Origin of the sequence: Micromonospora sp. NPDC051006, assembly GCF_044456245.1 — a bacterium.
Classification (GTDB): domain Bacteria; phylum Actinomycetota; class Actinomycetes; order Mycobacteriales; family Micromonosporaceae; genus Micromonospora.
Genome location: NZ_JBITFP010000003.1, coordinates 101,325 through 216,063, shown reverse-complemented (window position 1 = coordinate 216,063; position 114,739 = coordinate 101,325). Strand labels below are relative to the sequence as shown.

General features: G+C 72.9%; 104 protein-coding genes, 1 tRNA gene and 1 other RNA gene (2 of these 106 only partly in view). 33 read left to right on the top strand and 73 right to left on the bottom strand.

Features of this window, described 5'->3' with window-relative positions; translation table 11 throughout:
* A protein-coding gene (locus ACIBBA_RS07320) for a VOC family protein (protein ID WP_396694672.1) crosses the window boundary here: on the top strand, positions 1–195 show its 3' end. Its footprint begins 243 nt before the window's first position; 195 of the gene's 438 nt are visible here — the last part of the coding sequence; its start codon lies beyond the left edge, outside the window; it ends in the stop codon at positions 193–195.
* 46 nt (positions 196–241) lie between these two features.
* On the opposite strand, the gene ACIBBA_RS07315 is transcribed toward ACIBBA_RS07320, so the two are convergent.
* Both ACIBBA_RS07315 and ACIBBA_RS07310 read right to left on the bottom strand, forming a co-directional pair.
* Positions 242–1,522, bottom strand: a complete 1,281-nt coding sequence (locus tag ACIBBA_RS07315; RefSeq protein WP_396694670.1) for a hypothetical protein — start codon at positions 1,520–1,522, stop codon at positions 242–244.
* A gap of 118 nt (positions 1,523–1,640) precedes the next feature.
* A complete protein-coding gene (locus ACIBBA_RS07310) occupies positions 1,641–2,126 on the bottom strand; it encodes a hypothetical protein (RefSeq protein ID WP_396694668.1) in 486 nt (161 codons plus the stop codon).
* Positions 2,127–2,326: 200 nt separating this feature from the next.
* Here ACIBBA_RS07310 and ACIBBA_RS07305 point away from each other — a divergent pair, with 200 nt between their 5' ends.
* Positions 2,327–2,899 (top strand): hypothetical protein, encoded by a 573-nt coding sequence (locus ACIBBA_RS07305; RefSeq protein ID WP_396694666.1) that lies wholly within the window; start codon positions 2,327–2,329, stop codon positions 2,897–2,899.
* A gap of 113 nt (positions 2,900–3,012) precedes the next feature.
* Here the strand turns inward: ACIBBA_RS07305 and ACIBBA_RS07300 are convergent, their stop codons facing one another.
* The gene (locus tag ACIBBA_RS07300) at positions 3,013–4,152 is read right to left on the bottom strand and encodes a hypothetical protein (protein WP_396694664.1); all 1,140 of its coding nucleotides are present in this window, start codon (positions 4,150–4,152) and stop codon (positions 3,013–3,015) included.
* A 457-nt stretch (positions 4,153–4,609) separates the two neighbouring features.
* Between ACIBBA_RS07300 and ACIBBA_RS07295 the strand changes: the two genes are divergently transcribed.
* A complete protein-coding gene (locus tag ACIBBA_RS07295; RefSeq protein WP_396694662.1) occupies positions 4,610–6,886 on the top strand; it encodes a helix-turn-helix domain-containing protein in 2,277 nt (758 codons plus the stop codon).
* Between the two features lie 60 nt (positions 6,887–6,946).
* Here ACIBBA_RS07295 and ACIBBA_RS07290 read toward each other — a convergent pair whose 3' ends face one another.
* The 3 genes from ACIBBA_RS07290 to ACIBBA_RS07280 form a co-directional block, all read right to left on the bottom strand.
* Positions 6,947–10,189 (bottom strand): S8 family serine peptidase, encoded by a 3,243-nt coding sequence (locus ACIBBA_RS07290; RefSeq protein WP_396694660.1) that lies wholly within the window; start codon positions 10,187–10,189, stop codon positions 6,947–6,949.
* 541 nt (positions 10,190–10,730) lie between these two features.
* Positions 10,731–13,103 carry an acylase gene (locus tag ACIBBA_RS07285; protein WP_396694658.1) on the bottom strand — a complete coding sequence of 791 codons (2,373 nt, stop codon included), beginning with the start codon at positions 13,101–13,103 and terminating at the stop codon, positions 10,731–10,733.
* A gap of 126 nt (positions 13,104–13,229) precedes the next feature.
* Entirely contained in the window at positions 13,230–14,396 is a 1,167-nt protein-coding gene (locus ACIBBA_RS07280; RefSeq protein ID WP_396694656.1) for a hypothetical protein, read from the bottom strand.
* A 419-nt stretch (positions 14,397–14,815) separates the two neighbouring features.
* On the opposite strand from ACIBBA_RS07280, the gene ACIBBA_RS07275 reads away from it, so the two are divergent.
* Entirely contained in the window at positions 14,816–16,378 is a 1,563-nt protein-coding gene (locus ACIBBA_RS07275) for a gluconokinase (protein WP_396694654.1), read from the top strand.
* Between the two features lie 132 nt (positions 16,379–16,510).
* Here the strand turns inward: ACIBBA_RS07275 and ACIBBA_RS07270 are convergent, their stop codons facing one another.
* Entirely contained in the window at positions 16,511–16,795 is a 285-nt protein-coding gene (locus ACIBBA_RS07270) for a putative quinol monooxygenase (RefSeq protein WP_396694652.1), read from the bottom strand.
* Positions 16,796–16,929: 134 nt separating this feature from the next.
* Between ACIBBA_RS07270 and ACIBBA_RS07265 the strand changes: the two genes are divergently transcribed.
* Positions 16,930–18,198, top strand: a complete 1,269-nt coding sequence (locus ACIBBA_RS07265) for a serine hydrolase (RefSeq protein ID WP_396694650.1) — start codon at positions 16,930–16,932, stop codon at positions 18,196–18,198.
* Positions 18,199–18,252: 54 nt separating this feature from the next.
* Here the strand turns inward: ACIBBA_RS07265 and ACIBBA_RS07260 are convergent, their stop codons facing one another.
* The 12 genes from ACIBBA_RS07260 to ACIBBA_RS07205 form a co-directional block, all read right to left on the bottom strand.
* Entirely contained in the window at positions 18,253–19,011 is a 759-nt protein-coding gene (locus ACIBBA_RS07260; protein WP_396694648.1) for a MerR family transcriptional regulator, read from the bottom strand.
* Between the two features lie 50 nt (positions 19,012–19,061).
* Complete coding sequence (locus tag ACIBBA_RS07255; RefSeq protein ID WP_396694646.1) at positions 19,062–21,419, bottom strand: putative bifunctional diguanylate cyclase/phosphodiesterase; 2,358 nt, start codon at positions 21,417–21,419, stop codon at positions 19,062–19,064.
* Positions 21,420–21,921: 502 nt separating this feature from the next.
* Positions 21,922–23,448 carry a hypothetical protein gene (locus ACIBBA_RS07250; RefSeq protein ID WP_396694644.1) on the bottom strand — a complete coding sequence of 509 codons (1,527 nt, stop codon included), beginning with the start codon at positions 23,446–23,448 and terminating at the stop codon, positions 21,922–21,924.
* Complete coding sequence (locus ACIBBA_RS07245; protein WP_396694642.1) at positions 23,445–24,578, bottom strand: hypothetical protein; 1,134 nt, start codon at positions 24,576–24,578, stop codon at positions 23,445–23,447. The genes ACIBBA_RS07250 and ACIBBA_RS07245 overlap by 4 nt, the downstream gene beginning before the upstream one ends.
* Positions 24,579–24,636: 58 nt before the next feature.
* Complete coding sequence (locus ACIBBA_RS07240; protein WP_396694640.1) at positions 24,637–24,885, bottom strand: hypothetical protein; 249 nt, start codon at positions 24,883–24,885, stop codon at positions 24,637–24,639.
* Positions 24,886–25,142: 257 nt separating this feature from the next.
* Entirely contained in the window at positions 25,143–26,537 is a 1,395-nt protein-coding gene (locus tag ACIBBA_RS07235) for an MFS transporter (protein ID WP_396694638.1), read from the bottom strand.
* Between the two features lie 277 nt (positions 26,538–26,814).
* Positions 26,815–27,048 (bottom strand): zinc-ribbon domain-containing protein, encoded by a 234-nt coding sequence (locus tag ACIBBA_RS07230; protein ID WP_396694636.1) that lies wholly within the window; start codon positions 27,046–27,048, stop codon positions 26,815–26,817.
* Between the two features lie 131 nt (positions 27,049–27,179).
* On the bottom strand, positions 27,180–28,214 hold the full coding sequence (locus ACIBBA_RS07225; protein ID WP_396694634.1) for a CHRD domain-containing protein: 1,035 nt from the start codon (positions 28,212–28,214) through the stop codon (positions 27,180–27,182).
* A gap of 385 nt (positions 28,215–28,599) precedes the next feature.
* Positions 28,600–29,475 carry an SRPBCC domain-containing protein gene (locus ACIBBA_RS07220; protein WP_396694632.1) on the bottom strand — a complete coding sequence of 292 codons (876 nt, stop codon included), beginning with the start codon at positions 29,473–29,475 and terminating at the stop codon, positions 28,600–28,602.
* Entirely contained in the window at positions 29,468–30,025 is a 558-nt protein-coding gene (locus ACIBBA_RS07215) for a helix-turn-helix domain-containing protein (RefSeq protein WP_350868998.1), read from the bottom strand. Before ACIBBA_RS07215 ends, ACIBBA_RS07220 begins: the two co-directional genes overlap by 8 nt.
* A gap of 93 nt (positions 30,026–30,118) precedes the next feature.
* Complete coding sequence (locus tag ACIBBA_RS07210) at positions 30,119–31,462, bottom strand: class I SAM-dependent methyltransferase (RefSeq protein ID WP_357059403.1); 1,344 nt, start codon at positions 31,460–31,462, stop codon at positions 30,119–30,121.
* Positions 31,459–32,862: an FAD-binding oxidoreductase gene (locus ACIBBA_RS07205; protein WP_396694630.1), complete on the bottom strand. Its 1,404-nt coding sequence runs from the start codon at positions 32,860–32,862 to the stop codon at positions 31,459–31,461. Before ACIBBA_RS07205 ends, ACIBBA_RS07210 begins: the two co-directional genes overlap by 4 nt.
* Positions 32,863–32,958: 96 nt before the next feature.
* Between ACIBBA_RS07205 and ACIBBA_RS07200 the strand changes: the two genes are divergently transcribed.
* Together ACIBBA_RS07200 and ACIBBA_RS07195 are read left to right on the top strand one after the other, a co-directional pair.
* Positions 32,959–33,429, top strand: coding sequence for an aminoacyl-tRNA deacylase (locus tag ACIBBA_RS07200; protein ID WP_396694628.1), 471 nt, complete (start codon positions 32,959–32,961; stop codon positions 33,427–33,429).
* A gap of 100 nt (positions 33,430–33,529) precedes the next feature.
* Positions 33,530–34,246 (top strand): RICIN domain-containing protein, encoded by a 717-nt coding sequence (locus tag ACIBBA_RS07195; protein WP_396694626.1) that lies wholly within the window; start codon positions 33,530–33,532, stop codon positions 34,244–34,246.
* Positions 34,247–34,249: 3 nt separating this feature from the next.
* On the opposite strand, the gene ACIBBA_RS07190 is transcribed toward ACIBBA_RS07195, so the two are convergent.
* Positions 34,250–35,560, bottom strand: coding sequence for an MFS transporter (locus ACIBBA_RS07190; protein ID WP_396694624.1), 1,311 nt, complete (start codon positions 35,558–35,560; stop codon positions 34,250–34,252).
* A gap of 52 nt (positions 35,561–35,612) precedes the next feature.
* Here ACIBBA_RS07190 and ACIBBA_RS07185 point away from each other — a divergent pair, with 52 nt between their 5' ends.
* Positions 35,613–36,632, top strand: a complete 1,020-nt coding sequence (locus ACIBBA_RS07185) for a GlxA family transcriptional regulator (RefSeq protein ID WP_396694622.1) — start codon at positions 35,613–35,615, stop codon at positions 36,630–36,632.
* A gap of 45 nt (positions 36,633–36,677) precedes the next feature.
* Here the strand turns inward: ACIBBA_RS07185 and ACIBBA_RS07180 are convergent, their stop codons facing one another.
* The 8 genes from ACIBBA_RS07180 to ACIBBA_RS07145 form a co-directional block, all read right to left on the bottom strand.
* Positions 36,678–37,238, bottom strand: coding sequence for a hypothetical protein (locus ACIBBA_RS07180; protein WP_396694620.1), 561 nt, complete (start codon positions 37,236–37,238; stop codon positions 36,678–36,680).
* Positions 37,239–37,297: 59 nt separating this feature from the next.
* Positions 37,298–37,762: a hypothetical protein gene (locus tag ACIBBA_RS07175; protein ID WP_396694618.1), complete on the bottom strand. Its 465-nt coding sequence runs from the start codon at positions 37,760–37,762 to the stop codon at positions 37,298–37,300.
* A 106-nt stretch (positions 37,763–37,868) separates the two neighbouring features.
* On the bottom strand, positions 37,869–39,821 hold the full coding sequence (locus ACIBBA_RS07170) for a VWA domain-containing protein (RefSeq protein ID WP_396694616.1): 1,953 nt from the start codon (positions 39,819–39,821) through the stop codon (positions 37,869–37,871).
* 2 nt (positions 39,822–39,823) lie between these two features.
* The gene (locus tag ACIBBA_RS07165) at positions 39,824–41,290 is read right to left on the bottom strand and encodes a sigma 54-interacting transcriptional regulator (protein WP_396694614.1); all 1,467 of its coding nucleotides are present in this window, start codon (positions 41,288–41,290) and stop codon (positions 39,824–39,826) included.
* 65 nt (positions 41,291–41,355) lie between these two features.
* Positions 41,356–42,429 (bottom strand): hypothetical protein, encoded by a 1,074-nt coding sequence (locus ACIBBA_RS07160; RefSeq protein WP_396694612.1) that lies wholly within the window; start codon positions 42,427–42,429, stop codon positions 41,356–41,358.
* A gap of 99 nt (positions 42,430–42,528) precedes the next feature.
* Positions 42,529–43,179: a response regulator gene (locus ACIBBA_RS07155; RefSeq protein WP_396694610.1), complete on the bottom strand. Its 651-nt coding sequence runs from the start codon at positions 43,177–43,179 to the stop codon at positions 42,529–42,531.
* Positions 43,176–44,423: a sensor histidine kinase gene (locus tag ACIBBA_RS07150; RefSeq protein ID WP_396694608.1), complete on the bottom strand. Its 1,248-nt coding sequence runs from the start codon at positions 44,421–44,423 to the stop codon at positions 43,176–43,178. Before ACIBBA_RS07150 ends, ACIBBA_RS07155 begins: the two co-directional genes overlap by 4 nt.
* 55 nt (positions 44,424–44,478) lie before the next feature.
* Positions 44,479–45,081, bottom strand: a complete 603-nt coding sequence (locus ACIBBA_RS07145) for a hemerythrin domain-containing protein (protein ID WP_396694606.1) — start codon at positions 45,079–45,081, stop codon at positions 44,479–44,481.
* Between ACIBBA_RS07145 and mgrA the strand changes: the two genes are divergently transcribed.
* Entirely contained in the window at positions 45,080–46,075 is a 996-nt protein-coding gene (mgrA, locus tag ACIBBA_RS07140) for an L-glyceraldehyde 3-phosphate reductase (RefSeq protein WP_396694604.1), read from the top strand. The genes ACIBBA_RS07145 and mgrA overlap by 2 nt on opposite strands.
* Before the next feature lie 3 nt (positions 46,076–46,078).
* Here the strand turns inward: mgrA and ACIBBA_RS07135 are convergent, their stop codons facing one another.
* Positions 46,079–46,999 carry a lytic polysaccharide monooxygenase gene (locus ACIBBA_RS07135; RefSeq protein WP_396694602.1) on the bottom strand — a complete coding sequence of 307 codons (921 nt, stop codon included), beginning with the start codon at positions 46,997–46,999 and terminating at the stop codon, positions 46,079–46,081.
* 193 nt (positions 47,000–47,192) lie between these two features.
* On the opposite strand from ACIBBA_RS07135, the gene ACIBBA_RS07130 reads away from it, so the two are divergent.
* Entirely contained in the window at positions 47,193–47,315 is a 123-nt protein-coding gene (locus ACIBBA_RS07130) for a 50S ribosomal protein L36 (RefSeq protein WP_091591861.1), read from the top strand.
* Between the two features lie 156 nt (positions 47,316–47,471).
* Here ACIBBA_RS07130 and ACIBBA_RS07125 read toward each other — a convergent pair whose 3' ends face one another.
* Positions 47,472–48,062: a hypothetical protein gene (locus ACIBBA_RS07125; protein WP_396694600.1), complete on the bottom strand. Its 591-nt coding sequence runs from the start codon at positions 48,060–48,062 to the stop codon at positions 47,472–47,474.
* A 676-nt stretch (positions 48,063–48,738) separates the two neighbouring features.
* Here ACIBBA_RS07125 and ACIBBA_RS07120 point away from each other — a divergent pair.
* The 4 genes from ACIBBA_RS07120 to ACIBBA_RS07105 all read left to right on the top strand — a co-directional run bounded on the left by ACIBBA_RS07120 (position 48,739) and on the right by ACIBBA_RS07105 (position 52,037).
* A complete protein-coding gene (locus ACIBBA_RS07120) occupies positions 48,739–49,533 on the top strand; it encodes an alpha/beta hydrolase (RefSeq protein ID WP_396694598.1) in 795 nt (264 codons plus the stop codon).
* 4 nt (positions 49,534–49,537) lie between these two features.
* A complete protein-coding gene (locus tag ACIBBA_RS07115) occupies positions 49,538–50,332 on the top strand; it encodes an MBL fold metallo-hydrolase (RefSeq protein WP_396694596.1) in 795 nt (264 codons plus the stop codon).
* Positions 50,333–50,458: 126 nt separating this feature from the next.
* On the top strand, positions 50,459–51,334 hold the full coding sequence (locus ACIBBA_RS07110) for an alpha/beta fold hydrolase (RefSeq protein WP_396694594.1): 876 nt from the start codon (positions 50,459–50,461) through the stop codon (positions 51,332–51,334).
* A 37-nt stretch (positions 51,335–51,371) separates the two neighbouring features.
* A complete protein-coding gene (locus ACIBBA_RS07105) occupies positions 51,372–52,037 on the top strand; it encodes a TMEM175 family protein (RefSeq protein WP_396694592.1) in 666 nt (221 codons plus the stop codon).
* A 29-nt stretch (positions 52,038–52,066) separates the two neighbouring features.
* Here ACIBBA_RS07105 and ACIBBA_RS07100 read toward each other — a convergent pair whose 3' ends face one another.
* The 3 genes from ACIBBA_RS07100 to ACIBBA_RS07090 form a co-directional block, all read right to left on the bottom strand.
* Positions 52,067–52,684: a TMEM175 family protein gene (locus tag ACIBBA_RS07100; RefSeq protein WP_396694590.1), complete on the bottom strand. Its 618-nt coding sequence runs from the start codon at positions 52,682–52,684 to the stop codon at positions 52,067–52,069.
* Positions 52,685–52,863: 179 nt separating this feature from the next.
* Positions 52,864–52,936: transfer RNA gene (locus tag ACIBBA_RS07095), tRNA-Ala, on the bottom strand.
* A 113-nt stretch (positions 52,937–53,049) separates the two neighbouring features.
* The gene (locus ACIBBA_RS07090) at positions 53,050–53,640 is read right to left on the bottom strand and encodes a YqgE/AlgH family protein (protein ID WP_396694588.1); all 591 of its coding nucleotides are present in this window, start codon (positions 53,638–53,640) and stop codon (positions 53,050–53,052) included.
* 160 nt (positions 53,641–53,800) lie between these two features.
* Between ACIBBA_RS07090 and ACIBBA_RS07085 the strand changes: the two genes are divergently transcribed.
* Both ACIBBA_RS07085 and mdlC read left to right on the top strand, forming a co-directional pair.
* On the top strand, positions 53,801–54,604 hold the full coding sequence (locus ACIBBA_RS07085) for an S-methyl-5'-thioadenosine phosphorylase (RefSeq protein ID WP_396694586.1): 804 nt from the start codon (positions 53,801–53,803) through the stop codon (positions 54,602–54,604).
* Between the two features lie 238 nt (positions 54,605–54,842).
* Positions 54,843–56,438 carry a benzoylformate decarboxylase gene (mdlC, locus tag ACIBBA_RS07080; protein ID WP_396695178.1) on the top strand — a complete coding sequence of 532 codons (1,596 nt, stop codon included), beginning with the start codon at positions 54,843–54,845 and terminating at the stop codon, positions 56,436–56,438.
* 67 nt (positions 56,439–56,505) lie between these two features.
* On the opposite strand, the gene ACIBBA_RS07075 is transcribed toward mdlC, so the two are convergent.
* The 9 genes from ACIBBA_RS07075 to pruA form a co-directional block, all read right to left on the bottom strand.
* On the bottom strand, positions 56,506–57,474 hold the full coding sequence (locus ACIBBA_RS07075) for a hypothetical protein (RefSeq protein WP_396694584.1): 969 nt from the start codon (positions 57,472–57,474) through the stop codon (positions 56,506–56,508).
* A gap of 45 nt (positions 57,475–57,519) precedes the next feature.
* The gene (locus ACIBBA_RS07070) at positions 57,520–57,987 is read right to left on the bottom strand and encodes a hypothetical protein (protein ID WP_396694582.1); all 468 of its coding nucleotides are present in this window, start codon (positions 57,985–57,987) and stop codon (positions 57,520–57,522) included.
* Between the two features lie 192 nt (positions 57,988–58,179).
* Positions 58,180–58,555, bottom strand: a transfer-messenger RNA (tmRNA) gene (ssrA, locus tag ACIBBA_RS07065).
* A 105-nt stretch (positions 58,556–58,660) separates the two neighbouring features.
* Positions 58,661–59,140: an SsrA-binding protein SmpB gene (smpB, locus tag ACIBBA_RS07060; protein WP_350868949.1), complete on the bottom strand. Its 480-nt coding sequence runs from the start codon at positions 59,138–59,140 to the stop codon at positions 58,661–58,663.
* Positions 59,141–59,291: 151 nt separating this feature from the next.
* On the bottom strand, positions 59,292–60,167 hold the full coding sequence (gene ftsX / locus ACIBBA_RS07055) for a permease-like cell division protein FtsX (RefSeq protein WP_350868947.1): 876 nt from the start codon (positions 60,165–60,167) through the stop codon (positions 59,292–59,294).
* 68 nt (positions 60,168–60,235) lie between these two features.
* Positions 60,236–60,916: a cell division ATP-binding protein FtsE gene (ftsE, locus tag ACIBBA_RS07050; protein ID WP_109802316.1), complete on the bottom strand. Its 681-nt coding sequence runs from the start codon at positions 60,914–60,916 to the stop codon at positions 60,236–60,238.
* Between the two features lie 118 nt (positions 60,917–61,034).
* On the bottom strand, positions 61,035–62,156 hold the full coding sequence (gene prfB / locus ACIBBA_RS07045; RefSeq protein ID WP_396694579.1) for a peptide chain release factor 2: 1,122 nt from the start codon (positions 62,154–62,156) through the stop codon (positions 61,035–61,037).
* Positions 62,157–62,220: 64 nt separating this feature from the next.
* Positions 62,221–62,736, bottom strand: a complete 516-nt coding sequence (locus tag ACIBBA_RS07040) for a PadR family transcriptional regulator (protein ID WP_357048958.1) — start codon at positions 62,734–62,736, stop codon at positions 62,221–62,223.
* Between the two features lie 177 nt (positions 62,737–62,913).
* The gene (pruA, locus tag ACIBBA_RS07035; RefSeq protein WP_396694577.1) at positions 62,914–64,542 is read right to left on the bottom strand and encodes an L-glutamate gamma-semialdehyde dehydrogenase; all 1,629 of its coding nucleotides are present in this window, start codon (positions 64,540–64,542) and stop codon (positions 62,914–62,916) included.
* A 270-nt stretch (positions 64,543–64,812) separates the two neighbouring features.
* Between pruA and ACIBBA_RS07030 the strand changes: the two genes are divergently transcribed.
* The gene (locus ACIBBA_RS07030; RefSeq protein WP_396694575.1) at positions 64,813–66,078 is read left to right on the top strand and encodes a hypothetical protein; all 1,266 of its coding nucleotides are present in this window, start codon (positions 64,813–64,815) and stop codon (positions 66,076–66,078) included.
* A 10-nt stretch (positions 66,079–66,088) separates the two neighbouring features.
* Here the strand turns inward: ACIBBA_RS07030 and ACIBBA_RS07025 are convergent, their stop codons facing one another.
* On the bottom strand, positions 66,089–66,598 hold the full coding sequence (locus tag ACIBBA_RS07025) for a DUF6912 family protein (protein WP_396694573.1): 510 nt from the start codon (positions 66,596–66,598) through the stop codon (positions 66,089–66,091).
* A gap of 215 nt (positions 66,599–66,813) precedes the next feature.
* Here ACIBBA_RS07025 and ACIBBA_RS07020 point away from each other — a divergent pair, with 215 nt between their 5' ends.
* Both ACIBBA_RS07020 and ACIBBA_RS07015 read left to right on the top strand, forming a co-directional pair.
* On the top strand, positions 66,814–67,041 hold the full coding sequence (locus tag ACIBBA_RS07020) for a helix-turn-helix domain-containing protein (RefSeq protein WP_396694571.1): 228 nt from the start codon (positions 66,814–66,816) through the stop codon (positions 67,039–67,041).
* Positions 67,042–67,142: 101 nt separating this feature from the next.
* A complete protein-coding gene (locus tag ACIBBA_RS07015; RefSeq protein ID WP_396694569.1) occupies positions 67,143–67,742 on the top strand; it encodes an Rv3235 family protein in 600 nt (199 codons plus the stop codon).
* 253 nt (positions 67,743–67,995) lie between these two features.
* Here the strand turns inward: ACIBBA_RS07015 and secA are convergent, their stop codons facing one another.
* Positions 67,996–70,917 (bottom strand): preprotein translocase subunit SecA, encoded by a 2,922-nt coding sequence (gene secA, locus ACIBBA_RS07010; protein ID WP_396694567.1) that lies wholly within the window; start codon positions 70,915–70,917, stop codon positions 67,996–67,998.
* A gap of 168 nt (positions 70,918–71,085) precedes the next feature.
* Here secA and ACIBBA_RS07005 point away from each other — a divergent pair, with 168 nt between their 5' ends.
* Positions 71,086–72,240: a GNAT family N-acetyltransferase gene (locus ACIBBA_RS07005; RefSeq protein ID WP_396694565.1), complete on the top strand. Its 1,155-nt coding sequence runs from the start codon at positions 71,086–71,088 to the stop codon at positions 72,238–72,240.
* Positions 72,237–73,346: a GNAT family N-acetyltransferase gene (locus tag ACIBBA_RS07000; RefSeq protein ID WP_396694563.1), complete on the top strand. Its 1,110-nt coding sequence runs from the start codon at positions 72,237–72,239 to the stop codon at positions 73,344–73,346. Before ACIBBA_RS07005 ends, ACIBBA_RS07000 begins: the two co-directional genes overlap by 4 nt.
* A 58-nt stretch (positions 73,347–73,404) precedes the next feature.
* Here the strand turns inward: ACIBBA_RS07000 and hpf are convergent, their stop codons facing one another.
* From hpf to mtrA, 5 genes are all read right to left on the bottom strand, one after another.
* Positions 73,405–74,046, bottom strand: coding sequence for a ribosome hibernation-promoting factor, HPF/YfiA family (gene hpf / locus ACIBBA_RS06995; protein ID WP_396694561.1), 642 nt, complete (start codon positions 74,044–74,046; stop codon positions 73,405–73,407).
* A 248-nt stretch (positions 74,047–74,294) separates the two neighbouring features.
* On the bottom strand, positions 74,295–74,963 hold the full coding sequence (locus ACIBBA_RS06990; protein ID WP_396695176.1) for a ComF family protein: 669 nt from the start codon (positions 74,961–74,963) through the stop codon (positions 74,295–74,297).
* Positions 74,964–75,009: 46 nt separating this feature from the next.
* Positions 75,010–76,821 carry an LpqB family beta-propeller domain-containing protein gene (locus ACIBBA_RS06985; protein WP_396694559.1) on the bottom strand — a complete coding sequence of 604 codons (1,812 nt, stop codon included), beginning with the start codon at positions 76,819–76,821 and terminating at the stop codon, positions 75,010–75,012.
* Positions 76,818–78,503 carry an MtrAB system histidine kinase MtrB gene (gene mtrB, locus ACIBBA_RS06980; protein ID WP_357049154.1) on the bottom strand — a complete coding sequence of 562 codons (1,686 nt, stop codon included), beginning with the start codon at positions 78,501–78,503 and terminating at the stop codon, positions 76,818–76,820. The genes ACIBBA_RS06985 and mtrB overlap by 4 nt, the downstream gene beginning before the upstream one ends.
* Before the next feature lie 90 nt (positions 78,504–78,593).
* Positions 78,594–79,283: an MtrAB system response regulator MtrA gene (gene mtrA / locus ACIBBA_RS06975; protein WP_350868921.1), complete on the bottom strand. Its 690-nt coding sequence runs from the start codon at positions 79,281–79,283 to the stop codon at positions 78,594–78,596.
* 206 nt (positions 79,284–79,489) lie between these two features.
* Between mtrA and ACIBBA_RS06970 the strand changes: the two genes are divergently transcribed.
* Genes ACIBBA_RS06970 through ACIBBA_RS06950 form a run of 5 tightly spaced genes read left to right on the top strand, consistent with a single transcriptional unit; the run spans position 79,490 to position 84,825 of the window.
* A complete protein-coding gene (locus ACIBBA_RS06970) occupies positions 79,490–80,332 on the top strand; it encodes a hypothetical protein (RefSeq protein WP_396694556.1) in 843 nt (280 codons plus the stop codon).
* On the top strand, positions 80,329–81,084 hold the full coding sequence (locus tag ACIBBA_RS06965; RefSeq protein ID WP_396694554.1) for a DUF4129 domain-containing protein: 756 nt from the start codon (positions 80,329–80,331) through the stop codon (positions 81,082–81,084). Before ACIBBA_RS06970 ends, ACIBBA_RS06965 begins: the two co-directional genes overlap by 4 nt.
* Entirely contained in the window at positions 81,081–82,529 is a 1,449-nt protein-coding gene (locus ACIBBA_RS06960; RefSeq protein WP_396694552.1) for a DUF4350 domain-containing protein, read from the top strand. The genes ACIBBA_RS06965 and ACIBBA_RS06960 overlap by 4 nt, the downstream gene beginning before the upstream one ends.
* Positions 82,526–83,518, top strand: a complete 993-nt coding sequence (locus ACIBBA_RS06955; protein ID WP_357048916.1) for a MoxR family ATPase — start codon at positions 82,526–82,528, stop codon at positions 83,516–83,518. Before ACIBBA_RS06960 ends, ACIBBA_RS06955 begins: the two co-directional genes overlap by 4 nt.
* Positions 83,515–84,825 (top strand): DUF58 domain-containing protein, encoded by a 1,311-nt coding sequence (locus ACIBBA_RS06950; RefSeq protein ID WP_396694550.1) that lies wholly within the window; start codon positions 83,515–83,517, stop codon positions 84,823–84,825. Before ACIBBA_RS06955 ends, ACIBBA_RS06950 begins: the two co-directional genes overlap by 4 nt.
* A gap of 31 nt (positions 84,826–84,856) precedes the next feature.
* Here the strand turns inward: ACIBBA_RS06950 and ACIBBA_RS06945 are convergent, their stop codons facing one another.
* Positions 84,857–85,876, bottom strand: a complete 1,020-nt coding sequence (locus tag ACIBBA_RS06945) for a stage II sporulation protein M (protein WP_396694548.1) — start codon at positions 85,874–85,876, stop codon at positions 84,857–84,859.
* 41 nt (positions 85,877–85,917) lie between these two features.
* Here ACIBBA_RS06945 and ACIBBA_RS06940 point away from each other — a divergent pair, with 41 nt between their 5' ends.
* A complete protein-coding gene (locus tag ACIBBA_RS06940) occupies positions 85,918–87,036 on the top strand; it encodes an RDD family protein (protein WP_396694546.1) in 1,119 nt (372 codons plus the stop codon).
* A 78-nt stretch (positions 87,037–87,114) separates the two neighbouring features.
* Here ACIBBA_RS06940 and efeB read toward each other — a convergent pair whose 3' ends face one another.
* Genes efeB through efeU form a run of 3 tightly spaced genes read right to left on the bottom strand, consistent with a single transcriptional unit; the run spans position 87,115 to position 90,584 of the window.
* Complete coding sequence (efeB, locus tag ACIBBA_RS06935) at positions 87,115–88,392, bottom strand: iron uptake transporter deferrochelatase/peroxidase subunit (protein WP_396694544.1); 1,278 nt, start codon at positions 88,390–88,392, stop codon at positions 87,115–87,117.
* A gap of 19 nt (positions 88,393–88,411) precedes the next feature.
* Positions 88,412–89,545 carry an iron uptake system protein EfeO gene (gene efeO / locus ACIBBA_RS06930; protein WP_396694542.1) on the bottom strand — a complete coding sequence of 378 codons (1,134 nt, stop codon included), beginning with the start codon at positions 89,543–89,545 and terminating at the stop codon, positions 88,412–88,414.
* A 22-nt stretch (positions 89,546–89,567) separates the two neighbouring features.
* Positions 89,568–90,584 carry an iron uptake transporter permease EfeU gene (gene efeU / locus ACIBBA_RS06925; RefSeq protein WP_396694540.1) on the bottom strand — a complete coding sequence of 339 codons (1,017 nt, stop codon included), beginning with the start codon at positions 90,582–90,584 and terminating at the stop codon, positions 89,568–89,570.
* Positions 90,585–90,807: 223 nt separating this feature from the next.
* Between efeU and ACIBBA_RS06920 the strand changes: the two genes are divergently transcribed.
* Genes ACIBBA_RS06920 through ACIBBA_RS06910 form a run of 3 tightly spaced genes read left to right on the top strand, consistent with a single transcriptional unit; the run spans position 90,808 to position 92,275 of the window.
* Positions 90,808–91,254, top strand: coding sequence for a hypothetical protein (locus ACIBBA_RS06920; protein ID WP_396694538.1), 447 nt, complete (start codon positions 90,808–90,810; stop codon positions 91,252–91,254).
* Positions 91,251–92,123, top strand: a complete 873-nt coding sequence (locus tag ACIBBA_RS06915; protein ID WP_396694535.1) for a tetratricopeptide repeat protein — start codon at positions 91,251–91,253, stop codon at positions 92,121–92,123. Before ACIBBA_RS06920 ends, ACIBBA_RS06915 begins: the two co-directional genes overlap by 4 nt.
* A complete protein-coding gene (locus ACIBBA_RS06910) occupies positions 92,120–92,275 on the top strand; it encodes a hypothetical protein (protein ID WP_396694533.1) in 156 nt (51 codons plus the stop codon). The genes ACIBBA_RS06915 and ACIBBA_RS06910 overlap by 4 nt, the downstream gene beginning before the upstream one ends.
* Positions 92,276–92,333: 58 nt before the next feature.
* Here the strand turns inward: ACIBBA_RS06910 and ahcY are convergent, their stop codons facing one another.
* The 14 genes from ahcY to ACIBBA_RS06840 form a co-directional block, all read right to left on the bottom strand.
* Positions 92,334–93,830: an adenosylhomocysteinase gene (gene ahcY / locus ACIBBA_RS06905; protein WP_396694531.1), complete on the bottom strand. Its 1,497-nt coding sequence runs from the start codon at positions 93,828–93,830 to the stop codon at positions 92,334–92,336.
* A 309-nt stretch (positions 93,831–94,139) separates the two neighbouring features.
* Positions 94,140–95,303, bottom strand: coding sequence for a mannose-6-phosphate isomerase, class I (gene manA / locus ACIBBA_RS06900; protein ID WP_396694529.1), 1,164 nt, complete (start codon positions 95,301–95,303; stop codon positions 94,140–94,142).
* 3 nt (positions 95,304–95,306) lie between these two features.
* Positions 95,307–96,296, bottom strand: coding sequence for a cation diffusion facilitator family transporter (locus tag ACIBBA_RS06895; protein WP_396694526.1), 990 nt, complete (start codon positions 96,294–96,296; stop codon positions 95,307–95,309).
* A gap of 76 nt (positions 96,297–96,372) precedes the next feature.
* Positions 96,373–97,569, bottom strand: coding sequence for an SIS domain-containing protein (locus ACIBBA_RS06890; RefSeq protein ID WP_396694524.1), 1,197 nt, complete (start codon positions 97,567–97,569; stop codon positions 96,373–96,375).
* Positions 97,566–97,751: a Trm112 family protein gene (locus ACIBBA_RS06885; RefSeq protein WP_350868887.1), complete on the bottom strand. Its 186-nt coding sequence runs from the start codon at positions 97,749–97,751 to the stop codon at positions 97,566–97,568. Before ACIBBA_RS06885 ends, ACIBBA_RS06890 begins: the two co-directional genes overlap by 4 nt.
* Before the next feature lie 61 nt (positions 97,752–97,812).
* Positions 97,813–99,198 (bottom strand): phosphomannomutase/phosphoglucomutase, encoded by a 1,386-nt coding sequence (locus tag ACIBBA_RS06880; protein WP_396694522.1) that lies wholly within the window; start codon positions 99,196–99,198, stop codon positions 97,813–97,815.
* A 69-nt stretch (positions 99,199–99,267) separates the two neighbouring features.
* Positions 99,268–100,425 carry a hypothetical protein gene (locus tag ACIBBA_RS06875; RefSeq protein ID WP_396694520.1) on the bottom strand — a complete coding sequence of 386 codons (1,158 nt, stop codon included), beginning with the start codon at positions 100,423–100,425 and terminating at the stop codon, positions 99,268–99,270.
* Between the two features lie 114 nt (positions 100,426–100,539).
* Positions 100,540–100,977, bottom strand: a complete 438-nt coding sequence (locus tag ACIBBA_RS06870; RefSeq protein WP_396694518.1) for a zinc ribbon domain-containing protein — start codon at positions 100,975–100,977, stop codon at positions 100,540–100,542.
* Positions 100,974–101,957, bottom strand: a complete 984-nt coding sequence (locus tag ACIBBA_RS06865) for a hypothetical protein (RefSeq protein ID WP_396694515.1) — start codon at positions 101,955–101,957, stop codon at positions 100,974–100,976. The genes ACIBBA_RS06870 and ACIBBA_RS06865 overlap by 4 nt, the downstream gene beginning before the upstream one ends.
* Complete coding sequence (locus tag ACIBBA_RS06860) at positions 101,954–102,565, bottom strand: IS607 family transposase (RefSeq protein WP_396694513.1); 612 nt, start codon at positions 102,563–102,565, stop codon at positions 101,954–101,956. Before ACIBBA_RS06860 ends, ACIBBA_RS06865 begins: the two co-directional genes overlap by 4 nt.
* Positions 102,566–102,605: 40 nt before the next feature.
* A complete protein-coding gene (gene nfi / locus ACIBBA_RS06855) occupies positions 102,606–103,370 on the bottom strand; it encodes a deoxyribonuclease V (protein WP_396695174.1) in 765 nt (254 codons plus the stop codon).
* 119 nt (positions 103,371–103,489) lie between these two features.
* A complete protein-coding gene (locus ACIBBA_RS06850; protein WP_396694511.1) occupies positions 103,490–104,092 on the bottom strand; it encodes a DinB family protein in 603 nt (200 codons plus the stop codon).
* Positions 104,093–104,501: 409 nt separating this feature from the next.
* Entirely contained in the window at positions 104,502–104,732 is a 231-nt protein-coding gene (locus ACIBBA_RS06845; RefSeq protein ID WP_396694509.1) for a hypothetical protein, read from the bottom strand.
* A 4-nt stretch (positions 104,733–104,736) separates the two neighbouring features.
* Complete coding sequence (locus ACIBBA_RS06840) at positions 104,737–105,186, bottom strand: YbaB/EbfC family nucleoid-associated protein (protein WP_396695172.1); 450 nt, start codon at positions 105,184–105,186, stop codon at positions 104,737–104,739.
* A gap of 42 nt (positions 105,187–105,228) precedes the next feature.
* Between ACIBBA_RS06840 and ACIBBA_RS06835 the strand changes: the two genes are divergently transcribed.
* Positions 105,229–106,461, top strand: a complete 1,233-nt coding sequence (locus ACIBBA_RS06835; protein WP_396694507.1) for an SUKH-3 domain-containing protein — start codon at positions 105,229–105,231, stop codon at positions 106,459–106,461.
* Between the two features lie 28 nt (positions 106,462–106,489).
* On the opposite strand, the gene ACIBBA_RS06830 is transcribed toward ACIBBA_RS06835, so the two are convergent.
* Positions 106,490–107,929, bottom strand: a complete 1,440-nt coding sequence (locus ACIBBA_RS06830; RefSeq protein ID WP_396694505.1) for an aldehyde dehydrogenase family protein — start codon at positions 107,927–107,929, stop codon at positions 106,490–106,492.
* Positions 107,930–108,070: 141 nt separating this feature from the next.
* Between ACIBBA_RS06830 and ACIBBA_RS06825 the strand changes: the two genes are divergently transcribed.
* Together ACIBBA_RS06825 and gabT are read left to right on the top strand one after the other, a co-directional pair.
* On the top strand, positions 108,071–109,507 hold the full coding sequence (locus ACIBBA_RS06825) for a gamma-aminobutyraldehyde dehydrogenase (RefSeq protein ID WP_396694503.1): 1,437 nt from the start codon (positions 108,071–108,073) through the stop codon (positions 109,505–109,507).
* 5 nt (positions 109,508–109,512) lie between these two features.
* A complete protein-coding gene (gene gabT / locus ACIBBA_RS06820; protein ID WP_396694501.1) occupies positions 109,513–110,784 on the top strand; it encodes a 4-aminobutyrate--2-oxoglutarate transaminase in 1,272 nt (423 codons plus the stop codon).
* 45 nt (positions 110,785–110,829) lie between these two features.
* On the opposite strand, the gene ACIBBA_RS06815 is transcribed toward gabT, so the two are convergent.
* The 5 genes from ACIBBA_RS06815 to ACIBBA_RS06795 all read right to left on the bottom strand — a co-directional run.
* Positions 110,830–111,510 carry a hypothetical protein gene (locus ACIBBA_RS06815; protein WP_396694499.1) on the bottom strand — a complete coding sequence of 227 codons (681 nt, stop codon included), beginning with the start codon at positions 111,508–111,510 and terminating at the stop codon, positions 110,830–110,832.
* Between the two features lie 99 nt (positions 111,511–111,609).
* Positions 111,610–112,245, bottom strand: coding sequence for a M15 family metallopeptidase (locus ACIBBA_RS06810; protein ID WP_396694497.1), 636 nt, complete (start codon positions 112,243–112,245; stop codon positions 111,610–111,612).
* Positions 112,242–113,375, bottom strand: coding sequence for a D-alanine--D-alanine ligase family protein (locus ACIBBA_RS06805; protein WP_396694495.1), 1,134 nt, complete (start codon positions 113,373–113,375; stop codon positions 112,242–112,244). The genes ACIBBA_RS06810 and ACIBBA_RS06805 overlap by 4 nt, the downstream gene beginning before the upstream one ends.
* A 76-nt stretch (positions 113,376–113,451) precedes the next feature.
* Positions 113,452–114,480, bottom strand: a complete 1,029-nt coding sequence (locus tag ACIBBA_RS06800; RefSeq protein ID WP_396694493.1) for a threonine/serine dehydratase — start codon at positions 114,478–114,480, stop codon at positions 113,452–113,454.
* Between the two features lie 172 nt (positions 114,481–114,652).
* A protein-coding gene (locus ACIBBA_RS06795) for a sensor histidine kinase (protein WP_396694491.1) crosses the window boundary here: on the bottom strand, positions 114,653–114,739 show its final stretch. The gene runs 972 nt beyond the window's last position; 87 of the gene's 1,059 nt are visible here — the last part of the coding sequence; its start codon lies beyond the right edge, outside the window; the stop codon is at positions 114,653–114,655.

Genomic DNA, 114,739 nt, shown 5'->3' with positions numbered 1-114,739 from the left:
GTCGACGAACTGATGGCGGCGGCGAACGCGGCGGGGGCCGAGGTGACCCGGCCGGCCACCGAGACGTTCTACGGCGGCTACGCGGGCTGCTTCGCCGACCCGGACGGCCATGTCTGGGAGATCGCCTGGAACCCCAGCATCCCGCTCGGCGCGGACGGCAGCCTCACCCTCCCCGACTTCGGAACCACCGACTGACCGGCGCGGCAACGGGCCGGCACGGCACCAGCGCGGCCGGGAATCCTCAGCCGTCGGTGGGTGGGCAGAGGAGCCGGTCCAGCAGCGGGAGCTTGAGCGGGTCCAGGCAGAGGGTGAGCAGCTGGGCGTCCGGCGACGGCGGCGGTGTCGTCGGCGCGGGCGCCGTGGTCAGTGGCGGGCTGCTCGGGGCGGGGGCCGTGGTCGTCGGCGCCCCGGTGGGGGCCGGCGGAGCCACCACGGTGGGCGGTGCCGGTGCGGTGGGCGGTGCCGGTGCGGCGCTCGGCCCGGCGACCGCGCCGGGGCGGGACGCCGCGCCGGGCGGCGGGGCCACCGGCGGGACGGTCGGCTCCGACCCGGCCGGCTCGGCCGGCGCGTCGACGGCGATCGACGGCCCGACCGGGGCGGTTCCAGGCGGGGGTGTGGCCGGGACGGGCCAGACCGGCTGGGGCACCAGGTCCGGGATGAGGGCGCCGATCCCGCCCGGTTCGTCGGTGTTCACGGCGACGTCGCCCGCCCCGATCCGGTACGTCGGGCCGTCCTGCTCCGAGCCGTACGCGCCGGCGCTCAGCGTGGCGAAGGCCAGCGCGGCGACGGCGGCGGCGGTCGCCCGTCGCTCGGGTCGTAGGGCGCTCAGCGGCGCCTGGTGCGGTTGAGCCGGTGGTGGCGGCGCGGGCTGGTCGAGCTGGTGGGCCGCGGTGAGCGTGTCGAGTTCCGCGGTGACGTCGGCGCGTCTGCCGTCGGCGGCGGCGACCGCGAGGGTGAGGTAGAAGCGGGTGTTCGCCGCGGTGTTCGCCGGCACCAGCAGCCCGGCGAGCCGGCCCGGGTCGGCGGTGTGCAGCAGGGTCAGTGGCACGTCGGGGTGGTGGGCGGGGCCGGTCAGGTCCGCGTACCGCCATTCGCGCCGGCGCTCGCGGCCGGCGAAGGCGACGCGGTGGTTGGTGACCACGGCGATGCCGGCGTCGACGACCCGCAGGCCCCGGGGTAGCGCCCGGCCGGTCGTGCCGGGGGGTCCGACGGTCAGCGCCGGCGCGGGCAGTCCGGGTACGTGCCGGGCGACGGCCTCGACCAGCTCGGCGGTGGGCAGGACCCGATAGATGAGTTCGTCATCGTCGAGCGTCACCGGCAGCCCGGTGCGGGGCTGGGTGCAGCCGAGGAAACTCTCGGCCTCGATCCGCTGCCGGGTCAGCTCGTCGGCGCGGCGACGCCACTGGTCGACGTCGGCGAGGTGGCCGCGCCGGCGTCGCTCGTTCTCGCGGTCCGCCCACGCGGTCCGCCAGCCGGGGCCGGCCGTGGCCAGGGCAACTGTGCCGGGTGATGTGGTGGTCACACGCGGTACAACAGCTCGCGTTCGTGACAGGACACGCGCGAGGGATCGATGCTTCCCTTTGTTCCCGATAAGAGAGAATTGGCCTGCGCCGATCTGTCCCGATCCGCCCGGACCGCGACTAGGAGATCACCCGCTGGGGGTACGCCTCGACCTCCCGGGACCACTGCTCCGCGGCCATGGCCAGGGCGTCGGTCGAGAGGGTCAGCGGCAGTCGGTACACCGCGCTCAGCGGCCGGCGCATCCACGGCGGCAGCGACTCGTAGGAGAACTCGACCGTCAGCTCCACCCGCCGTCGCCGGATGACCCGGGTGCGGAACGCCAGGTTCGGCTCGATGAAGCGCAGCACCGCCGGCAACATGGACGGGTCTGCCGCCAGATCGGCCTGCAACCGCAGCCAGTCGGCCAGCATCCCGGCCTCGGCGGTGGTCAGGCAGGGATCGCAGCGGGACCAGGCCTGTCCGTCGGCGGTACGTGCATCCGCCTCGATCAGCAGCCAGTCGTCCCAATCCGCCGCCTCGTCGGGATCGACCGGCGGCTCGACGCCCGGCTGGTAGCCGACCGGCCGGATCCGCAGCCGTGCGCCATCGTCGGAGCGTATCTCCATCTTCCCATCATCTCGGACAAAAAGGATTAACCGGGCGGGAATCGGGCGCACAGTGAGCTGATCGTGGCCCACGGCCCGAGGCGACGTCACCCGGTAAATCCGACGTCCGGTCGGCCCCGAGTCGCTCGGGGGTGGCGGATCCGGGTGGGCTGCGGGGAGACCCCGATGGCAGGCCGCCGGCCGACTGCCAGGCTGGAGAAATGATCGCCACCGATGCCCGGGCCGCCGGGCCGAGCCTTCCCGCGGTACGGATGGTCGCCGTCGCCGCCCCGGCGCTGCTCCTGCTCTACGGCATCTGCCGGCTCGTCGACGGCCTCGACGGCGACCACGGGCCGGGCTGGGCCTGGAACATCGGCCACAGCCTCTTCTTCGTCTCGATCGCCCTCTTCGCGGTCCTCGCGGTGCAGCTGCGGCGGATGCTGCTGGCCATCACGCCCCGCCGGCGAGCGCTCACCGACGCGGCAACGGCGGCGACGCTGCTCGGCGCGGCGGCCTTCCTCTGGGTGATCCTCGGTGACCTCTTCGCCGGGTTCGCCGACGCGGCGCCGCTGCCGGATCCGCTCTTCCTGATCGGGCCGCTGCTGTTCCAACTCGGCCTGCTGACGCTGCTCGTCCGGGCCGCCACCGTCCGGCCGCGCCGGCTGCCGCGCTGGTCTCCGCCTCTGGTCCTGCTCGGCTTCGTCGCGCTCGCCGTCAACCTCGACCTGCTGCCGGTCGGCGGCGCGCTCATCCTCGCCGGCCTGCTCCCGCTACGACCCGACACCCTGCGGTGAGGGCCGGCAACGACGGCCGGCACCGACATCCGGCGGTGAGGGCCGGCAAGGACAGCCTTCACCGCCACCGCGCGGTGTGGGCCGACGACGACGGCCGGTGGCGGTGGCGAAGGTCAGGTCCAGACGGTGCGGCGTACGCCCCGGTGCTCGGCGCAGGCGTCCCGGCGGCCACCGGTCAGGCTGAGCGCGCCGTCGCGGCACTGCACCAGGTAGCCCCGGCCGGCCCAGAACTCCTGGGCGCAGTCGAAGTGGTCGCAGGTCTCGGCGGCCGGCTTACGGATCCGGTTGCCGCCGCAGTAGTCGTACCCCATCGGGTTGGCCGGGGCCCCGCAGCGCTGCTCGGCGCTCGGCGTCGGCGACGGCGTGGTGGTGCGCTTCGGCTTCGGCTTGGCCGGCGCGGGCGTCGGGGCCGCCGGATGGATCAGCGCCGGGACGCCGCTGGGGCTGGACGCGGGGGTGGCCGCGGCGGCCCGCTCGCCGGCCGGATCGGACGGGCCGGATTCGATCAGCGCGGCGGGCACCAGCAGCGCGACGGCCGCGGCGACCGCGACGGTACGTCGGCCGCCGGGCACCAGCGCGGAGATCCGAGCCTGCCCCGGGGTGGCGACCGCCGGCCGGAACGGCTTCAGCTGGGCGTGTTCGGCGATCAGTTCGTCGAGTTGGGCGAGCACCGCGCCGCGCTGCTCGATCGCGTCGGCGAACGCCAGGGTCAGCATGAACCGGAAGTCGGCCGCCGCGTCGGCGGGCAGCAGCAGCCCGGAGGTGCGACGCCGGTCCAGCACCTGGATCAGGGTGACCGGCGCGGCCGGGTCGTGGGCCAGCCCGGTCATCTTCCCGTACGCCCAGTCGCGCCGGCCGCGTCCGCCGAGCAGGACCAGTCGGCGGCTGGTGATCACGGCCATTCCGGCGTCGGTGACCCGGACCCCGTCCGGGCGGCGCGGGCGCAACGGCGTGGCCTCCGGATGGACGGTCAGGTCCGGCGCGGGAAGCACCGCGGTGTGCCGCACCTCGACCAGTTGCGCGGCGGGCAGCACCCAGAGCACCGCCTCGTCCGGGGCGAGCTCCAGCGGGAGGCCGGAGCCGGCTGCCGGGGAGCCCTGGAAGTCGGCGGCGCGGGCGCGTAGCCGACGCAGGTCGTCGTCGCGCCGCCGCCAGGCGCTGTCGGCGCTGCGGAACGTCCGGTGTCGGCGCTCGTTCTGCCGGTGCGCCCACCGGTACCGCCATGTGGAACCCGTCGAATCAGTCCTTGCCACGCCGACTCCTTCGCCGCGCAGGCCACCAACCGGGGTATCACTCGGGTTAACTCCGGCGGCGTGCGGCGCGGACACGCCGCACTGGACGAATCATCCGATCAGCTGACCAATTCGGACCGTAAGATGGTTATATTGCCGAAGCTCGCGTTTCAACGCTGGCTGCTCGACCCCCTACCGCCCGGCTGCCGCCCTCCGCTGGCTGCCAACGACACCGGTCGGCGAGTCTGAACGCGCCGGGTCCACCCCTCGGGCGCCTGCTCGTCGGGGGTGCCGCCCGACTCGCGAGACATGGCATGATCGTCGACATGCTGCAGGTGATGGGCTCGCCTGCCACGGTGCAGGTGACCCGTGGCCGCAAGGCGCTCCCCTTGCTGACCTGATGGTCCCCCTCGGTGGCCGCTCGCCGCGTCAGGCCGGCACGCAGGCCGATGTCCCACCGGTTCAGCCCGGCGGCCCGATGACCGCACAAAACCAGTTCGGCCTGCTGCTGCGACGGCATCGCAGCGACGCCGGCTTGACGATCGAGGAACTGTCCGCGGCGTCGGGGGTCAGTGTCCGGGCAATCAGTGACATGGAACGCGGGCGGAGCCACGTGCCGCAGCGTCGTACCGTCGAGGCCCTGGTACGAGGGTTGGGACTGCCGGAGAGCGCCGCCACCGCGCTGCGGGAGGCCGCCCGCGCCGGCCGTCGCGCCGCACGGCCCGCACCGGCGTTGGCGCCGCCGCGCACCGTCGCCGATTTCACCGGCCGGGACAGCGAGTTGCGCTGGTTGGGCGGCCTCGTCGCCCGCAGCGCCGAACCCTCCGACCGGCCGGCAGCACCGGTCGTCGCGGTCGTGTCCGGGCAGCCCGGCCTGGGCAAGACCGCGCTCATGCTGCAGGCCGCGACCCGGTACGCCGAATCCTTCCCCGACGGTGTGCTCTTCCTCGACCTGCGCGGCCTGGACGCCGACCCGCCACGCCCGGCCGACCTGCTGCTGCGCCTGCTGATCGCGCTCGGTGTGGAAGAGAACCGGGTGCCCGACGACGAGCACGATCGCAGTGCCCAGTACCGGGCTCTGCTGCGCGAACGGCGCAGCCTGCTGTTGCTCGACAACGCCGCCGACGAGACGCAGGTACGGCCGCTGCTGCCCGGCGCCGGGACCACGACGACGATCATCACCAGCCGTCGGGCCCTGGCCGGCCTGGAGGCGGTCGACCGGCTCGTGTTGCCGGCCCTGCCTAGGGGTGAGGCCCTCGCGCTGTTGCAGCGGATCATCGGGCCGGACCGGGCCGCCACCGAGCCGGACACGACGCTGCTCGGCCTCGCCAGCGCCTGCGGCAACCTGCCGCTGGCACTGCGCATCGCCGGTAACCGTCTGCTGAGCCGCCCGGACTGGAGCGTCGACTACCTGGTACGCCGGCTGGCCGGCCAGGACGACCGGCTCGACCTCCTGGTCGCCGGCGACCTGCAGATCGCGGCGCCGTTCATGCTCTCCTACCGGCAGCTGTCCGCCGCTGCCGCCCGTACGTTCCGGCGGCTGTCTCTGCTGCCAGGCCCCGACGGTGGGCTGGACCTGGCCGCCCAGGTAGCCGGCTTGACCACCCGCGAGACGGAGGTGGCCCTGGAGGAGCTGGTCGAACTCGGGCTGCTGCAGCCGGCCACCGACGGTCGCTACCGGTTCCACGATCTCATCAGGTTGTTCGCCCGGACACGCCTGGCGGTGGAGGAGACGGCGGAGGAGCGACGGCACGCCGAGGACCGGATGGTCACCTGGTTGCTCGGCGCCGCGGTCGCCGCGGGGCGCTGGTTCGAGCCGGAGTACGCGGGTGAGACCGGTGGCGGCGCCCCGGCCTCGGCCGAGGAGGCCAGCCGCTGGATCGAGCAGGAGAGTCTGAACTGGCTCGGCGCGCTGCGGGTGGCCTTCGCCGCGGGTCGGCACGCCGAGGTGATGGCGGTCGCGGACGCCATGCACTGGTTCTCCGACCGGCGGACGCACTGGGAGCACTGGCTGGAGGTGTTCCAGCTGTCGGCGGCCTCGGCCGAGGCGCTCGGCGACGCCCGCGGCCAAGCCGTCCATCTGAACTACGTTTCGTGGGCTTACACCGCCTGCTCCAGGCGGCCGGACCTGGCTGAGGCAGCGGCGCGGGAGGCGCTGCGGCTGGCCGGCATTGTGGGGGACCTCAGTCAGCAGGGGTGGTCTTGGAACTACCTCGGAGCGGCGGCCAGGCGCCGCGGCGACGCCACCCAGGCGCAGGCGGCGGCCCGGCAGGCGCTGCCGATGTTCGACGGCGCCGCGGACTGGGACGGCTACTCGCAGGCGCTGTCGCTGCTGGCCGGCAGCCTTGCCCAGGCCGGCAGGCACCGGGACGCCATCGAGCAGTACCGGCGGCTGGAGGAGCTCCTGGCCGACCCGCGCCGGGCACCCTCCCCACTGGTCAGCGGCGTGACCGCCGGACACCTTCACTTGAACGTCGGCCTGAGCCTGCTGGCGATGCGACGGTGGGCCCCGGCCGCGGCCACGTTCCGAGTGGCGCTGCCCATAGTGCAACGCTCAGGGGTGCCGCAGAGCGAGGCGCGGTGCCGGCTCGGGCTGGGTACCGCCCTCATCCGGTTGGGTCGGGTGGAGGAGGCCCGGGTGCAGTTGCGGCGCGTCGTACGCCTCGCCCGCCAGGTCGGGCCGGTGGATCTGGTGGATCAGGCCCTTGGCCGGCTCGCCGAACTCGACTCGCCAGCCGGCCGCCGAGTCTCCTGAGCGTGGGGGGGGGGGGGGGGGCCCCCCCGCCCCCCCCCCCCCCCCCCACGCCCGCACCGTCTACCTGAGCTGGTACGCCCGGTAAACGGTGGTGGTTGCCGTGTTCCCCTTGCTGTCGACGGCGGTGGCGCGCAGCGACACGAAGCCCGACGTGTTCCTCGGGTGGGACACCGTTGCGCTGTACTGCCCGCGCTTCTCAGCCGTCGGCACCGCCTTCCAGGTGCGGCCGTCGTCGAACGACACGGACATCGTCGCCGAGGTCACCCGACCCGCGGTCGCCTGTTGGGCGAACGTCAGGGGGATGGTCAGCGTACTGCCCGCCCGGGCACTGTTGTCCAGTGCCAGCGCCGGCCGGAACCCGATCGAGGTGAGTGGCAGCGCGCCCTCCTGGTCGGCGGAGGTGGTGAACGTCCACTCCGTCTCCATCCGGCGGGACAGCCGGTACGGGTCAGGCAGGTCGAACGCGTACCGCATCTGGTAGGTGGTCGGCTCGGCGGCCACGTCCCAGTTGCCGTACAGGTAGTCGAACGTGCCCAGCACCGTGTCGCCCGTCTGCAGGGTGAGCTGGTGGTTGGTCATCTGGTACGGCAGACCCACATGCCCGTCCCCGTCGGCGTAACCGTTGAAGGCCGCCCGCACGGTGTTGCCCTGGCGCACGACGACCGGCGAGCCGGGATATACCGGAGACAGGGTCGTGTTGAGCGCCGCGCCGTTCCAGCGCTCGGTGTAGTCGCGGCGCGGCCGGTAGTCGGAGTTCTGCGTCTGCGCCAGGTCGAGAATCCACAGGTCGCCCGCCACAGTCTTCTCGATGACGTCGGATCGCCACTGCACCTCGCCGCTGTAGTACTCCGTCCGCCGTCCTGGCGTCGCTACCGGCGGCAGTTCGCTGGTCAACATGTACCCGCCGGCGAGATCCGGGTCGGGGGTGCTGTTGCTGCGCCGGGCCGACACGCCGGTCGCATTCTGCGCATACTCGGCGTGAACGGTGGCCAGTTCGCGCCGCGAGACGTGCTCGACCAGGCCGGTGATGAAGGAGCCCCTGACCCGCCAGCCCAGCTGGTAGACGTCCGGTGCACTGCCCTTCTTGACGGGGCCCTGGAAGACCGCGTGCACCTCCGTGGTCACGCCCGGCAGACCGGTCGGACCGACATCCGCGGTGAGGATCGTGTCCAGCTCACCGGAGACGCCGGCGTACGTCAGGATCGGATCGGCCGTGCGCTGCACCAGCACCGAGGCGTCGTACGACCGCGCCTTGGCGTCCGGGACGGTGATGTCGAGCGGCCGCGCCCTGCGCGCGTCGAGCACCACCTCCTGGTCCCCGTCGGCGACGACCTTGTTGTTGGTGAGCAGTGCGACGGTGCCGTCGGAGTTCTCGATGTACGCCGAGACGTTCCACGAGCTGTTCAGCGGCACCCGCACCGACTGGCTGGGCGCGTAGAACGTGTAACTGACGTAGTTCTCAGGGTCGGGGTTGACCATCTCGATCATCACTGTGCCGGGTGCGGCACCGTCCTTGCCGATGGCGGAGATCTTCACACCCGCCGCCGGCTCCTCGTGGTAGACGCTAAACGGCGTCTGCACCTTGACGTCGCCGCCGGTGGCCACCAACCGACCGCTGTAGAGGCCGTACGAGGTGCTGGCCCGCTCGTCCACGGTGACCTGGACGGTCGCGTCACCGCCGGCCGGAACGGTCAGCGTCGTCGCGCTCAGCGTCAGCAGTCCCTCCGGCGCGTTACCGTCCAGCGCCAGGTCCAGCGTCACCGGCTGGTCGCCGCGGTTGTGGTAGGTCATGCTCCGCGCGGTGGGTTCCTCGGTGTGCGGCCACTCGAGCACCCCGATGCTCAGTGACGCCGGGGTGGCGGTGACCGGCTGGCTCAACGCCTTGGCCACGTTCACGAAGCCGGCGCCCTGCGCGAAGACGTCGTACGCCGAATTCGGCGACGCCGTCGACATCAGCGCCTCCTTGACCTGCGTGGCCTTCCAGTCCGGGTGGGCCTGGGCCAGCAAGGCGGCGGCGCCGGCCACGTGCGGTGACGCCATGGAGGTGCCGGTGGCGGCGAAGTAGTTCCCCGCCGGCAGGTGGCTGAGGGCGCTCGGCGACCGCGCGGCGGTGATCTCGGTGCCCGGTGCCCCGATGTCCGGCTTGACGCCGAAGTCACCGATCCGAGGGCCGCGCAGCGACGACCAGTTCACCTCGCCGGCCTTGTCGAAGTTCGCCACCGACAGCGCCGCGTCCGCGGTCGACGGCGACCCGACCTGGAACTGCCAGCCGTTGTAGTTGCCCGCGGCGATGACGAACAGGGTGCCGTACTCGGCGGTCAGGTCGTTGACCGCCTGCTCCAGCGGGTCGACGCCGATCGCGTCGACCGTGCCGAGGCTCATGTTGACGATGTCGGCGCCGGACTCGGCCGCCCACTGCATACCGGCCAGGATGGCCGAGTCGGAGCAACTGCCGTTGCCTTGCACGTTCCAACAGACCTTGCCGTCCAGCAGCGACGCGCCCGGTGCCACGCCCTTGTACTTGCCGTCCGAAGCGGCGCCGCTGCCCGCGATCGTCGACGACACGTGCGTGCCGTGCCCGTTGAGGTCCACGCCGGTCTCGTTCTCGGGGACGAAGTTGTGCCGCGCCACCACCTTTCCGGCGAGGTCGGGGTGGCTGTCGTCGATGCCGCTGTCGAGGACGGCGACCTTCACCCCGGTGCCGTCGTACCCGGCCTCCCAGGCGGTCGGCGCGCCGATCATCGGCACACTGACATCCAAGGTGGATTTCCGGATGCCGTCGAGCCAGATCTTCCCGCGGGTCAGCGAGGTCCGGGTGGTCTGCCAGGTCTTCGCCAAATCGGTGAGCGGCACCTTGGTGCCGAAGCCGTCGATCGCGTCCAGCTCGGGCCCGGTGGACAGGCCCCGCACGGCGGTCGCGTCGGAGACCACCAGCGGCAGGAACGCGAGCTCGTCGAAGCGGTACTCGAGCAGGGCGCTGACGTTGAACAGCCGCTCGTCGAGCCGGTCCGCCTTCAGCAGCGGGATGGCGTCGGACGGGATGACGTAGTCGGCCTTGTCCCGCTGGAGGCGTACGAAGTGGACGCCGTCACGCGGAGTGACGCTCACCTCCTTGCCACGGACGGTGACCTGGTCGCCGGTGAACAGGGTCAGCTTCCGCGCGGGCTCCGACTTGGCGGCCACCGAAGCCGCCGGAGCCGGCGCCGCCCCGGTGGGGTCGGCGGTGGCGGGCGTGACTCCGACGAGTAGCGTCGCCAGCGTGGCACCCAGGGTGCCGTACGCCAGAAGACGGCGTTGTCGCATGGGGGTTTTCTCCACTTCGGTCCGTTGATCGGCGTGATTGCGCGATCCGTCTACGCGGGTGTTCGGAATGAATTCATCCGCACGTTTCGTAGCTGCGGCACTGGGGTGCCGCAATGGTTTCGCCGGAGGTGGCAGCGGCCGGCATCGACGGCGTTAGCGCAGCTAGAGGCCATGATCTGCGAAGAGGCTTGTGACATTCGTCGCGCCGCCAGGCGCATTTTCCGCAGGAACTTCTGCCTGTCGTTCTGCCGGAGGCCAAGGCCCCACCCAGGCGCAGTCCCACCAGGGCGCCGCACCATCGTGATCCCGCCGCGCGGGTAGCCAGCTGACATGACCAGAGCCATGAGGTTGCGGCTTATTGGGCCGCCGCGGGACTGGAACGTGTTCGCTGCTCTGCTCGCCGACGACGTGGACGGCGAGAGCAGTCGGGGCAACAGGTCTGCGGCCGGGACGCGTACGTCCAGTTCGACCTGGAGGAGCCTTCCTACGACTGGCACATCCGTCCCGCCGGGGCTTGACCGCCCCGGCGGGACGGACGCGGTCAGCGGCGACCCTCGCCCACCCGGTAGGTGCGCAGGTTCGGGTCGGCCTTGATCTGCGCCTCGGTGTACTTGACGGTGTCCCAGCCCTTGCCGGAGTAGAGCGCGGTCTGGTCGGCGTACCAGGGGGAGTTCGGGTTGGTGGACTGGGAGTAGGTCAGGATCTGCCGCCCGGACGGCCCGTGCGGGCCCAACTCGACGGCCATCACGAAGGACGAGCCGTGCACCACCTTCGGGTAGCCGACGCCGGGCACCAGGTTGTTGACGATCATGTTGAAGATGCCGGCTTCGGCGCGTCCGCCGTGGATCGGGATGCGCCGGTCGCCGCGCGGTTCGGTCTGCACGTCGCCGAGCCGGGCGTCGAGCGGGACGCCGGCGAGGCGCTGCACGGCGTCGGCGAGCGCGGTGCGGACCCTCGGGTCGGCGCTGGCGAGCCGGCGCGGGGTGCGCACCGGGTCGGTCACCGCGAAGGTGTCGGCGAAGCGCAGCCCGCCGGCCAGGACGAACTCGGTGAACAGGTGCGCGCCGCGGCTGTCCAGATCGACGTGCAGGTCCCAGCGGGCCAGCGCGGCGCAGGCGGCGCGCAGGTCGACGGTCGCGCCGTTGGTGGCGGTGCCGGTGGGCTGCGCGGTGCAGAGCGCGACCAGGTCGTCGCGGACCAGTTCGCCGCCGTACGCCCGGTTGCCGAACACGGTCTGCCACAGCCGGTCGGCGGTGAACCCGCGACCGGGAAGCCCGTCGGTGCCGGCCAGGCGCTGCTGCACCTGGTCGAGGCCGAGCCGGGTCCGCAGGCTGCGCGGGGTCCGTTCGTCGCCGATGATCCGCGAGTAGCCCTCCAGCGGGGCCTGCGGGTTGGCCAGCCAGTAGCTGTCGTTGGAGTTGGTGACGTAGTCGGCGCGGATGCGCACCGGCAGGTTCGCCGGGCCGAGGATGCCCGGCACCGCGGCGTCCGGGTCGGCGCCGAGCGCGCACGCCGACCGAGAGCCGTCCAGGACGGCCTGACCGCTGCTGGCGTAGAGCGGCTGGAACGCGGCGGGGATGCAGGCGGCGGCGAGGGCGTCGGTCACCCGGGGCACCACCGAGTGGTCGGCGTAGAGCGCCTCGCCGCGGGCGTCGGCGGCGATCACGTTGACCCAGGGCAGGAACTGGTAGCGGTCGAGCACCCGCTTCAACTCGCGCACCGTCCCGGCGCGGCCCATCTGCAGCCAGCCGTCGAAGGCCCGGTTGTTGGTGGCGTTGACGTCGGTGATGGCGTACGCGCTGCCGGTGGTCCAGTCGAAGGTGCCGGGCACCACCACGACCGGCCCGAAGTGGGTGTCGTGGAAGGTCCGGCTGACCGGCACCGTGCCGCCGTTCGGGCCGGGCACCTGGACGGTGACCGTGCGGGTGGTCATCTTCCGTGCCCTGCCGTCGACGTAATAGGAGGTGGGGTCGCCGGGCACCAGCGCGAGGCGGTGCCAGACGAACCGGCGGGCGGTGGAGACGGTGTGGCTCCAGGCGAGAGTGCGGTTGTGCCCGATCTCGACGATCGGGTCGCCGATCAGCGCGGCGCCCTCCACGTCGTAGCGGCCGGGCACCTTGAGGTGCATCCGGTAGAAGCGCTCCGCACCGTCCCAGGGGAAGTGCGGGTTGGCCAGCACCATCCCGCCCCGGTCGGCGGTCGCCGCCTCGCCCAGCCCGTACGCGTTGCTGCCCACCCCGGCGGGGGCGCCGTCGGAGGCGGCGAGCACCGCGGCCGCGCCGGGGGCGTCCTGCGCGGCGGCCGGGCCGGTGGCAGTGGGCGGGGCGGCGGCGACGATCCCGTCGAGCACCGCCCGCGAGCCGGCCCGGACCATGCTGGCCCAGGTGGTACGCCAGATGTCCAGTTCGGTCAGCGGGCGTACCCACGGCTTGGCCCGGCACGCCGGGTCGGTGAGCTTCGCCGCCCCGGTGCGGCGCAGGAAGGAGTTGTAGCCGGCGACGAAGCCGCGGATCTGGTCACGGACGTCGTCGGACGGGGAGTGCACGCCGTCACGGCGGCCGTCGAGCAGCCGCTGCACCGTCCGGTCGTCGATGGCCTTGCGGAAAAACAGGTCGCTGCGCACGTTCGCGTCGGTCGGGCCGGTGGCCCCGAAGTAGCGGGACCGCTCGGCGTTGACCGTCACCACCTTCTCGGCGATGACGCAGAGGTTGTCCTCGGCCTGCACGTATCCGACGCCGAAGCCGAGGCTGGCGAAGTTCGTGGCGGTGATGTGCGGAACACCGTAGGACGCTCGGCGGATCTCGGCCGAGTAGCCGCGGTCGCGCTGGTGCGCGCCGGCCGGGGCCGCACCGAGCCCGGCCACGACCAGCCCCAGGGCGGTCACCGCCGCGCCGAGGCGTGCTGATGCTTTCACCGCGTCCTCCCCCCGTCGCGTCCCCCGGACGCCGTCGACCGAGGGACATTCACGTTGATCGGCATTCTCGTCGCCGTCACGGCGCCCCGTACACCCCTGGTGCGCCGACCGTCCTGCCCGGTGCGGTCAACGGCCGGCGGGCGGCGTGGCGCGGCGGATGCGGGCGGCCGCCATCGCCCACGCCTGCGCCTCGTCGACCAGGCAGCCGGCGAGCAGCTCGCGGCCCCGGGCGCGGACGGCGAGGGCGTCGGGGTGGCCCGGCAGCCACTGCTCGGCGTCCCCGATGGTCAACTCGGCCCGCCGGCCGGGCAGCGGCGTCGCCCCGGGTGGCAGGCCGCCGAGCCGGTCGAGGTGCCCGGCGGAGAGGACCTGGTACCACATGGCGTCGGGGATGAGCCTGTCCGCGAGCATCTCCACCCCGGGCCGCCGGGTCACCGGCTTCCCGTCGCTCGCAAGCCGCTGCGACCACTGTGGCGTGGCCACCCGACGGCTGTCCGGCTCGGCGTCAACTCCGGCCCAGACCAGCAATCCGCTGCACGTGTGGAGCTTGTCGCGCAGCCGGTGCATCGGCCCGGCCAGATCGCCGGCGTCGGCAGGGCCGGCGCGGTCCGGCGCGACGGTGAACGCCGCCGCCGGTAGCACGTCGTGGTAACCGCCGACGGTCGCGGCCACCAGCCGGTCGGTGAGGTCGCCGGCGAGCAGAGTCATCGTGATCGCCGTGGGCAGGGTGCCCAGTACGGCGGCGGTGGCCGAGCCGGCCCCCTCGGCGGTGAGCGGAACCCGCACGCCGAGCACGACGGCGCTCAGCTCGTCCGCGGGCCCGCGCTCGGCGTGCAACCAGTCGAGCGCCACGCCCAGCAGGGGCGGGGGCAGCTGGCACGGGGCGTCGCCGAACGGCGCGCCGAGCGGCCCGCGCAGGTAGGCCCGGGCGGACAGGCCGAACTCCTCGATGTCGTGGCTCGGGCCGCGCCGGGCCACCGAGATCAGCGCGTCCCGTACACCGGCATCACGCAGTTGCCGGGCCAGCAGCTCCGGTATGGCGAGGACATGCTCAGCGGGGAGTGGGCCGAGGTCGACCACGAGAAGCTGCCCGCCGGGCAGGGCGATCGGTGACGAGACGAAAGCCGGGCCCACCGGCTCCCCGCCGGCTCCCGTCGCTTCGAGCCGGAGCAGGGCCTGCCGGAGCGCGGCCATCGCGACGGGGACACCGGCGTCGTCCGAACGGACCTCGATCGTCAGGCTGTGCTGCTCGCGCAGAGTTTCATCGATATCCAGCACTACGACGACCGCCATGTGTCCCCCAATAGTGGCGCAGCCGCGGCTCTGCGGCAGTCCCATTCCTGAACTGCGCTTCGCACGTCGACCGGGAATGGGGAAAGTTCGATTTATGTATGTCTATTGACAACGGAAGGGATCCGTCGGGGATCATATTGACGTCGCAGTTTTCCGGGGGGCCCTGCCAGGCGCGCTGCGCTCCAAACTGGCCCATCTGTCTCAATGGCGCGAATACGCGCAGCATGAGATAGCACGGTCCACATTCCGCGATGTAACAATCTCGGGGAGATCGGCGCTAATTGCGAATCCGGCGACCGTCGCCGCATTTCTCTCAACCCTTCGGCGACCGCCGAGGCCCGTGATCGCCGTACGGGGTGCCGGCTGTCTCGGTAACGTCACCCGCAGCCGGGTGGTGGCCCGCCGTCCGGCGCAAGGGGGTGAGCGTCGTGGCCGGCTCGGGCGGATCCCGCGACGTGGTGGTCGGCGTCGACATCGGCACCACCAGCACCAAGGCGGTCGCCTACGACACACGGGGCCGCCAGCTCGCCACCCACTCCGTCGGCTATCCCCTCGACGAGCCGCAACCCGGGTACGCCGAGCAGGACCCGCAGCGGATCCTCGACGCGGTGCTGGAGTCGATCCGGGTGACCGTCGCCGAGCTGGACCGCCCGGTCGCCGGGCTCTCGTTCGGCAGCGCGATGCACAGCCTGATCGGCCTCGACGCCGACGGCAACCCCATCACCCCGTCGGTCACCTGGGCCGACTCCCGTTCCAGCCGGCAGGCCGAGCGGCTGCGCGCCGTACCGTCCGGTCTGGCCCTGCACCGCCGCACGGGCACGCCGGTGCACCCGATGGCCCCGCTGCCGAAGCTGCTCTGGTTCGCCGAGCAGGAACCGAAGCTCTTCGAACGGGTCTCGCACTGGGTGGGCATCAAGGACTGGGTGCTCCTGCGGCTCTGCGAGGTGCTGGTCACCGACCACTCGCTCGCCTCGGCCACCGGCCTGATGGACATCCAGCGGCTGGAGTGGGACACCGAGGCGCTGGCCGTCGCCGGCATCACCGAGGAGCAGTTGCCGCAGCTCGTGGCCACCACCACCGTGCTGTCCGGCCTCACCACCGAGGCCGCCACGGCCACCGGCCTGCCCGAGCGCATCCCGGTGGTGGTCGGCGCCGGCGACGGCCCGCTGGCCAACCTCGGGCTCGGCGCGGTGCATCCCGGCATGGTGGCCTGCTCGATCGGCACCAGCGGCGCGATGCGGGTGATGGTCGAGCGCCCCAACGTGGACCCGCTCGGCGGGGTGTTCTGCTACGCGCTGACCGAGGACCGTTGGGTGGTCGGTGGCGCGATCAACAACGGCGGCATCGTGCTGCACTGGGCCGGCAACGCGCTCGCACCGGAGCTCGGTGAGCACGCCGAGCCGGAGCTGCTGGCGCTGGCCGCCCGCGCTCCGGTCGGCTCGGGCGGGCTGATCATGCTGCCGTACCTGCTGAGCGAGCGCGCGCCGCACTGGAGCGCGCTGCCCCGCGGCGCGTACGTGGGGTTGACCCACGGGCACCGCCGCGAGCACCTGATCCGGGCCGCGCTGGAGGGGGTCTGCCAGCAGCTGGCGGTGGTGCTCGCCTCGGTCCGCTCCGCCGGTAACGAGGTCCGGGAGATCCGGGCCAGCGGCGGGTTCGCCCGCAGCGGACTGTGGCGGCAGATGCTCGCCGACGTGCTCGGCGTTCCGGTGAGCTTCCCGGGCGGCCACGAGGGCTCCAGCTTCGGCGCCGCGGTGCTCGGCATGCAGGCCCTCGGCCTGATCACCTCCATCGACGTGGCCTACGACCTGGTCCACATCGAGGAGACCATCCGACCCGACCCGGCGGCCGCCGCCACCTACGCCACGCTCCTGCCGCTCTTCGCCGAGCTGTACGACGCGCTGGTGCCCACCTTCACCTCACTGCGCCGCCTGGCCCCGAACCTCCCCCCGGAACCGACACCGACCCCACCCCCCATGTAACGGCCGGGGGCCCAGAGGCCCTCGACCGCCCCAGGCTCGCGTCGATCATGGAGTTGTGGTGCCTCACCAAAGGCGCGAACACCCACACAACGCCCACCACAAGTGCATGATCGACGGGCGCGGCACCGGGGGCTACGGGGCCTCGACGGCGGAGATGAGGTAACGGTGGACCTCGGCACCGAGGATCGCCACGGTCTGCTCCTCGGCCGGGCCGGCGCCACGGAAGGCCAGCAGCTGCTCCTCGGATTCCCACCGCTCGTAGACGTTGATCCGCCCCGGCTCGACCGGGTCGGGGCTGATCGCGAAGTCGATGCAGCCGGGCGCGGATCGGGCCTGGCGCACGGTGTCCAGGCAGCTGGCCAGGTAGGCGTCCCGCCCGGCGGAGTCGACGTAGAGACTGCCGGCGACGATGAGCACTGTGGACCTCCGGTGGTGTCGATGACTCCGGGAATGATCCCGCGTGCCGGCGGTCCCGCGCCGCCGCCGCACCCGGACGGGTGACGCCCTCGTCGGATGCACCACCCGCCCCGCCCGCTTCTTATCGTACAAACGTGAAGAAAACCGACAAGAAGCGCTCATCTTCCCGGCGGTCGGCGCGCCGCGCACCCCCATTCCAGCTGGCCGCCGCGGGCGTCGCGCTCGCGCTGCTGGCCGCCGGGCCGGCCGCGGCCGACGGCGGCGGACCCGAGCCCACCGCGCCGCGACCGCCGGCCAGCACCCTCGCCTGGCTGGCCTTCCCCGGCGGGGTCTTCTCCGTCGACAGCGAGACGCGCACCGTGCGCTACCGGGCCTGCGACGGCGACACCGGCCGGGTCGCCGACCCGGAGATGCGCGTCGACGGCCGGCTGGCCAGCGGCGAGGTCACCGTCGACGGTACGACCTACGCCTACGACGTCCCGCTGGTCGGCCGCACCCGCGGCATCGTCGAGGTGACCCGGCCCGACGCCGAGCCGCAGGGGCTGGTCGGCGACGTGGTCACCGAGCCGCAACCGCCCACCGACCCGATCGCCGGCCGCCGGCTGCTCCCGCTCGCCGGGCAGCTCCAGCAGGTCGTGGATGCTTCCACCGCCAACCCGGCCGGGGCGACCGTCCGCGACCTCTCCGGTCGCTACGGCGACCAGCAGATCGCGGTGAACGGCACGCTCCGCCCGAAGGCGGCCAGCGTGATCAAGCTGTGGATCCTGGTCGAACTGCTGCGCCGGGTGGACTGCGGCCAGGTGTCGCTGGACGACGGGGTGCTGGTCACCCCGGCTCAGGTGGTCGACGGCACCGGCGAGCTGCAGTACGAGGACTTCCCGCAGGTGGTCACCCTGTACCGGCTCGCCCAATACATGATCAAGTTCAGCGACAACACGGCGGCGAACGTGCTGATCGACTACCTGGGCGGCTTCGCTCCGGTCAACGCGCTGATCGACTCGATGAACCAGCGGGAGACCGTGCTGGCCCGCAAGATGCTCGACACCGAGGCCGCGATGCGTGGCGAGGAGAACTACACCAGCCCGGACGACGTGGTGGCGCTGCTCGGCGCGGTCTGGGACGCGCAGATCCTCAGCCCGGACACCCGCGACCTGATGATCGGCTTCATGGCCGAGCAGACCCTCAACACCAAGATCCCGGCGGCGTTGCCGCCCGGCGTGCCGGTGGCGCACAAGACCGGCGACCTACCGGACGCCTCGCACGACGTCGGCTACTACCTGATCCCCGGCTCGCAGGTCGCGGTCGCCTTCCTCACCTCCGGCCCGATGGCTAGCGGCGACGAGACCGTCCGCCGGCTGGCCCGCACCGTCTACGACTACCTGGTCGAGCCGGTCGAGGAGTGAGGCCGAACGGGCCGCGCCCCGCGCCGGGGCGCGGCCCGTTCCGCCTGGAACCCGTCAGGCGCGGGTGATCGCGTTGGCGTGGATCGCCTCGTGCAGGTACGCCGCCAGCCCGGGCGCCAGGTTCTCGTAGTGCGCGGTGAACCGCTCGTCGGCCAGGTACATGTCGGCCAGACCGGTGTGGATCTCGTACGAGCACTCGTAGAACCAGCGGCCGATGATCTGCCGGTGCTCCTCGGCCAGCTCCATCGCCGCCGGTCCGTCCGCCGGCGCGCCGGTGGACATCAGCGCGACGATGCGCCGTCCCCAGTCCTCGTTCTCCTCCTTGATCCGCAGCCAGTCCTCCTTGCCGTAGCGCGACGCCCGCCGGTTCGACTCCCGGTACGCGTCGCTGCCGCCCCACCGCTGCTCCGCCTCCTCGGCGTGCGCGTCCGGGTCGAAGTCCCCGAAGACCTCGAACCGCTCCTCCGGGGTAAGCCGGATGTTCATCTTGCTCGCCTCCATCGCGAATTCGATCGCCGTGACCATCTCCTGCAACCGCTTGATCCGGACCGTCAGCAGCTCGTGCTGGCGGCGCAGGTGCGCCGCCGGGTCGGCCGCCGGCTCGTCGAGGATCGCGGCGATCTCTTCCAACGGGAACCCCAGCTCCCGGTAGTAGCGGATGAGCTGCAACCGCTCCAGGTCCGCGTCGTCGTAGCGGCGGTAGCCGGCCGCCGTACGCCCGCTCGGCGAGAGCAACCCGATCTCGTCGTAGTGGTGCAGCGCCCGTACCGTCACGCCGGCGACCTTCGCCACCTGGCCCACCGTGTACGCCATGGCTTCCCTCCCTTCCGGAAACCAGGCTCGCGCCTGCCGTTACGTGAGGGTCAAGCCCGATTCTGGCCCACCGCGGCGGCCCGATCCGGCCGTCCGTACAGGTAGCCCTGCCCGCGCGGGCAGCCGATCGCGGCGACCGCCGCGTGCTGCCGCTCGGTCTCCACCCCCTCGGCCACCACCGACAGGTCGAACGCGCCGGCGAGCCGTGTCACCATTTCGACCGTGGCGTACGCCCGGTCGTCGTCCGAGTCGAGCCGGGCCACGAACGAGCGGTCGATCTTCAGCTCGGTGGCCGGGATGCGGTGCAGGTAGCTCAGCGACGAGTAGCCGGTGCCGAAGTCGTCGATGGCGATCCGGATGCCCAGCTCACGCAGCTGGCGCAGCCGGTCCAGCACCGCCTCGCTCCCCTCGATCAACGCCGACTCGGTCAGCTCCAGGGTGAGCGCCCGAGGGGCCAGCCCGGCGGCGGCGGTGGCCGCGGTGACCGTGGCGATCAGATCCGGCCGGCGCAGGTGCGCGGCCGCGATGTTCACCGCCACGGTGGCCTGCGGCGCCCGGTCCCGCCAGGTCGCCGCGGCCCGGCACGCCTCGTGGATGACCCAGCGGTCGATCGGCAGGATCAGCCCGGTCTCCTCGGCCAGCGGCAGGAACCGGGCCGGGGGCAACACCCCGAGTCGCGGGTGCCGCCAGCGCACCAGCGCCTCCGCGCTGCGCACCGCACCACCGGCCAGGTCGACGATCGGCTGGTACTCCAGGTGCAGTTGCTCCTCGTCCACCGCCCGGCGCAGGTCGGCGATCAGCTCCGCCCGGGACACCGCCGACTCCCGCAGCGCCGGCGTGCAGGTCCGGTACGCGGACTTCCCGGCCGCCTTGGCCGCGTACATGGCGATGTCGGCGTCGCGCAGCAGGTCGGTGTGCGACGCGTGCTGCGGCCCGTACTCGGCGATGCCGATGCTCGCCGACGGGTGCACCCCGACGTCCTCCTCCCCGTCGGAGGGTTGCAGCGCGTCCAGCAGCCGCTCGGCCAACCGCTCCGGCGGCACCGGCCGCCCGCGCTCCACCAGCACCGCGAACTCGTCGCCGCCGAGCCGGGCGATGGTGCCGTCGCCGTCGACCGCGGCCTGCATCCGGGCCGCCAGCCCGGTCAGCAGGGTGTCACCGGTGGCGTGCCCGAACCGGTCGTTGACCTGTTTGAACCCGTCCAGGTCGAGCAGCAGCACGGCCACCGGCCCGTCGTCGCGCAGCGCCCGGCGCAGCCGCCGGTTGAACATCAGCCGGTTCGGCAGCCCGGTGAGCTGGTCGGTGTACGCGAGCCGGCGCAGCCGGGCCGCCAGCCACAGGTTCTCGTTCGCGGCCAGCCCCTGCCGTAGCGCGAGCGCGGCGAGCAGCGTCATCATAACCACGAAGATCAGCTTCGGGGTCTGCCCGGACGGCTGGCGGGCCAGCATCACGGCCACGATCGCCCCGCCGACCGGCAGGTACGGCAGCGCCACCCGCCACCACGGCTGCAACGGCGGCTCGGCCGTCTCCTCGGCGTCCGGGCACTCCTGTGGCGGCGGATACCGGGTGGCGGCGGCGATCAGCAGGTAGCTGATCGGCCAGCAGACGTCGATCGGGTGACCGGAGAAGTAGTCGCCGCGCGCGGCGAGCGACACGTAGGCGGCGTCGGCGAGCGCCCGGGTGGCGAGGCTGGCCGCGATGATGGTCATCGGCCGCCACAGCGGCCGGGCCGGGCCGGCCACCGCCACCAGGATGGTCAGCTGCATCAGGTCGAGCATCGGGTAGAGCAGCCCGAGGGTGCGGACCGGATCGGCCAGGTCGGCCGCGGCGACGTTGCGGAACACCAGCACCCACCCGATCGGGACCAGCGCCAACCCGACGATCACCCCGTCCAGCAGGGTGCGGGCCCGGCCAACCGCGGTACGCGGGGCGGAGAGCGAGCAGAGCAGCGCGGCGGTGCCGGTGAGGATGCCGGCGGTGAAGACCGCGCCGATCAGCGGGGTGTGCGGCAGCTCGTCACCGACGAGCCGCTGCACCGTCCAGAGTGCTCGGCCGAGCGCGGCCAGCGCCATGGTGGCGGCCAGCAGGACCCAGAACCGGCGCAGCGCGGCCGGGTGCCGGTGGGCGACGCCCAGGCAGACGACCGCCGCCCAGCCGGCCACCAGCAGCGCACCGAGGTCGCTGACCAGGGCGGCGCCGGGCAGCGCCGCCACCAGCCAGACCGCCTCGAGCAGCACGACACCGCAGGCGGCGAGCAGGCCGAGGCGACCGGCCCGGGTCGCTACGACGGTCGTCGCCTCCGATTCAGCCGATGCCGGACGCTGCGGTGGCGCTCCGATCGGCGACTGGCCGGTGGGGGGCGGGGCGGCGCGCGTCGAGGCGGCCTGCTTCACGTCCTGCGGCGGCACGGTCGCTCCGGCTCCCTCTCGTGCGGGCACCTCGACGGACGGACCGGTCCCCGGCAAACCTGGAGAGCGTAGCCAGCGCCCGGGTGCCCTCGCCAGGGCCGACCGGCGCGTTACGGGCGCTCCGGGCGGTCGCGTCCCCGACACTGCGGCGCGAGCACACGGCCCTACCGGTCCCGGGCGCGGCACTCCCCTGCGGACGGTCCCGGCTGGCGCCTGATCCGACGCTGCCGCCGGGACAGCCGCCGCTGCGGCCGCCGTGCGCTGACCGCGTGCCGGCGCGGAGCCCGGCCGCCCCCGGCGGGTCCAGCTGGGGCCCAGTCGAACTGCCCCATATTTGGGACAGCCGATTTCATGCTGCCCCCGACCCGCCACTGCCACCGCGATCCCACCGCCGGGGTCTCCCATATCTGGGGCAGCTCGACACTGCAGGAGCACCCGACCCACCACCGGCGCCACACCTCGGCGCAGCGCGAAGCCGAGGGCGGGCCGGTGGCGACGCCGGTCAGGCCCACTCCTCCCCGGGGTCACCCTCAGCCGCAGCGGGAGCGGAGGCCGAGCCGGGAGCGGCGGGGGCCGGCGGATCGCGGTGGGTCCAGGGGGTCTCCTCCGGGGCCGGGAAGGCGCCGGCGGGCATGAAGGCGTCGGAGAGGGTGGTGTAGCAGAGCCGTTCACCCACCTCGGGCACGCTGCCCGGGGGCGCGGTCAGCCCACGCCCCATCCCGCCGGAGAGCTCCAGCACCACCTCGGTCTTGCCGTCCGCGGCCGGGGTCAGGAAGACCACCCGGGCCTTCTGACCGGGCCGGGCCGGCGAGTACAGCGTCGCGCCGACCGGCACCAGCACCGGTTCGGTGGTGACCAGCTGGATCCGGGGACGCAGCACCGGCCGTTTGCCGCTGTCGTCGACCCGCTTCGGGTCGGCCAGCGTCACCTCGCCGACGAACGCCTCACCGGTCAGCTGGTGCTCGGCCATCACCAGCGGGTCGTCGTAGGCGCGCTGCACGGTGTAGGCGGTCAGTGCCCGCTCCAGCCGGTGCAGCCGCACCGCCGCGGCCACCGCCCCGTCCCGGCGGGGTTGCGGGGCACCACCGGCATCGACGTGCTCCGCGTGCGCGGTGAACGCGTCCCGGTCGGCGGCCCACCGGCCCGGCACCCGGGCGCCGGGTGGCAGGCCGCGCAGCAGTCCGATGCCGCGCCACATCAGCTCCCAGGTGGGCGCGAGCTGCTCGCGCAGCAGCCCCTCCAGCGTCGCGTACGCCTCGGCGCGGGAAGCCGGGTCGTCGTCGGCGTCGGCGTACGCGGCGATGGCCGGGGCGAGCCGCTGGTTGTCGAAGTCGGGGTCGGTGACCGGCCCGGCCGGTGGGCAGAGCGACGGGTCCTCGGCGCGGGCCGCCGCCTCGGCGCCGGTGAGCCCGGGCGGCGGGTCGACCCAGCCGAGCAGCGCCGGCAGGTGCAGGTCCTCCACCGCGCTCTGCCCGGTCGCCCAGTGCAGGGTCAGCGCGTCGGTCATCGCCAGCAGCGCGGACGAGCCGGGATGCTCGGCCCGCTCGGCGAGGAAGGTCAGCCAGCGCCCGAGCAGCGGCACCGACGGGTGCACCGGGTACTCCCCGTCCGCCCGACGGAACCGGGTGGAGCGGCCGAGCAGCCGCAGGAAGTTGATCCCGGCCGGGTTCGGCACCAGCAGCTGCGGCGCATCGACGTAGCGGTACCGGACGTCCCGTCCCCGGTCGACCGGCACGGCCTCGCTGACCGCGCGATGCCCGTCCAGGTACGGCAGCACGGTCGCGGCCAACTCGGCGGCGAACCGGTAGCGCTGGTCCCGGTTACGGGGCTGCGGCACGATCAGCAGTCGGGCCTCGTCGGGCGCCGCTCCGACCAGCGCGGCGAGCGGGGCGTTCGCCTCGCCGGCCATGGCCAGCGGCACCAGCACCAGCGGCCGCTCGTGCAGGTGCAGATGCCGCACGGTGGCCACCGGCTGGGCCGCCCCGGCGGCGAGCGCCTGCGCCTTCGCCAGCGCGCGCAGCGTACTCATGACGCGACGCCGAGGGCGTCGGCGCGCAACCAGGCGGCGGCCCGCAGCAGCGCGGCGGCCTCGGCCTGCTCCGGCTCGGGGGCGCGCTCGCCGGCAGCCAGCGCCAGCACCTCCGCCACGGTCGCGAGCCCGCCGAGCGACTCGCGGACCGGCCGGCCCAGCGCGCCGGTGTGGCCGCGCGCCTCGTGCCGACAGAAGTACGCCAGCTCGCAGGTGGCCAGGCACTCCGGCGCGTAGCGGGCCGGCACCGTCGACAGCGCGGCGGTCAGCGTCGCCGGGTCAGCGGTCGGGTCGGCGCTGAAACCCTCGGGCACCGCGTCCAGCAGGTCGTCGATCCGGGCCATCCGGTCCAGCTGCCGCCGGAGCACCAGCAGCTGCTTGCGCACGTCGAGCAGGCTGGCCACCGGCCGGAAGGTGAAGTCCTGCGGGCAGATGAGCACCACGTCGTGCGACACCAGCTCCGGGTCGTGCCCGGCGGCGGCGAGCAGCTCGCGCAGCGCCAGCACGTAGACGGCGGACTGGATCGCGGCGGCGGCGACCTTCGCCGGGTCGGCCTGCCCGTCGACTACCGGGAACGACTTGATCTCCACGATGTGGAACCGGCCGGCGAGCCGGGCGGCGACCAGGTCCGGTTCGAGGTTCACCCGTCGACCCGCGACGTCCAGGCCGAGCAGCGGATGGTCGAAGAGCGCGGCGGCGTCCTCACCGTCCGGGGCGACGGAGTCGTCGCCGCTCACGGTCGACGCGGCGGCGGCCAGCAGCGCGGCGGAGCGCTGTTGACGGGCAGCGACGCCGTCGTCGGCGTCGACGCCGAGGTCCGTCCAGCTCGACGTCGCCGGCACCGCCACCGACAGCCGCTCGGCGACCAGCCGCAGCAGCTCGACGCCGCCGTCGGCCTTGACCTGCGCCTCGAAGGCGTTGCCCCGGGTGATGGCGAACCGGGACTGCCCGAACCGCGCGGGAAAGCCGATCCGCTCGGCCAGCTTCGGCTTGTCCACCCCCGCGCCGTCGAGCACGGCCCGGCGGGTGCAGCCCGGGTTGCCGGTCAACGCGGCGATCGTCCGGGCGTTGTGCCGCCGGGGTGGCACGCCGCCCCGGATCGCGGCCAGCCGCTGTTCGCTGCTCGTCATGATCCGCCAGAATATGCCGGCCCCGCACCCGTCCGGCGCGGCCCACGCGGGATGGCCCTCACAACTCCCGCATCCTGCGCCACCACCAGCCCCGGCCGCGTTCCCACTCCGTCGGCGGCCAGGCGGCGGGCAGGGTGCGGCGTTCGTACTCCCGGTCGAGGCGGTCGACGACGCGGCCGAGGTCCGCGCGCGGCGCAGCGGGAAGCAGCCGCAACACCTCCGCGAGAGTGTCCCGGTGATCCTCGGGCTCGATGCCGGGGTCCAGGCCCTGCGGACCGTTGAGGTAACGGCCTGACTGCCGGAGCACCGACGCGTACCCGGCGAGGGCGTTCGCGGTCGCGTTCAGGTACAGGTGGCTGCGGCTTTCTTCGAGCCTGCGGACGGCGACGCGGGTGCGGGCGGCGACGCCTCGGATCCGGCGGGCAGGGCGGTCTCGGCGCGGCTGCCAACGTTCGGCCCGAAGGGCCTTCGGACGCCTACGCGGCATCGCCCTTTCGACTGTCGATCATGGTGGGAATCATGCCATTGCCGTGCGGCGGTCGTCGACGCCGAGCCGAGGCCCGGTCAGCCGCGCCCGACGGTGGCCGGCACCGGGGTGGACGCGGCGCGGCGGACCAGCACGGCGACGAGCACGGCGGCAGCCAGGGCCACACCCGCCATGCTCCAGAGCACGGTCCGCAGGCCGCTGGTGAAACCGGGATCGGCGAGCCGGCCGGCCGTGGTACTGGCCAGAACCGCCCCGACCACCGCGATGGCGACCGTCTCGCTGGCCAACCGGGCGGTGTTGATCATGCCGGCGCCGGTCGCCGCTCGACTCGCCGCCACGCTGGAGATGGCCAACTGGTCCAGCAGCCCGATGGAGAGCCCGACCCCGACGCCGATGGTGAGCAGTGGACCGGCCAACGCGGCGACGTGCACGTGCGGGCCGAGCACGGTGGCCCAGGCCGCGCCGATCGCCACCACGGCAACCGACACGACGATCACCAGCGCCGCCGGCACCAGCCGGGTCAGCACCCCGGTCAACATGGGCAGCGCAAGAGTGGGCGCGGTCAGCAGGATCAGCGTCGCGCCGGCCGTGCCGGGCGTCAGCCCGACCACCGTGGTCAGGTACGACGGCAGGTAGACCAGCAAGGGCACCAGCACCGCCACGATGGTCGCCGCCGCCAGGCAGATGCCGAGGAAGCGGGGGCTGGCCAGCAGCGCGAGGTCGAACATCGGCTCGGCGCGGCGGCGCTCCACCCGGGCGAAGACCACGAGCAGCGCGAGCGCGGCGGCGAACGCGACGATGATCCGCGGGTCGTACCAGCCGAACTCGGGGCCCTGCACGAAGCCGAAGATCAGCAACAGCAACGCGGCGGTGAACGAGACGGTGCCCGGCCAGTCGATCCGGCCGCTGTGCGGGGCCCGGGACTCGGGCAGCAGCGGCACCAGGGCGAGCACCACCAGCGCGGCGAGGGCCGGTGCGGCGAAGACCGCCCGCCAGCCGAGGGTGTCGATGAGCAGTCCGGCGATGGACGGTCCGAAGGCCAGGCCGACCCCGATCGTCGTACCGAAGAGGCTGAACGCGCGGGCCCGGGCCGGGCCGTGGAACGCGCCGGCGAGCAGCGCCGAGGCGCTGGTCGCGGCGGCGGCCGCGCCAACCCCGGCCAGGGCGCGGAGGGCGTCGAGCAGCAGGATGTCGCCGGCCACCGCGCCGAGCAGCCCGGAGCCGGCGAAGATCGCCACGCCGGTGGCGAAGACCCGGCGCCGGCCGAGCAGGTCGGCGAGGGCACCGGCGGCGAGCATGAAGCTGGCAAAGGTGGCGTTGTAGCCGTTCACCACCCACTGGACCCCGGCCAGGCCGGCGTCGAGGTCACGGCCGATGTCCGGCAGCGCGACCGAGGCGCCGGTCAGCGACAGCGGCAGCAACAACGTGGACAGCAGGACGGCGACCAGCACGACAGCCGGGTGGTTGCGCACGATTCTCCCCGTTCGGACGGCCATCCCAGCGTAGGTGCCGCAGATCGACGTCGGGTCCGGCCCGGGTCGAAGATCACATGACCGGCGGGGGCGTCACCGGCCGGCCGAGCGGTTCCAGGGCGAGCGGGGCAGCCCCGTGCCGGCGAGGGGTCGGCGATGCCGCCGACGTCGGCGGCGGCGCCCCGGGGTGCACGGCGGACGGACGACGGTGTGCACCGGAATGGGATCGGCCGTTCCCCGACCGATCAGCCAGCACAGGAAGCGGGTCATCGCCGGTTCAGCCGACCGGGAGGCGCTGCGCCTCGGCCTTGCTGATCTCGTACTGGGCGCCGCAGTACGTGCACTGCTGCGCGTAGCGGGTGCGGACCGGGATCAGCGGGATGAAGAAGAGGGTGAACTTGGTGGACCGGCGGGTGATCACCTGCGCGGCCTGGTTGCCGCAGTTGCGGCAGACCTCGCTGATCACGCCGGACCGGTCGACCTTGGTGCGAAGCCCGAAGATGAAGAACATTGCCGGGCAGTACCCAGCAGGACACCGTTCATCACCACAGATCCTTCGCGGTGCGGCGGCACGGGCCCGGCACGGCAGAACGCCCGACCCGTCATGCGGGTCGGGCGTTCAGTCCGTCGACTGCCGCTAGATCACTTCTCGTCGCGGTGCTCGTCGCTCTTGTCGTCGGCCTTGTCCTCGCCCTTGTCGTGGCCCTTGTCCGACTCCCGGTCCTCACCCTCGTCGGAGCCCCACTCGTCGCCCTTGTCCGAGCCCCACTCGTCGCCCTTGTCCGAGCCCGAGTCGTCGCCCTTGTCCGAGCCCCACTCGTCGCCCTTGTCGGAGCCCCACTCGTCGCCCTTGTCCGAGCCCGAGTCGTCGCCCTTGTCCGAGCCCCACTCGTCGCCCTTGTCCGAGCCCCGGCCCTCGTCGCTCTCGTCCCAGGCCCGGTAGTCGCTGGCGTCCCAGTTCCGGTCCTCGTCCTTGTTCTCCCGGCCCTCGTCGTTCTCCCGGCCCTCGTCCTTCTTCTCCCGGTCCTCGTGCTTCTTCCGGTCCTCGTCGGTCTTGATCTGGCCCCGGATCTCGCCGTTCGGGTACTTCTTGGTGTGCACGTTGACGTACGTGACGCCGGCCTCGATCGCGTCGACGAGCTCGTCGAACTCGCCGGGCTCGATGCCCTGGTCGGCGGGGCCGACGACGTCATCGGGCTTGATGGTCCCCTTGATCGTGGCCGGAGCCTCGGGGCAGGCCTGGACGCCCTTCGACGGGCCGCCCTTCCCGTCCTTGATGTTCGAGCACAGGAAGACCGCGATCCCACCGCTCTGGTGCCGTCCACCGAAGTGGATGTGCGCCTGCTGGACGTCCTTCAGGTCGTCGTAGCTCAGCCGGTACGTGATCTCCTTCTTCCGCTCGTCGATCTTCGCCTCGAACCGCCCGTTCCCGGGCGTGGAGATCGTGAGCGGGTCCTCCTGGTAGCCGCTGAGCTTCGCCCGGACGGCCAGCTGCCTCTCCCGTTCCTTTCCGTCCCGCGAGTCGCGCCAGTCCCGCGAATCACCGGAGTCCCGCGAGTCGCTGGAGTCCCACGAGCCGTGCGATTCTCGCTTGTCGCCCGAGTCGTCCCGCCCGTCGCCCATGGCGGCGCTTCCCACGGCGGTGGCCGCCACCGCCGCGCCGGCCGCCACAGCCACAGCCCAAAGTCGAGTACGTCGGATCATCACTGTTGCTCCCTTCCTGGAAGGGCCTGAGCCCGGTTTCGGCGGAGGCACTTGACCACCCGTCGGGGCGCAGGCACGCAAGGGCGCCGCGCGCCGGGGAACATGGTCGTCCGGCACTCGTATCGATTGGCACCCTATGGTGAAATTGTCCCATGTTCACCCGGTACCTGGGCCGTCTTCCCTGATCCGACCGTCAGGCAGGTTCGGGACTCCGTGATCGCAATGATCGACTCTGGGACCCACCGGGTGGTTCGGCAGAGGGCCACGACGAAGCGCCTGACCGCTCGTCAGCGGTCAGGCGCTTCATGTCCGGTGGTGCGCCGCGAGATCTCGAGACCCGCGGTCGGTTCGGCCCCGGTCAGCCGGCGGCGGCTGCCGTCTCGGGCTGCGCGCCCGGCATCTCGACGGAGAGCCAGATCGACTGCCAGTCCTGCATCTCGTGGTAGCGGCGCAGCTCCGCGAGGCCGGACACCGACCCGGTCCAGGCCCCGTACGGCGGGTTCGACTCGTCGAAACCGCTCTGCACGAAGGTGAGCTTGGTCTTCCCGTCCGACTCGGCGAGCTCCCAGGTCGTCACGCCGGTCGGCCCCCAGTCGACGGACATCTTCCGGCCCGGGTCGAGGTCGATGACCTTGGCCGCGTAGCCGGCTTCGAAGCCGCCCATGGCGTAGCGACCGCCGACCCAGGGCTCGATCCCGATCGGGTAGCCGAACCACGCGCTGGCCTGCTCGGAGTCGGTCAGCGACTGGTAGACCTTGGCCATCGGCGCGTTGATGACCATCTCGCCGCGCAGCTCGGCCGAGGTGAAGTCGGTCTTCGGCAGCAGCGCCTGCCCCTCCAGGTGCGCGGCGAGGTTGGCGATCGCCAGGCTCCAGAAGGTCTGCAGCACGCCCCGGATGCTGGTGCCGCTGATCGCCTCTTCGAAGCTGAAGTGGCTCTGGCTCAGCGTGACCACGGTCGACTCACCGTCAGCGCGGAGGCTGAACTCGGTGGTGGTCTCCACCCCGTCGAGCAGCCAGGCGAAGCGCAGCGTGTCGTCGTCGACGTGCAGCAGCCGCTGGTGGGGCGCCTCCCCCTCCGGCGTGTAGCGCCCCCAGAACTCGTACCGCCTCGGCAGCTCGACCTCGGCGTGCTCGGCCAGCCAGACGCGCAGCTCGGCGGCGTCGGTGATGGCCCGGCGGACGGCCTCGATCGGAGCGGCGAGGCGGGCGTGCATCTTCAACGATTCACTCACGGTCTTTCCCCTTCGGGTAGCAGGCCACGGCGAGCTTGAAGGCGTCTCCCTCGGCGCCGCCGTAGCGGGTGAACAGGTCCTGCAGAGCGGTCTGCAGGTCGTGCAGGAACTGCTGGCGTTGCTCCGCCGGCACCCGGATCTCACCGGACACCCCGACCGACGGCAGCTCGGGCGCGGCCCGGTCGAGCGTGGCGATGTCGGCCTGGACCTCCTCCATCAGGTCGAGCAGGTAGCCCAGGCTCAGCTCGTCGCGGGCCCGGCGCAGCCCGATCCGCCCGACCAGCCGGGGCGAGAGCCAGTAGGAGCGGGCCGCGGCCTGGTAGATGCCCTCGGTGATGCCGCGGACCTTGCGCTCGGCGACGAGGTCGACGAGACCGGCCGCGACCAGTTGCTTGACGTGGTAGTAGACGCGTTGCGGCGTCTGCTCCAGCCGGGCCGCCACCTCGGTGCAGGTGCGCGGCTCGGCCAGCTGCCGCAGCACCTCCACGCGCTGCGGCTTGAGCAGGGCTTCGGCCTGCTCGATCTGCTCCAGGTACAGGACGTCTCTCATGGCAAAATCAGTTTGTACGTACAAAACTTCTTTGTCAATGGGTTCGACGAAAGCCGCGCCGGATCGGCGCGGCTTCGTCGGCTCAGCTCGGGATCAGGGCAGCCAGTCCGGGCGCAGCGGATAGTCGTTCTGGCCGTCCGGGCCGTTGCGGGTGGCCAGCACCTGGTGCAGCTGGATGCCGTTGCGCTCGAACGCCAGCCGCGACCCGGCCATGTAGAGACCCCACACCTTGGCGGTGCCCGCGCCCACCTCGTTGACGCAGAAGTCCCAGTTCTCCACCAGGTTGCGGCCCCAACCGGCCAGCGTCAGCGCGTAGTGCTGGCGCAGGTTCTCCTCGTGGTGCACCTCCAACCCGACGTCGTGCAGCTCGCTGATCAACCGGCCCGGGCCGGCCAGCTCGCCGTCCGGGAAGACGTACCGGTCGATGAAGGCGCCGGAGCGGTGCGGCGCCCGGTTGTCCGCGCGGGTGATGCAGTGGTTGAGCAGCCGACCGCCCGGGCGCAGCCGGTCGCGCAACGCACCGAAGTAGGCCGGGTAGTTGCGCACCCCGATGTGCTCGGTCAAGCCGATCGAGGAGATCACGTCGAACTGCTCCCGCGGGGCGTCCCGGTAGTCGAGGTGGCGTACCTCGGCCAGCTCGGTCAGCCCCTCCCGCTCGATCGCTGCCTGCGCCCACTCGGCCTGCGCCTTCGACAGCGTCACCCCGAGCGCCTTCACGCCGTACTCCCGGGCCGCGTGCCGGACCATGCCGCCCCAGCCGCAGCCCACGTCGAGCAGCCGCATTCCGGGCTTGAGCGCCAGCTTGCCGGCGACCAGGTCGTACTTCGACGCTTGGGCCTGCTCCAGCGTGTCGTCCGGAGAGCGGAAGACCGCGCAGGTGTACGTCATGGACGGGCCGAGCACCTTCTCGTAGAAGGCGTTCGAGACGTCGTAGTGGTGCGAGATGGCGGAGCTGTCCCGGGTCCGGGAGTGCCGCAGCCCGTTCATCACCCGCTTCCAGCGCGGCAGCGCCTCCTGCGGCGGGGCCGGCGGCGGTCGCAGCCGCTCCCAGCCCAGCCCGCGTACCAGGTTCAGCGCGTCGGGCAGCGGCGGCAGGCGCAACTTCATGTCGTCCTTGAGCACCCGCAGCGCCTCGTACGGGTCGCCCGGATGCACCCCCTCCAGGGCCAGGTCCCCGCTGACGTAGGCGCGGGCCATGCCCAGGTCACCCGGGGCGGTGAGCAGGTAGGACAGCCCCCGCTCGGTACGGATGGACAGGGTCAGCCCGGCGTCGGCCGGGCCGACGGCGCTGCCGTCGTAGCCGGTGACCCGCATCGGCAGGTCACCGATCGTCACCGTGCGGACCACGTCCGCCACGGTCGGACCGGGCCGCCGGCCCCCCGGCGGCGGTGTTCCGGGGGCGCTCGCCGCCCCCTGGTCTCGGTCGGTCAAGCTCATGCTCGTGCTACCGCCTTTTCGTACAGTCCGGTGAACCGGTGCTCCGGGTCGTAGCGGTCCCGGACGGCGCGCCATGTCGGCCCGCCGTAGAGCCGGTCGAAGGATTCCCGGTCGTAGTACGCGTCGGAGTAGAGCGACTTGTGCCCGCCCAGCTCCGACACCGTGCGCTCGATGGACCGGTTGACGTCGCCGTCGGCGGCGCCCTCGGCCATCGGCACACTCCCCCAGAAACCGATGTTGACGTAGTCCTGCCCGGGCCGCAGCGGATATAGCGGCCAGGGCCGGGCAGAGCCGGGACCCGCCGGCTCGCGCAGTCGCAGTGGACAGAGCCAGACCGGGGTCATCCCGACGTTGCCTGCGAACCAACGCAGGAAGTCGGCCGTCCGCTCCAGTGGGATCTCCACGTCCTGCACCACCCGCTCGCGGGTGGGCTGGCCGCGCAGTCGGTCGATCCGGGCCGCGACACCGTACTGGTGTTCCATCCGGACCAGCCGGTGGTAGACGTCGCTGCGTCGCAGCCGCGCCGGCCAGAGCCGGCGCACCACCGGGTGCTGCACCCCGAACGCCGAGGAGCACCAGAACCAGTCGGTGTCCCAGCGCCAGAGATAGTCGTACGTGGTCAGCGCGTCGCGGGTGCGCCGGCGCAGCGACCGGTAGTAGATGTCCTGGCCGGTGTAGTCGCTGGGCGCCCCCTCCGCCTGATCGGTGAAGGTGCCCAGCACCAGGTACGCCTCACCGGGGCTGAACATCACGCCGTCCAGCACGTCCACCGGCACTCCGGCCCAGGCCCGGCTGGCGGTCACCTCGGCGATCGCGTCGATCAGCTCTTCCAGCCGGCTGAACCGGATGTTGCGCAGCGCCACGTAGCGGCGGATCGGCTGGAGTTCGATGCGAAGCCGGGTGGCGTAGCCGAGGCTGCCCAGCGAGTTGGGGAAGGCCGCGTAGAGCTCGGCGTGCTCGCCGTCGGGGCGGGCGGTGACGATCTCGCCCGACCCGGTGAGCACGTCCAGCTCGATGACCGACTCATGTGGCAGGCCGTTGCGGAACGAGGTGGACTCGATGCCCAGCCCGGTGACCGCGCCGCCCAGCGTGATGGTGCGCAGCTGCGGCACCACCAGCGGCATCAGCCCGTGGGGCAGGGTCGCGTCGACCAGGTTCTCGTAGGTGCACATGCCCTGCACGTCGGCGGTCCGGGCCGCCGGGTCGACGCCGAGGACGCCGGTCAGGCCACTGACGTCGAGGCCGGGGGTGTGCACCGCGGCGCGGGGGCGGAACAGGTTGGAGGTGCGTTTGGCGAGCCTGACGGTCTCTCCGGGCGGCACCGCCGCGTACGACTGTCGCAGCAGGTCCACCGCACTGTCGTGATCGACCGGTTGATGATCCACACGGACGGCGCACATGTGATCACTGTACGCGCCTTGTTGCCTGCGGCATCGGTTGTCCACGTTGACCTTTTCACACTTCCGGCCAGCTCCCGCCGGGTTACCGTGCACCTCATGCCGACCCCCGCGCTCGCCGCGCTCGACGCCACCGGGCTGCCCTACCGGGTGATCCGGCACGGGCCGGTGACCAGCCTCAGCGAGGCCGCGACGGTGCGTGGCGTGGCGGTGCCCGACGTGGTGAAGAGCATCGTCGTGCGACGCGGCCCGGACGACCACCTCTTCGTGCTCACCCCCGGCGGCCGGGTCATCTCCTGGCCGAAGCTGCGCGCTCTGCTCGGCGTGAGCCGCCTCTCGATGCCCGACGCGGCCACCGCCAAGGAGGTCACCGGCTACGAACGGGGCACCATCACTCCGTTCGGCGCCACCACCGCCTGGCCCGTGATCGCCGACGAGCGGCTGCGCGGACGGACCATCACGCTCGGCGCGGGCGAGCACGGCCTCTCCGTGGCGGTGGACGCCGACGCCGCGTTGGCGGCCCTGCACGCCACCGTCGCCGACGTCACCGACCCGGAGCCGACCCGCTGAGGGCGGTCGACGCGGCCCGCACGGCGACCAGCGTGGCCTCGGGAGGCCGCCGGAGCAGGACGACTGGCCCGGCGGCACCGACGTGGGCCAGGATGACCGCATGTCCCTCCCGGGTGACCGCTCCGAGGCCTCCGGCACCGTCTACGGCGGTCGCCAGCCGGCGCGTTCCCTCCTGCCCCGGGACCCGCTGCTGCGGGTGGCCCTCGCCGTCGGGCTGGTCGGCGTACTCCTCGGGGTGGTCTTCGCCACCGGCGTGCTCGGTGGCGGCGACGGGCCGGCCACACCCGCGGCGGTCACTTCACCCGGCACCGCCCAGGCCCCGTCGCCGGCCGTGAGCGAGCCGGCGCCGAGCACCCCGGCCGCGCCCTCCCCGACCCCGGCAGCCACCACCCCGGCCGGACCGCCCACCGGGCCGAGAGTGCTCCGGGCGGTCGTCTCCGGGCTCTGCCTCGGCCTCGACGGCGACGGCGAGAAGGCCGAGGCGGAACTCGCCGCCTGCTCGGGCGGTCCGGAGCAGCAGTGGGTCGTCAACCCGATCACGGCGGACGCGGTGACGCTGACCAATGCGGCCTACGGCCAGTGCCTAGACGTCGAGGGTGGCAGCGCGGACGACGGGTCGAAGTTGCAGCAGTTCCCCTGCCACGGTGAGGTCAACCAGCAGTGGCGGCTGACCCCGACGGGGACCGGGCCGGTGCTGCTGGTCGCGATGCACAGCGGCAAGTGCGGCCAGGTCGAGGACGACGGCGACGAGGCCGGCGACGCCGTCAAGCAGGAGCCCTGCGACGGCGCCGCCCGGCAGCAGTGGACGCTCAGCTGACGGCTAGCCCCGGTAGCTCCACGCCCGCCGGCCCACCGGCGCGGCGGTGACCAGCACGGGCGCGGGTTGGGCACCGGCGCGGCGGCGGCGCAGCAGCAGGGACAGCCCGGCCGCGCCGATCGACAGCGCCCCGGCGACGTACCAGGCCAGCGCGTAGTCGCCGAGCCGGTCCCGGACCAGTCCGGCGCCGGTGGCGGCGATCGCCGCGCCGAACTGGTGGGAGGCGAACACCCAACCGAACACCACGGCCCCGGAGCTGCCGAAGTACTCCCGGCAGAGCGCCACGGTCGGCGGCACGGTGGCCACCCAGTCCAGCCCGTAGAAGATGATGAAGACGAGCATGCTCGGCTCGGCGCTGTTGGCGAAGAGGCTCGGCAGCACCAGCAGCGACGCGCCGCGCAGCCCGTAGTAGGCCCCGAGCAGCAGCCGGCTGTCCACCCGGTCGGTCAGCCAGCCGGAGGCAATGGTGCCGACGATGTCGAAGAGTCCGACCAGGGCCAGCAGACCGGCCGCGGTGGTCTCCGCCATCCCGTGGTCGTGGGCGGCGGGCACGAAGTGCGTGCCGACCAGCCCGTTGGTGGTCGCGCCACAGATCGCGAAGCCGCCGGCGAGCAGCCAGAACGGCCGGGTCCGCGCCGCCTGGGCCAGCGCGCCGACCGCGCGGGCGGCCGCCCCGCCGGTCGGCGCCGGGGCCGGGGTGACCTCGGTCGCGCCGTAGGCGGGCAGGCCGAGATCCGCCGGGTGCTCGCGCAGCAGCCAGACCACCAGCGGTACGACCGCCAGCGCGGCCACGGCGACGACGAGCGCCGCCGCCCGCCAGCCGTGGTCGCGGACCAGCACGGCGAGCAGCGGCAGGAAGACCAGCTGCCCGGCCGCCCCGCCGGCGGTGAGCACGCCGGTGACCAGGCCCCGCCGCCGGACGAACCAGCGCCCGGTGATGGTCGCCACGAAGGCCAGCGCCATCGAGCCGGTGCCCAGCCCGACGAGCACACCCCAGCAGAGGATGAGCTGCCAGCTCGCGGTCATGAACACGGTCAGCCCGCTGCCCGCCGCCACCAGCAGCAGCGCGACGGCGACCACCCGCCGGATGCCGAACCGGTCCATCAGCGCCGCGGCGAACGGCGCGGTCAGCCCGTAGAGCAGCAGGTTGACCGAGACGGCGGCGGAGATGGTGGCCAACGGCCAGCGGAACTCGGCGTGCAGTGGGTGCAGCAGCACGGACGGGGTGGCGCGGAAGCCGGCCGCGCCGACCAGCGCGACGAAGGCGACGGCGGCGACGAGCCAGGCGGGGTGCAGACGGCGTTCTCGGGTCACGGTACGAGTCTCGGCATCGCCGGGCGCCGCGACGAGTGGCCGGGGAGCCATCATGCGCAATAATTGGGCCATGACCGCTTCGCCGCCGCACCGGATCGCCGTGCTCGCCCTCGACGACGTCGTCGGCCTCGACCTCGGCACTCCCTCGCAGGTCTTCAGCACGGCCCGCTCCGCCGACGGCGTGTCGATGTACCAGGTCGACGTCTGCACCCCCGGCGGCCGGCCGGTCCGCAGCACCGCCGGCTACCAGGTGACCCCCGAGCACGGGCTGGAGTTGATCGAGAAGGCGGACACCGTGATCGTCCCCGGCATCCACTCCGGGGCGCCGCTCACCGACGGGACGCTGGACGACGAGGTCACCGCCGCCCTGCGTGCCGCGTACGAGCGGGGCGCCCGGATCATGTCGATCTGCACCAGCGCCTTCGTGCTCGCCGCCGCCGGCCTGCTCGACGGGCGGCGGGCCACCACCCACTGGGCGTACGCCGACCGGTTCCGCCGGCTGCACCCCGACGTCGACCTCGACCCGGACGTGCTCTTCATCGACGACGACCGGGTGCTCACCTCGGCCGGGGTGGCCGCCGGGATCGACCTCTGCCTGCACGTCATCCGCACCGACCACGGCACCGAGGTGGCCAACCGGGCGGCCCGGCGCTGCGTGGTGCCCCCGTGGCGGGAGGGTGGCCAGGCCCAGTACATCGAGCACCCGGTGCCGAAGGTCGCCGACAGCAGCACCGCCACCGCCCGGGAGTGGGCCCGGCAGCGGCTGCACGAGCCGGTCAGCCTGCGCGACCTGGCCGAGCAGTCCCGGATGAGCGTGCGCACCTTCACCCGGCGGTTTCGCTCGGAGACCGGCCTCAGCCCGGCGCAGTGGCTGCTCCAGCAGCGCACCGACCACGCCCGGCTCCTGCTGGAGACCACCGACCTGAGCATCGACCAGGTGGCCCGCCGCTGCGGCTTCGGCACCGCGGCGGCACTGCGCCAGCAGCTGCACCTGCGGATCGGAGTGGCCCCCTCGGCCTACCGCCGGGCCTTCCGCCGGCAGCCGGCATCGGCCGAACCGACGCCCGCTTGACCGTGAAGCCGGCGCTCGCCTGCTCCCAGGCCGACGACCGACGACTCACCGGCGGCGCCGGCGCATCCGCGCCCGGGCGGGCGGCTTGGCCGACCGGGGCCGGCGCCGGCCGGAGGGCTGCGTCGGGGCCGGCCGCTCGTCGCCCGGGCTGACCCACCACCAGAGGATCATCGCCGTCAGGACGAGGCAGAAGATCCCGACGATCAACCCCGTCTGCCATTCGTCCCCCGGCGGCCACGCCCTCGACGCCTCCGCCCCTCTCACCCGGGCGTCGACGACGAGCGGCTTCCCCGCGGTACGGGGGTCCTCGTCGAAGTCCTCCTGGTAGGCGACACGGGCGATCCGAACGGCTCCGTCGGCCGAAACGAAGTTGCCCTCGCACTGCCACGGGTCGCCCCGGGCCCACTCGTTCACCGCGCACCGGGAGAGACTGACCGTCCCGCCGACCCCCGACTTCTCGGCCCGCAGGTGGTCGACGCCGGCGCTCAGCGGCATGGAGGCCAGGAAGAGGAAGAACCCGACCAGCACCACCCCGACCAGGTTGAACCATCCGAGTTCCCAGACGTGATCCACCCGCCGCAGCAGCGCGCGCCGCACCCCTGACATGCCCGCAGGGTAGGTGACCGCCACCACGGCCCGGCGTTCTCGAGCGGCCGTCCCGCCGGTCAGCCGGTGCGCAGCATCCGGAGCTGGGCCAGGTGCTTGGGCAGGTGTACGTGGGCGTGCAGGTCCAGGGTGCGGCCCCAGGGCAGCGGCTGGTCGACGTTCAGGTCGAAGCCCTCGCGCAGGTGAGTCTCGACCGGCGTCTCCGCGGCCAGGCCGAGCCGATCGGTGAGCGTGCAGAGCTTCTGGCTGGTCGCCCGGAAGAGCGTGGCCAGGCCGTCCAGACCGCCGCACTCGGCGACCAGCGCGTCCACCTGCGGGCGGTGGATGGTCTCCAGGTCGTAGTACGCGAACGGCGACCCGGCCAGCACCGCCTCGGTCGCCTCGGTCATCAGCTCGTCGTTCGCGGCCAGGTGCGCCACGATCTGCTCGGCGCTCAACTGCCCCTCCGGCGGTGGCCCGAAGCCCCCCGCGTCGATCTCGCCGAGCAACGCGTCGTACGCCCGCCGCAGCCCTCCGCTCTCCATCACCCCAGTCAACCCCGCCCCGCCCCGTCGATCATGCAGGTGTGGTGCCCGGTTCACCCGGACGGGCGGCTTTCGTCCCCCACCACAACTGCATGATCGACGAGCGTCAGCGGCGGGACTGGCGGGAGCGGAGGTAGTCGGAGACGACGTACTCGCCGAGATCGTCAGGGTCGGGGGTGAACATCCGGCCCTTCGAGCGGCGGGCCACCGCGTCCACGAAGCGGCGCAGGCCGGCGTCGTCGCCGAGCATGAAGAGGTTCAGCGTCGCCCCGTAACGGGCCAGCCGGTCCACCTCGCGGATGGTCGCCTCGATCGTCTCCGGCAGCGGCGGCCAGTGGAACAGCGGTTCACCGTCGTCCGGGTCCAGGTGGGCGGTCGGCTCCCCGTCGGTGACCACCAGCACCACCGGCTCGGCGTCCGGGTGCCGGCGCAGATGCCGACCGGCCAGCCGCAGCGCGTGCTGCAGATTGGTGCCCTGCTCGAAGTCCGGGTCGACGGCGGCCAACTCCTGTTGGGTCAACGGCATCGCCTGCCGGCCGAACCCGACGATCTGCAACGCGTCCTGCGGGAACCGGGTCGCCATCAGGTGCGACAGGGCCAGCGCCGTCTGCTTCATCGGCCCCCACCGCCCCTGCGAGATCATCGAGTACGACAGGTCGACGCAGAGCACCACCGCCGCCGAGGCCCGCCGCTCGGTCTCCACCACCTCGAAGTCGTCGACCGCGAGCTGCACCGGCACCTGCGGACCGGCCCGGCGCACCGCCCGGGTCAGCGTCCGGACCACGTCCAGCGGCTGCTCGTCGCCGTACTCCCAGGGCCGGGAGCCGCCGCTCACCTCGCCGGCGGCACCCGCCGAGCGCAGGTCGTGCTGGCCGCGCGGACCGGCGGTCAGATCGACGAAGACCCTTCGCAGCGCGGTCCCGCCGAGGCGGCGCAGCGCCTTCGGGCTCAACGTCAGGCCCTCGGCGTCCCTGCTCACCCAGCCCTGCCGGCGCAGCTCCCGCTCCAGCTCCCGCAGCCGGCGTACGTCGTCCGCGGCGTCCCGGCCCAGTGTGCGGGCCACCGCCTCCACGTCGACGTCGTCCAGGGTCGCCCCCGGGTGCTCCTGGTCCAGCTGGTCGAGCAGGTCGTCCAGCTCGGCGATCTCGTCGAGCGCGCCGGCCGCCTCGCCGTAGCCGAGCGGCTGCTCGCCCCGCACCCGCTCGCCGCGCCCCCAGCGCAGGTCGGGCCGGAGCGCCCGCAGATGCCCGTCGAGCGCGGACAACTCGCCGGCCAGCCGGTCACCCAGCGACTGCTGCATCAGCCCGGCCAGCTCCTCGCGCTGCCGGTCCGACAGCGAGCGCATCAGCCGCTCACCGGCCGCCGCCCGGCGGGCCAGCACGTCGACCAGCTCGTCGACGTCCTTCGGCTGCTCCGGGAAGAACTCCCCGTGCCGGCGCATGAACTCGGCGAACGCGTCGGTGGTGTCCTCCGCGCGGGCGTGCCGAGCCAGCAGGTCGTTCAGGTCGCCCATCATCTCGCCCAGCCGCTGCTGGGCCGCCGGATCGGCGGAGGCCCGCACCGCGTCGCGCAGCCCGGCGAAGCGCTGGCCCAGCACGTCGTCGCGGAGCCCGTCGAGGATCTGCTGGTACGACCGGCGGGCGTCCTCGCTGGCCCACTCGTAGCCGGACAACTCCTGCACCGCCCGCGCAGTGGAGCGGGGCAGGTTGTTCAGCACCGACTCGGCGAACCGCGCGGCATCGTCGTCTCGATCGCGCAGCTCGTCGCGCTCGGCCGCCAGCGCCTGGTCGAGCAGGGCCCGCGACCGGGTCACCGCCCCGTCCAGGTCGCCCCGGCGCAGCGCCTCCCGGCGCAGCCGCCGGGCCCGGGCGGCCAGCTCGTCCAGCCCGGCGCGCCCCTGCGGGCCCCGGCGCAGCAGGTCACGCAGCGCCTCGCGCAGGCTGCCGCCGGCCAGCACCTCCGCGCCGACCGAATCCACCGCCGCGCGTACGTCGTACGGGGGCGCCAACGGGTCCGGCCCGCCGCGCCACTGCCCGTACCGGAACCGGTTGCCGGCCATGCTCAGCCCCGGCCGCCGTAGACGGTGCGACCGGAGTCGGTGACGTCCTTGCCGAGCCGGCGGGTCAGGTGCAGCCCCTCCAGCACGAACTCCACCCCGGCCGCGGCCTCCTCGGGAATCGGCGCATCGCCCATCCCGAGCCGGTCCAGCACCTTCGCCAGCCCAGGCACGGTGCCCACCTGGCGCAGCAGCTCCGCCGAGCTGACCAGCTCACCGGTCTCGACCACGGTGCCCTCGGCGACCAGCTCGGTGAAGCCGGAGAGGTCCAGCCCGGCCAGCCGGGCCCGGAACGTCTCGGCGGTGGCGGTGCGCAGCAGGTGCGCCAGGATCTCGACCTCCCGCCCCTCCTCGCCGCTCTCGAACTCGACCTTGCCGCGAAGGGTGGAGGTCACCGACACCGCGTCGCCCACCCGGGCCACCGGCGCTTCGGGCCGTACCGTCGCGTCGCCGGCACCGGACGCGGAGCCGGCGGCGAGCAGGCCGGCGCGGCGCAGCGCGGCTCCGGCCACCGTCTCGGCCGCGGCGATCGCGAACCGGGCGGAGACCCCGGAGCGCGGGTCCACCGACGGCGACTCGCGCACCGCCCGGGCGAACCGCGCGAGCACCTCCAGCACGTGCTCCGGCACCTCGGCGACCAGGTCGGCCTCCTGCCGGATCAGGGCCAGCTCCAGGTCCAGGTCGACCGGGTAGTGGGTGCGGATCTCCGCGCCGAACCGGTCCTTGAGCGGGGTGATGATGCGCCCCCGGTTGGTGTAGTCGTCGGGGTTGGCGCTGGCCACCAGGAGCAGGTCCAGCGGCAGCCGCAGCTGGTAGCCGCGGACCTGGATGTCCCGCTCCTCCAGCACGTTGAGCAGCGCGACCTGGATCCGCTCGGCCAGGTCGGGCAGCTCGTTGACAGCGAAGATGCCCCGGTTGGTACGCGGCACCAACCCGAAGTGGATCGTCTCCGGGTCGCCGAGGGTCCGCCCCTGGGCGATCCGGATCGGGTCGACGTCGCCGATCAGGTCACCGACGCTGGTGTCCGGCGTGGCCAGCTTCTCGCCGTACCGCATCGACCGGTGCAGCCAGCCGACCGGCAGGTCGTCCCCGGCCTCGGCGACCTGGGCCCGGGAGGCCGGGGTGAGCGGGTGCAACGGGTGCTCGTTGAGCACCGAGCCGGCGATGACCGGGGTCCACTCGTCCAGCAGCGCGGCCAGCGAGCGGATCAACCGGGTCTTGCCCTGGCCCCGCTCGCCGAGCAACACCACGTCGTGCCCGGCGAGCAGCGCACGCTCGACCTCGGGCAGGACGGTGTCGTCGTAGCCGACGATGCCGGGGAAGCGGTCGGCGCCGGCCCGCATCCGGGCCAACAGGTTGTCGCGGAGTTCCTGCTTGACGGTGCGGTAGCGGTGGCCGGCCGCCCGCAGCTCGCCGAGCGTGCCGGGCAGGTCGGCCGGTGGAACCGGGATTACCGGGTTGGGCGCAGTCACCCGACCACGCTAGCGCGGTCCGGGCGGGGGTGCCCCTGCGTTGAGGGGCACCCCCGCTCCCACCCTCAGCCCCGGCCACAACGCGTGCAGCCACCGCGCCGACGCAGGTGGTACGCGTAGGTGGCCGCGCCGAGGGCCACCGGCCAGACCGGCCAGAGCAGCATCGGGGCGCTGGCCGCGGTGAAGCCCTCGCCGGCCATGGACCAGAAGTCCGGGGTGCCGACCAGCCCCGCGGTGGCCGCGGCGACCGCCACCGCGACCACGCTGGCCGGGATGACCGCCAGGCGCACCGGCACCGGACGCCCGGCCAGCCCCAGCATCCAGCGCGGGAAGCACTCGCCCCAGCGCTGGACCAGGCCGAGGGTGAGCAGCGCGCCGACGGTGGCGAAGGCGCCCAGCCCGAGACCGGCCCAGACCAGGCCGGTCTCCTGCATCTCGGTGAGGAAGTCCCGGGAGATGCCGAGCGGGATGCCGACCGCCCAGGCGAACCGGGTCAGCGCGTACGCGAAGGGGATGGCAGCGGCGATGCCGGCGGCCCACCGACCCCAGCGGGCGGCGGCGGCCGGGGTGGCCCAGGCCCGCTCGGCGTTACCTCGTCCGCAGGCCAGGCAGGCGTCGGCGGTACGGCGCAGCCAGACCAGCACCGCGCCGGCCAGCAGCAGCCCGCCGAGCACGGCGGCGAACCGGGCGAGGAGCGGCCAGGTGAAGATCTCGGCGTAGTCGACCGGCGGCCAGCCGAACGGTGCACCGAGGATCAGCATCGGCGCGTAGCCGAGCATGGTCAGCACCTGGGCGTCCGGCACGACCACGGCGAGGACGAGCGCGACCGCCCCGGTGTAGCCGGCGAGCAGCGTCCGCAGCGGGCGGGACGGGCGGACCGCCGGGCGGCTCATCGCCAGCGCGGCGACCGCCGCGGTGAGCAGCAACCCGGCGAAGAGCGGCGCGCCCAGCCCGACCGGGATCAGCCGCAGCAGGTTGAGGTCGCTGTCCGGGTCGTTCGCGCCGAACGGATAGCCGGTGCCGGTGAGCGCGGCGACGAGGGCGAGGACGCCCCAGAGGCCGAGCCAGCTGGCGGCCAGCGGGGCGAGTCGGTCGGGCCAGCGGATGGCCGGGCGAGGTGGCGCATCGGTGATCGTCATGCTCTCAGCCTCGGCCGGCGCGGCCCGGAAACCCTCCCGTGAGCCGGTGAACCCGCTCCCCCGCCGAGGGGAGCCGTCGGCAGCGGCGACGCGCCGGGCTCAGCCGGCCGGGGTGACGAAGCCCGACTCGTACGCGGCGATCACCGCCTGCGTCCGGTCGCGTACCCCCAACTTGGCCAGCACGTTGCCGACGTGCGTCTTGACCGTCTCCACCCCGACCACCAGCTGCGCGGCGATCTCCGGGTTGGAGAGCCCGGCCGTCATCAGCCGGAGCACCTCGGCCTCTCGCTCGGTCAGCCGGGCCGTCCGCAGCCGATCGCCGCCCCGCCCCCCGTACGCCCCGACCAGCCGGCGGATCGCCGCCGGGAAGAGCAGCGACTCGCCCGCGGCGACCACCCGTACCGCCTCGACCACCTCGGCCGGCCGGGCCCGCTTCAGCAGGAAGCCGCTCGCCCCGGCGCGCAGCGCGTCGTAGACGTACTCGTCGTTGGCGAAGGTGGTGACCACCAGCACCCGGGGCGGGTCGGCGGACGCGGCCAGCAGCCGCCGGGTGGCCTGGATCCCGTCGATCCCGGGCATCCGCACGTCCATCAGCACCACCGCCGGGCGGTGCCGGGCGACCAGCGGCGGCACCTCGGCGCCGTCCGCGGCCTCGGCGAGCACCCGCAGGTCGGGCTGGGCGTCGATGATCGCCCGCAGCCCGACCCGGACCAGCTCGTCGTCGTCGACGACCAGTACGCCGATCGTCACCGCGGCCCCCGGTAGGGCAGCCGCACCTGGATCCGCCACCGGTCGCCCTCCGCCCCCGCGCTCAGCCGGCCACCGAGAAGCAGCACCCGCTCCCGCACGCCGTCCAGGCCCCGGCCGCCCCGCCCCGGATCGGGCCGGCGCTGGCCCGGCAGCAGCTCGTTGACCAGCTCCAGCTCCAGTTCGTCCGGCCCGACGTCGAGCCGGAGCGTCACGGGCCCCCGGCCGTGCCGGGCGGCGTTGGTCAGCGCCTCCTGGACGATCCGGTAGCCCTCCCGGGAGACCACCGCGGGCAGGGCGGCCGGGTCACCGACCCGACGTGCCCGCACGGGCAGGCCGGCGGCGCGGGTGTCGGCGACCAGCCGGTCCAGGTCGGCGAGGCTGTGCTGTGGCGTCGCGGCGCTCGGCGCGCCGTCGGGTTCGCGGAGCAGCCCGAGGACCTCGTCGAGTTCGTCCATCGCGGTCCGGCCGGTCTCCTCGATCGCGGCCAGCGCCCGGCGCACGAACTCCGGGTCGCTGTCGAGCACCGCACGGGCCGCCCCGGCCTGCAGGGTGGCCACCGTGAGCGCGTGGCCGACGGAGTCGTGCAGCTCCCGGGCCAGCCGATTGCGTTCGGCCAGCCGGGTCGCCCGGGCCTCCAGCGCGGCGATCCGCTCGGCCGGCGCCGGCCCGAGCAGCACCGGCGCCATCGACGCGGCCAGCGCGCCGAGCCCCGCGACGGCGTACCCGAGGCCGGCCAGCAGCAGCACCCCGGTCAGCGTCAACCAGCCGGTGTCCTGCCCGTCCAGCGGCCCGAACCGCACGTCGGTGATCACCTCGCTGCCGACGCCGAACTGCTGGGCGATGAAGGCCAACGCCAGCGGCACCGCGCTGAGCAGCGCGAGCATCAGCAGCCCACCGACGGTCAGGTGGACGGCGATCCAGAGCGCGGCGCGCAGCCGGGTTTCCCGGTCGCCGCGGTGCCCGGGCGCTGAATCGGGCAGTTCGACGCCGAGCAGCGCCCGGGCGGCGGCGATCTCCAACGCCCGGCTGCCGTCGAGCAGCAGCGGTACGACCGCGATCAGCACGGCCACCACGAGCAGGCCGACCGACAGCAGCCGGGGCACCGCCGGGCCGGTGAAGAGCTGCCCGAAGGCCACCGCCAGCAGCACGTACGGCAGCACGAGCACCCCGCCCAGCAGCAGGAAGACGCCGCGCCGCCAGGTGCTGGCGGCGACCAGCGGAGCCACGGCCGCTCGGGGGTTCACCGGCTCATTCTGCCGCCGGCACGCCCGTGACCGACTCCCCCGTGCCGGGGATATCTCAGCGGTGCTCGCGCACGTACCGCTGCGGATCCTTGTCCTGGAAGGCCAGGTCACGACCGTTCTTGTGTTCGCCGTAGAAGGTCAGCCAGCGGTGGCCCAGCTCGGCCCGCAGCTCGGCCCCGGCGTGCCGGCGGAAGTCCGGCAGCGCCTCGTCCTCCTCCTCGGCGAGGTGCTCGCTGTTCTCCCGGCGGGCCCGCCAGACCGCCGCCCACCACTCGTCGGAGCCGACCGGGTGCAGCTTGGCCTCGGCGATCGCGTCGCGGATCTTGTTGTGGTCCCCGACCGCGTCGGCGGTCTCGGCCTCGCCGTCGTCGCCGTGACGGACCAGGTGCGGGTAGAGGATGCTCTCCTCGGCCTCGGCGTGGATGTCCAGGTGCAGGGCGAGCGCCTCCCAGATCGCCAGCAGCTCCTGCTCGTCCTGCGCGTCGTCCAGTCGGGCGAAGCCACGCCGGAACGCGGCGTGGTCGTCCATGATCATCGCGGTGATGTCGTCCATCGTGGTCCCCCGCTCGGTGTTCGGCGTCAGGGTCAACTGCCCACCGGCGGACTTGGTCACGCCAGCCGGCACCTCGGGCCACCCCACCGGGGCGACTACGCTCATGATCGTGACCTACCTCGCCGCGGACGACCGCTACGACACCATGACCTACCGGCGCAGCGGGCGCAGTGGCCTGCGGCTGCCCGCCATCTCCCTCGGCCTGTGGCACAACTTCGGCCCGGACCGCCCCTTCGAGCGGCAGCGGGACATCGTCCGCCGCGCGTTCGACCTCGGGGTCACCCACTTCGACCTGGCCAACAACTACGGCCCGCCGCCCGGTGCCGCCGAGGAGAACTTCGGCCGGCTGCTCGCCACCGACCTGAAGCCCTACCGGGACGAGCTGGTCATCTCCAGCAAGGCCGGCTACCTGATGTGGCCCGGCCCGTACGGCGAGTGGGGCTCGCGCAAGAACCTGATCTCCTCGCTGGACCAGTCGCTGCACCGGATGGGCCTGGAGTACGTCGACATCTTCTACTCCCACCGGTTCGACCCGGACACCCCGCTGGAGGAGACGATGGGCGCGCTGGACGCCATTGTCCGCTCCGGCAAGGCGCTCTACGTCGGCGTCTCCAACTACAACTCCGAGCAGACCGCGCGAGCCGCCGCGATCCTGCGTGAGCTGGGCACCCCGCTGCTGATCAACCAGCCGGCCTACTCGATGTTCAACCGGTGGACCGAGACCGACGGCCTGCTGGACACCCTGGAGCAGGTCGGTAGCGGCTGCATCGCGTACAGCCCGCTGGCGCAGGGGCTGCTGACCGACCGCTACCTGGGTGGCATCCCGGCCGACTCCCGGGTGCGGACCAGCGTCTTCCTCAACGAGAGCGACCTCAGCGAGGAGCGGATGGCGACCATCCGCGGGCTCGCCGCGATCGCTGAGGGGCGCGGCCAGTCGCTGGCCCAGCTCGCGCTCGCCTGGGCGCTGCGCGACCCGCGGATGACCAGCCTGATCATCGGGGCGAGCAGCGTGCCGCAGTTGGAGACCAACATCGCGGCGCTGGACAACCTCGACTTCACCGCCGAGGAACTGGCCGAGATCGATCGGCTGCTCGGCTGAGCCTCACCAGATCCGGCGCTGCCCGGCCCGGTGGTTGCGTACCTCGGACCGCCGGCCGGGCGGCGGCCCACCGGCCCGGCGCAGCCGCCGGCCGGCCACCAGCAGGACGAGGATGATCACGGCTACCGCGCCGGCCAGCACCGGCCAGCGCCCGCCGAGGTCGGTCACCGACGCGACCGGGACGCCCGGCTCGGCGGCCACCGCCGCCACCGGGTCGGCGGGGACCGCCGGGGCGCTCCCCGCGGCGGCCGGCGAGCCGGCCGGCCGGGCAGCTCGGGTGGGCTTGGCCCCGGCACCGGTCGCAGCCGGGCGGAAGACCACGTCGGAGCACGAGTAGTAGGTGTCCGGCGTGTTCGAGTTCTGCCAGATGGTGTAGATCAGGTGCCGGCCGCTGCGCCCGGTCGGAAGCCGCCCCGCCAGCTGGTAGGCGCCCGCCCGTACCGGCGGATCGGTCACCGTCAGAAACGGGCGCGCATCCAGGTCGTCCCAGGTCAGCCGGGTGCGCGGGTCGTAGCCGGGCCGGGTGACGTAGAGCCGGAACGTGCCCCGGTGCGGGATGGTGGTCCGGTAGCGGAAGCCGAAGCGGGCACCGGGGGTCAGCTCGGTCGCCGGCCAGTCGGTGCGGGCCAGATCCAACCCCCGGTACGCCGACAGACCGCCGCTGCACAGCTCCCCGTCCGGGATCCGCTCCCGGTCCCGGCCGTCGACCGCGGCCACCCGGACGTTGTCCCACTCCCGTACCGCCGCGCCGGCCGCGACCGCCGCACGGCAGGCCGCCTCCGCCGCGTGCCGGCCCTCCGGACCGCAGGCCGCGGCCCGGCTGATCGGGTTGGTCGGCGCACCGTGCGCGGCGGCGGGCACGGCGCTGAACGGTACGGTCGCCGCGGCGACCAGCACGGCGGCGAGCATTCGGGACACGGGCATGGCGTCGACCTCCCGTAGTGGTACGGGTGGACGCGCCGAATCGTTCGATCCATCCCGGCCCGGCCGTCCGGTCACTCGTCGCCGGGGTCGCACCGGGACGCGGCACCCGGGAGAGCAGGGGAATCGCCGCCGCGGCCCTGGCGTTTGAATCCATGGAACCGAACAAGGCCCCCAGACCCGAGGAGGGTCAGAGATGAAGGTACGCAGCTCCCTGCGGTCGCTGAAGCAGAAGCCGGGTTCGGTGGTGGTCCGCCGCCGCGGCCGGGTCGTCGTGGTGAACCGCGCCAACCCGCAGTGGAAGAGCCGCCAGGGCTGACATCTGACGTCACATACATTCGGCGCCGTCGCGTTGCGACGGCGCCGAACTCTGTTCCAGGGCCGGTGCCTCGGCGCCTGGTCAGCCGCGACACGCGGAGACGCCGCTGGCCGGCACCCGGATCCGGGTGCCGGCCAGCGATCAGACCGTTCTGTGTCAGCTGTTCCAGTACTGCGCGACCAGGTCAGCGGCCTGCTGCTCCCACTGGGCGTAGGCGTCCGGGTAAGCCGACACCTGCACCGTCTGCGCGGCCTCGGTCAGCGGCATGTCCTGCCAACCATCAACCTGCTTCAGACCCTTCTGGAACGCCATCGTCGAGTACTCAGGATCCGTGATCTGCTCCGGCGTACCCCAACCACTGGACGGGCGCTGCTGGAACAGACCCAGCGAATCATGGTCGTTCATGTCGCCGAGGTGGCCCAGGTTCTCCAGCTTCGACTCCTGCAGCGACGTGGCGATCGAGATGACCGCGGCCCGCTCGTCCAGACCCGACTTCTTCGTCGCCGCGATGATCGCCTTCACATTCTTGGTCTGCTCGTCGTTCAGGTCGATGTGGGACTGCTCGCCCTGCACGCCGTGCGGGATCAGCTTCGCCTTGTCCACACCCGGCTTGTCAGCCTGCAGCACCGCGACGGGCTTGCTGTCGACCGGCTGCGCGTCGTGCGCCGCGATCGGACCACCGATCACACCACCGGCGAAAGCCAGACCAGCAAGACCGATAACACTCTTACGCATGATCGTGTTCATCAGGAAAGCTCCAATTCGGGGGTAGACACCCACACCACCGACGGGGGTCGGCGTTCACGCGCGGGCGTGAAGCACCTCGACAGGGCGCTCATGAATCAAAGGGGGAAAAGTCTTCCGGCCGGGCCACACCAGCAGGGCGGCTCATCGGCCATCCGGCGTGCGAGGCCGGGGGGCCTCACGGTGCCGGGTCCAGATGTAACGACCGGGGGCCCGCCATCATTCCGGGGGGCCGGGCCACCGGCCGGGACCAGATGTAACGACCGGCAGCCCGCCATCATTCCGGGGGGCCGGGCCCGCGCCGCCGACCGGCTGACGGGGCTGCTACCTCGGCCGTCGCGGATATTCAACGACGCCCGGCCACCCATCATTCCGGCCCCCCGATGCCCCCGGTCACATCCCGAACCGCCCATCCGGCGCGAACCGGCCGACACGGGCGGACCGGCTCGGCCATGAATCGGACGATCGACTCGTTCGTCGGATGTCGCGAGATGCGGACGGCGAGGACATTCGGACATCCCACCGCCCGAGTGGATCAAAGGGGCGTCGCTCGGGTGGATCAGCGGCGCGAGGTTGGTCGTCCTCCTTGGGCCGCCGGGCGGAATCACCGACACTCACAGGTACGGCTCGGCGACGGGCCGCTTCGCCTTCCGCGACTCCTGCTTCGGAGGACCGATCGATGAAACCGGACACCATCGTCCTGATCCACGGCTTCTGGGTGACACCACGCAGCTGGGAGTACTGGAAGGCGCACTACGAGCGGCAGGGCTACCGGGTGCTCACGCCCGCGTACCCCGGCTACGAGGTCGAGGTCGAGGCGCTCAACGCCGACCCGACCCCGATCGAGAAGGTGACCGTACCGGAGATCATCGCGCACCTGGAGTCGGTGATCCGCGACCTGCCCACCGCGCCCATCCTGATCGGGCACTCCGCCGGAGGAGCGTTCACCCAGCTCCTGCTCGACCACGGCTTCGGCGCGGCCGGGGTGGCGCTGAACTCGGCCCCCACCGAGGGCGTCAAGGTGGCGCCCCCGTCGCAGCTGAAGTCGACGTTTCCGGTGCTGCGCAACCCGGCCAACCGGCACAAGGCGATCGGTTTCACGCACGACGAGTGGCACTACGCCTTCACCAACACGTTCAGCGAGCAGGAGTCGCACGCGCTCTACGAGCGCTACCACATCCCGGCCTCCGCCTCGATCCTCTGGGGCAGCCTGCTCGCCAACGTCCAGCCCGGCCACCAGGACGTCTGGGTCGACTACCACAACGACAACCGGGCTCCGCTGCTCTTCGTCTCCGGCGGCGAGGACCACCTCATGCCGCCCAGCGTGCAGCGCTCCAACGCCAAGCACTACAAGTCGAACACCCTGACGGAGGTCAAGGAGTACCCGGGCTACGCCCACCTGCTCACCGCCCAGCCGGGCTGGGAACAGATCGCCGACGAGGTGCTCGCCTGGGCCGTCCAGCACGCCCGGTAGCGGCATGGCCGACGTCCGGTTCACCCACATCGGCGGCCCGACCACGCTGATCGAGTTCGCCGGGCTGCGGCTGCTCACCGATCCCACCTTCGACCCGCCCGGCCGGAGGTACAGCTTCGGCTGGGGGTCGGCCTCCCGCAAGACGACCGGGCCGGCGCTGGCCGCAGCCGACCTGCCGCCGATCGACGCCGTGCTGCTCACCCACGACCAGCACGGCGACAACCTCGACGCCGCCGGCCGGGCTCTGCTGCCGGCCGCCGGCGTCGTGCTGACCACCCCGTCGGCGGCGGGTCGGCTCGGCGGCAACGCCGTCGGGCTCGCGGCCTGGCAGACCGCCACCGTCGGGTCCGGCGACCAGCGGCTCGTGGTCACCGCGACGCCGGCCCGGCACGGCCCGCCGCTGAGCCGGGCGATCACCGGGGAGGTCACCGGCTTCGCGCTGCACCGGCCCGACCGGGCGGACGGGGCCCTCTGGATCTCCGGCGACACGGTGCTGTACGACGGCGTTCGCCAGGTCGCCGAGCGGATGAGCGTCGCCACCGCGGTGCTCCATCTCGGCGCGGTCCGGTTCGGCATCACCGGGCCGGTCCGCTACACGATGAACGCCCCCGAGGCGGTCGAGCTGTGCCGGCTGCTCCGCCCGAGGACGGTGCTGCCGGTGCACTACGAGGGCTGGGGGCACTTCCGCGAGGGCCGGGAGGTCGTCGAGCGGGCCTTCGCGGCGGCACCCGTCGACGTCCGGTCGACGCTGCGCTGGCTGCCCATCGGCACCCCGGTGACGCTGCCCGACACCGGCTGACCGGCTGACGGGGAAGGACGCCGTGGGCGTGGGCCAATCGCCAGGAAGCCCGAATCCGTTGATCGTCGCGCTGTTACGGTCGGTCCAGGCGCTCTGTGGTCTGTCGACAACCGAGGGATCTTGGCCGTGTTTGACGGATTTGAAGAATTCGACATCCCGACCTCGGGTGCGGTGATCCACGGGCGACGCGGCGGAAGCGGTCCGCCCGTGCTCCTCCTGCACGGCATTCCGGAGACCCACCTCATGTGGCATCGGGTGGCGCCCTCGCTCGCCGAGCACTACACCGTCATCACCACGGACCTTCGCGGCTACGGCGACAGCGGCAAGCCACCGAGCACCGCCGACCACGAGCCGTACAGCATGCGCGCGACCGCCCGCGACCAGGTCGAGGTCATGCGGCAGCTGGGCTACGACCGGTTCCGGCTGGTCGGGCACGACCGCGGCGCGCGCTGCGCCTACCGGCTCGCGTTGGACGAGCCGGACGCGGTCACCCGGCTCGCCGTCATGGATGTCATCCCCACCGGCGACGCCTACTCGCGGGCGGAGATGAAGTTCAGCCTCGGTTACTGGGTCTGGTCGTTCCTGGCCGCACCGGAACCGGTGCCGGAGCAGTTCATCGGCGCGGCGCCGGCCGTCCTCGTCGACTACATGCTCGACAACTGGCCGGTGGTGAAGGACGCCTTCCCACCCGAGGTACGCGCCGAGTACGTCCGGACGTTCAGCGACCCGGAGACCGTCCACGCGATCTGCGAGGAGTACCGCGCCGCCGCGACGCTCGACTACCAGCGGGACGAGGCGGACCGGGGCAACCGCAAGATCGTCTGCCCGGTGCTGTTCCTCTGGGGCGAGCAGGGTTCGGTCGCGAAGCTCTACGAGGATCCGCTCGCGATCTGGCGGGGCTGGGCTGACGACGTCCGCGGCGGCCCGCTCCCGGTCGGGCACTTCATACCCGAGGAGGCGCCCGAGGAGACCACCCGCCAACTGCTCGAGTTCCTGAAGTAGCGCTGGTGCCGTAGCCGTGGCCCGGCGGTGGTTGCCCTTGGGCGGGACCTCACCCCCGTACGAGGGCGGTGACCACACGCCGGCGGCGTTCGGTGGGGTGCGCAAGCCCGACCGGGTCGTCGCGTTCAGCGATGCCGTCTTCGCGATCGCGGTAACGCTGCTCGTCCTGGAGATCCGCCCGCCGGAGGACTTCCGGCACCTGCTGCGTTCCCTGACGGAACTCTGGCCGTCCTACCTCGCATACGTGATCACCTTTCTGCTGATCGGTCAGATCTGGGTCAACCATCACGTGATGTTCGACCAGATACGGTCGGTCGACCGGCTGGTGCTGCTGGTCAACACGTTGCTGCTGATGGACATCGCCTTCCTGCCGTTCGCCGCGTCGGTCCTCTCCGACGCCTTCCACAGCGGCGACGGGCAACGCAGCGCGGTGGTGTTCTACGGCCTCGTGCTGGAGGTGGCCCCGATCATGTTCAACATCATCTGGCGGCACGTCCGGCACGTACCCTCGCTCCTCGGCGCTGTCGACGACGCCAGCGTGCGGTCGATCACCCGGCGCTTCCGGCTGGCCCTGTTCTGGATCGGGGCCGGGACCGTGCTCGGCGGGTTGGTGCCGCTCCTCGGGGTGGCGGTGATCGCGGCCTTCGTCCCGTACTACTGGCTGCCGATCCGAGGCGAGACGGCGGGGCGCCGAGACCGGTAGGGCGCACGGTTGATGCGGTCGGGTCTCGCTTATTGCTGCGGCGCGTCTGCAGGAGAGCCGACCGCCAGGTTGCGTTCGAAGATGTAGTAGACGGGGACGACGCCGATGATGGCCAGTGCCACCGGCGGGCTGAAGAAGGCGGCGGCGATCGCGGCCAGATACATGATCGACGCTGTCCCGAATCGCAGCCGCGCCTTCCAACGGGCCCGCTCCGGCACCGGTTGCTGGAGCCGCCCCGGACGCAAGGTCCATTCGAAGATCCCGGCGAAGCTGAGCCCCATGCCCAGGAAGGCAGTCGCATAGAGGATCACCGCCACCCGCGCGTCCTGCCCGCCCAGCGCGAGGTACTCGGCCACCGTCGCCGTGTCCACCGGGATGAGGACGACGAACAGCAGCAGGACGAGGTTGAGCAGGGCCAGGGTCCGGTCGACGACGGCCAGGTTCCCGATGAGGGCGTGATGGTTGACCCAGATGAGTCCGATCGTGGCGAAACTGATCAGGTAGGCGACGAACGCGGGCCAGTGGTCGCCGACCTGACGCAGGAGTGGGCCATGACCCGGACCGGCCACCGCCAGGTTCAGCGCGAGAAGCGTGATCGCGACCGCGAAGACCGCATCACTGAATACCTCCAGCCGAGTTCGGCTCACTACCCGGTTCTACCGCACCCCCGGACCTGCCGTGGGGATTCACCTCGCCACCTGTCGCCAGGCCCGGCCGCCGCCACGCCGCCCCGATCGGTAGCTCGGCTCCCGGGTTGGCTGCTCCGGACGCCCGAGAACGACGAAGGGCGTCCGTCATGTCTGACGAACGCCCTGATCGCGAAGGGTGGAGCCGAGGGGACTCGAACCCCTGACCCCCACACTGCCAGTGTGGTGCGCTACCAGCTGCGCCACGGCCCCTTGCTGTCGTCCCGGTCGCCCGGGCACTGGGAAACTATACACACGGCCGCCGGCGTGGTCATCTCGCGGGGTCCCCGGCGGGCCGACCCGCAGGCCATGGCGCGACGGCGGCTTCAGTTGAGCGCCACGTCCGGCGGGAAGTGGGCCACGGCGGCCATCATCCCGCCCTGGCGGCGGAGCACCATCGGCCACAGATCATCCGGCCGGTCGACGAAGGCGTCGCCGGGCAGCGCGTCGAGCACGAACCAGGAGCCGTCCTCGATCTCCTGCTCCAGCTGCCCCGCGCCCCAGCCGGAGTAACCCGCGAAGACCCGGATCCCGCCGACGTTCTCCCGCAGCCGCTCCGGGTCGACCGAGAGGTCGATCGTGCCGACCGCGCCGGAGACCTGGTGGAACCCCTTGACCCGCTTCACCGGCTGGCGCATCCGAGCCAGGCAGATGGCCGAGTCGGGCTGGACCGGACCGCCCTCGAAGAGCACCGCCGGGTGACGGGCCAGGTCGCTCCAGTCGCCGAGGACATCGGCCACCGGCACCTCGGTCGCCCGGTTGAGCACCACGCCGAGCGCGCCGCCCGGCTCGTGGGCCACCAGCAGCACGACCGTACGGTCGAAGTTCGGGTCCTTCAGCGCCGGGGTCGCGACCAGCAGCCGCCCGGTCATCGACTCCATCGCCCGCCCGCCGATCGCCTGGCCCTCTCCCTGCATGTCACACACCCGTCAGCCGTGCGCCGCAACGCGGGACTCGTTGTCCTGCGGGCCGGCCGGCATCCGCGCTGTCAACGCCATGCCTGGCACCATAGCCTGCGCCACGGGCCGTGGCTAAGGTCTGACCGGCGGGTGATCGGGCGGCGAAGAGGGAGTGTTGATGGGTCCTACGGCCGAACTCGCGGTGATCGGCGGCTCCGGTCTCTACGCGCTGCTCGACGGCGCGACCGAGCACCAGGTGCAGACCCCGTACGGGCCACCGTCGGACGTGGTGACCATCGCCGAGGTGGGCGGCCGACGAGTGGCCTTCCTGCCCCGGCACGGGCGCGATCACCGGTACCCGCCGCACCTGATCCCGTACCGGGCCAACCTCTGGGCGCTGCGGTCGCTCGGGGTACGCCAGGTGTTCGCCCCGTGCGCGGTCGGCGGGCTCCGCCCCGACCTCGGCCCGGGCACCTTCGTGGTGCCGGATCAGCTCGTCGACCGCACCAGCGGTCGGGCGCAGACCTACTACGACCAGGGCGCGGTGCACGTTCCCTTCGCCGACCCGTACTGCCCCCGCGGCCGGCACGCGCTGCTGGCGGCCGCGGCCGGCCGGGACGTCGCGGCGGTCGACGGCGGCACGGTCGTGGTGATCGAGGGTCCGCGCTTCTCCACCCGCGCCGAGTCCCGCTGGTACGCCTCGATCGGCGGCACGGTGGTGAACATGACCGGCCACCCGGAGGCGGTGCTCGCCCGGGAACTGGCGCTCTGCTACTCGGCCATCGCCCTCGTCACCGACCTCGACGCCGGGTTGGCAGCCGGCGAGACGGTGACCCAGGAGGAGGTGTTCCGGGTCTTCGGCGAGAACACCGACCGGCTGCGCGGGGTGCTGCTCGACGCGATCGCCGCGCTTCCGGCCGAACGGGGCTGCGCGTGCGGCCGGGCGCTGGACGGCATCACGTTGCCCTTCCCGCTGCCCTGACCGCCGCCGGGGTGGCGCTGCCGGCCACCGATGCCACCGCGACAGCCGGCCTGGCCCCGGTCGCCGGGAGCGTTCGAGCCTCGTCCGCCCGGTGGCGACCAGGCCGGTCCCGGGCGGTGGTCGGGAGCGGCGAAACGCCCGAACCGCCTGGCTCATCCCGATAGATTCGGTTGGGTCGGGGTGCGCCGAACTGTCTCCGGCGAGCCGAGCACGCGCGGCGACACGGAGGCAGGTGGCGATGGGAACGGTCCGGGAGACGACGTACGACCTGCTCCGCAGCCTCGGCATGACCACCGTCTTCGGCAACCCGGGCTCCACCGAGGAGCCGTTCCTTCAGGACTTCCCGGCCGACTTCCACTATGTGCTCGCGCTGCAGGAGGCGTCCGCGGTGGGCATCGCCGACGGGTACGCCCAGGCAACCGGCCGCCCCGCGCACGTCAACCTGCACACCGCTCCGGGCGCCGGCAACGGCATGGGCAACCTGGTGACGGCCTGGCACAACAAGACCCCGCTGATCGTGACCGCCGGCCAGCAGACCCGGGAGATGCTGCTGCTCGAACCCCGGCTGACCAACCGCCGGGCGGCCGAGCTGACCCAGCCCTACGTGAAGTGGGCCTACGAGCCGGTCCGGGCGCAGGACATCCCCGGCGCGCTGCTGCGGGCGTACGCGACCGCGGTGCAGCCACCGACCGGGCCGGTCTTCCTCTCGCTCCCGCTGGACGACTGGGCGCAGCCCGCCGACCCGCCCCCGCCGCCGCGCTCGGTGGCGACCCGCTACGCGCCCGACCCCGAACAGCTGCGCCGCTTCGCCGACGCGCTGGCGGCCAGCCGCGCCCCGGCGCTGGTGTTCGGCGCGGCGGTCGACCGGGCCGGCGGTTGGCCCGGCGCGGTCGCGCTGGCCGAGCGGCTGGCCGCCCCGGTGTGGTCGGCCCCCGCGCCGGAGCGGACCGGCTTTCCCGAGGACCATCCGCACTTCCGTGGGGTGCTGCCGTACGCGATCGGCCCGCTCGCCGACACGCTGCGCGGACACGACACCGTGCTGGTGGTCGGCGCGCCGGTCTTCCGCTACTACCCGTACGTGCCGGGCGACTACCTGCCCGACGGCGCCCGGCTGCTGCACGTCACCGACGACCCGGACGAGGCGGCGCGCGCACCGGTCGGCGACACCCTGCTCACCGACCCCGCGCTGGGCCTGGCCGCGCTGGCCGAGCTGCTGCCGGCGACGGACCGGACCCCGCCGGACGCGCGACCCGACCCCGCGCCACCCGAGGTCACCACGCCGCTGAGCCCGGAGGCGCTCTTCGCCGCGCTGGCCCGCCACTGGCCGGCGGACGGGGTGCTGGTCACGGAGACCCCGTCGAACCTGCCGGCGCTGCGCCGCCAGCTGCGGATCACCCGGCCGGCGTCGTACTTCACCATGGCCAGCGGCGGCCTCGGGTACGGCCTGCCGGCGGCGGTCGGGGTGGCCCTGGCGGAGCGGGACACCGGTCGGGGCCGGCCGGTGGTGGCGGTGATCGGCGACGGATCGTTCCACTACTCAGTGCAGGCACTGTGGACCGCGGCCCGGTTGCGGCTGCCGCTGGTGGTCGTGGTGCCGGTCAACCAGCAGTACGCGATCCTCAAGGCGTTCGCCGAGCTCAAGGAGACGCCCGGAGTGCCCGGTCTGGACCTGCCCGGCCTGGACATCACCTCGGTCGCGCACGGATACGGCTGCGCCACCGAGGTGGTGGAGACTCCCGACCAGCTCGGCGCGGCGCTCACCGCCGGCCTGCGGGCGGACGGGCCGAGCGTGCTGCCGGTCCCGATCACCACCGACCTGCCCCGGATCCTCTGATCCTGGCCTCCCCGCCGTTGCGCCGGTCGACTCCCGGCCCCTCAAACCGTTGGCGGGCGGGTGGCGGTCAACGCGGGCCCAGCGGCAGCGGAGCCCCGGTGATCACGTCCAGGACCGGTCGGGCACCCAGCGGGGCCTTCAGCGTGACGGCGACCGGCGCCAGCTTCAGCTGGTCGGTGCAGACCCCGCTGGCGCGACTCACCCCGCCGCCGACCACCACCACGTCGTCGCGTTCCTGCACCAGCGCGGTGATCCCGGTGTCGCAGGCGCCCACGCCGACGCGGTAGCTGAGCCGGGTGCCGTCCACCGCTTGGAGGTCCTGCCCGCCGACCACCTCCGGCGGTGCGGGTCGGGCCGGCGCGCTCGGCTCCGGCGCGGCGGCGACCGCCTGCGGTGCGACCGCGATGCGGGCCACCGGGCTGGTCAGCTCCTCGACGGTGAACAGCCACGCCGGCACCTGCGCCTCGCCCCGGCTGGTCCGCACGGGCGCGGTACCGAGCCGCACCGCGGTGACCGTCAACGGGGTGCAGGTGTTCTGCGGCGGGCCGGTCACCCAGCCGTCCGGTCCAGGTTCGATGGTCGGTCCGCCCTTTTCCGTGGGTGGCCGCTGCGGCCGCCCCTCGCACACCGGCGGGTCGCCCTGGTCCAGCTGCCGGTACGCCTCGACCGCGCTCAGCAGCGGGACGGTCAGCGTCCCGTCGGGGAAGCGGATGGTGCCGTCGGTTGGCCGGGTGCCGGGCAGCGCGACCTGCTCGCGGTACCAGCCGGCCTGGAACGCCGTCTCGGTGTCCGGGGTGAACCCGGGGTCGCCGGTCAGCACGGTCGGGCCCTGCAGCGGCACGTACTCCTTGGTCCACGTCGGACCGGGGTGCCAGGCCTCGGCGACCTCTGCGGCCCGCTGGTGGAATGCCTCCCAGCGGTGGTCCGAGGAGGCGTCCGGGCCGACGGGCGGCGTTTCGGCGCTGGTGCCGGCCGGCGCGCACCCGGCGGCCAGCACCAGCAGAGGCAGACCCAGCAGGGCGAGTGGTCGACGCATGCCGGTACGACGTCCGGCCCGCCCGGCCGGTTCCCCCGTCGCCGGTCAGGTCTCGCCGCCGAGATCGGTCTGGTACGCCTGCCAGAGCAGGTCGGCGCCGTGCTGGCGGTGCCGGGACAGCACCCGGACCAGGTGCCCGGCGAGGTCGCGCAGTTCGGCCGCCGGGGCGGTGGGCAGCTCGGCGGCGTGCTGGAGGGCACCGAGCGCCGCGGCGACGGCCAGGTGCTCCCGGGCCAGCAGGCGCACCCCGCGGTCGAGCCGGGGGGCCTGCGCGAGCAGCTCGGCGTAGAGGCCGGTGGGCCCCTCGGTCACCGCGACGTGCTCGGCGAACCCGCGACGGACCGGGGCCAGGCGGAGCATCACCCACTCCCGCCAGCGTGGCTCCTCCGGCGCGACGGCCAGCGCCCGGGTGAGGGCGTTCAGGTCGCCGAGGAGGGACGCCGGGGTCGGGCGGGCTGCCGGCGGCAGCACCCCGATGACGGCGGACGGTTGCTGGATCGGTTGGGTGACCATGGGCACCTCCCGCACAGCGGCTTGACCAGGTACCCGATGGTGAACCCGGCCGATGCCGACTGTCCAGTACCCCCGGTTGCCTCATCCGCCCCGTTGGCACCACTGTTCCCGCAGGTCACGGCAGTTGCGCGGGGCGCCGGGGGTACCGACGACTGTGCGCCCCGGTCCGGTGGACCGAGGCGCACAGTCAGGTGGTGGAGGTGCCGGGAATCGAACCCGGGTCCTTCGCCGGTTTGTCAGGGCTTCTCCGAGCGCAGCTCGCTATGCCTCTACTCGGCCCCACCGCTCACGCGAGCAAGTTGGTGTGACGGGCCCAGTCGCTGATTGATCTCGCCGCACGGACCCCGCGACCGGGTCCGATTGGCCAGCCTCCTAGCTGATGCCGGCTAACTGGGACGAAGGCGTTCCCAGGCCGACAGACTCACTACTCGCCTCAGGCGGCGAGAGCGAAGTCAGCGCGATCGTTCTTGGCGCTTATAAGTTTCCGACGACCGATTCTCGAGACGACGTCGGCTTCCTCGGCTCGCTTCCCCTGTCGCTGCGTACGAAGTCGAAACCAGTCACCCCCTCGACAGGCCGCCGGATGTGGCGGCACTGACAAGCGTAACGCCTGCCGCAACGGGTTTCATCCCGAGCCCCGGGTCGGCGTGCCGACCCGGACAGACGGGATGAATCAGTCGTCCATCCCCTTGCCGCGCCGGCCGGAGACCCGGGCGATCTCCCGGTCCGCGTCCCGCTTGGCGAGATCCTGCCGCTTGTCGTACGCCTTCTTGCCCTTGGCCAGGGCGATCTCCACCTTGGCCCAGCCGTCGGCGAAGTAGACCTGCAACGGCACCAACGTGTGGCCACCCTCGCGGGTCTTGCCGATCAACCGGTCGATCTCCATGCGGTTGAGCAGCAGCTTGCGGGTACGCCGGGGCTCGTGGTTGGTCCAGGTGCCCTGGGTGTACTCCGGGATGTGCATGCCGTGCAGGTAGAGCTCGCCGTTGCGCTCCTGCGCGAAGGCGTCCACCAGCGACGCGCGCCCGGCGCGCAGCGACTTGACCTCGGTGCCGGTCAGCGCCATACCCGCCTCGTAGGTGTCGAGGATGGCGTAGTCGTGCCGCGCCTTGCGGTTGGAGGCGACCACCTTTCGTCCCTTTTCCCGTGGCATCGGCGCCACCTCCCTTCCTGGAATGCCGGCGACCGGGAGGCCCGGCCGGAGAGCGGAGATCATGCTACCCGAATGACAAGGGCCCTCCCGCGCCAATTATTCCTGGCGCGGAAGGGCCCTGACGACGACGCCGGGACGACCCGTATGACGACTAGACCCGCAGGTAGAAGCGGAGGGTGACCCACGCGGTGATGGCGGTGACCACGCTGCCGACCACGGCGATCAGCGGGAACATCAGGAAGATGTCCGACCAGGAGATCGGGGTGATCAGACCCTCGAGAGCCGACAGCGAGCCGCCGCCGATGACGTACTTGCCGACGACCAGCCAGCCCAGGGCGAGGATCGAGCCGAACAGACCGGCGACCACCGCCTCCAGCACGAACGGTGCCTGGATGAACCAGTTGGACGCGCCGACGAGTTTCATGACCGCGACCTCACGCCGCTTGCTGTACGCGGCCACCTGAATGGTGTTCGCGACCAGCAGCAGTGCCGCGGCGGCCATGACCACCGCGATGAAGAGCGCGAAGTTCTGGATCGAGGTGAGCACGCCGAAGACCTTGTCCAGCAGCTTGCTCTGGTCGACGATCTCGTCGACGCCCTCGGTGTCCTTGTACTGGTCGTAGATGTTCTTGTACTGCTCCGGGTTCACCAGCGTCAGCCGGAACGACTCCGGCAACTGGTCCGGCTTGACCGCGTTCACCAGGTCCGGCGCGTCCGAGTACATCTGCTGGAAGCGCTCGTAGGCCTGGTCCTTGTTGACGTAGTCGACCTCCTTGACCAGGGGGTCGCTCTTCAGCCGGCCGTCCAGGTCGGTGCGCTGCTGCTCGGTCACCTCCTGGGTCAGGAAGATCGAGACCTCTACGTTCTCGTAGTAGAGGTCCTTCATGTCCCCGACCTTCTGGTAGAGAAGGCCGCTGGCGCCCAGCATGAACAGCGACACGGTCATCGTAATGATCATGGCGATGGTCATGGTGACATTGCGCCACAGTCCGACCAGTACCTCGGACAGGACGTATTTCACGCGCATCGGGAATTCCTCCGGGTCTCCGGCATGAGGTGTTCGTCGTCGTCAGGCGGCGGGGGTGACGGGTCGGGTCACCCGTAGACGCCGCGGGCCTGGTCGCGCACGATGCGGCCGCTCTCGATCTCCACGACGCGGCGGCGCATCTGGTTGACGATGTTGGAGTCGTGCGTGACCATCACGACGGTCGTGCCGGTGCGGTTGATCCGGTCCAGCAGACGCATGATCTCGATCGAGGTGTCCGGGTCCAGGTTTCCCGTCGGCTCGTCGGCGAGCAGGATCAACGGACGGTTCACGAAGGCCCGGGCGACGGCCACCCGCTGCTGCTCACCACCGGAGAGCTCGTGCGGGTAGCGGTGCTCCTTGCCACCGAGCCCGACCAGCTCCAGCACCTCGGGCACGACCCGGCGGGCCACGGCCTTGGTCTTGCCGATGACCTCGAGGGCGAACGCCACGTTCTCGTACGCGGTGCGGTTGGGGAGCAGCCGGAAGTCCTGGAACACGCAGCCGATGGAGCGCCGGAAGTGTGGTCGCTTCCAGGACCGCATCGACGTGACGTCCTTGCCGTTCACCACGACGCGGCCCTTGTTGGGGCTGACCTCGTGCAGCAGCATCTTGATGATGGTGGACTTGCCGGAGCCGGATGGCCCGATGAAGAAGACGAACTCGCCCTTCTCAATTGAGACGGACACGTTGTCGAGCGAAGGCCGGGACGCCTTCGGGTACGTCTTCGTCACTTGCTCAAGCTGAATCACGGGTGGTGAGTCTACGCGGTGTAACCGGAGAGCCAAGTCCCACGCCCCGCCGATGCGAGTCGCGTCATCGATTTAGTGGGTTGTGTGGAGATCGATGACGCGTTCCGCCCGCATGCCGTCACGCACTGTCGCCGGCAAGCTCCCGCTGCTTACGCCAACGGATCCCGGCCTCGATGAAGCTGTCCAGATCGCCGTCGAAGACCGCGCTCGGATTGCCGGTCTCCTGCTCGGTTCGGAGATCCTTCACCATCTGATACGGGTGCAGGACGTACGAGCGCATCTGGTCGCCCCACGAGCCGGCCGCGTCGGTCTTCAGGCCCTGCAGCTTGGCCTGCTCCTCCTGGCGCTTGCGCTCCAGCAGTCGGGCCTGCAGCACCCGCAGCGCGGACGCCTTGTTCTGCAGCTGCGACTTCTCGTTCTGGCAGGTCACCACGATGCCGGTCGGGATGTGGGTGATCCGAACCGCCGAGTCGGTGGTGTTGACGCTCTGTCCACCCGGGCCGGAGGAGCGGTAGACGTCGATCCGCATCTCGTTCTCGGGGATGTCGATGTGGTCGGTCTGCTCCACCACCGGCAGCACCTCGACACCGGCGAAGCTGGTCTGCCGACGCCCCTGGTTGTCGAACGGGCTGATCCGGACCAGCCGGTGGGTGCCCGACTCGACACTGAGCGTGCCGAAGGCGTACGGGACCTTGACCGTGAAGGTGGCCGACTTGAGCCCGGCCTCCTCGGCGTACGAGGTCTCGTAGACCTCGGTCGGGTAGCCGTGCCGCTCGGCCCAGCGCAGGTACATCCGGAGGAGCATCTCGGCGAAGTCCGCCGCGTCGACCCCGCCGGCGCCGGCCCGGATGGCGACCAGCGCCTCCCGGGAGTCGTACTCGCCGGAGAGCAGGGTGCGGACCTCCATCTCCTGGATGGCCTTGGTCAGCCCGGTGATCTCGCTCTCCACCTCGCCGAGCACGCTCGGGTCGGACTCCGCCTCGGCCAGCTCCAGCAGCACCCGGGCGTCGTCGAGCCGGGCGCGGAGGCTGCCCAGCTTGCTGATCTCGCCGTTGACGTACGACAGCTGGGAGGTCACGTGCTGGGCCTTGGCCTGGTCGTCCCAGAGATCGGGGGCGGAGGCCTCCTGCTCCAGCCGGGCCTTGTCGTCGCGCAGCCGGCCAAGGTCGAGCACGGCCTCGATGTTGCGCAGGGTGGCGTCGAGTTCCTTGAGCTGTTCGGCGTAATCGGCAGCGGTCACGACAGACAAGCGTACTGTGCCGCGCGCGGAGCAGCGCGTTCCCCTTGGCGAACCCGCCGAGAGGTCACCCGACGGGGGCGGTCTTCAGCCAGGACAGCGCCGCCTTGTGGTAGGCGACGGCGAACTCCAAGGCGGTCGCGTCGTACGTCTCGCCCTCCTTCTTGGCGTTCTTGACCTGCTCACGGACCTGGGCCAGCGCCTCGGTGTGGTATTCGTTCGCCGACGCGTAGAGGTTCTTGAGCTGGCTGGCCGAGTGCAGGTTGCCGAAGGCCATCCGCAGCGCGATCGGGTTCCGGATCGTGTCCCGGCCGGGGTTTTCGGCCAGCCACTTCGAAAATGTCCGTTTCCCGGACGCGGTGATCGCGTACGGCTGGCTCAGCCGCGGGCCGGGCTTGCCCATCCGGACCATCCCCCGCTCGGCCAGCACCGGCAACTCGCGGTAGACCTGGCTGCGGGTCATCGACCAGTACGGCGCCAGCCGGCGCTCGGCGGCGGCCATCAGCTGGCCGCCTGTCATCGGGCCCTCGTGGAGCAGCCCGAGCAGGGCCGCCGCCGTGGGGTTGACTCCGGAATCCGCCATGGGCATTACGCTGCCACTTTGCCGTCGCGGCGTCCAGGATTTGGCGGTTTGCCACCCGACAGGACTTCCAATGTGCACTGTCGGCGGGCGACAGTCCGTTGAGGACTATCGATGCCTTGCGGCGGGGCCGGTCGGTCGCCGGCGACGCGGGTCGCGCCGCCGGCGGCCGGGGACCGCTCAGCCCATGTGCGGGTAGGTGTGGTCGGTCGGCGGGACGAAGGTCTCCTTGATCGTCCGCGGGGACGTCCAGCGGACCAGGTTGTGCCAGGAGCCGGCCTTGTCGTTGGTGCCGCTGGCCCGGGCGCCGCCGAACGGCTGCTGCCCGACCACCGCGCCGGTCGGCTTGTCGTTGATGTAGAAGTTCCCGGCCGCGTACCGCATCTTCTCGGCGACCGCGTCGACGACCTGGCGGTCGGTCGCGAAGATCGACCCGGTCAGCGCGTACGGTGCGATCGACTCGGCCTGGGCCACCACCTCGTCGAAGCGGCCGTCCTCGAAGACGTGCACGCCGAGGATCGGCCCGAAGTACTCGGTGGTGAAGGTCTCGTGCGCGGCGTCGGTGCACTCGAAGAGCGTCGGCCGGACGAACCAGCCGACCGAGTCGTCGGCGGTGCCGCCGGCCAGGATCCGGCAGGTGTCGTCACCTGAGATCAATTCCAGCGCCGCGGTGTGCCGGGAGAACGCCTTGTCGTCGATCACCGCGCCGCCGAAGTTGCGGAAGTCGGTGACGTCGCCGTAGGTCAGCGAGTCGGCGGTCGCCGCCAGCCGGTCGCGCAGGCCGCCCTCCCAGAGCGAGCGCGGCACGTACGCCCGGGAGGCCGCCGAGCACTTCTGGCCCTGGTACTCGTAGGCGCCCCGGATCAGCGCGGTGTGCAGCGCGTCCACGTCGGCGCTGGTGTGCGCGACCACGAAGTCCTTGCCGCCGGTCTCGCCGACCAGCCGGGGGTAGCCGCGGTAGCGGGCGATGTTCTCGCCGACGGTCCGCCACAGGTGCTGGAAGACCTTGGTGGAGCCGGTGAAGTGGATGCCGGCCAGATCGGGGTCGGCGAGCACGACGTCGGAGACCTCCTCGCCGCGCCCGGTGACCATGTTGATCACACCGGGCGGGAGGCCGGCCGCCTCGAAGAGCCGCATGGTGAAGTGCGCGGCGAACTGCTGGGTCGGGCCCGGCTTCCAGACCACGGTGTTGCCCATCAGGGCCGGCGCCGAGGGCAGGTTGCCGGCGATCGCGGTGAAGTTGAACGGGGTGACCGCGTAGACGAAGCCCTCCAGCGGGCGGTGGTCGAAGCGGTTCCACACCCCCGGCGACGACATCGGCTGCTCGGCGAGGAGGTTCCGGGCGAAGTGCACGTTGAACCGGAGGAAGTCGATCAGCTCGCAGGCCGCGTCGATCTCCGCCTGCACCGCCGTCTTGGACTGGCCGAGCATGGTGGCGGCGTTCAGGGTGTCGCGCCACGGGCCGGCGAGCAGCTCGGCCGCGCGCAGGAAGATCGCGGCCCGCTCCTCGAAGGGCAGCGCCCGCCACATCGGCGCCGCGTCCTTGGCCGCCTTGACCGCCGCCCGGGCGTCGTCGTGGGTGGCGTGCGCGGTGACGCCCAGCACGTGGGCGTGCTTGTGCGGCTGCACCACGTTGATCGACTCGCCACCGGCCATCCGCTGCTCGCCGGCGATGGTCATCGGCAGGTCGATCCGCTCGGCGGCCAGCTCGGTCAGTCGCCGCTGGAGCCGCTCCCGGTCGGCACCGCCCGGCTCATAGGTGCGGACCGGCTCGTTGCGCGGCTCGGGTACGGAGAACACGGCGTCCATCTACAGGCTCCTGGCGATCTCGACAGCGGTGGCGGAACCGGACCCGCGGGCACCGGCCGGACGGCCGGAAGCCGCACACCACCCCGGGTTGACCGGCGACGACGGCGGGACCTGCGCCGATTCTCCCACGCGCCGGTGACCGCCCCACCGCCCCCGCCGCCCGGGACCGGCGCCCGGTGTGCCGGGAGCCGGGTGGTGGGTTCCGAAGGTGGGAACGCGGGGCGGTTAGGCTGGATGACCGGTGACCTGCCGACCCGTGAAGGGAAGACGATGACCAAGCAGCCCGGCGGCTCGACGGCCGCGGAGCCGGACCAGCCCACGGTCGGCGACACCGCACCGACCACGGTTGGCGAGGCCGCCCCGGCGGCGGTCGCGGCCCGAACCCCGGACGAGGCTGCGGTCGACGACCCCGCCCCGGCAGGCGACGAGACAGCGGACGACGGCCGGGCTTCGGTGGACGACCAGGCTGTCGCCGACGACCAGGCCCTTGCTGACGACCACGCTGCCGCCGACGACCAGGCCCCCGCTGACGACCAGGCTGCCGCCGACGACCGGTTCGCCGAGGACGAGGGCGCGGACGATGTCGCCGCGGAGCCGGTCGACGGGTCCGTACTCGCCCCCGCCGCCGCGGTGCTGGCGCTGCTCGCGCTGGGCTGGTTGGCCGCGATGCTCTGGTCGACCCGGGAGGCGATCCTCTCCGCGGCGGCCGGCATCACCGCGATCAGCCTCTCCGCCTTCGCGCTGCCCGGAGTCATCTCGGCCGCCCTGGTCGCCGGGGCCGCCGGTGCGCTCGCCGCCGGGAACCTGCTCGCCCGCCGGGGCCACGACCAGACGACCGTGCGCTTCGTCGGGGCCATCGGCGCCGGCATGGTGGTCGGCCTCGCCGCCGCGCTGGCCGTGAACCTCACCTACGCCGACAACGCGACCACCAACGTCATCGCCGGCACCGCCGCCGCCGCGGCGATCGTCGGCAGCGCGGTGGCCGGCGCCCGTACCGCGCCGGTGGTCGGCGCGGTGGTGGCCTCGGCGCTCGGCACGCTGATCTTCGTGGTCGCGTTCAGCCGCGCCCGGGACGGCCTCTTCGACCTATACGGCGCCGGAGACACCCAGGAGTCGCTGGTCAACGCGGCCAAGTGGGTGTCCCGCACCGAGTCCCTGCTGGCCGGGATGGTGGCCGGGCTGCTGGCCTTCGGATACCTGACCTGGGCCCGGCGCCGGGCCGCGCGGCGCGGTGCGGCACTGGCCCCGCGTTGGCCGGCGTACCTGCTGGCCGGGGCGGGGCCGGGCCTGCTCCTGCTGCTGGCCGAGGTGATCATTCGGATCGGCGGGCGCTCGCTGCTCGACCTGGCCGGCGCGCTGAGCGAAGCGGACTCGGTCGCCCAGACCACCCTCGGCACCTCCCGGGTGGACAACGGCATCTGGGTGCTCTTCGTCGGGGCGCTCACCGCGCTCATCGCCTTCGGCCGGACGCTCGGCCCGTCGCCTGCCGACGCCGAGCCGGACGAGGAGACGCTGGAGCCGGAGGCGGCCCGCTGACCGACCGCCGTCAGGAGGCGGCGCGGAGCAGCACGTCGAGTTCGGTCACGTCGTACCACTCCAGCTCGTGGTCCTCGGCGCTGTCGACGGTGAACTGGGCGTCCGGGTCCCCGGCGAGCGCCTCGGTCACCACCTCCGCCGCGGCGGCGACGTCCTCGACCGCGTCGGCGCCGTCCAGGTGGATCGCCGCGACGGCCCCCACCGGCACCGGGCCGCTCAGCCCGACGATGCTGGACCCCAGCTCGCCGTCGGGGCGACCGACCACGGCCGCCGGCAGATCGGCGGAGACCACCACCCGGCGACGGGGCGCGGCGGAATCGACCCGGAGCAGCTGCAACGCGTCCTGCGCGGCGCGGGTGAAGGCGACGTACTCCAACTCCTCCTCGTCGCCCTCGGCGTACCACTCGCGCAACGCCGGGGTGACCGCATGCGCCTCGGCAGCGGTGAGCCCGTGTTCGCGCAGCCGGGCCAGCATCGGCACGGTCGCCGGCACGTACACCCGGACAAGCTCGTCGGTCACCGGTCTTCTCCCCGCTCAGGTCCTCCGCCGGCGGCAGCCGGCCCGGGCGCCGATCATGCCGTACGCCGTGACCGTCATACACCTCGCATCCGGCCGGTGGAAGTTCCCCGCCGGTGTGTCCCGCCACGATGGCGTCGTCAGCCGCAGCCGGATGCTGGGCGCTGTCGGCAGTCGGTGGCAAACTGAGGCAAGTGACGCCAATCGAGGGAGTTTCGGTGGAGCCCAGGTTCCTGCTGCTGTCCGACGTGGCCGTCGAGCTGAACGTGTCGGATTCGCAGGTCTACCACATGGTGCGCAGCGGCGAACTTCCCGCGATCAAGATCGGCGGGCGGGGGCAGTGGCGCGTGGAGCGCGCCCGGCTGGAGGAGTACATCCAGCAGAAGTACGACGAGACGGCCGAGTGGGTGCGGGGCAATCCGCTGACCGACCGCGACCCTGAGTAGTCCGACGCCTTCGCAGAGGCATCGACCGAGGCCTATGCCATGCCTGAGAATGGAGCCAGTCGAAAGCAAACGCAAGCAAACGCAAGATCGGGGAGTAGCCGATGAGCGATGTCCGCCGTCCCGGGCCATCCCGGCCCCCGATCCGGCTCCGCCCCGCGCCCCCGCTCGACCCGCCCTACGCCGACGAGGGCGACGGCTGGTTGCCGCCGACCCACGGGCAGCTCGCCCTCGACCTCTTCGCACCGGTACGGCCCGATGCCGGCCGCCCGCCGGCCCGCCGGGCCGCGCTGCGGCCGGTGCCCGCCGGCCCCGGCCGACACTCCGCCGCACCGCTGCCACCCGCCGCGCTGGTGACCGCCACTCCGGAGGCGACCCGAGCCGCCCACCGCTTCGTCGGCACCTGCCTGGAGGTGCTCAACGGCTACCGGCCCCCGGGGCAGCTGCGTTCCCTGCTCGACCCGGCCCGGGCGCACGACCTGCTGACCGAGCTGGCGAACGCCGCCGGCCGCACCGGCCCGGCGCGCCGAAGGTCGACCCGCCCGACGGTCCGGCTGCGCCGGCTGCGCGCCGGTGAGCCCCGCGACGGTGCGGTGGAGGTGGCCGCGGTGCTCACCGGCCCGGTCGGGCGCACGTGGGCGATGGCGCTGCGCCTGGAACACCGTCGCGGCCGCTGGCTCTGCACCGCGCTGCACGTCCTGTGACGGCGGGCCGGATGGCGCCCGAGGTCAGAAGCGCCCGGGCGCAGGTGATCGACTCGGCGTCCGTGAAGTCGGGGTGACCTGCGCCGTAGACACCCCGACTTCACAGCAGGCGAGTTGACCATGCCGGGCCGGGCCGAGGCCAGGGCCGGGGCCGGGGCGCAGAATGCGCCCGGGGCGCCCACCTGACATTGGTCGGTGGGCGCCCCGGGTTTCCAACGGGTGTGGCCGACGCCGGATGGCGCCGGCGCGGTGATCAGGCACCGCCGTTGGGCGCGCCGTGGCACCGCTTGTACTTGCGGCCGGAGCCGCACGGGCAGGGCGCGTTGCGGGACGGGCCGTTGCTGGCCTCCGCCTGACCGGTCGCCGCGCGGCGGGGCGTGTTGCCCGCGACGGCCGGACCGCGCACGCCGGTGGCGGGGCGCTGCGGAGCGTTCGGGGCGGTCGTCCCCGGCCCGCCCGGAGCGGCCTTCGCCGGCCGGCCGACGCCGAGCGCCGGCGCCTGCTGCTCGGCCTGCTCGACGGCGACCGAACCGCCGCCCGCCTCACCGTCGATGGTGGGCGCGGAGTATTGCAGGGGCTGCTGCTGCGGGGCCCGGTTGAGGCCCTTCGCCCGCAGCTCCACCGGCTTGTCCAGCAGAGCGACCTCTTCGGCCTCCGGCTCCGGCTCCGCGACCTGGACCTCCAGGTTGTAGAGGAAGCCGACCGTCTCCTCCTTGATGCCGTCCATCATGGTGGCGAACATGTCGAAGCCCTCGCGCTGGTATTCCACCACCGGGTCGCGCTGGGCGTAGGCCCGGAGGCTGATGCCCTCCTGGAGGTAGTCCATCTCGTAGAGGTGCTCGCGCCACTTCCGGTCGATGACCTGGAGCAGCACCATCCGCTCGAGCTGCCGGACGCCCTCCTCGCCGAGCTCCGCCTCGCGCCGGTCGTACGCGGCGTGCGCGTCCTCCTTGAGCCGGGAGATCAGGAAGTCGGCGTCCATGCCGGTGCGCGACCCGCCGGCCTCCTCCTCCAGCTCCTCGATGGTGATCCCCACCGGGTAGAGCTGCTTGAGGCTGGACCAGAGCTGCTCGAGGTCCCAGTCCTCGCCGTAGCCCTCGGAGGTGGCCCCCTGCACGTACGCCTCGACCACGTCGTCGATCATGTTGCGGACCTGGTCGGAGAGGTTCTCGCCGTTGAGCACGCGGAGCCGCTCGGCGTAGATCACCTGGCGCTGCTTGTTGAGCACCTCGTCGTACTTCAGCACGTTCTTGCGGATCTCGGCGTTCTGGCCCTCGATCTGGGCCTGGGCGCTCTTGATCTGGCGGGTGACCATCTTCGACTCGATGGGCACGTCCTCCGGGATGTTGAAGCGCTCCATCACCGCCTCGACCGCGCCGGCCCGGAAGCGCCGCATCAGCTCGTCCTGCAGCGACAGGTAGAACCGGGACTCGCCGGGGTCACCCTGGCGGCCGGAGCGGCCGCGCAGCTGGTTGTCGATCCGGCGCGACTCGTGCCGCTCGGTGCCCAGCACGTAGAGGCCGCCGGCGGCGGCCACCTCCTCGGCCTCGGCGTCGCAGGCCTGCTTCCAGGTGGGCAGGACCTCCTCCATCGCCTTGGCGTACTCCTCCTCGTTCTCCAGCGGGTCGAGGCCACGCTGACGCAGCTCGTTGGCCGCGAGGAACTCGGGGTTGCCGCCGAGCAGGATGTCGGTGCCCCGGCCGGCCATGTTGGTGGCCACGGTGACCGCGCCCTTACGGCCGGCCTGGGCGACGATCTCCGCCTCGCGGGCGTGGAACTTCGCGTTCAGCACGGAGTGCGGGATGCCGCGGCGGCGCAGCAACTGGGAGAGGATCTCGGAGTTCTCCACCGAGACGGTGCCGACCAGTACCGGCTGGCCCAGCTGGTGCCGCTCGGCGATGTCCTCCACCACAGCGTTGAACTTGGCCTTCTCGGTCTTGTAGATCACGTCCGGCCGGTCCTCGCGGACCATCGGCCGGTGGGTCGGGATGGTCACCACGCCGACCTTGTAGACCTTGTTGAACTCGCTCGCCTCGGTCTGGGCGGTACCGGTCATCCCGGAGAGCTTCTCGTAGAGGCGGAAGTAGTTCTGGAGGGTGATGGTGGCCAGGGTCTGGTTCTCCTGCTTGATCTCCACCCCCTCCTTGGCCTCGATCGCCTGGTGCATGCCCTCGTTGTAGCGGCGCCCGTGCAGGATGCGGCCGGTGAACTCGTCGACGATCAGGACCTCGCCGTCGCTGACGATGTAGTCCTTGTCGCGCTTGTAGAGCTCCTTGGCCTTGATCGCGTTGTTCAGGTAGCCGACCAGCGGAGTGTTCACCGACTCGTAGAGGTTGTCGATGCCCAGCCGGTCCTCGACCTTGGCCACGCCCCGCTCGGTGACCGCGATGGTCCGCTTGGCGTAGTCGACCTCGTAGTCGCCCTCGCCGTCCTTGCCCGCCTGCAACCGGGCCACCACGCCGGCGAACTCGCCGTACCAGCGGGCCGAGTGCTCGGCCGGGCCGGAGATGATCAGCGGGGTGCGGGCCTCGTCGATCAGGATCGAGTCGACCTCGTCGACCACGGCGAAGTTGTGGCCCCGCTGGACCAGCTCATCCTTCGACCAGGCCATGTTGTCGCGCAGGTAGTCGAAGCCGAACTCGTTGTTGGTGCCGTAGGTGATGTCGCACTCGTAGGCGGCCTTGTGCTCGGTGGCCGGCCGGTTCGGCAGCACGACGCCGACGCTGAGGCCGAGGAACTCGTGCACCCGGCCCATCCAGGCGGCGTCGCGCTGGGCGAGGTAGTCGTTGACGGTGATCACGTGCACGCCCTTGCCGGAGAGCGCGTTGAGGTAGACCGGCATGACCGAGGTCAGGGTCTTGCCCTCACCGGTCTTCATCTCGGCGATGTTGCCGAAGTGCAGCGCCGCGCCGCCCATCACCTGGACGTCGTACGGGCGCTGGCCGAGCACGCGGGCGGCCGCCTCCCGGCACACCGCGAACGCCTCCGGCAGCAGGTCGTCGAGGGTCTCCCCGTCGGCCAGCCGCTCCTTGAACTGCTCGGTCATGCCGCTCAGCTCGTCGTCGGTGAGGTTGACGTAGTCGTCCTCGATCGAGCTCACGGCGTTGGCGACGGCCTTGAGCCGGCGCACCATCCGGCCCTCGCCCGCGTTAAGGACCTTTTCCAGAATCGACACGGATCAACGCTCCCCTAGACAGTCTCGAACCATCGTAGGCGCTACATCGGGGCGATGGTCACTGGTGGCGGTGGACCGGACCCTGGAAAGCGACATATCGCACGCCCGGCGCGGAGACCGCCGGATATCCGGTTACGCCGTGGGCGAACGATCCGGCACGATGCTGCGGTGGAGCCTGTGGAGATCATCGAAGACGGCCTGTTGCTGCGCCCGTGGCGCGCCACCGACGCCGAGGCGGTGCACCGCGCGTGCCAGGATCCGGACATCCAGCGCTGGACCACCGTACCCCGGCCATACCTGCCGGAACACGCCAGCACGTTCGTCACCGAGGTCAGCGGTCAGGACTGGGCGAACGGCACCGGAGCCCCGTTCGCGGTCTGCGACGCGGCCACCGGGGAGGTGCTCGGCTCCTGCGGCCTGGTCACGATCGACACCCGCCTCGGCTCCGCGGAGATCGGCTACTGGACGGCGCCCTGGGCGCGCGGCCGCGGTGTGACCGTGCGGGCCGCCCGGGCGGTCGCCCGCTGGGCGTTCGACACGCTCAAGCTGCGGCGGCTGATCTGGCAGGCGGAGGTGGGCAACCACGCGTCCCGGCTGGTCGCGCTCCGGACCGGGTTCCGGATCGAGGGTCGGCTCCGGCTCGCCGATCCGGCCCCCGAGGGCAGCGCCGACGGCTGGATCGGCTCGCTGTTCCCCGGCGAGGTGCCCGCGGTCGGCACGGCCGGCCCGGCCGCCGCCGGCACCGTCCAGGCCCGCCGGGCCGCCGTCTTCGGCCGGCCGCAGCCCACCCTCTTCGCCACCGCCGGCGCCACCGAGCTGCGGATCCGGCCGATGGAGGAGCGCGACCTGGACGCCGTCGTCGAGACCTGCCGGGACCCCGACAGCATCCGCTGGACCACCGTGCCCGACCCCTACGAGCGGTCGGACGCCGAAGGCTTCCTCGACTTCGTCCGGAACGGCTGGGCGGCCGGGACCAATGCCTGCTTCGTCTTCGCCGACGCCGACGACCGGTACGCCGGCTCGATCGACCTGCGGCTCTCCCCCAGCGACCCGCTCCTCGCCGACGTCGGCTTCATGACCGCTCCGGCCGCCCGCGGCCAGGGCTTCATGCCGGCCGCGCTGGCCGCGCTCTGCGCCTGGGGCTTCACCACCCTCGGCCTGGCCCGGATCGAGTGGCGGGCCAACGTGGGCAACACCGCCTCACGGCGCGCCGCCGAGAAGGCCGGCTTCACCTTCGAGGGCACCGCCCGGGCCGGGGTCGCTCACCGCGGCGAGCGGACGGACGCCTGGGTCGGCGCCCTGCTCGCCGAGGACCTGACGTGACGCCGGAGGTCATCGAGGCTGACGGGGTCCGGCTGCGGCCGTTCCGCCTCGACGACATCGCCGACGTGGTCGCCGGCTGCGCCGACCCGCTGAGCCAGCGTTTCGTCACCGCCCTGCCGGCGCCGTACACCGAGGCGGACGCCCGGTGGTGGATCGCCGAGGGCGCCCCGGCGGTCCGGTCCGGCGGAGGGGCGGCGTACGCCATCGCCGACCCGGCCACCGACCGGCTGCTCGGCGCGGTGGGTCTGAGTCGGCCGGCGTCGTACCTCGGCACCGTCGAGATCGGCTACTGGCTGACGCCCTCGGCGCGCGGGCGCGGGGTGGCCACCGCGGCCGCCCGGGCGCTCAGCGAACACGCCTTCGACGCCGGGTGGGCCCGGCTGGAACTGTTCACCCACCCGGAGAACGCCGCCAGCCAGCGGGTGGCCCTGGCCGCCGGCTTCCGTTACGAGGGGCTACGCCGGGGCGCCGGCCAGACGCGCGGCGGCGGTCGGCACGACCTGCTGACCTGGGTACGCCTCGCCGACGACCCGCCCGGACCGGCCCCGCGGCCGCTGCCCGACCTGCCGCAGGGGCGGCTGACCGACGGTGTGGTGACCCTGCGGCGGTTGGCCCCGGCGGACGCGGACGTGATGTTCCGGCTGCACACCCGGCCGGAGGTGGTCGCGAACCAGGCTCCGCCGGTGCCGCCGGAGCGGGCCGCGATCGACCGCCGGTGCCTGCTGTCGGAGAGCCAGTGGCTCACCGGTGAGCTGGCCCGGATGCTGGTCCTCGACGCGGCGAGCGGTGCGCCGGCCGGCAGCTGCGGACTCTCGGTGAGCGACCCGCACGCCGGTGAGGGCACGATCGGCTACGCGCTGCTGCCGGAGTGGCGCGGCCAGGGGTACGCCACCCGGGCCGTCCGACTTCTCGCCGGCTGGGGCTTCGGACCGGCGGGCCTGGCCCGGCTCGCCGCCGCCACCGTGCCGGAGAACGTCGCCTCGCAGCGGGTGCTGGAGAACGTCGGCTTCCGCCGGGAGGGTCTGCTGCGCGGCCGACTGCCCGGCCTCGACGACACCCGGCTCGACGACCTCGTCTTCGGCCTGCTGCCGGCGGAGTTCCACTGACGGGTCGGGGAGCCGCGGTGGTGACCACCGCGGCTCTCCGGGTCGACCCGACCGGCGCTCAGGTGGCCAGCGAGATGATTCCGTAGTCGTAGGCGTGCCGACGGTAGACCACGCTGGGACGGCCGGACTCCTTGTCCTGGAACAGGTAGAAGTCGTGGCCGACGAGTTCCATCTGGAACAGGGCGTCGTCGATGGTCATCGGCTCGGCGGGGTGCACCTTCTCCCGCGCGATGTGCCAGGGCTGGTCGTCGTGCTCCTCCTCGACCCGCTCCGCGACCGCGGTGGCGGTGGTGGCACGACCGTCGTCGCTGAGCGCGCCCAGCGGGTCGGCGCCGAGGTCGGCGACCGGCAGGCCGGCGGTGGCGGCGGCGACGGAGAGCGGCGCGTGCCGGCCCCGGTGGACCCGGCGTCGGTCGGCCGCACGGCGCAGCCGGGTGTCGAGCTTGGCGATGGCGGCGTCGAGCGCGCTGTAGAAGTCGTTCGTGCAGGCCTCGGCCCGGATCACCGGGCCACGGGAAACGCAGGTGATCTCCACCCGCTGGCAATGATCGGCCTGGCGCGGATTGCGCTCGTGGAACAGCTCGACATCGACTCGAATAAGTTTGTGATCGTAGCGTTCAATCTTGGCGAGTTTCTCGGCTACGTGCACCCGGTAATGGTCCGGCACTTCGACATTTCGGCCCTTGACCACGATGTCCACGTGACCTCCCTTGTTCGGACGTCTTCGATCCGGTCGACCCGGCCGTTCGCCCGGGGGGAGACCCCCGCTCGGCGTCGACCGGTCAGTGCGGCTACGCCTCCTTTCCCCGCCGGGAGCGGGTGGGAAGACCTCCTACCCCCGACAGGAAAACGCTAACTCCTGTTCCCCCGGCAGTCACCCCTGGTTGCCGGAACGGCCAGGATTTTCACAGCTCATTACACCTACGGGTGAAACGGAAACACGAACGGTTACCGCTGTTGCCGTTTCTCCGTCGCCGCGAGCACCGCGGCGACCGTGGGTGAACCGACGGTCGCGCGCAGCGTGCGGGCCGCCGCGGCGAGGGTGACCCCGGTGGTGACGATGTCGTCGAGCAGCACCAGCGCCGCCGCGTCCGCGGTGCGCCGCCCGACCCGCCGGGGACGGAACGCCGCCTCGGCGGCGGCCGCGCGACCGGCGCTGTCCAGCGTCACCGAGTCCGGCCGGGGCAGCGCCCGCAGCGGGCGGAGCACCCGCACCGGCCAACCGGCCCGGCGCAGCCGGTCGGCGCAGACCCGGGCCAGCCGGTCCAGGTGGTCGCCGTAGCGGACTCGGGCCGCCGCCCCGGTGTCCGGCACCGGGACCAGCGCCACCGGCCGGACCGGGCCGACGGCGCCGGCGACGACCTCGGCGAGCAACGCGTACAAGGAGCACGGCCGGGCCAGACCGTGCCGGCCGTGCTCCTTGTACGCGAGCAGCGCCTCCCGCAGCGGGCCGGCGTACGGGCCGAGGGCGAAACAGGGTGGCAGGCCGGACGGGGCGGGGGTGGGGCGGACCGGGTGCGGGCTCAGCGCGTCGAGCACCGCCACGCACTCGGGGCAGACCCCGTACCGCAGCCCGGGGCGGCGCTGCCGGCAGCCGGCGCAGTCGGCGGGCAGCACCAGGTCGCCGAGGTCCGTCCAGAGCCCGCCCAGGCGACGCACGGCGTCAGTAGAGGAAGAAGGGGGCGGACGGGTTGCCGGGGCGAACCCCGGTCGGCGGCGGCGCGACGTCGAGCACCTGCTCGGGCTGGATCCGGTCGAGCGGGTTGCTCCGGTAGGCCACCCCGTTCGCCTCGTACATGAAGGCCCCGGCCGGCACCTGGACGGTCGGGTTGGTGGGGTAGGCGGACAGGTGGGTCACCTTGGCGCCCACCTCGTCGGCGATCGGGGTCTGCACGGCGCCGTCCACGGTGATCTCGTTGATCGCCGACCGGCCGCCCGAGCCGGCCACGAAGAGCCGGTCCTCACCGCCCCAGTCCACCGCCGAGAGACCGGTCAGCGAGGTGACCACCCGTCGGGGCGGCCCGACCGCCACCGCGCCGCCGTCGAGGTTGACCGCCGCCACGTAGAGCGCGCCGCCGGCGATCAGGGCGATCCGCTGGCCGTCCAGCGACGCGGCGACCGCGGTCACCTCACCGGCCGGCAGGTTGAGCACCACCTGGGTGAGTTGCCCGCTCAGGTTGAACCGGTAGAGCTTGCCGTCGGCCACCACCAGCCCCTGGGGTTGCTGCGGGTCGGCGGCCCGCAGCCAGACCGGCCGGCCGAACGCGCCGTGATCAGTGCTCTTGGCGAAGAGAGTCACCGGGTTGGCGCCGGCGCCGATCGACAACCGCTGACGCCCGGACGCCTTCACCACCAGCGCGGCGAGGACCTCCTCGCCGGCCCGGGCGAATCCGGCCGACACCACGTTGCGGTTCTCCTCGGGCTTCACCGGCACCGGGCCACTGGACTCACCGGTGAAGTCGAGCGGGCGGACCGACCCCTCGTACACGCCGAAGCGTTGCGGGCCCTGCCTGAGCGGATAGAGCGGGTCCGACCGACGCCGCTCGGCGAGGTCCGCGGTCGCCGCCGGGTTGTTGCGGATCTTCAGCTCCAGCTGACCGTCCAGCTCCGGCAGCGACCAGGCGAGCTGGGTGACGAGCTGGTCGACCCTCGCCCGGTCGTCGCTGGACATGTCCAGGTTGACCTCCCAGCGGCCGTTCCCGCCGGTGGCGTTGTTGATCATCTCGGTCCGGTCGGGCAGGCCCACCACGCCCGGCCGCAGCCAGTCGGACGGACCGCCGACCAGCCACTTCACCACCTCGTTGAGCCGCCGCTCGGCCGGCACGGCCAGCGGCAGGTAGCGCTGGTCGGGCACCAGCTGGGTCCGCGCCGTGTTCCAGAAGTAGATCGACTCGCCCTGGTAGTAGTCCCGCAGCGCGGTGTCGCTGAGCAGCAGCACGTTCGGCGGGTCCAGGAGGAAGAGGCCGCCGCCGTCGTCGCCCGGGCCCGCGGGGGAGGCGCTGCGCAACTTGAACTCGTACTGCGTCTCGGTGGAGACGGGCGGGACCAGGACGCCGTCGGTGCGGAGCAGACCCAGCTGCTGCACGACGATCCGTACCGTGGTGGTGCCGTCGCTGTTGCCGGTGAAGACCGGCCGGTCCACCGGCCGGACCACGGTCAACGCGACCTCGCTGCCCTGCTTCTCCTGCAGCTTGCCCTTGGCCTCCGGAGCGATGAACTGCTTGACCCGGTAGTACGCCCGGTCCGGCTCGCCGGCCGCGGCGGCGAGGAAGTTGGCGACGAACTTCGCGGCGTCCGCGCCGCTCGACGCCCGGCTCGGCGGCTCGCTGGGCCGGCCGTTGACCGAGCCGGGCTCGGCCGCCGGTTCCCGCCGCTCGTCGATCTGCACGTCGGAGCGCTCCGGTATGCCGCACCCGGTGAACGCAGCGACCGCCAGGGCGCCGCAGAGCGCCCCGGCCATGAACCGTCGCCTCACGAACGCACCTCCGCCCGGGTGGTCTGCGCGTCGACGGCCGGCGCCGGGGTGATGGCCAGTGCGCCGTCCGAGCCCGGGCCGATCGCCAACGGGCCGCCGTCGCGCGGGCCGCCGAACGGCAGTCGGGCGTCCTCGGGCACCAGGCGCAGCGGCGAGGTGGTCAGCCGGTCCCCGGCGCGGGCCGGCAGGGTGAGCCGGAACTGCGCGCCCTGCCCGGGCGCGCCCCACGCCTCCAGCCAGCCGCCGTGCAGCCGGGCGTCCTCCAGGCTGATCGACAGGCCCAGCCCGGTGCCGCCGGTCTGCCGGGCCCGGGACGGGTCCGCCCGCCAGAACCGGTTGAAGACCAGCTTCTCCTCGCCCGGCTTGAGCCCCACGCCGTGGTCCCGGACGGTGATCGCCACGGCGGCCTCGTCCATGCCCAGCGTGATCAGCACCGGTCGACCCTCGCCGTGCTCCACCGCGTTGCCGACCAGGTTGCGCAGCACCCGCTCGACCCGACGCGGATCCACCTCGGCGATCACCTCGGCGCCGGGCAGGTCCAGCTCGATCGGTACTCCGACCCGCTCGGCCAAGCCGGCCAGCCGCTCCGCCACCCGGTGCACCACCGGCACCAGGTCGGTCGGCTCGGAGTCGAGCATGGCGAAGCCCGCGTCGAACCGGCTGATCTCCAGCAGGTCGGTGAGCAGTTCCTCGAACCGGTCCAGCTCGGCCTGGAGCAGCTCGGCGCTGCGTGACACCGCCGGATCGAACTCGTCGCGCTCGGCGAAGATCAGGTCGGCCGCCATCCGGACCGTGGTGAGCGGGGTACGCAGCTCGTGCGAGACGTCCGAGGTGAACCGGCGTTGCAGCCGGGACATCTCCTCCAGCCGCATGATCTGCCGCTGGAGGTTGGTCGCCATCTGGTTGAACGAGGCGGCGAGCAGCGCGAGGTCGTCCTCCCCGTTGACCACCATCCGCTGGTCGAGCAGGCCCGCGGAGAGCCGCTGGGCCGTCCGGGCGGCCACCCGGACCGGGTTCACCACCAGCCGGGTGACCAGGGCCGCGAGCAGCCCGAGCAGCACCACCAGGGCCGCTCCGGTGGCCACCACGGTGGCTCGGGCGTCGGCGGCGGTGGCGTCCTGGCGGGCCAGCGGCACGAGGTAGTAGAGCTCGATCTGGCCGAACCGGGTCGGCACCGGCGAGCCGTACACCAGGTATTTGGTCCGCTCGCCGGTGAGCCGGCCGGTGCCGATCTGGCTGGCCACGTTGCCGTTGGCGACCGCGGCCCGCAGCTCCCGGCTGATCAGCGGCTGGACGTTGGCCACCGGGGCCGTCCGAGTCTGGATGAGCCCCGGGAAGCCGTCCGCGGTGATCGCCACCACCACCCCGCTGGTCTGCTGCGGGTCACCGCCGGCCAGGTAGTTGACCGTGCCCTCGATGGTCTCCTGGAGCTGGGCCTCCTGCGGCTGGCCGTAGAGGTAGACCTGTTTCGCCGTGTAGTCCGCGCCGCTGTTGAGCCTGAGCCGGACGTCGGTCTTGGCGTTCTCCAGCAGGATTCCGGTGATCTTGTCGGCGATCAGATAGGCGAACCCGCCGACCAGGAGGCTGGACGCGACCAGGGTGATCGTGACCACCCGGACCTGGAGCGAACGCCGCCAGGTCTGGTGCCCGCCGGCGATCAGCCGGGCGACCCGCCCGACCAGCGCACGCCACAGCTCCCCGCCGACGCCTCGCCGGCGAGGATTCGCTGTCTCGGGGTGCGGGAGCGGGGAGGAGGCCACAGTGTGACCAGGCTATCCGGTACCCGCCTTGTAGCCCACGCCCCGCACGGTGAGGATGATTTCCGGCCGCTCCGGATCCGGCTCGATCTTGGCTCGGAGCCGCTGCACGTGCACGTTGACCAGCCGGGTGTCGGCCGCGTGCCGATATCCCCAGACCTGCTCGAGCAGCACCTCGCGGGTGAAGACCTGACGCGGCTTGCGGGCGAGCGCGACCAACAGGTCGAACTCCAGCGGCGTCAGCTTCACCTCTTCGCCGTTGCGGCTGACCGTGTGCGCGGGAACGTCGATGCTGATCTGGTTGCCGGGTGGCCCGATGGTCAGCATCTCCGGCGCCACGTCCTCGCCCCGGCGCAGCCGGGCCCGCATCCGGGCCACCAGCTCCTTGGGCTTGAACGGCTTGACCACGTAGTCGTCGGCGCCGGACTCCAGCCCGAGCACCACATCGACCGTGTCGCTCTTCGCGGTCAGCATCACGATAGGCACGCCGGACTCCGTCCGGATCGCCCGCGCCACGTCGATACCGCTCATTCCGGGCAGCATCAGGTCAAGCAGCACGATGTCGGGCCGACTGTCGCGGAACGCGGCCAGCGCCCGTTCCCCGTCAGCGACGAATGAGGGCAGGAAGCCCTCACTGCGCAGCACGATGCCGAGCATCTCCGCGAGCGCGGGGTCGTCGTCGACCACCAGTACCCGGGCTCTCATGGGATTAATATTCCATCCCCATTCAGTTCGGTGGGACCGGCGTCACCCGGCACAGTATCGCCGCCGGCAAGCTTGCCACAGAGATCCGCGCCGCCGGGACCGCGCGCCGGCACCGACCTGCGGACCACCGGATCGAACCGGGCGTGTAACCATGATCCCTGCGTGCGCCGCCGCGCGCCACCGTCGCTCGTCCCCCAGGAGTACGCGTGCCCGACGCCGGCCCGATCGCCGTGCTTCCGCGCCGCCCGCTCACCGTGGGCGAGCTGTTGGACTCGGCGGTCCTGCTGCTGCGCGAACAGGCCCGGATACTGGTGCCGTTCGCCGCCGTGCTCGCCGTCGGCGAACAACTCCTGCTGCTGCCCCTGCGGCTCACAGCCGGCGCTGGCCCGCCGATCTGGTGGTTCGCCAGCGGGCAGTTCGCCTCGTACTGGCTCCTGTTGGCCGTCGGCGCGGCGACCGAGGCCGTGATCATCACGCTGCTCGGCAACCCGGCCGCCCGGGCCGCCGGAGCGGCACTGCTCGGCAGCGCCGCCCGTCCCCGCGAGGTGCTCCGGCCCGCCGGCGCCCGGTGGGGGTCCACGCTGCTGCTCGCGCCGGTGGTCGGCGCCCTGATGCTCACCGCCGCGCTGTTCGGGCCTGCCTGGTTCGTCGGGTTCGCTCTGCTCGGCGGGCTCGTGCCCGCGCTCGTCGTCGACCGCGTCTCGGCGCCGCGCGCCCTGCCCCGGGCGGCAGCGCTGGCCGTACGCGGCGGGGCCCGGGCCGGGCTGATCCGACTGCTCGGCTATCTCGGCTGGTGGGTGCTCCGGGTCGGTCTGGCGACCGGCGCCGTGCTCGGGCTGAACCGGCTCGACCTGTTCGACGCCGGCTGGGCGGTGCCGGTCGCCCTGCTGGTCTGGGCCGGCGTGAACAGCGTCGCCTACCCGGCGCTGGCCTGCCTCGACGCGGTGCTGCACATGGAGACCCGGATGCGCACCGAAGGTCTGGACATCCTGCTCTCCCGGGCGCCGGCCGGCACGCCGGAGCCGGTCCTGCGGGCGGCCGGCCGATGAGCTTCAGCCGGTGGTGGACCGAGACCACGGCGGCGCTCGGTGATCACGTGCCGCTGCCGCTGGTGGCGTTGCTGCTGGTCGTCGCCGCGGCGCTGGCCGCGCTGGCCTGGCACACCTTTCCGGCCTGGGTGCCCCGCCGGCTGCCCCGGATCCGGCTGCCGCGGATCCGCCTGCCGCGACTGCGCCGGCCGAGGCTCCCCCGCTTCCGACGCCGGCGACGCCCCGCGCGCAAGGCCGCCACCGCGACCGAGCCGACTGCGATCGCGCCGCTGCCGCCGGACACTCCGGGCCCCGCACACCTCTCGCTGGCCGACCGGCTCGCCGCGGAGGGCCGCTATGCCGAGGCGGTCCGGGAGCGGCTGCGCGACATGATCGGTGAACTGGTCAGCCGGCAGGTGGTGCCCCGCCAGCCCGGGCTCACCGTGCTCGAGGTCGGCGCGACCGCGGCGCGGAACCGGCCGCCCACCGGACCGCCGGTCGCGGCCGCCGGCGCGATCTTCGCCGAGCTCTGGTACGCCCAGCGGCCCGCCTCGGCCGAGCACGACCGGCGGATGCGGGAACTCGCCGCCGACCTGCACCGGGTGCTCGCCGAGCCCTCCAGCACCGCTGGCGCGCCGGCCGCCGTACCCGGACCGGGCGGTGGCCCGGTTACCGTCCCCGGGCAGCACGGCGGCGGAACCGACGCCCTCGGAAACGCCGGTGGGCCGGCCGCCCGGTCCGAGCCGGCCGGCGCCCGGGAGGCCCGACCGTGACCGCCACACCGCAGACGGCCGCCCGCTCGGCCACGGCGACCGCCAAGGCGCCGCGCCCCACGCCGGCCCGTCCCCGGCGTCGCTGGTACCGGATCGCCGTGCCGTTCGGGCTGGTCGCCGCGCTGATCGCCACCAGCCTGATCACCCGGGCGGTGGACCGGCCCGACCCCGACGACCCGGGCTACCTCTCCCCGGTGGAGACCGGCGGACACGGTGGCAGCCGGCTGGCCGACGCACTGCGCCAGCGAGGAGTCGCGGTGCAGCGGGAGACCGATCTCGTGCCCGCGCTGCTGGCCACCCGCGCCGGTCCCGCCACCCTCTTCGTGCCCGCCCCGGACCTGCTGCACCCGGACACCCTCGGCGGGCTGAGCACGCTGCCCACCGGCACCCGGCTGGTGCTGGTGGACCCGTCCCGACGGGTGCTGGACGGTGCCGCCGTACCGCTGCACCGGACCGACCGGCGCTGGACCACTAAGGTGGTCGGTCCGGAGAACGCCGGGCGAGCCTGCCCGCTGACCGAGCTGGGCGCGGTGCGCCAGGCCGCGTTAGCGCGCCAGCGGTACGCGTCCGACGGCGACGCCGACCTCTGCTTCGCGGCCGGGCTGGCCCGGCTGCCCGGTGCCGCCGAGACCGTGGTGGTGGGCGCCGACGACCCGTTCCGCAACGATCGGATCGACGAGCCCGACAACCGGGAACTGGCCACCGCCCTGCTCGGGGTGCGCGGCCGGGTGCTCTGGCTGGATCTGGACGGTCCCGCCCCGCCCCCGCCGGGCGCTCCCGGCACCGCGGCTCAGCCGAGCGAGACGTCCGAACCCGGCGACTCCCCCGGCGAGGAGCCGGGCAGCGGCACGCCCAACCCCCGGCCCGGCGCACCGGGCAGCGGCTCCGACGACTCGTCGAGCGGAGGCGACCAGAACGGCGAGAATTCAGCCGGCAGTGCGGACCAGAACCCGCCGAACCCGCTCTGGACCGCCTTCCCACCGTGGTTCTGGGCACTGCTCGCGCAGCTCGCGCTGGCGCTGCTGCTCGCCGTGCTCTGGCGGGCCCGCCGGCTCGGAGCGCCGGCACCCGAGCCGCTGCCGGTGACCGTACGGGCCGCCGAGACGGTTCTCGGCCGGGCCCGGCTCTACCGTCAGGCCGGCGCGCGCGGACCGGCGGCCCGGACGCTGCGGGCCGCCACCCTGACCCGTCTGCTACCCCGGCTGAACCTGCCGGTGGACACACCGCCGGACCGGGTGGCCGCGGCCGTCGCCGCCCGCACTGGCGACGGCCCGGGCGAGATCGAGGAGCTGCTGTACGGCGCCGACCCGGACACCGACCGGCAGCTGCTGGATCTGGCCCGGTCGCTGGACCGGATCGTCCGTACCGTCGTCGACTTCCCGGCCGACCGGGCGCACCCCGCCGAACCGCCACGAACCGACCCGACCAAAGGAGGACCCCGGTGACCCGACCCGCCGGAACCACCGAGCTGCCGCACATCGGCCCCGACGACGCGCGCGCCGCCCTGCACCGGCTGCGGGCCGAGGTCGGCAAGGCGGTCGTCGGCCAGGACGCGGTGGTCACCGGGTTGGTGATCGCCCTGCTCTGCCGGGGGCACGTGCTGCTGGAGGGCGTACCGGGGGTGGCCAAGACGCTGCTGATCCGCACCGTGGCCACCGCGCTGGACCTGGACTCGAAGCGGGTGCAGTTCACCCCCGACCTGATGCCCGGCGACGTCACCGGCTCGTTGATCTTCGACCCGCACACCGCCGCGTTCACCTTCCGCGAGGGCCCGGTCTTCACCAACATCCTCCTCGCCGACGAGATCAACCGGACCCCGCCGAAGACCCAGTCGGCGCTGCTGGAAGTGATGGAGGAGCGACAGGTGTCGGTGGAGGGCGGACGGCGCCCGCTGCCCGACCCGTTCATCGTGGCCGCCACCCAGAACCCGATCGAGTACGAGGGCACCTACCCGCTGCCCGAGGCGCAGCTCGACCGGTTCCTGCTCAAGCTCACCGTGCCGCTGCCCAGCCGGGAGGAGGAGCTGGGGGTGCTCCGCGCCCACCACGCCGGCTTCGACCCGCGCAACCTGGCTGCGGCCGGCGTACGGCCGGTGGCGACCGCGGCCGACCTGGCCGCCGCCCGGGCGGGGGTCGGCGGGGTGCACGTCGCCGAGCCGCTCCTCGGCTACCTCGTGGACCTCTGCCGGGCCACCCGCAGCACCCCGGCCCTGGAACTGGGCGCCTCGCCGCGTGGCGCCACCGCGCTGCTGAACACCGCCAAGGCGTGGGCCTGGCTGGCCGGGCGGGACCACGTGGTTCCCGACGACGTCAAGGCGGTGGCCCGGCCCGCCCTGCGGCACCGGCTCCGGCTGCGGCCGGAGGTGGAGCTGGAGGGCGTCGGGGTCGACGCGGTACTGGACACGGTGCTCGCCACCGTGCCGACGCCGCGATGACGTGGCGGGCGGCGGTGCTGCTGGCGGTCGGGGCGCTGACCCTGCCGTTCTGGCCGTCGCCGTTCGCCGGGGTGCTGCTGATGACCGGCGGCGTGCTGCTGCTGGTGGCGGTGGACCGGCTGCTGGCGGTCCCGCCGGCGGAGCTGACCGCGCAGCGCGAGGGCGAGCGGGTGGTCCGCCTCGGCGGCACCGCGACGGTCACCCTCCGAATCGACAACCCCTCCCCGCGTACGCTGCGCGCCCAGGTGCGCGACGCCTGGGTGCCGTCGGCCGGCGCCCGCCCGGACATCCCGCCGCACCGGATCGTCACGGTGCCCGCGGGCGGCACGCTGCTGCTGCCCAGCCGGCTCACCCCGACCCGGCGCGGCGACCGGGCGGTCGCCGCGCTGACCGTCCGCTCGTTCGGCCCGCTGCGGTTGGCGTTCCGCCAGCGCGCCGGCCGGCCCGCCACGCCACCATGGACGCTGCGGGTGCTGCCCCGGTTCGACTCCCGACGGCATCTGCCGGAGAAGCTGGCCCGGCTGCGGGTGATCGACGGCACCCAGGTCAGCCGGGGACGCGGCCAGGGCACCGAGTTCGACACGCTGCGCGAGTACGTGGTCGGCGACGACGTGCGGTCGATCGACTGGCGGGCCAGCGCCCGGCAGGCGGACGTGCTGGTGCGTACCTGGCGGCCGGAGCGGGATCGGCGGCTGGTCTGCGTGCTCGACACCGGCCGCACCTCGGCGATCCGGGTCGGCGACGAGCCCCGACTGGACACCGCCATCGACGCGGCCCTGCTGCTCACCGCGCTCGCCGCCCGGGCCGGCGACCGGGTCGACCTGCTGGCCGCGGACACCGCGGTCCGGGCCACGGTCGCCGGCACCGGCCGACCGGCGCTGCTTCCCCGGCTGGTGCACGCGCTCGCCCCGCTGCAGCCGGCGCTGGTCGAGACGGATTTCGAGCTGATCGCCGGTGAGGTGCTCCGCCGGCAGCGCCAGCGCAGCCTGGTGGTGCTCTTCACCGCGCTGGAGGCAGGCGCGCTCGGCGAGGGGCTGCTGCCGGTGCTGCCCCGGCTGGCCGCCCGGCACCGGGTGCTGATCGCGGCGACCCACGACCCGGTGCTGTCGGCGTTGACCGCCGGCACGCCGACCCGACCGAAGGACGCCTACGCCGCGGCGGCCGGCTGGCGGGCGCTGGCCGAGCGGGACCGGGTCCGCAGCGCCCTGGCCCGGCACGGCGTCACGGTGGTCGACGCCCCGGCCGGCGCCCTGGCCACCACCCTCGCCGACACCTACCTACGCCTCAAGGCCCTCGGCCAGCTCTGACCCCACCGACACCCTCCGGTTGATCATGAAGTTATTGCCAGTCACCTCGGCGTGTCGCGCCAACAACTTCATGATCAACGGGGTCCGGCTGGTCGGCGGGGTGGGGGGCGGGGGCGGCGGTGGCGCGGTGGCCGAGGATGAGGACGTAGGCGAGGAAGGCGAGCCAGACGGCGGCGCCACAGGCCACCCGGAGCGCGATCGGCACCGGCGCCGGGGTGATGAACGCCTCGACGAACGCGGAGACCGCGAAGAGCCCGACCAGGCCCACGGCGACGAGGATCGCGGAGCGCCCGGCCCGGGCCACCGCCTGACCCCGGCTCAGCTCGGCCGGCGGTGCGATCCAGGCCCAGGCCGTCCGCAACCCCACCCCGGCGGCCACGAACACCCCGGTCAACTCCAGCAGGCCGTGCGGGGTGATCAGGCCGAAGAAGACGTCCGCCCGGCCGTAGGAGACCATCACCCCGCCGACCACGCCGATGTTCAGCGCATTTTCCCAGAGCAGATAGAAGACCGGCACGATCAGCACCCCGGACGCCAGGCACTGGGCGGCGATCCAGGCGTTGTGCGTCCAGAGGTGGAAGGCGAAGGTCGGTGCGGAGAACTCGGTGTAGTAACCGGCGAACCCGGAGTCGACCAGTTCCGCCGCGGCCTGCTCGCCGATGAACGCACCGGCGGTGTCCGGGTTGTTCGCGACGAACCAGATCAGGAAGAAGCTGAGCAGGCTGAAGCCGGTCGCCACCCCGCACCACCAGGGCCAGGCACGGTAGACCGCGCCGGGAAAACCGACCAGCAGGAAGCGGGTGACCGCCGCCCAGGAGGGGCGGGACCGGCCGGTGAGCCGGGCCCGGGCCCGCAGCACCAACTGGGAGAGCTGATTGACCAGCGCCGGATCGGGTGACCGGCTGCGCAGCGCGGAGAGCTGAGTGGTCGCGCGTTGGTAGAGGACGACCAGCTCGTCGACGTCGGCGGCATCGAGATGGCGACGCTTGCACAGCTCCTCCAGCCGCCGCCACTGGCCACCGTGCTCCGCGACGTACGCGTCGAGATCCACGCCCCACCCCCGTCCCGGCGATCATAGTGTTCACTGTCGGGGTGAGCGCGCAACCACCATCGCCCGCCGGCACCCGGGCAGTTGCCCGGGCGGTCGCCGAAAGCGACGCCGGGCTGGTCAGCGGCGAGGCCGTCGAGCTGGACATCCGGGCCGCCCGACTCGGTTCCCGGGTGCTCGCCCTGCTGCTCGACGTGCTGTGCCAGCTGGCTCTCGCGCTGGTGCTCGCCATGCTGGCGGGGCTCGTCTTCGCGGCCCTGCCGATCGAGCTGGTCAACGCCGCGATCACCGGTGCGACCGGCACGATCGCGCTGATCCTGGTGCTGGTCGGCTACCCCGTGCTCTTCGAGCGGTTCGCCGGCGGGCGGACCCCGGGCAAGCTCGCGGTCGGCCTGCGGGTGGTCAGCGCCGACGGAGGCCCGGTCGAGCTGCGGCAGTCACTGACCCGGGCACTGGTGGGGGTCGCCGTCGAGTGGCCCGGCCTGGTGCTGCCACTGCTCAGCTGGGTGGCCGGAGTGACGGTGATGCTGACCGACCGGCGCGGCCGTCGGCTCGGCGATCTGGTGGCCGGCACCCTGGTCATCCACACCCGCACCGCAGCCGTGTGGCGGCCCGTCCCGACCGCCGTACCGCCGCTGGTCAGCTGGGCGTACACGCTGGACCTGACCCGGCTCGACGATGAGCTGGCGCTCGCCGCCCGGCACTATCTGGCCCGGGTGCACCAGCTCGTCGAGCCGGACCGGACCCGGCTGGCCCGGGGCCTCTGGACCGAGGTGGCCGCGGTGACCACCCCACCCCCGCCGCTGGCCGCGTCGGAGACCGTCTACCTGGCCGCGGTCCTCGGCGAGCGGCACCGCCGGGCGATGCACCGGATGCGCCGTACCCGGGCGGCAACCGCGGCGCTCTGGCCGGAGCTGATGCCCACCCCGCCAGCCGAGCCGATCCGCCCGGCCGCGCCGGAGGCGGCCGCGCCGGCCGCAAAGCCACCGGCGCCACCGGCCCAGGCCGGCCCGCCGCTGCTGCGGCCGTCGACCACCTCCGCGCCGCCGACCCAGGCCGGCCCCGTGGTGGTACGCCCGCCGACCACTCCTGCGCCACCGACCCAGGCCGGCCCCGCGGTGGTACGCCCCGCGAGCGCGACCGCCGAGCGACCCGGCACCTGAGCCACGGGTGCGCGGCCCCGCCCCATTTCCGGGGCAGGTCGACAGCGTCCAGCCACCCCACCTCAGCGGGGGCAGGGCTCAGGCGAAGAGCGTCCGCCCCCAGTGGTCGCCGCCGTCCCGGACCCCGGGCGGGCAGGCGAAGAGGCCGCTGGAGACGTGCCGCAGGTACTCGTTCAGCACGTCGTGCCGGGCCAACTGGGTCTGGATCGGAATGAACTGCTTGCGCGGGTCGCGCTGGTAGGCGATGAAGAAGAGCCCGGCGTCCAGCCGGCCCAGGCCGTCCGAGCCGTCCACGAAGTTGTAGCCACGGCGCAGCAGGTGCGCGCCGTTGTTCCGGCTGGGGTGCGCCAGCGTGACGTGCGCGTGCTCGGCGATCCGCGGCTGGCCGTCCTCGCCCTTCGCGGCGAAGTCCGGCTCCTCGAACTCGTCCCGCTGCCCGAGCGGCGCGCCACTGCCCTTGGCCCGGCCGATGATCTCCTCCTGCTCGGCCAGCGAGGTCCGGTCCCAGGTCTCGACCAACATCCGGACCTTGCGGGTGACCAGGTACGACCCACCGGTCATCCACTCCGGCCCGTCGCCCGCCGGCACCCAGAGCTGGTCGGCGAGCAGGTCGCCGTCCTCGGCCTTGAGGTTGGCGGTGCCGTCCTTGAAACCGAAGAGGTTGCGCGGGGTGGCCTGGTCACGGGACGTGGACGAGGTCCGACCGAAGCCGAGCTGTGACCAGCGCACGCTCACCACGCCCATGCCGATCCGGGCCAGGTTGCGGATCGCGTGCACCGCCACCTGCGGGTCGTTGGCGCACGCCTGGACGCAGAGGTCGCCGCCGGAGATCTGCGGCTGCAACGCGTCACCGGGGAACCGGGGCAGGTCGGCCAGGGCGGCGGGGCGCCGGTCGGCGATGCCGAACCGGTCCCGGCCCTGGGCGTCCCGGAAGAGCGTCGGCCCGAAGCCGATGGTCAACGTGAGCTGCGACGGCGGCAGGCCGAGCGCCTCACCGGTGTCGTCCGGTGGCGCCTCCGGAATGCCGCCGACCGCGCCGAGCACACCGGCGTCCCGGCCGGCGGTCATCCGGGCGGCGGCCGCCGTCCACTCCTGGAGCAGCTCGACCAGGCGGGCCCGGTCCTTGGTGATGACGTCGAACGAGACGAAGTGCAGCCGGTCCTGGGCCGGCGTGACGATGCCGGCCTGGTGTTCGCCGTGGAACGGCACCGCGCCCGCGGCGTGGTCGCTGGCCGCGGCGTGCTCCGCCGGGCCACGGGTCAGCGCGCCAGCGCCGACCGCGACTCCGGCGACACCGGCCACCCCGGCGCCGGCGAGCGTGATCGCTCGGCGCCGGGACACCCTGCTTCCGCTCATCGACTCCCCCTGTCCAGGATCACCGGGCGACGACCGCGGCGACCTTGCTGATCGGCTCGGCGAGCGCGTTGATGCCGTCGGAGAGCTCCTTGAGCTCGGCCTTGCTCAACGCGGTGTGCAGCTTCCAGCCGTCGCCCGCCCGGTGCTTGCCGAGCAGCGCCTCGACGTTGGCGAACTCGCTGTCGAGCTGCTTGACCAGGTCGGGCGAGCGCTGCTCCAGCGCGGGCCGGAGGGCGGAGATGGCCGCCTTCGAGCCCTCCAGGTTGGCGCTGAAGTCCCAGAGGTCGGTGTGCGAGTAGCGGTCCTCCTCGCCGGTGATCTTGCCGGTGGCCACCTCGTCGAGCAGTTCCTTGGCACCGTTGGCGAGCTGGAGCGGGGAGAGCTTCTCGGCGTTGGCCTTGCTCACGATCTCCTTGACGTCGACCAGCAGCCGGTCGGCGATCGGGCCGTCCTTGCTGATGTCGCCGGTGGTCCAGAGGTCCTTCTCGATCCGGTGGAAGCCGGTGAACTCCATTCCCTCCTCGATGACCTCCTCGCGGCCATCGATCTTGGGGTCGAGGTCGCCGAAGATCTCGGCGACCGGCTCGATCCGCTCCCAGTAGGTCCGGGCGACCGGGAAGAGCTCCTTGGCCTTCGCCACGTCCCCGCCCTTGACCGCGCCGACGAACTCCTCGGTCTTCTCCAGCAGGGCGGTCGTCTGGCTCTTGACGTAGCGCTGGTAGCTCTCGGCGGCACCGGCCAGCGCGGCGTCCTCGGTCAACGGCGCGGCCGATCCGCTGACCTTCAACGCGCCCCGGATGCCCTTGCCGCTCATCCCGGGCTTGCAGGCCGTCTCGTACGTGCCGGCGGGCAGCTCAACGTGCAGCTCACGGCTGAGTCCGGGGGCGATGTTCTCCACCTCGCCCATGACCCGGTCGCCGCTCGCGTAGACGTAGAACTCGGTCACCTTGCCGCCCGAGTTCGTGATCTTGAAGGTGGCCGTCCCGGCGTTCAGATCGGTGTCGCCGACGTCGCAGGCGGTGTCACTGGCCTTGACCACGATCGGGCCACCGGCTGCGGCCGGGCCCCCCTCGTCGCTGTCGGAGCACGCGGTGACGCCGGCTGCGGCCAGCACGCCGACGGCGGCCAGCGCCAGGAAACGGGTGGTACGCATCTGTTGAGTTCTCCTCGTCGGGTCAGGCACGGTGCGGCGCGGACGCCGGCTCGTCGGTGTCGGCCTCGGTCCGGGTGCCCGTTGCGGGCGCGGCCTCGCTGTCGGCGCCGGCCCGCGGCGCGGCCTCACTGCGGGCGCCCGCCGTCAGCGCGGCGTCGCTGCCGGTGCTCGCCTGCGGCGCGGCGTCGCTGTCGGTGCTCGTCTGCGGGGCGGGCCTGGGGGCGGTCGCGGTCGCCCGGCGGGCCGGGCGCAGGAAGAGCACCAGGACCGGCACCGCGTAGGCGACCCAGGCGATCGTCTCGAGCACCGTGGGCGCGGCGGTGATGTTGAACATCCCGGCCAGCAGGGCCGCGTACCAGGTGCTGGGGTCGAGCACGGTGGTGATGTCGAAGGCCAGGTTGTTCAGGCCGGGCAGGACGCCGGCCTCCTGGAAGTCGTGCACGCCGTACTTGAGGATGCCGGCGGCGACCAGGATCAGCAACGCGCCGGTCCAGGTGAAGAAGCGGGACAGGTTGATCCTCAGGGCGCTGGCGTAGAGCAGTCCGCCGATCACCACGGCGGTGGCGATGCCGCCGATCAGCGCGAGCAGCGGTCCGGTGTCGCCGGCCGCGCCCTGGGCCGCCGAGTAGAAGATGAGCGCCGTCTCCAGCCCCTCCCGGATCACCGCGAGGAAGGCCATCCCGGCCACCGCGAGGGAGCCGACCGCGAGCGCTTCGCTCAGCTTGCCGCGCAGCTCGCCGGCGATGGACCGGGCCGCCCGTCGCATCCAGAAGATCATCCAGGTGACGAACACGACGGCCGCGACGGAGGTCACCGCCTCGAACAGCTCGCGGTCCTCGGAGCGGGCCAGCAGCGTGGTGGAGGTGTACTCGATCAGCCAGCCGAAGAGCACCGAGAGCGCCACCGCCAGGCCCACGCCGGCCCACACCTGGGGCAGCCGGTCCCGGCGCTGCGACTTCACGAGGAACGCGACCAGGATGCTGACCACCAGGGTCGCTTCCAGGCCCTCGCGCAGGCCGATCAGATAGGTGGCGAACATCGGAGCTCCGCGTCGTTAGGTACGCCTCAGCTAACTTAGGGCAGCCACACCTTCCTCCTGATCAGAGGGGCTCGTCAAGTCGTTCATGAGCAACACCACCCGTCCGCGCGACCACTGACGGCTGCCGCTGACGGAGGCCGCTCAAGTGGCCGGTCGCGGGCGGGCGGCGAGCCGGTCGGCTGTGGCAGGATCCGGCACGGCCCCTACCGCAGACAGGACGACCGTGCCCGACGATCTGTTCACCCCCACCATCGCGCCGGCCGACTACCAGACGAAACGCAAGCCGTGGCGCCCGCAGTCGCTGCTGGTGCCGGCGATCCTCGGCGGACCGACCGCGGTCACCGTGCTCGCGCTCCTCAATGGCGCCCGGCTAGGCCTTACCCGCCGGGCGGTGCTGACCGTGCTCGGCGCCGGTCTGGCCGCGCTGATCGCCCGGATCGTGGTCACCGTGACGCTGCTCCCCGATGCCAACGCCCGGCCGGCCCGGCTGGTCGGGTCGCTCGCCGGCGCGCTGGTCTGGCTGGCCGTCTCGGCCACCCAGAAGACCCGGTTCCGGGCGTACGAGCTGCGCGGCGGCGAACCGGCGTCGCTCTGGCTGCCCGGCATCGCCGCGATCCTGCTCCTCGGCTTCCTCGAGGGCGCGCTGGTCCTGCTGGTCGATCGCGGATGACCGCACCCGACCTGGCGCTCTCCCGGGCCGCCCACCTGCTCGAGGTGAACCGGGCCGACGCCGCCCTGGAGGAACTCGCCCGACTTCCCGCCGACGTCGCCCTCGGCGCGCCCGCCTTCCGACTGCGCGCTGCCGCCCTCACCGACCTCGACCGGTGGGACGACGTGGTGGCCACCGCCCGGCAGGGGCTGGCCGAGCTCGGGCCGGACGCCGAGCTGCTCGGCCGCCTCGGCCTGGCGCTGCGACACCGCGGCGAGTACGCCCCGGCCGAACAGGCGCTGCTCGACGGGCTGGCCATCGCCCCCGAGAGCCCCTGGCTGCTCTGCCAGTACGCCGACCTCTGCACGGCGGTGGGCCAGACCGACAAGGCGGAACAGCTGCTCGCCCGGGCCGCCGCGCTCGCCCCGGAGTCGCCGGCGGTGTTCGCGTCCCGCTTCCAGTTGGCGTACACCCGGGGCGACGACCGGGCGACGGAGCAGATCGCCCGGGAGTTCCTCGGTGTCTGGCCGGAGCACCCGGCGGCGCTCGCGCTGCACGGCCTGGCCGCCGCCCAGCGCGGCCGGATGGATGCCGCGCACCGGTCCTTCGGGCAGGCGGTGGCGCATGATCCGGCGGACGTGGACGCCGCCAACGCCGCCTGGGAGGCCCGGGTGCTGGCCCACCCGCTGCTGCTGCCGCTCCGCCCGCTGCACCGGTGGGGGATGTTGCGCACCTGGCTGGTCGCGGTGACCGTGATGGTCGGGCTCAACCTGGCCGGGCTGGATCTGCTCGCCGGGCTGGCCGGCCTGCTCTGGATCGCCTACTGCGTCTACTCGTGGACGGCCCCCGCCCTGGTCCGCCGGCTGGTACGCGGACGGTGGCGCTCGTGAAGGGCTTCGGGCCGTGGCTGGCGGTCCTCGCGGTGGTCCTCCTGCTGAGCGCGCTGCGGCTGCGGGCGCTGGCGACCGCGGTGTCGCTGGCCTGGCTCGCCTGGTGCGTCTGGACCTGGATCCGCCCCCGGCGCCGCTCCGGCCCGCACTGATCGGCCGGATACGACGAACGGGCCGACCGCACCAGCGGCCGGCCCGTTCGGACGTCGATCAGTAGCGGTAGTGCTCGGGCTTGAAGGGGCCGTCGACCGAGACGCCGAGGTAGTCGGCCTGCTCCTTCGAGAGCGTGCTCAGCTTGGCGCCGAGCGCGTCGAGGTGCAGCCGGGCGACCTTCTCGTCCAGCGCCTTCGGCAGCACGTAGACGCCGATCGGGTAGTCCTCGGTCTTCGTGAACAGCTCGATCTGGGCGATCGTCTGGTTCGAGAACGAGTTCGACATGACGAAGCTCGGGTGCCCGGTGGCGTTGCCCAGGTTCAGCAGCCGGCCCTCGGAGAGCACGATGATCGCGTGGCCGTCGTCGAAGCGCCAGAGGTCGACCTGCGGCTTGATGTTCTCCCGCGTGACGTCCGAGCGCTTGGCCAGGCCGGCCATGTCGATCTCGTTGTCGAAGTGGCCGATGTTGCCGACGATGGCCTGGTGCTTCATCCGGGCCATGTGCTCGTTGGTGATGACGTCGTAGCAGCCGGTCGCGGTGACGAAGATGTCGGCCTGCTCGACCACGTCGTCCAGGGTGGCGACCTGGTAGCCGTCCATCGCGGCCTGGAGCGCGCAGATCGGGTCGACCTCGGTCACCACGACCCGGGCGCCCTGGCCGCGCAGCGACTCGGCGCAGCCCTTGCCCACGTCGCCGTAGCCGAGCACGACGGCCATCTTGCCGCCGATCAGCACGTCGGTGGCCCGGTTGATGCCGTCGATCAGCGAGTGCCGGCAGCCGTACTTGTTGTCGAACTTGCTCTTGGTCACCGCGTCGTTGACGTTGATGGCCGGGAAGAGCAGCGTGCCGGCGCGGTGCATCTCGTAGAGACGGTGCACGCCGGTGGTGGTCTCCTCGGTGACGCCCTTGATGGTGGAGGCGACCCGGGTCCAACGCTGACCGTCCTCGGCGAGCGTGCGGTGCAGCAGGCCCAGGATGACCGCGTACTCCTCGGAGTCGGCGGACTCGACCGGCGGCACGACGCCCGCCTTCTCGAACTCGACGCCCTTGTGGACCAGCAGGGTCGCGTCGCCGCCGTCGTCGAGGATCATGTTCGGGCCCTGGCCGTCCGGCCAGGTGAGCACCTGCTCGGTGCACCACCAGTACTCCTCGAGCGTCTCGCCCTTCCAGGCGTAGACCGGGACACCGGCCGGCGCGTCCGGCGTGCCCTCCGGCCCGACCGCGATCGCCGCGGCGGCGTGGTCCTGGGTGGAGAAGATGTTGCAGGACGCCCAACGGACCTGCGCGCCGAGCGCGACCAGGGTCTCGATGAGGACGGCCGTCTGGATGGTCATGTGCAGCGAACCGGTGATCCGGGCGCCGGCCAGCGGCTGGGCGTCGGCGAACTCACGGCGGATCGCCATCAGGCCGGGCATCTCGTGCTCGGCGAGCCGGATCTCCTTGCGCCCGAACTCGGCGAGCGACAGATCCGCCACCTTGTAGTCGCCCTCGGCGACGGTGCTCGGCCGGGCCTCGGACGGCGTCCCGCTGGACGCCGGGAGGGTGCTGGTCATGAAAGCTCCTGTCGGACGATGTGCTGCGCGACCCTCCACCTTACGCGCGCCGAGCCGCGGTGGCCCGGCCGGTCGTCGACGCGGGGCCCGGTGGCGGACAGCGCACGGGGCGGTCGGTTGTGAACGGTCTCCCGCCCACCACCCGGCCGCCCCGTGCATCCCCCCGGTTTGGTTCCCCGCACGTTCTCGGACCGTCGTCGCGATAACGCTGCGTACTCATAGAGTCACACTGCGCGAGCTACCCGTCAAGCTATTTCGGGAAAGTCGGACTTGCCGCTACGGCGGCGACTGCTGCGATGGCTGCGGTGTTCAGTGCAGGCCGGAGGAGGCGACGTACGCCTCGCCGGACCCACTGATCCGCACCGGACCGCCCGACGCGCCACCGATCGCCGCCTGGCCCGAGGCGAGCGTCAACGCGCCCGACCCGTCGTCCACCGTCACCGAGCCACTCGCGCAGAGCACCACCCGGGGACCGGCCACCGTCAGCTCCGCCGCCGGCACCTCGGTGCCCACCGTGACCCGGTGCAGCGCGAAGTCGTCCACCGGCACCGGCCAGCAGTCCACCCCGGGGCTCACCCGATGGGCCGCACTCACCGGCTCGTCGAGCACCTCGAAGCGCAGCACCCGCAGCAGCTCGTCGACGTCCACCCGCTTCGGCGTCAGACCGCCGCGCAGCACGTTGTCACTGGCCGCCATGATCTCCACGCCGGTGCCGCGCAGGTAGGCGTGCAGATTGCCGGCCGGCATCCAGATCGCCTCACCGGGCTCCAGCCGCACGTGGTTCAGCAGTAGCGCGACCAGCACCCCCGGGTCGGCCGGGTAGCTGGCGGCCAGCTCACGCGCCAACGCCGCGTCCGGCCCGTCGGCCGGCGCCGCGACCACCGCCGCCACCAGCCCGGCCCGCTCCTGCTGCGGCCAGGTCAACAGCGTGCGTACCGCCGTGCGCAGCCCCGCGGTGCCGGAGCGCAGCGCGGCCACGACCGGCTGCAGCGCCGGTACGCCGAACGCGGCGAGAGCCGCCGCGGACGCCGCCGGGTCGCGGAAACCGCAGAGCGCCTCGAAATCCGAGAGCGCGACCAACAGCTCCGGCTTGGGATACGGGTCGACGTAGTTGCGCTCCCCGGCCGGGCGCGCCAGGTCGGCGGCGTGCCCGGCCCGGGCCTGCTTGGCGTCCGGGTGGGCCTGCAGGCTCAGCGCCGCATCGGCGGCGAGCACCTTGAGCAGGAACGGCAGCCGGGGGCCGAACCGGTTGACGGCCCGGTCGCCGAGCCAGACTTCCGGCTCGGCGGCCAGCACGTCGGTCAGGCTCACCCGAGCGCCCGCGCGCTCGATCGAGGCCGGGGCGCCCGGGTGCGCGCCGAGCCAGAGTTCCGCCTCGGGTCCGTCGCTCGGCACCGGACGCCCCTGCAGGGCGGCGATGGCGGAGCGGGAACCCCAGGCGTAGTCCCGGATCGGGCCGTGTAGCAGTTCCACCTGTCAGCTCCCGGGCCGTCCGGCCGCCTCGTCCGACGCGTCCTGCGGTGCGGCGGACTCGTTGCCCTCGCGGGCGGCGTCGGCACGGTAGATGTCCGGCTCCAGGTAGATGACCCGGGCGGTCGGCACCGCGGCGCGGATCCGCGCCTCGACGGCGTCGATGCCGGCCGCCAACTCCTCGGCGGTCTCGCACTGCGCCACGCCGATCTTCGCCGCGACCATCAGCTCCTCCGGCCCGAGGTAGAGCGTCTTCATGTGGATGATCCGCTCGACCTCGGGGCCGTCGGTCACGGCCCGTTCGATGGCGGCCAGGTCGTGCGCCTCCGCGCCCTCACCGAGCAGCAGGCTCTTGGTCTCGATGGCGAGCACCACGGCGATGGTCACCAGCAGCACGCCGATCATCGCGGTGCCGGCCGCGTCCCACTCACCGTTGCCGGTGACCAGCGTCATGCTGACGCCGAAGAGGGCGAAGACCAGACCGACCAGCGCGCCGAAGTCCTCCAGCAGCACCACCGGCAGCTCGGGGGCCTTGGCCCGGCGGATGAACTTCACCCACGACTGGTTGCCCCGGATGTGGTTGGACTCCTTGATCGCCGTCCGGAAGGAGAACGACTCCATCACGATCGCCACCACCAGCACGGTCACCGGCACCCACTGCCAGGATTCGATTCCGTGCGGGTCGTGCCACTTGTGGTACGCCTCGTAGAGCGCGAACAGCCCACCGACGCTGAACAGCACGATGGAGACGATGAAGGCATAGATGTAGCGCTCCCGGCCGTAGCCGAACGGGTGCTGCGGGGTGGCCTCCCGCTTGGCCCGCTTGCCGCCGAGCAGGAGCAGGCCCTGGTTGCCCGAGTCGGCGACCGAGTGGATCGCCTCCGCCAGCATCGACGAGGAGCTGGTCAGCAGGAACGCGACGAACTTGGTGATGGCGATGCCGACGTTGGCCAGCAGGGCGGCGACGATCGCCTTGTTCCCGCCGCTGGCGCTCACGCCTCCGCTCCGCTTCGCTGCACGGCGGCGCGAGACGCCGCGCTGCTGAGCCGGCCGGTTCGCTCACTGCGTTCGCTCACTGGTTCGACAGCTCCTTCATCTCGGTGATGGCCGGTACCGCCATCGGGTCCAGCCCGTGGGCCAGGGCAAGGTAGATCGAGGCGAAGTCCGGGACGGCGATCAGCGAGGCGAGCCGCTCCAGCGCGGAGCCGCCCTCGGCGGTCACCACGTCACAGCGCACCCCCCGCCGCTCGGCCAGCGTCTGCACCGCCTCCGCGCGGCGCTCCTCGACCGCCAGCGGCTCGTCGTGGTCGTCCTCCGCGTTGAGTCCGCCGTCGCGCAACAGCACCAGCCGTAGCCGGGTCGCGTCGCTGGCGTCCTCGTCGGGGTCGGAGAAGATGTCCCGCTCCCCCTCGACCAGGCCGCCGAAGACGCCGTCGAGCAGCCCCACCCGCCCCCGGCCGGCCTCGCCCAGCGCCCCGGTCACCACCGGGTAGCGGGCGTTGGCCGAGAGGGTGTCGCCGAACCTGCGGGCCGCGACCGTGGCCAGCGGCGACGAGCCCCAGACGATCGGAATGGAGCCGGACAGGCCGAGGGCGAGCGACTTGGCCGGGTTGACGAAGGACTCCGCGGTGGGCCGGCTCCGGTCGGCGTCCGCGTCCAGCCGGGCCGCCGTCTCGGCGAGGTCCGCCTCGTTGACCTTGACCAGCCCGAGCGAACGGGCGGCGAGCAGCACCGGGACGGTGAGCGCCCAGAGGCTGGCCCGGGCCGGCGCGCGCCGGGGCACCGGGATGAAGGGGGCACGGGCCCGCTCGGCGACCGACTGCAGCTGCGAGTCGGGCGCGCCGACCGCGACCAGTCGGGCACCCCGCCGGTGCGCCGCCTCGGCGGCACCCAACGCCTCGGGACTGCGACCGGAGGCGCTCACCGCGATGACCACGTCGGCGGCGCCGACCCAGCCGGGCACGCCGGCGCTGCGGTGCGCGATGACCGGCACCGGGCAGCGCGGTCCGGCAACCGTGGCGAGCACGTCCCCGGTGCGTCCGGCGGTGCCGATACCGGCGATCACCACGGCCCGGGGCCGCCCGTCGTCGGCGAGCACCCCGAGGTTCGCCTCGGCGGCCAGTGCCGCCGACTCGCGTACCTGCGCGCCGGCCGAGGCGGTGTGCCGCAGCATGCCGCCCGGGTCGCGCTCGGCCAGCGCGGCGGCGTCGTCGAGCAGGGCCTCGTCGGCGTTGCGGTTACCGCTGACCCCGGCCGTACCGTCGATCACGGCTGCTGCCCCGGACCGCCGCGCGCCTCGTCCAGCAGCAGCACCGGCACGTCGTCGCGGACCTCGAAGATCCGGCCGCACTCCGTGCAGGTCAGCGTCTGCGCCGCTGCGTCGTAGTCGAGCGGTGCGTGGTGCGTGTCCGGACAGGCCAGTATCTCGAGCAACTGCGGATCCAGGGCCACGGCGCGGCTCCTTCCACGTGTGCGGCTTCAGCCGTCGGCGGTGCCGGCGGCGCAGGCGATCTTATCGGCGAACCCGGTCGAGCACCTCGTCGCGGAGAGAGATCATCCGCGCTTGGGTGGGCGCCTCGACGTTGAGCCGCAGCAGCGGCTCGGTGTTGGAGGCACGCAGGTTGAACCACGCGCCGTCCGGGAAGCGAAGGGTTAGCCCGTCCATCTCGTCGGCCTCGGCGTCCGGGTAGGCGGCCCGTACGTCGCGCACCGTGCCGGCCTGGTCGGCGACCGTCGAGTTGATCTCACCGGAGGCGACGTAACGCTCGTACTCGCCGGCCAGCACCGAGAGCGGGAGCGACTGCTCGCCGAGCGCGGCAAGGGTGTGCATGGCGGCGAGCATGCCGGTGTCGGCGAACCAGAAGTCCCGGAAGTAGTAGTGCGCCGAGTGCTCACCACCGAAGATCGCGTTGGTGCGGGCCATCTCCGCCTTGATGAAGGAGTGCCCCACCCGGGCGACCACCGGCTCTCCGCCGTGCTCGCGGATGATCTCCGGGACGGCGCTGGAGGTGATCAGGCCGTGGATGACGGTGGAACCGGGGTGCTTGGCCAGCTCCCGGGCGGCGACCAGGGCGGTGATCGCCGACGGCGAGACCGGCTCGCCCCGCTCGTCGACCACGAAGCAGCGATCGGCGTCGCCGTCGAAGGCCAGCCCGATCTCCGCGCCGTGCTCGACCACCGCCCGCTGGAGGTCGACCAGGTTCGCCGGGTCCAGCGGGTTGGCTTCGTGGTTGGGGAAGCTGCCGTCCAGCTCGAAGTAGAGCGGCACGATCTCCAGCGGCAACGGCGCCAGCGCGGCGTCGCCGAGCACGCTCGGCACCGTGAAGCCGCCCATTCCGTTGCCGGCGTCGACCACCACCCGCAGCGGCCGGATACCCGAGAGGTCGACCAACTTACGCAGGTACGCCGCGTAGTCGGGGAGCATGTCCCGGCGCTCGACCGGGCGGTGCGGCTCGCCGGCCGGGCGGGACTCGCCCTTGTCCAGCAGCGCCTGGGCCCGGTCGCGGATCTCCGCGAGCCCGCTGTCCTGCCCGATGGGCCGGGCGCCGGACCGGCACATCTTGATGCCGTTGTACTGAGCCGGGTTGTGGCTGGCGGTGAACATCGCCCCGGGCAGGTTGAGCGTGCCGGAGGCGAAGTAGAGCAGGTCGGTGGAGGCGAGGCCGATCTCGATGACCGAGCGGCCCTCGGCGCGGACGCCGGCGGCGAACGCGGCGGCCAGTCCGGGCGAGGTTTCCCGCATGTCGTAGCCGATGACGACGGCGTCGCCGGGCTCGTCGGTGGCGTTGAGCAGCTGGGTGAAGGCGGCTCCGAGGGCTTCGGCGGCCCGCTCGTCCCACTGGTCCGGCACCGTCCCTCGGACGTCGTACGCCTTCACAACCTGGGACAGATCAGACACCGGTTCTACTCCTTGGGTGCAGGTCGGCAAGCACCCTGAGCGTATCGGAGCGCACCGGCTACGCCTCGCTCAGCCGGGGAGCCGGGGCATGAAGACCGTGTGGTCGCCCCCCTCGGCCGGCGGCGGACCGCCCGGAAGCCCGGGTGCCGGCGGCGCCGAACTCGGGGCAGCCGGCGAACCGGTCGGCGCGGCGGGGTCGGGCTGGGCGGGGATCCGGGCACCCGGCTGCCCGGGCAGCGCACGGGTCGGGTCCGGCAGGCCTGCCGGCGGAGCGCCGTAGACCCCACCGTCCGATGCGGCGGCCGGCGGAGCACCGTAGACGCCGCCGCCCGACCGCGGGGGTGGCGCGCCGTACGTCCCGCCGGGGGCGGGCGGCTGACCGTACACCTGGCTGGGCCTGCCGGGCGCGGCCGAGGGGCCACCGGCGGAGCGGTAGGTGGTGCCACCCGGGTTGCCCGGCAACGGCATGCCCGGCTCGTCGGCCGAGGCCTTGTCCGCCCGGGAGCGTCGGACCAGGAAGACGATCAGCAACGCCCCGACGGCGACCAGGGCGATGCCGAAGAACATCACCGGGGAGAGGCCGCCGGACTTCTCGGCGGCGGTGGTGTCGGGGCCGCCGGCCGGTCCGGCCAGCGCCGCCGGGGTCGTGCCGGCGTCGGCGGCCGCGGCGGTGGCCACCGGGCTCGGCGTGGGCGACGGCTTCTTCGACGGGGTCGGAGAGGCGCTGGCGCGCTTGTTGACCACCCGGGACGAGGCGGCGCCCCGGCCGAGCTCCCGCCCGGTCGCGGTGGTCGCCTCGCCGATCACGGTGAGCCGACCGTCCGGAGCGCCGGCCGCGAAGCCGACCCGGTACCGGACAGTGATGCCCTTGCCCTTGCAGAGCGTCGGTTTCGCCGGCGAGGTCTGTTGCGTGGTCACCGCGCCGTCGCCGCCGCCCAGGGGCACCGGGAACCAGCGTCCGCCGTAGCTGACCTGCACCGTGACCTGGTTCGCGGCGAGACCGGAGAGGCGCAGCCCGAGCGAGGTACGCAGCATCACGCAGCCGTCGGTGCGCTTGCGCACCTCCACATTCACCCCCTGGGCGGAGCCGCCGGCGGCGAAACTGCTGGCGGAACGCACCCGCACTGAGTCGTCGTCGGCCTGCGCCGGTGACGCGCCGAGCGCGACCAGGCCGCCCAGCAACGCGCAGACCGTCGCGAACCGCGCCGCGTGCCGACGTACCGCCATGATCACCTCGCCGTCTCTCCGCCCCGGGGTGGGGTCCGCCGGTCAGGCTACTACCGCCCCACCTGGCTCACCGGTCATAGAGCGCCCCGGATGTGCGCCGCATTACCCTGCTTCCTACTTTTTGCTCGTTGCTGAGCGGTTCGGATAGTTCGCTCTCCGCTTAGCCGTGGCTGGGCTGGAGTCCTGGACCGGCAGTCTGGTCCGGTGGCGATCGGTCCGTTCCTGCAAGATCTGCTTCACCCGGGGGTGCGGGGTGCGCAGGGCGATGTCGGGGTCGCCGGCTCGGTGCAGGATGTTGATCGCGGCGTTCATGTCGGCCTGCCACACCACCCTGCACGAGGTGCAGTGAAGCCGGTCCCCGCTGCGTCGGCCGAGGCAGCCGCAGCGGTGACAGGCTTGTGAGGTGTAGGCGGCGTTGACATGCACGAGCGCAGAACCTCTGCGCTCCGACACGCTTGCTAGGGCCTCGGCGGTGACCCCTCTGGTCCACGCGGCGAGGCGCCTGTTCGCGTTCTTGCCGAGCGGTCTGCGCCCGGCGAAACTCTTGGTCAATCCTCGGCGACCACGGTGGCAGCCTTGTCGACGACCCGGTGCACGGCGGTGAAAACTTCCGTGCGGACCCGCGCCTGATGCCTGACGGCCTGGCGGTCCCTCTTCACCGTGCCGAGGTTGTTGACGTTAATCCTGGCCGCTTTCGCGTGGTCTCCGCGACGGGCGGCGTTGTTGGCGATCGAGCGCAGTTTCGCCCGACGCCGGTTGCGTTCCTTCAACCGGTCCGACTCGTTAGTCAGCAGTCCGCCGAGGCGGGTGCCGTGGTGTTCCCCGTCGGAGTCGGTCAAGGCTTCGGTGTAGCCCTTGTCGACGCCGACAGCCCGACTGCCGCATGGCCGCTGCGACGATCGCATCTGTGACGCGTCGATCTGGTAATGCACCTCGGCCCGGGCACCGCGCAGGATCAGCCGGAGCGTGCCGGTCGGGGCGACGGTGGTGGACAGTGGGATCTTGACCATCTTGCGGCGTTCGAGGCCGGGGACGGCGAGCCACAGCCGGCCGCGCCCGTCAACGACAGTGTTGTGCTGGTCGGCACGCACGACAATCTGACCGTGGGTGCGGTTGCGGCCACGCTTCCAGTGCTTGCGCACCTGTCGCGCGAGGAACACATCGTCGGCCCACCGGTTGCTCTTCAGCGCGGTAAACAGCCGCTTCCGTTCGGCGGGGTCGTCGGTGTGCCTGTTGATCGCCCGGCGGACCTGGACCTTGGCTGAGGCCAGGTTCGCCGCGATGTCGTCGACGGCGTCGCGGACGGTCTCCTTCCAGGCGTTGGCCAGCACACCGAACTGCTTGTGCGTCCCGGCCGCCAGCCAGGCGTCGCGAACCTGGCGATCTTTCAGTCCGGATCCCACCCCGTTGACCGAGCCGTACCGCTGCCAAATCTCACTGCGCACCCGGCCCAACCGCCGAGCCTGCTCGGCCAGCGCGGCGTACTTACCCGGGTTCAGCCGATCCGAGTAGGCGATGCGGGTGACCTTCACTGGTCGCCGCCGCGCAGCTCGTCCTTGAGTGTCTTCTCGTAACGCCGCAGCCCGTACAACCGGCCGGAGAAGCTGTGCACGATCGCCAACATGTCCTCGACCAACTCCTGCCGGGGAGAGAGGGACTCCTGGTTGGCGACCAGGATCTCGCAGCCGTTGCGGGCGGCGACGTGCTCCAGGTAGTCGTACCCGAATCGGACCAACCGGTCCTCATGGGCCACGACCAGAGTCGACACCTCTCCCCGGTCGACGCCGTCCATGATGGCCAGGAACTTCTTGCGGCGCAGGTCCATACCGCCACCGACCTCGCTGACCCACTCGTCAACAGCAAGCCCGCGGGCGCGGCAGAACTGCTCCATCGCGGCAACCTGCAAGGCGAGATCAGCCTTCTGACCAGGGGAGGAGACACGGCAATACACCACCGTCCGCCGCGCACTCTCGTCAAAACCGGGCTGGAGCACGCGCCGCACGTCCGTGTCGTCGAAGTACCGCTGACCGGTCGGCGTCCTTCGAGGCGAGATCCGACCCTCGACCTCCCACCTGCGCACGGTGCTCACCGAGCGCCCGATGCGCTCGGCGAACTCGCCGATCCGGTACACCCTGCTCACCACGGTCAACTCTAGGCAGGTGTGAGCAGGTAGTCCAGCACTAGTCGGTTGCTCCCAGCGGCTCCTCCACTCCGGCGTCCGCCCGGTCCCGCCCAGCGGCTCCCCGGTCGGCGGCATCGTGGGTGGCGGCCTTTTGTGCGGCGGCGAGGGCGTCGCGGCACAACCGGTCGGCGGCGCGGGTGGTCTCCGGCAGCCGGTAGTGGGGGGTCAACGCGAGTACCTGGTCGGTGGCGTTCGCCAGGCTCATCCGGTGCCCGACGCTGACGAAGACCGGCTTCACCCCGGCGCGCGTCCGCAACACCCGACCCACCACCTCGTCGCCGTAGCGCAGCGGCGACCAGGCACCCCGATCAGCCGCCGGCGGTGTCCAGGCACCGATCAGCGGCGTCTTCCCGACCCCGATCGCCGGCAGACCGCTGACCACGCCCAGGTGACAGGCGAGCCCGAACCGGCGTGGGTGAGCCAGCCCGTGCCCGTCGCAGACCAGCAGGTCGGGCCGGGTGCTCAGCCGGTCCAGCGCGGCGAGCAGCGCGGGCAGCTCCCGGAAGGCGAAGAGCCCCGGGACATACCCGAAGGCGGGCCGCCCGACGCTCACCGCCTCGTCGACGACGTCGAGCGTGCGGGCGTCGAGCACGGTCACGGCCGCGGCCAGGAGGTCATTGCTCTCGGCGTACGCGACATCCAGCCCGGCCACCGTCGCGGGCGCGGCCGGGCCGGGCCCCACCAGATCGACCCTGGGGCGCAACTCCTCCTGTACGGCGATCGCCTCCGCCACGCTGCGCGGCCCGCCGCGACCCGCCGTCACGGCTGCCCGGCTCGCCTCCGGCGGCTGGCTCTGCGGGTGGTTCACCGAGGCCGGCTCCCGCCGGGGTCGATCGGCGGCCGGAATCGCGGCGTCGCAGGTCACGATGGCCTACCCGAGCCCTACTGGCCGATCCGGCCGTCGATTAGCTCGCGGAGAAGATCGGCGTGGCCGTTGTGCCGGGCGTACTCCTCGATCATGTGGACCAGCAGCTCGCGCAGCGAGATCTCGCTGCCGTGGCGCGTACGCCCCCGAGCGCCGAGGTCCGCCGTTTCGTCTACCAGCCGTTCCGCGAACTCCACCTCCGCTCGCCAGTTCCGCCACGCCTCGGTCACCACGTCAGGGTCCGCCACCGCACCGTTGAAGTCCGCGTCCGGATCGCTCTCGGTGGAGTAAATCTTCGGCGCCTCCTCGCCGGCCATCACCCGGCGGAACCAGCCGCGCTCCACCTCGGCCATGTGCCGGATCAGCCCGAGCAGCGACAACGTCGACGGAGGCACGGCGCGCCGGGCCAACGCCTCGGCGTCCAGGTCGGCGCACTTCAACTTCAACGTGAGCCGCTGGTCGCGGAGATATCCGGCGAGAATCGTCCGCTCGTCGTCGAAGCCGCCCTCGGAGCGAGGGTCCTCGTCGGGGTGCACGAACATGTTCGACCAGGCGAAGCCCGGGGCGGAGGCACCGTCTCCAGGCTTGTCGTTGGCGTTGTCAGCGGGCGAATCAGCCATACCAGCGACCCTGCTCGACGCCCGGCGGCCCCCGCAAGCTTTTTCTACTGCTCCGGCTCAGCCGTGAGGAACGGATCGGCTGCCGGGTCACCGCCGCGTTGAAGTTCCTCCTCGAACATCACGAAGGTCTTCCGCCTGATGCCACGAATCAGGGCGATCTCCGTCTGCGTCGCCGAACAAGCCGAGAGCCAAACGGTCTAAGGCAGGCCCAGGCCTGGCGGCCCTCCCACGCGGGCCTTTACCCCCGCCCTGCACGGCCCGCATCTTGGTAGCAGGCTCATTGGGGCCTCCGCCAGTCAGCGCGGGTGGCGCCGCGGGTCGGCGATCCGGTCAAGCCGCCCGCCGGCGGCGGCGTCGGTCTCCAGGTTGACGTCGACCGAACGCACCACGTCGGCGCCGAGGCCGGTGGTCACCGGCCGGCCCCGTCCCAGGCCCGCAGGACGGTCTCCTCCGCTCCGCGGTAGACCCGCTCGAACGTCGCCCCGATGTCGTCCCGGCCCCACGGGCGCTGCCCGCTCGCCGCCGCGATCCCGCCGCCGACCTGGGCGCGCCGCGCGGTCACCGCCTCGCCGGCGAGGCAGAGGTCGGCACCCCCGCGCCGGGCCCGGCCGGGGTCGAGCCAGAGCTGCCCGTCGGCCACGTCGTCACCTGCCCTGGCCGAGGCTGGTGTCGGCCCGGCTCAGCAGCGCGTTGAAGTCACCGGTGCGGAGGAACTCCATCGAGCCCGATCCGGCGGGCAGGTAGCCGGCCACCACATCCTGGGTGGCGGTCGCCACGGCGGCGTTCGCCCGCCGCACGGTCTCGGTGATCGTCCGGCTCAGCGCCGCGGCGTCCCGGTCGCCGTAGACGGCGGGATGCAGCTCCACCGCGATCAGCTCGCCCCGGGGCCCTACGGTCGCGCTCACCCGACCGTCGGCTGAGCGTTCTGTCACCCGAAGCTCGGCCAGTCGCCCGCGCAGTTCGTCCAAACCGGACCTGAGCTGCTGGTACTGCCCGTACACCTCGTCGAACCGCGCCCGAAGGCGCTGATTCCCTTCCCGGTCAAGGCTTTCCGCCACGCCGCCCTCCCCGTCACCGTGTGTAGGGCGAACCATACCGGGCGCCACGAAATCCGTGGGGTCCGGTAGTTTCGATGCGTGATCGACCGTGAACAGGCCGAGCAACTCGCCGCTGTCTGGGCCCGTCGCGATTCGCAACGCCTGGGCTACGAGTGCACCCCGATCGTCGCCGAGTTCGACCTCGGCTTCGTCATCTCGTCCACGGTGTCCGGTCAGGCCCGGACGCTGCCGGGTGACCTGCCGACGACGGTGGTCGACCGGGAAACCGGCGAGGTGACCACCTGGCCCCGGGTGCCGCCCGCCGCGGTCGAGGAGATGTACCGGCGCACCCGCCCGGCCGGGCCGACCCCGCCGCGTACCGTCGATCCGGCCAGCCAGGTGCTCCGGGAGATCCGCCGGCTGCCAACCCCGGCCGCCACCGCGCACCTGAACGTCGCCGGCCGGCTGTTCCGGGCCCAGGGCGCGAAGGGCGACGTGCGGCTGCGGCACCATCCCCTGGTCCGCCGCTACCTGGACGAGCTTCCCCCGGGTCACCTGATCCGCGGTGGGGACCGGCACGCCGAGTTGATCGTGGTCTCCGACGTGCTGCACGAGTACGACCACCGCCGCGCCGCCGAGGGCATCGCGCCGATGGGCATGGGCGACGCCGAGACGCTGCTCGGTGCGGCCCGCTTCGAGGTGTTCCGGGTTCGTGAGCCGGACGACCCCGCCGGCGGTGCGGCCGAGCGCCCCTGCGACTCGTGCCTGAACTTCCTGGTCTTCTTCAACGTCTTCTCCTGGGCGGAGTTGGCGTTCACCACCGTGTGGCGGCCCGAGTCGCGTCCGCCGCACCACCCCGGGCGCTTCCCCGCCGAGGTGGGCGACGCGCTGATGGACGCGGGCTGGGAGGACAGCATCTTCAACTCGGCGCTGGCGACCGGCGCGATCGGGGAGACCTGCGAGATCGTCGGCCGGCAGCACCAGCACGAGGTGTTTCCCGCCGCCGTACGGGCGATCACCACCTTCCCGGCGCTGGCGAGCCGCCGGCGCGGGCCGGGCGAGCAGGTCTGGATCAACCGGTTCACCACCAACCCGCTGCACGGCGCGCACAGCGCCGACGTCCTGGCCGACTTCGGCGCCGTGCTGGGTGTGCGGCTCTTCCCGTTCGGCTCCGAGCACGGCGACAGCATCTTCGCCGTCGACGAGCGGGGCCGGGTCTTCGCGCTGGACCAGGCCGGCGAGTGGTTCCTGGGCGCGGACGTCGACGAGGCGCTGACCACCCTGCTGCTCGGCCGCGCGCCGGCCCGGGTCCGCGACGACGGCACCTGGTGACGAGGCCGCAGACCGCCGCGCCGAGGGGCTAGAGCCGCAGGCCGGTGAGGACCATGACGCGGGGCTCGGTGTAGTCGTCCATGGCGCTGCGCAGCCCCTCACGCCCGACGCCGCTGCCCTTCACGCCGCCGTACGGCATTTGGTCGGCCCGGTAGGACGGGACGTCCCCGACGATCACCCCGCCCACCTCGAGCACCCGACCGGCGAGGAACGCGGTCTGGATGTCGTGGGTGAAGACGCCCGCCTGCAACCCGTACGCGGAGTCGTTGACCGCGGCGAACGCGGCCTGGTCGTCGGTGACCGGGGCGACCACCAGCACCGGCCCGAAGACCTCCTCGGCGACGACCTTGGCGTCGGTCGGCACCCCGGTGAGCACGGTCGGCGGATACGTCGCACCGTCGCGCCGGCCGCCGACCTCGATGGTCGCGCCGGCCGCCGCAGCCTCGTCCACCCAGGCCTCGACCCGGCGCGCGGCGTCCTCCGAGACCAGCGGCCCCACGTCGGTGCGCTCGTCGGTCGGGTCGCCGGTGCGCAGCTCCTGCACCGCGGCGACCAGCCGCGGCAGGAAGCCGTCGTAGATCCATTCGTGCACGTAGACCCGCTGCACGGCGATGCACGACTGCCCGGCCTGGTAGTTCGCGAAGGTGGCGATCCGCTGCGCGGCGAAGGTCAGGTCCTCGTCCGAGGTCCAGTCCGCGCAGATCACCGCGGCCGCGTTGCCGCCCAGTTCCAGGGTGACGTGCTTCTCGGGCACCGAGCGGCGGATCGCCGCGCCGACCGGGCCGGAACCGGTGAACGAGACCACCGGCAGCCGTGGGTCGGTGACCAGCTCGGCGGCGCGCTCGTTGGGCAGCGGCAGCACCGAGAACATGCCCGGCGGCAGGTCGGTCTCGGCGAGCAGCTCGCCCAGGAGCAGCGCGGAGAGCGGGGTGGCCGGCGCGGGCTTGACGATGATCGGCGCACCGACCGCGATCGCCGGAGCCACCTTGTGCGCCACCAGGTTGAGCGGGAAGTTGAACGGCGCGATCCCCAGCACGGGGCCACGGGGCGCGCGCCGGACCAGCGCGATCCGTCCGCCCGCGGCCGGGTCGGTGTCGAGGCGTTGCAGTTCGCCGGAGAACCGCCGGGCCTCCTCGGCGGCCCAGCGGAAGGTGGAGACGGCTCGACCGACCTCGGCGCGGGCCCACTTCAAGGGTTTGCCGTTCTCGGCGGTGATCAGTGCGGCGACTTCCTCGGCCCGCTCGGCGAGCCGCCGCGACACGTGGTCCAGGGCCGCCGCGCGGGCGTGCGCGGGCAGGGCCGCGGCCTCGGCGGCCACCTCGGCCGCCGCCGCGACGGCGGTCTCGACCTGGTCGGGCGTGGCCAGGGTGGTACGCCCCACCACCCGGCCGTCGTACGGGTGGTGGACGGTCAGGTCGCCCTCACCGTGAACGGGGCGACCGGCGACGTAGCAGGCTCTCGGCTCCACGTGCGCAGCGTAGACGACGGCATCGGCTCACGGAAACAGTCGCCCAAGGCCTTGTCTGCCGCGAATTCAGTAGCGAAGATGGCAGTCAGATTGCGATAACCTCCGCTGACCTCATCCTCGGCCACCCCTCGGAGACTCCTCATGAGTGACCAGCAGCAGCTGCGCAACTTCGTCAACGGCCAGTACGTCGACCCGGTGGACGGCGGGTACGCCGACCTGGTCGACCCGTGCACCGGTGAGGTCTTCGCGCAGGCGCCGGTCTCCGGCGCGGCCGACGTTGACGCGGCGATGAAGGCCGCCGCCGGCGCCTTCGAGGGCTGGCGGGACGCCACCCCGGCCGAGCGGCAGAAGGCGCTGCTCAAGCTCGCCGACGCGGTCGAGGCCCGGGCCGCCGACCTGGTCGACGCGGAGGTCCGCAACACCGGCAAGCCGCGTCAGTTGACCGCCGAGGAGGAACTGCCGCCGTCGGTGGACCAGTTCCGCTTCTTCGCCGGGGCGGCCCGGATGCTGGAGGGCCGGTCGGCCGGCGAGTACATGGCCGGGCACACCTCGTACGTGCGGCGCGAGCCGATTGGGGTCTGCGCCCAGGTCACGCCCTGGAACTACCCGCTGATGATGGCGGTCTGGAAGATCGCCCCGGCGCTGGCCGCCGGCAACACGGTGGTGCTCAAGCCGTCGGACACCACGCCGGTGTCGACGCTGCTGCTGGCCGAGATCGCCGCCGAGTTCTTCCCGCCGGGCGTGTTCAACGTGGTCTGCGGCGACCGGGACACCGGCCGTACCCTCGTCTCCCACCCGACCCCGCAACTGGTGTCGATCACCGGCTCGACCCGCGCCGGCATGGAGGTGGCCTCCGCCGCCGCCCCCGACCTGAAGCGCACCCACCTGGAACTGGGCGGCAAGGCCCCGGTGGTGATCTTCGACGACGCGGATCTGGCGGCGGCGGCCGAGGCGATCGCGGTCGGCGGCTACTTCAACGCCGGGCAGGACTGCACCGCGGCGACCCGGGTGCTGGCCGGCCCCGGCATCCACGACGACTTCGTGGCGGCGCTGGCCGAGCAGGCCCGCAACACGAAGACCGGCGCACCGGACGACGCCGACGTGCTCTACGGCCCGCTGAACAACGCCAACCAGTTGACCCGGGTCAGCGGCTTCGTGGACCGGCTCCCCGACCACGCCGCGATCCAGGCCGGCGGCTCCCGGGTGGGCGAGCGCGGCTACTTCTACTCCCCGACCGTCGTCTCCGGCCTGCGGCAGCAGGACGAGATCATCCAGGACGAGGTTTTCGGGCCGGTCATCACCGTGCAGCGCTTCTCCGACGAGGACGAGGCGGTGCGCTGGGCGAACGGCGTGGACTACGGCCTGTCGGCGTCGGTCTGGACCAGGGACCACGGCCGGGCGATGCGGATGACCCGCCGGCTCGACTTCGGCTGCGTCTGGGTCAACACGCACATCCCGTTCGTCTCCGAGATGCCGCACGGCGGCTTCAAGCACTCCGGCCACGGCAAGGACCTCTCGGTCTACAGCCTGGAGGACTACACCCGGATCAAGCACGTCATGCACAACATCGAGGGCTGACACCTATGACGACTTCTGACGAGCTGCACAAACGGCGTGGGGGCGCGGTGGCCCGGGGGGTCGGCAGCGTCATCCCGTCCTACGTGGACTCCGCTGCTGGCGGCACGATCACCGACGTCGACGGGCGCGAGTGGATCGACTTCGCCGCCGGCATCGCGGTCACCAACGTCGGCAACTCGGCCCCGAAGGTGGTCGAGGCGGTGCGGGCGCAGGTGGAACGCTTCACCCACACCTGCTTCATGGTCGCGCCGTACGAGTCGTACGTGGCGGTCTGCGAACAGCTCAACGCGCTGACGCCGGGCGGGTTCGAGAAGCGGTCGGCGCTGTTCAACTCGGGTGCCGAGGCGGTGGAGAACGCCGTGAAGATCGCCCGGCACGCCACCGGGCGGCCGGCGGTGGTGGTCTTCGACCACGCGTACCACGGCCGGACCAACCTGACCATGGCGTTGACCGCGAAGAACATGCCCTACAAGCACCGGTTCGGGCCGTTCGCCGGAGAGATCTACCGGGTGCCGATGTCGTACCCGCTGCGCGACGGTGGGCTGGACGGCGCGACGGCCGCGGCCCGGGCGATCGAGCTGGTCGAGAAGCAGGTCGGCGCGGAGAACGTGGCCGCGCTGCTGATCGAGCCGATCCAGGGCGAGGGCGGCTTCGTCGTACCGGCGCCGGGGTTCCTGCCCGCGCTGCGCCAGTGGGCGACGGCCGCCGGGGTGGTCTTCGTCGCCGACGAGATCCAGACTGGGTTCTGCCGCACCGGCGACTGGTTCGCCTGCCAGCACGAGGGCGTCGAGCCCGACCTGATCACCCTGGCCAAGGGGATCGCCGGCGGGCTGCCGCTGGCCGCGGTGACAGGCCGCGTCGAGCTGATGGACGCGGTGCACGTCGGCGGCCTCGGCGGCACGTACGGCGGCAACCCCATCGCCTGCGCCGCCGCCCTGGCCAGCATCGAGACCATGCACGAGCTGGACCTGGCGGCCGCGGCCCGGCGGATCGAGTCGGTGCTGGCCCCTCGGCTGCGGGCGATCGCCGAGCGGGACGCGCGGGTCGCCGAGGTACGCGGGCGCGGGGCGATGCTCGCCGTGGAGCTGGTGCAGCCGGGCACCCTCACCCCGGATCCGGCCGCCACCGCGTCGGTGTCGGCGGCCTGTCACGCCGCCGGCCTGCTCACCCTCACCTGCGGCACGTACGGCAACGTGCTGCGCTTCCTGCCCCCGTTGGTGATCTCCGACGCCGAGCTGACCCGGGGTCTGGACATCCTCGACGCCGCTTTCGGCTGAGCCGGCAGCAGGGGCCCGCATCCGGGCCCCTGCTTCCCGCCTCCGTCAGCGCAGCACCTCGACGGTGTTGCGGCGGACCAGGTTCTTGCCCGGCTCCCGGATCTGCTCCATCGCGGCGTCGTTGAGCAGCACACAGCTGCCCGACGGGCCCGTCACCGTCACCGTGGTCGCCTTGTTGTTGTCCAGGTTGGTCACCCGCAGCCGGGTGCCCGCCGGGAAGCGGTCGCTGGTCGCCGCCGGCGCCGCCCCGCTCTCGGCGAAGAAGGTGATCGCCCCCGAGCAGGCCGAGCGGGGGGCCGGACCGGGCGCGCCGGGCGACGCCGCACCGGGTCGGACCGAGCCGTCCGGCTGCGCCGGGGCGGGCTGGGCGGCGGCGTCGTCCACCCGCTCCACCACGTTGCGGCGGATGACGTTCTTGCCCGGCTCGCGGACCAGTTCCATCGCGGCGGCGTTGAGCAGCACGCAGCTGCCCGACGGGCCGGTCACCGTCACCGTGGCCGCCCGGTTGTTGTCCAGATTGGTCACCCGCAGCCGGGTGCCCACCGGAAACCGGTCGCTGGTCGCCGCCGGCGCCCCGCCCTCGGCCGAGAAGGTCACCGACCCCTGGCACACCGAGGCCCGTGCCGGTGCGGTGTCCGCGAACCCGAGGCCGGTGCCCACCGCCACGGCCGCCACGGCGGCCACCGCCACACCAGCCGCCAGCACGTGCTTGCGCTGCACCTTCACCGTTGTCTCCCGTCGTCCGGTGGTGTCCTACGACGCCTGGTACGGATGGGGAGCGCCGAATCGTTCACCGCCGGCCGGAACAGTGATCCCGGCGCTGGGTCAGATCGGCCCGTAGCGGGTGTGCGGCGCGCCGGTGAGCAGGGCCCAGTACCGGTCGCCGTACGACCAGTGCCACCACTCGGTCGGGTAGTTCACCAGGCCCGCGTCGCTCAGCGCGTCCACCAGAATCCGCCGGTGCCGGCGTGCGGCGGCGCCGATCGAGGGCGCGGCGGTGTAGCAGGCGTTGCGGCTGGCCTCGGGGGTGGCGTCCACGGCGGTACCCATCTCCACCTCGACCCCGTCGTCGGTGCAGAGCGTCAGGTCCACCGCGCCGCCGGTGCTGTGCGGCGCCACCTCCACCGGTGCGACGAACTTGGTGGTCTCCCGGTACACCCGCTGCGGCGACCAGTCCGGGTGGCTGCGACGCAGCACCTCCTGGTAGCCGGTGAAGATGTCCAGCTGCGCACGGTACGGCCGGTACCCCTCGATGACCAGCAGGCGCAGGCCGGTGGGGAGCGAGCGCTGCGCGGCCAGCAACCGGTCCGCGACCCCCTGGCGCAGCCGAGCGTACGCCCCGGCCGGATCGGCCGCCCGCGTGTCCAGCCGCAGCTCCGGCAGCTCGCGAAGGTCCACCAGCTCTTCGCCGTCGTCGGCTCCGGTCACCGCGGCGACGCGGGGGTCGGAGAGCAGGATCACCGGGCACCCCCCGCGACGGTGCCGCCGGGGCGGGCCGCGTGCCGGGCGAAGGCGAGCCCGACCAGCCGGTCGAGGATCTCCCGGTAGCCGACCCCGGCGGCCGCCCACACCTTCGGATACATCGAATGCGCGGTGAAGCCCGGCATGGTGTTCAGTTCGTTGACGTAGAGATCACCGGTCGCCTCGGCGTAGAGGAAGTCGACCCGGGCCAGCCCCCAGCCGCCGATCGCGGCGAACGCGCGCAACGACAGCTCCCGGATCCGCTCCGTCACCTCGTCGGGCAGCGGCGCCGGTACGACCATCGGGTCGGCGTCGCCGAAGTATTTCTGCTGGTAGTCGAACCAGCCGCCGGTGACCCGCACCTCGCCCACCGTCGACGCCTCCGGGCGGGAGCCGCCGAGCACGCCGCACTCCAACTCCCGGCCGGTCACCCCCTGCTCGACCACGACCAGGCTGTCGTGCCGCAGCGCCTCCTCGACCGCCGTCGCCAGATCGTCGCCGTCGGCCACCCGGGAGATCCCGATCGAGGATCCCATCCGGGCCGGCTTCACGAACAGCGGCCGGCGCAGCCCCAGCACCAGCTTCTCCGGGTCCTCGGCGGCCCGGTAGGTCTCCGCGTCGAACGAGACGTGCGGGGTGATCGGCACGCCCTCGGCACGCAGCGCCCGCTTCATCGCCACCTTGTCCATCCCGACCGCCGAGGCGAGGATCCCGCACCCCACGTACGGCACGCCCAGCGCCTCGAGCAGCCCCTGCACCACGCCGTCCTCGCCGAACGGGCCGTGCAGCACCGGGAAGATCACGTCCAGCTCGGCGTGCACCGCGCCGGGCGCGTCCGCCGCGGTGACCACCGCCGTGCTGGGGCGGGGACCCGGCCGCAGCTCCACCGCCGGCCCGGTCACCGTCAGCCGGTCGTCGATGGCCCGTTCCGCCGCCGTGCCGGCCAAGAGGTCGGCCAGCACCGCGTCGGGGACCAGCCGGTAGCCGCCGGTGCGGGTGACGCCGATGGCGACGACGCGGTACGCGCCGCCGGCCAGGGCCCGGGCCACGCCGAGCGCGGAGGCGCAGGAGACCTCGTGCTCCGCCGACGGCCCGCCGAACAGAATTCCGATCCGGATCGGCTCGCTCATGCCGGCACTCCGCTGCGCTGCGTGCCGCCATGAGGCACCGCCGCCCTGAATCGATGATTCACTCGCTGACGCTCGCTCATGCGGCCGCCCCTTCCATGCTCGTCAGTTGGGCGGGCCGGGCGGTCGCCAGCCGGGCGACCAGTTCCGCCTCCACGTTGCCGCCGGTCAGCACCACGCCGACCGTGCCGTGTCGCCGTCCGCCCTCGGCGGCGACGCGTAGCGCCCCGGCCAGGCCGGCCGCCCCGGACGGCTCGGCCAACACCTTCAGCTCCAGCAGCAGCAGCCGGAACGCCGAGGCGATCTCCTCGTCGTCCACCCGGACCACCCCGCGCAGGCTGGTCCGCAGGATGGCGAACGGCAGCGTGCCGACGCAGGACGGCCGGAGGCCGTCGGCGATCGTCGGCGCCGGCTCGACCGGGGTCGGCCGGCCGGCGGCCAGGCTGCGGGCCAGCGAGTCGCAGCCGACCGGCTCGACGCCGTACACCTCGATCGGGCGGTCGCCCACGGCCAGGCAGGCACCGGCCGCGCCGCCGCCGCCACCGACCGGCAGCACCAGCGCGTCCAGCGGGGTACCGGCCCGCTCGGCCTCCTCGATCAGCTCCAGGCTGGCGGTGCCCTGGCCGGCGACGACGTCCGGATGGTCGTACGCGTCGACGAGCGGAGAACCGGTCTCGTCGCTGATCCGGTGAGCCACGGCCACCCGCTCCTCGACGGTGGTGCCGGCGAGGACGACCCGCGCCCCCGCCGACCGGGCCCGCGCGACCTTGGTCGGCGCCGCGTCGGCCGGGAGCACCACCGTGGCGGTCAGCTCGTACCGGCGAGCCGCCAGCGCCACCGCCACCGCGTGGTTGCCGGTGCTCTGCGCGACCACTCCGCTGTGCCCGGCCGCGGCGAGCCGGCCGACCGCCAGCAGTGCGCCGCGCATCTTGTACGAGCCGCCGGCCTGCAGGTTCTCCGCCTTCATCAGCACCCGGACGCCGGCGAGCCGGTCGATCGCCGGGGAGCGCAGCACGGGGGTGCGGAGCACCCGGCCGGCGAGCCACCGGGCGGCCTCCGGCACGTCGACCCGGGCCGGGGCGGCCTCGGGTGGCTTCGTGCGGGACATGTCATCTCCTACTTCCGGGTCGGTCGACGGCGTTGGCCGACCGGCGTTGGTCGACGGCCTTGCGGGGTTGGCCGACGCCCGCGGCGGTGCGGGCCGGCCGGTTTCCGGGCACGCCGCAGGCCGGGTTGCCGCGGTACGCGGTCCCGTCGGGGGCGCTCGGAGCTGCGCCGGGTCAGTGCGGTGCGGGTAGCTGGACGTCTATCCGCAGGCCGCCGTACTCGGCGGGTCGGGCGTCGATGAGTCCTTCGTGCGCCTGGGT

Excerpts from the sequence above, each read along its gene's own strand:
- ACIBBA_RS07295 (WP_396694662.1), top strand. The coding sequence starts at position 4,610 with ATGACCGCACAAAACCAGTTCGGCCTGCTGCTGCGACGGCATCGCAGC.
- ACIBBA_RS07310 (WP_396694668.1), bottom strand. The coding sequence starts at position 2,126 with ATGGAGATACGCTCCGACGATGGCGCACGGCTGCGGATCCGGCCGGTC.
- ACIBBA_RS07180 (WP_396694620.1), bottom strand. The coding sequence starts at position 37,238 with ATGTCAGGGGTGCGGCGCGCGCTGCTGCGGCGGGTGGATCACGTCTGG.
- ACIBBA_RS07015 (WP_396694569.1), top strand. The coding sequence starts at position 67,143 with ATGAGCGATGTCCGCCGTCCCGGGCCATCCCGGCCCCCGATCCGGCTC.
- efeB (WP_396694544.1), bottom strand. The coding sequence starts at position 88,392 with ATGAGCGGAAGCAGGGTGTCCCGGCGCCGAGCGATCACGCTCGCCGGC.
- ACIBBA_RS06825 (WP_396694503.1), top strand. The coding sequence starts at position 108,071 with ATGAGTGACCAGCAGCAGCTGCGCAACTTCGTCAACGGCCAGTACGTC.
- ACIBBA_RS07135 (WP_396694602.1), bottom strand. The coding sequence starts at position 46,999 with ATGCCCGTGTCCCGAATGCTCGCCGCCGTGCTGGTCGCCGCGGCGACC.
- ACIBBA_RS07280 (WP_396694656.1), bottom strand. The coding sequence starts at position 14,396 with ATGGCGGTCGTCGTAGTGCTGGATATCGATGAAACTCTGCGCGAGCAG.
- ACIBBA_RS07245 (WP_396694642.1), bottom strand. The coding sequence starts at position 24,578 with ATGACGAGCAGCGAACAGCGGCTGGCCGCGATCCGGGGCGGCGTGCCA.
- ACIBBA_RS07090 (WP_396694588.1), bottom strand. The coding sequence starts at position 53,640 with ATGCAGGGAGAGGGCCAGGCGATCGGCGGGCGGGCGATGGAGTCGATG.
- ACIBBA_RS06965 (WP_396694554.1), top strand. The coding sequence starts at position 80,329 with ATGAGCTTCAGCCGGTGGTGGACCGAGACCACGGCGGCGCTCGGTGAT.
- ftsX (WP_350868947.1), bottom strand. The coding sequence starts at position 60,167 with ATGCGCGTGAAATACGTCCTGTCCGAGGTACTGGTCGGACTGTGGCGC.
- ACIBBA_RS07175 (WP_396694618.1), bottom strand. The coding sequence starts at position 37,762 with ATGGAGAGCGGAGGGCTGCGGCGGGCGTACGACGCGTTGCTCGGCGAG.
- mgrA (WP_396694604.1), top strand. The coding sequence starts at position 45,080 with ATGATCGTGACCTACCTCGCCGCGGACGACCGCTACGACACCATGACC.
- ACIBBA_RS07085 (WP_396694586.1), top strand. The coding sequence starts at position 53,801 with ATGGGTCCTACGGCCGAACTCGCGGTGATCGGCGGCTCCGGTCTCTAC.
- pruA (WP_396694577.1), bottom strand. The coding sequence starts at position 64,542 with ATGGACGCCGTGTTCTCCGTACCCGAGCCGCGCAACGAGCCGGTCCGC.
- ACIBBA_RS07215 (WP_350868998.1), bottom strand. The coding sequence starts at position 30,025 with ATGAGAGACGTCCTGTACCTGGAGCAGATCGAGCAGGCCGAAGCCCTG.
- ACIBBA_RS06875 (WP_396694520.1), bottom strand. The coding sequence starts at position 100,425 with ATGGCGGTACGTCGGCACGCGGCGCGGTTCGCGACGGTCTGCGCGTTG.
- ACIBBA_RS07115 (WP_396694596.1), top strand. The coding sequence starts at position 49,538 with ATGGCCGACGTCCGGTTCACCCACATCGGCGGCCCGACCACGCTGATC.
- ACIBBA_RS07200 (WP_396694628.1), top strand. The coding sequence starts at position 32,959 with ATGCCGACCCCCGCGCTCGCCGCGCTCGACGCCACCGGGCTGCCCTAC.
- ACIBBA_RS07040 (WP_357048958.1), bottom strand. The coding sequence starts at position 62,736 with ATGGCGGATTCCGGAGTCAACCCCACGGCGGCGGCCCTGCTCGGGCTG.
- ACIBBA_RS07125 (WP_396694600.1), bottom strand. The coding sequence starts at position 48,062 with ATGAACACGATCATGCGTAAGAGTGTTATCGGTCTTGCTGGTCTGGCT.
- ACIBBA_RS07120 (WP_396694598.1), top strand. The coding sequence starts at position 48,739 with ATGAAACCGGACACCATCGTCCTGATCCACGGCTTCTGGGTGACACCA.
- ACIBBA_RS07205 (WP_396694630.1), bottom strand. The coding sequence starts at position 32,862 with ATGTGCGCCGTCCGTGTGGATCATCAACCGGTCGATCACGACAGTGCG.
- efeU (WP_396694540.1), bottom strand. The coding sequence starts at position 90,584 with ATGTTCGCCACCTATCTGATCGGCCTGCGCGAGGGCCTGGAAGCGACC.
- ACIBBA_RS07185 (WP_396694622.1), top strand. The coding sequence starts at position 35,613 with ATGCGCAATAATTGGGCCATGACCGCTTCGCCGCCGCACCGGATCGCC.
- efeO (WP_396694542.1), bottom strand. The coding sequence starts at position 89,545 with ATGCGTACCACCCGTTTCCTGGCGCTGGCCGCCGTCGGCGTGCTGGCC.
- smpB (WP_350868949.1), bottom strand. The coding sequence starts at position 59,140 with ATGCCACGGGAAAAGGGACGAAAGGTGGTCGCCTCCAACCGCAAGGCG.
- ACIBBA_RS07305 (WP_396694666.1), top strand. The coding sequence starts at position 2,327 with ATGATCGCCACCGATGCCCGGGCCGCCGGGCCGAGCCTTCCCGCGGTA.
- ACIBBA_RS07290 (WP_396694660.1), bottom strand. The coding sequence starts at position 10,189 with ATGCGACAACGCCGTCTTCTGGCGTACGGCACCCTGGGTGCCACGCTG.
- ACIBBA_RS06915 (WP_396694535.1), top strand. The coding sequence starts at position 91,251 with ATGACCGCACCCGACCTGGCGCTCTCCCGGGCCGCCCACCTGCTCGAG.
- ACIBBA_RS07130 (WP_091591861.1), top strand. The coding sequence starts at position 47,193 with ATGAAGGTACGCAGCTCCCTGCGGTCGCTGAAGCAGAAGCCGGGTTCG.
- ACIBBA_RS06840 (WP_396695172.1), bottom strand. The coding sequence starts at position 105,186 with ATGGTTCGCCCTACACACGGTGACGGGGAGGGCGGCGTGGCGGAAAGC.
- ACIBBA_RS07075 (WP_396694584.1), bottom strand. The coding sequence starts at position 57,474 with ATGCGTCGACCACTCGCCCTGCTGGGTCTGCCTCTGCTGGTGCTGGCC.
- mdlC (WP_396695178.1), top strand. The coding sequence starts at position 54,843 with ATGGGAACGGTCCGGGAGACGACGTACGACCTGCTCCGCAGCCTCGGC.
- ahcY (WP_396694531.1), bottom strand. The coding sequence starts at position 93,830 with ATGACCAGCACCCTCCCGGCGTCCAGCGGGACGCCGTCCGAGGCCCGG.
- ACIBBA_RS07160 (WP_396694612.1), bottom strand. The coding sequence starts at position 42,429 with ATGACGATCACCGATGCGCCACCTCGCCCGGCCATCCGCTGGCCCGAC.
- ACIBBA_RS07070 (WP_396694582.1), bottom strand. The coding sequence starts at position 57,987 with ATGGTCACCCAACCGATCCAGCAACCGTCCGCCGTCATCGGGGTGCTG.
- mtrA (WP_350868921.1), bottom strand. The coding sequence starts at position 79,283 with ATGAGAGCCCGGGTACTGGTGGTCGACGACGACCCCGCGCTCGCGGAG.
- ACIBBA_RS07170 (WP_396694616.1), bottom strand. The coding sequence starts at position 39,821 with ATGGCCGGCAACCGGTTCCGGTACGGGCAGTGGCGCGGCGGGCCGGAC.
- ACIBBA_RS07230 (WP_396694636.1), bottom strand. The coding sequence starts at position 27,048 with ATGTTCTTCATCTTCGGGCTTCGCACCAAGGTCGACCGGTCCGGCGTG.
- ACIBBA_RS06950 (WP_396694550.1), top strand. The coding sequence starts at position 83,515 with ATGACGTGGCGGGCGGCGGTGCTGCTGGCGGTCGGGGCGCTGACCCTG.
- ACIBBA_RS06800 (WP_396694493.1), bottom strand. The coding sequence starts at position 114,480 with ATGTCCCGCACGAAGCCACCCGAGGCCGCCCCGGCCCGGGTCGACGTG.
- ACIBBA_RS07210 (WP_357059403.1), bottom strand. The coding sequence starts at position 31,462 with ATGAGCTTGACCGACCGAGACCAGGGGGCGGCGAGCGCCCCCGGAACA.
- ACIBBA_RS07145 (WP_396694606.1), bottom strand. The coding sequence starts at position 45,081 with ATGAGCGTAGTCGCCCCGGTGGGGTGGCCCGAGGTGCCGGCTGGCGTG.
- ACIBBA_RS06850 (WP_396694511.1), bottom strand. The coding sequence starts at position 104,092 with ATGGCTGATTCGCCCGCTGACAACGCCAACGACAAGCCTGGAGACGGT.
- ACIBBA_RS07250 (WP_396694644.1), bottom strand. The coding sequence starts at position 23,448 with ATGAGTACGCTGCGCGCGCTGGCGAAGGCGCAGGCGCTCGCCGCCGGG.
- ACIBBA_RS07260 (WP_396694648.1), bottom strand. The coding sequence starts at position 19,011 with ATGGCGTACACGGTGGGCCAGGTGGCGAAGGTCGCCGGCGTGACGGTA.
- ACIBBA_RS07030 (WP_396694575.1), top strand. The coding sequence starts at position 64,813 with ATGACCAAGCAGCCCGGCGGCTCGACGGCCGCGGAGCCGGACCAGCCC.
- ACIBBA_RS06805 (WP_396694495.1), bottom strand. The coding sequence starts at position 113,375 with ATGAGCGAGCCGATCCGGATCGGAATTCTGTTCGGCGGGCCGTCGGCG.
- gabT (WP_396694501.1), top strand. The coding sequence starts at position 109,513 with ATGACGACTTCTGACGAGCTGCACAAACGGCGTGGGGGCGCGGTGGCC.
- ACIBBA_RS07195 (WP_396694626.1), top strand. The coding sequence starts at position 33,530 with ATGTCCCTCCCGGGTGACCGCTCCGAGGCCTCCGGCACCGTCTACGGC.